This is a genomic window from Corynebacterium sp. KPL2895 (assembly GCF_040225815.1).
In the GTDB taxonomy this organism is placed as follows: Bacteria; Actinomycetota; Actinomycetes; order Mycobacteriales; family Mycobacteriaceae; genus Corynebacterium; species Corynebacterium rhinophilum.
Map to the genome: position 1 here is coordinate 57672 of NZ_JBEHFY010000001.1, position 115343 is coordinate 173014.

The following is a 115343-nucleotide window of genomic DNA, read 5'->3' on the forward strand; positions in this document are numbered from 1 at the left end:
GAACCCGCCGCTGCGCGAACAGCGCGATACGGAGGCGCTGCGCCAGGCGCTGCTCGATGGCACCATTGACTGCGTCGCCACCGACCACGCGCCGCATGGCTCCGAAGACAAGTGCGTGGAATTCGAAAACGCGCGCCCCGGCATGCTGGGGTTGGAATCCTCGCTGGCGGTCATCGCCAAGCTCTTTGTGGAAACCGGCCTGGCGGACTGGCGCTTTATCGCCCGCGTCATGTCCGAGCGCCCCGCTGAGATCACGCGCCTGCCAGGCCACGGTCGCCCCTTGGAAGTGGGGGAGCCTGCCAACTTAACCATCGTTGACCCACAACATCACTGGGTATCCGATTCCGCGCAGCTTGCATCCAAGTCCCAGAACAACCCCTATGCGGGCGAGGAATTTGGTGCGCGGGTTACCCACACCATCTTGCGCGGCTCGGTAACGTTCGATCTGAACGCCGCTACCCATGACTAACCTTGCACACAGCACCCAATCAAGGCACAGAAAGGCCACGACGTGACTGATAAAACCCCAGCAATCCTCGTCCTTGCGGATGGGCGTACCTTCCGTGGCTACGGCTTCGGCGCTACCGGCACCACCCTCGGCGAGGCCGTATTTACCACCGCGATGACCGGGTATCAAGAAACGATGACGGACCCGTCCTACCACCGCCAGATCGTCGTCTCCGCCGCCCCGCATATTGGCAATACCGGCTGGAACGATGAGGATAACGAGTCCCACGGCAATAATATTTGGGTCGCAGGCCTGGTTATCCGCGATCTGTCCCGCCGCGTATCCAGCTGGCGCGCCGAGCGCAGCTTGAGCGAAGAAATGCAGGCGCAAGGGGTCATCGGCATCCGCGGCATCGATACCCGCACCCTGGTGCGCCACCTGCGCAACTACGGTTCCATCTCCGCGGGCCTGTTCTCGGGCGAGGCTGCCACCCGGCCCGTCGAGGAACTACTCGAGGAGGTAAAGGGCCAATCCTCCATGGAGGGCGCGGACCTTGCCGCCGAGGTATCTACCGACAAGCCCTACGTTGTAGAGGCCAAGGGAGAGAAGAAATACACCATCGTCGCCTTTGACATGGGCGTGAAATCCGCAACGCCGCGCTACCTTTCCCAGCGCGGTATCGAGACCATCGTGGTGCCGTCTACCACCACCTTTGCAGAAGTTCAGTCCTATAACCCGGATGGCGTCTTCGTCTCCAACGGCCCGGGTGACCCGGCCACCGCCGACGACACAGTTGCCACCATTAAGAAGGTACTTGAGGCGAAAATCCCGTTCTTCGGCATCTGCTTTGGCAACCAGCTGCTCGGGCGCGCGCTTGGCCTATCCACCTACAAGATGAAGTTCGGCCACCGCGGCATCAACGTCCCAGTACGCAACATGCTCACCGGCAAAATCGATATCACCTCCCAAAACCACGGCTTCGCGCTGCAAGCCCCAGATAACTACGACCTGGCCGATGAAGATGCCGAATTCGCCTCGGACTTCGGCCCGGCCCACATCACGCACATCTGCTTGAACGATGACACGGTCGAGGGCGTCGCCCTGCGCAATGGCATGGCCTTCTCGGTGCAGTACCACCCGGAATCCGCCGCCGGCCCGCACGATGCCAACCCGCTCTTTGATCAATTCTTAGAGCTCATGGCCAACCACACCCCGAATAAGTAGTCACCCAGGAAAAGGAAGAAAATATTATGCCTAAGCGCACTGACATTAATCACGTCCTGGTCATCGGCTCCGGGCCCATCGTCATCGGCCAGGCTTGCGAGTTCGACTACTCCGGAACCCAGGCCTGCCGCGTCCTCAAGGACGAGGGCCTGCGCGTGACCCTGGTGAACTCGAACCCCGCGACCATCATGACGGATCCGGAATTCGCCGACCACACCTACGTCGAGCCCATCGAGCCGGAGTACATCGAAAAGATCCTGGTCAAGGAGGCAGAGGAAGGCCACCCCATCGACGCCGTCCTGGCCACCTTGGGCGGGCAAACCGCGCTCAACGCTGCGGTGCAGCTAGACCGCCAGGGAATTTTGGATAAGTACGATATCGAGCTCATCGGCGCCGATATCGATGCCATCGAGCGCGGCGAGGACCGCCAAAAGTTTAAGGACATCGTGGCCTCTGTAGGCGGAGAATCCGCTCGCTCGGCGGTGTGCCACAACATGGACGAGGTCCACGAGACCGTCGACAAGCTCGGCCTGCCCGTCGTGGTGCGCCCGTCGTTTACCATGGGTGGACTGGGTTCCGGCCTAGCCTTCAATAACGAGGACCTTGAGCGCATCGCCGGCGGCGGGCTTGCGGCCTCGCCCGAGGCTAATGTGCTCATCGAGGAATCCATCCTCGGCTGGAAAGAACACGAGCTCGAGCTCATGCGCGATGGCGACGACAACGTGGTCGTCGTGGCCTCTATCGAAAACGTCGATGCCTTGGGCGTGCACACCGGTGACTCCGTTACCGTGGCTCCGGCGCTGACGCTGACGGACCGCGAGTACCAGAAGATGCGCGATTTGGGCATCGACATCATCCGCGAGGTTGGCGTCGATACCGGCGGCTGCAATATCCAGTTCGCCTTGAACCCAGATGATGGCCGCATCATCGTCATCGAGATGAACCCGCGCGTATCCCGCTCCTCGGCGCTGGCCTCCAAGGCAACGGGTTTCCCCATTGCCAAGCTGGCCGCGAAGTTGGCCATCGGCTACACCTTGGACGAGGTGCAAAATGACATCACCGGCGAAACCCAAGCGGCCTTCGAGCCGACTTTGGACTATGTCATCGTCAAGGCGCCCCGCTTTGCCTTTGAGAAGTTCCCCGGCTCCGATGACACCTTGACCACCACGATGAAATCTGTGGGCGAAGCCATGGGCATCGGCCGCAACTATATCTCTGGCCTGAATAAGGTCATGCGGTCGCTGGAAAACAAGCCCAATGGTTTCTGGACCAAGCCCGATGAGTATTTCGCGGGCGAGCGCGCCACCGACGTGCAGGCGGTGCTCAAGGACCTCGAGCGCCCCACTGAGGGCCGCATGTACGATATCGAGCTGGCCCTGCGCCTCGGCGCCTCGGTGGATGAGGTCCACGAAGCCTCCGGCGTGGATCCATGGTTCATTGCGGAGCTCGAGGGCCTGGTGAAATTCCGCCAGGAGCTTGTCGATGCCCCCGTGCTCACCGAGCAACTCCTGCGCGAGGCCAAGGTCTTTGGGCTTTCCGATGCCCAAATTGCCGTCCTGCGCCCCGAGTTCAACGGCGAGGATGGCGTGCGCAGCCTGCGCTGGCGCATGGGCATCCGCCCCGTCTTCAAGACCGTCGATACGTGTGCCGGCGAGTTTGAGGCGCAAACGCCGTACCACTACAGCTCCTATGAGCTGGACCCCGATGCCGAAACCGAGGTGCACCCAGCGCCGGAAGGCTCGAAGGGCAAGGTCATCATCTTGGGCTCTGGCCCGAACCGCATTGGCCAGGGCATCGAATTTGACTACTCCTGCGTACACGCCGCCCTTGAGCTTTCTCGCAAGGGCTATGAGACCGTGATGGTCAACTGCAACCCGGAGACGGTATCGACGGACTATGACACCGCTGACCGCCTGTACTTCGAGCCGCTGACCTTCGAAGATGTCATGGAGGTCTACCACGCAGAGGCAGCCTCCGGCGAGGTCGCCGGCGTGCTGGTGCAGCTGGGCGGCCAGACCCCGCTGGGCTTGGCAGAGCGCCTCGATGCCGCCGGCGTGCCGGTGGTGGGCACCAGCCCTGCTGCCATCGACTCTGCCGAGGACCGCGGCGAATTCGGCAAGGTTCTGGAAGCCGGTGGGCTTGCCGCACCGCAATTCGGCACCGCCACCTCCTTCGAGGAGGCCCGGAAGGTAGCAGCCTCCATCGGTTATCCAGTCCTGGTTCGTCCTTCCTACGTATTGGGCGGCAGCGGCATGGAAATTGTTTACGATGAGCGGTCGCTGGAGAACTATATCGAGCGCGCCACCGAGCTTTCCCCAGACCATCCAGTCCTGGTGGACCGCTTTTTGGACTCGGCCATTGAGATCGACGTCGATGCCCTGTGCGATGGCAACGAGGTCTACCTCGGCGGCGTGATGGAGCACATCGAGGAGGCTGGCGTTCACTCCGGTGACTCCTCCTGCGCTCTGCCGCCGATGACGCTGGGCCCAGAGGACATCGAGAATGTGCGCGAGTCCACGCGCCGTTTGGCCGAGGGAATCGGCGTCAAGGGCCTGATGAATGTCCAGTTCGCCTTGAAGGACGACATCCTTTATGTCATCGAGGCCAACCCGCGCGCCTCGCGCACCGTTCCGTTCGTCTCAAAGGCGACCGGCGTGCCGCTAGCAAAGGCCGCCGCCCGCATCATGATGGGATCCACCATCGCGGAACTGCGAGAAGAAGGACTTATTCCATCGTCCTACGATGGCGGTTCCTTGCCACTTGATCACCCGATTGCGGTCAAGGAAGCGGTCTTGCCCTTCAACCGTTTCCGCCGCCCAGATGGCAGCCTGCTCGATTCCTTGCTGTCGCCCGAGATGAAGTCCACCGGTGAGGTCATGGGCTTGGCCACCAACTTCGGTGCGGCCTTTGCTAAGGCGGAAATCTCCGCGTTTGCTCGTCCGCCGATTGAAGGCACGGTCTTCGTCTCCGTCGCCAACCGGGATAAGCGCACGCTGATTTTCCCCATCCAGCGCTTGGCCACGATGGGCTACAACATCATCGCTACTGCGGGTACCGCGCAGATGCTGCGCCGCAATGGCATCGAGTGTGAGGTCGCCGTCAAGGTCTCTGAGGCCAAGGACGGCGAAGAGTCCATCGTGGACAAGATCCTCAACGGCGAGGTGGATTGGATCCTCAATACGCCAGCAGGCTCCGCCGGTTCCCGTCACGACGGCTACGATATCCGCGCCGCAGCGGTGCACATGGGGCTGCCACTGGTCACGGTGGTTCAAGGCGTGACGGCGGCGGTGCAGGGCATCGAAGCGCTGCGCCAGGGTGATTTGCAGGTCCGCGCACTTCAGGAGCTTGAGCATGGACCACGCAACTAAATCCTTTGGCCAGCGCCTGGTAGACGCCGGCCGCGAACGCGGGCGCCTGTGTGTAGGCATCGACCCGCACCCGTACCTCTTAGAGCAATGGGGGCTGGATAATTCACCAGAAGGCCTTCGCACCTTCAGCATGCGCTGCGTCGAGGCATTCGCGGATTCCGCAGCCTTGGTAAAACCACAGGTGGCTTTCTTCGAGCGCTTCGGCGCCGCAGGCTTTGCGGTCTTGGAAGAAACGCTGGCCGGTTTGCGCGAGGCAGGATGTCTGACGGTGGCGGATGCCAAGCGCGGCGATATCGGCTCCACCATGGAAGGCTATGGCGATGCTTGGCTAGGGGAGACCTCGCCCCTGCGCGCTGACTCGGTGACACTTTCGCCTTACCTTGGCGTTGGGGCGCTGGGCGCGGCTATTGCCACGGCGCAAGAAAACAACCGCGGTGTATTCGTCCTCGCGGCTACCTCTAATCCGGAGGCGCGAGCCATTCAGGCAGTGCCTGCAGGCACTGCGGACTCGATTGCCCAGGCGGTCGTCGACGAGTGCGCCGCCTTCAATGCCTCGGAGCAAGAGGCCGGTGTTGCTGGAAGCGTGGGCGTTGTGGTGGGTGCGACCGTGGATAATCCGCCCCGATTGGACTCGCTTAATGGCCCGGTGCTGCTTCCCGGCGTTGGTGCCCAGGGGGCGGGTCCCGCGCAGGTGCACGCCATTGTGTCTGAGTGCCCGCAGCTGGGCTTTGCGAATGTCTCGCGCGCCGTCCTACAACGCGGTCCTCAGGTCGATGACCTGCGCAAAGCCGTGATCGATACCGCAGACCAATTCCGGGATTAGAACACGCGGCGGGGTCGATTAACGGCCGCGCCGTTTACCTGGTATTTTGGTCTAAGCATGTGCGTTGACGTGCTAAAACGAGTGGCCCATCTGGGTCGCCTATCGTCATCGTGTCACTAGCGGTGCTAGGATAATCAGAAGTCGGTGTGCTCGAAGGTTCAGGGTAACTTTCCGCGGTATTTCCATCGCGTTTGGCAACCGGAATCTGGTACCCAGTGCCAGAAGTAATAGAACCAATCTAATGAATCGGAGGAAACTCGTGGCCCTTCCAAAGTTGACTGATGAGCAGCGTAAGGAAGCTCTCGCAAAGGCCGCTGAGGCCCGCAAGGCTCGCGCTGAGCTCAAGGCTGCGCTTAAGCGCGGCGAGACCGACCTGAAGGACGTGCTGGAAAAGGCTGAGACCGATGAGATCATCGGCAAGACCAAGGTTTCTGCAATCCTCGAGGCTCTGCCTAAGGTTGGCAAGGTCAAGGCCAAGGAAATCATGGAAGATCTGGAGATTGCACAGACCCGCCGCCTGCGCGGTCTGGGTGAGCGCCAGCGTCGTGCTCTTCTTGAGCGCTTCGGTTACGACGACGAATAATCACGTCCATGGCTGACGCAACTGCTCGCGGTCGCCTCGTCGTGTTGGCGGGTCCCTCCGCAGTGGGTAAATCCACCGTAGTGTCGCGTCTACGGCATGACGTCGAGGGGCTGTATTTCAGCGTGTCTATGACTACGCGCCAGCCCCGCCCCGGGGAAAAAGACGGCGTGGATTATTTCTTCGTCACCCCTGAGGCTTTTCAAGAACGCATTGATGCCGGTGAGATGCTCGAATGGGCAGATATTCACGGCGGATTGCAGCGTTCTGGAACACCTGCCCGTCCCGTAGAAGAGGCTTTGGAAGCAGGGCGCCCGGTTCTCGTCGAGGTTGACCTGGCCGGTGCGCGTAGCGTCCGGAAGGCCCTTCCGGAAGCGGACTTGGTCTTCTTGGCCCCTCCTTCCTGGGAGGTGTTGGTAGAGCGCCTGACCGGTCGCGGTACCGAACCACAAGACGTCATCGATCGTAGGTTGCACACTGCATATGAGGAACTAGCTGCACAGGATGAGTTTGATCACGTTGTGGTCAATGAAAACCTAGATGAGGCAGTGGCCGCCATTAGTGATATCCTGCGAGGATAGATTCTTCTTTTGACCATCTTCAACCAATGTAAAGGTGCATGTGACTAACGTGACCACCCCTTCTAACACTGAATCCGCAAAGTCGGAACCGGTATTTGATGACCCGATTGGCATTACGGACCCGCCAATCGATGAGCTGTTGGACAAGGTTTCTTCCAAGTACGCCTTGGTAATTTTCGCTGCCAAGCGTGCGCGCCAGATCAATAGCTACTACCAAGAGCAAGATGAAGGCGTCTTTGAGTTCGTGGGCCCGCTGGTTAACCCAGAGCCCGGCGAGAAGCCACTGTCCATCGCGCTGCGCGAAATCGACGCAGGTCTGTTGGACCACGAGGAAGGCAAGTAAGTAGCGCTCGCTTTCGCGTGCGCACCTTGTGCCTCATTTCAGCCCCGTCCGGCCAAGCCCACTTGGTTTCACTTCTGTGGAACTAACGTGGTGGCCGGGCGGGGCTCTTGTCATGCCTGCACGGTACGATTGTGCGATGTGACTGTTTCAAAATCTCCTCGCAATATCGTGCTTGGCGTTGCCGGTGGCATCGCCGCGTATAAGGCCTGCCACTTGGTGCGCAATTTCAAAGAACATGGCGATAATGTCCGCGTCGTTCCTACAGTAAGCGCATTGAACTTCGTAGGTGCCGCCACTTTTGAGGCATTATCCGGAAACCCTGTCTCAACCAGTGTTTTTGAGGCGGTAGAGGACGTTCAACACGTAGCTGTAGGGCAGGAGGCCGATGCTGTGGTCATCGCCCCTGCCACGGCTGACCTCATTGCCCGTTTGGCTGCGGGACGCGCAGATGACTTGTTGACCGCGACCGTGCTGGTGGCAACGTGTCCCATCATCGTGGCGCCCGCCATGCACACCGAGATGTGGAATAACCCAGCGACGCAACACAACGTAAAGCTCCTGCGCCGCCGCGGAATTACCGTCATGGAACCAGCGCACGGGCGCCTTACGGGTAAGGATACGGGCGCAGGCAGGCTGCCGGATCCAGAACAGATTGCCGCCATCGCGCGCACCGAGCTCGCGGGTTTTCATATCGATCACAGCTGGGCGGGGCTGAAGGTGGTCATTTCTGCCGGTGGCACCCAAGAGGAATTGGATCCGGTGCGCTATTTAGGAAACCGTTCCTCCGGCAGGCAGGGGTTTGCGCTGGCAGAGGTGGCCGCGCACAAGGGCGCAGATGTCACGATTGTGGCGGGCAATATCGCGGAGTTGCCGTTACCGAGCGGGGCTACAATCCGGGACATCGTGTCCGCACAAGACCTAGAAAGCGCGATGCGCGAGGAATCCCGCGATGCCGATATCGTCATCATGGCCGCGGCGGTCGCGGACTACCGGCCCGCCAATGTGGCAGAGTCCAAGATGAAAAAGGGCAAAGCGGATGATGCGCTTGCCGCGCTGGAGATGGCGGAAAATCCAGATATTTTGAAGTCTCTCGTGGCCGCGCGCGAAGAGGGCGAGGTGCCGGAAAACTGCGTCATCGTTGGCTTTGCGGCGGAGACGGGAGATGCTGATTCTTCGGCACTGGAGTATGCCCAAGAAAAGTTTGCGCGCAAGGGTTGTGACGTACTGATGGCCAATGAGGTCGGCCGCGGCGTGACCTTTGGCCAGGAAAGTAGCGAGGGGTGGATCCTGCGGCGGAATGTGGAACCGCAGCGCGTAGAGCATGGATCTAAGCAGGTCGTCGCGGCGCAGATTCTCGGCGTCGTGAATGAAATGATTGAACCGGGAAATTAAATATTGCGTTTATAGACCGCTTGGTCTAGGGTGGCCATATGATTGGTAGGGGGCAGAATGCCTCGGTATCGAATACGTAATAATCAAAGGAAGTTTTTGTGACTGATAACGCTGCAGTGGAAGCTCGTCTTTTTACAAGCGAGTCCGTTACTGAGGGGCACCCAGACAAGATTTGTGACGCCATCTCGGATGCCATCTTGGATGCGCTTTTAGATAAGGATCCGGAGTCCCGCGTCGCCGTGGAAACCCTGGTCACCACCGGCCAAGTACACGTCGTGGGCGAAGTTCGCACCAATGCCTACGTGGAAATCCCGGCTCTCGTGCGCGAGACCCTGAAGTCCATCGGCTTTACCTCTTCCGATGTGGGCTTCGATGGCAATACCTGTGGCGTTAATATCGCCATCGGCGAGCAGTCGCAGGAAATCGGTGCTGGCGTGGATACCTCCACCGAGGCACGCGATCAGGGCGCGGATTATGACGAAGAAAATGACACCGCCGGCGCCGGCGACCAGGGCCTGATGTTTGGTTATGCTTCGAATGAAACCGCGGAGTACATGCCATTGCCCATCGCCTTGGCGCACCGCCTGTCCCGCCGCCTGACCCAGGTGCGCAAAGAGGGTATTGTGGACCACCTGCGCCCGGATGGCAAGACCCAGGTGACCTTCGCATATACCGAGAACAATGAGCCGTCTCACCTGGATACGGTCGTTATTTCTACCCAGCACGATCCTGAGGTAGATAGTCAGTGGCTAGAAACCCACCTGCGCAGCGAGGTGTTGGAATGGGTTATCAAGGACGCAGGCCTTGATAAGTACTACACCGAGGACACCAACCTCTTGGTCAACCCTTCCGGCTCCTTCATTTTGGGTGGCCCGATGGGTGATGCAGGCCTTACCGGGCGCAAGATCATCGTGGATACCTACGGTGGCATGGCCCGCCACGGCGGCGGTGCTTTCTCCGGCAAGGACCCCAGCAAGGTGGACCGCTCTGCGGCCTACGCCATGCGTTGGGTGGCTAAGAATATCGTCGCCGCAGGCCTGGCTGACCGCGCAGAGGTGCAGGTGGCCTATGCCATCGGTCGCGCCAAGCCGGTCGGCCTATACGTCGAGACCTTCGGTACCGCGAAGCAGAACCTGACCGATGAGCACATCCAGGCTGCCGTTAATAAGGTCTTCGACCTTCGCCCAGCCGCCATCATCCGCGAATTGGATCTGCTGCGTCCTATTTACGGCCAGACCGCCGCCTACGGTCACTTCGGTCGCACCGACGTTGACCTGCCTTGGGAGCAGTTGGACCGCGTGGAGGAATTGCGCGCTGCCGCAGGTCTGTAGAATGTGGGCTTATGCCTAAGAAAACACCCGCCGCCCGGAAACCGGTCGCGCGGGTGTTGCCTCTTTTAGGGATTGCCCACCTCGATCGGGGATTTGATTACCTGGTAGATGAGGCTGAATCCGATAGTGCCCAAGCCGGGGTGAAGGTACGCATTCGGTTCAATGGGCGCTTGGTGGATGCGATCATCGTCGAGCGCAAGCATGATTCCGACTTCGGTGGGCAGCTGCGTTTTATTGAGCGAGTCATCTCGCCATTTCAGGTCTACCCACCGCAGCTGTCCCGGCTGGTAGAAGCCCTTGCGGATCGCTATGGCGGAATCTGCTCCGATATCATTCGCTCTGCCATTCCACCGCGGCATGCGAAGGCGGAAGAAGCGGATTTGGATACCCCGTGGGAAGACCTCGGCGCAGCCAGCGAGCCCGATTTATCAGGGTGGTCTGCCTATCAGCATGGTGAAACATTTGTTGATTCCATCTTGGACGGGAAATTAGCCCGCGCCGCATGGCAAATCGCTCCCGGCGATGAATGGGAAGATGCACTCGCGGCCTTAGCTGCCAAGGTCGCCTTGGGCGGGGGAGGTGTCCTTATCGTCGTCCCAGACCAAAAGGTAATCGACTCCTTGGAAAACGCCCTGCGCGCTGTCGTGGGGCCGAAACAAATCACGGTGCTCACCAATAGTATGGGACCGCAAGCGCGCTATCGCCGCTACCTTTCGGCCTTGGTGGGCCAGGCGCGAATAGTCATTGGTACGCGCTCGGCGGCTTTTACTCCCGTGGACAACCTGCAACTAGCCGTCATTTTTGATGACGGCAACGATAACTTGGTAGACAATATCAAGCCCTACGTCCACGCCCGGGAGGTGCTTACCACCCGCTCTGCATTCGAAAATTGCAGCTTCATTGCGGCCAACCATTCGCGTACGGCAGAAACTCAATTATTGGTGGACTCTGGGTGGGCACACGACCTCGTGCCGAGTAGCTCAACCATAGAGGCACGCCGGCCCGATATTTTGGCCATTGGTGCCTACGGGCTGTCCATTTCCCGGGATTTGGAGGGCGGTACGACCTCTGTGCAAGCGCCGGCCTTTCAGGCAGCGCAGCAGGCCCTCGACCGCGGTGAACCGGTGCTTGTGCAGGTCCCGCGCAAGGGGTATGCGCCTACTTTGGCTTGTGGAAAGTGCCATTCTCCTGCGCGGTGCCGCCACTGCAACGGGCCATTGGGGTTGCCTCCGAGCTCCGAGCGCTCAAGCGAGGAGGCGGTCATGCCTACCTGCCGCTGGTGTGGGCGCATTGCCACCAATCACCGCTGTACCGAGTGCGGTTCGCCGCGGCTGCGCGCCATCGTTTTAGGCTCCGAACGCACCGCGGAGGAATTGGGGCGGGCCTTTCCCAATACATCCGTTGTGGTCTCCGGCGGCAATAAGGTTGTGGGCTCAATTGAGAATGCCCCTGCATTAGTGATTGCTACCCCGGGCGCTGAGCCGCGGGTGAAAGGCGGCGCCTATGGCGCGGCCCTCTTATTGGATGCAGGCACCTTATTGAATCGGCAGGATTTGCGCGCCACCGAGGACTGCCTGGCCAAATGGGCGCAGGCGGCCACCATGGTCAGGCCGCATTTCAAGGGCGGGCGCGTCATCATCGCCGCGGATCCGGAACTTCCCGTCGTGCGCCACTTCATGAGCTGGGACATGGTCGCGGCCGCTGCAGAAGAATTGCGTGCCCGGCGCGAGGTGCGCTTTCCACCAGCCGTGCACTTTGCCGCCATTGATGGGGCGGACGCGGCACTGGATTCCTTCGAGAAGCTGGTCGATCTGCCAGAGCACGCCGAGGTCTTAGGCCCGGTTCCGCTCCCGCCAGGGGACAGCCTTCCCGGGGAATACGATGCGGACCGCTTTGGCCCACCGCAACGCTTGGTGGTTCGCGCCCCGCTGGGGCCGCGATCGCAGCTTGGGCGCGCATTGCGCAAGGCTAATGCGGCGCGCAGCGCCCGGAAGGATGAATTGCCACTACGCATCATGGTCGATCCCATTCACGTGGGTTAGAAGTGCGCATAAACTTAGGCGAATAGGCAGTACATGAGAAAGGGAAGATTCAGTGGCGGAATTAGACATCAGGCTCTACGGGGATCCCGTACTGAGTACGCGGGCAGAAGAGATTACTACCTTTGACTCTGGTCTTCGCACTTTGGCGCAAAACATGCTGGAGACCATGGATGCTGCCGGTGGGGTAGGGCTGGCGGCGAATCAAGTGGGCATACTCAAGCGCATCTTTGTCTATGACTGCTCGCATACGCAGACCGGGTTGCGCGGGGCTCTGATTAACCCCGTGTGGACGTCTTTGGGAGAGGACATGCAGACTGGCGAAGGCTGCCTATCCATTCCTGGGATTCGCGCCGATACGCCGCGGCACAACCGGGTATTTGTCTCTGGGCGCGATGCAGAAGGCAGGCCGGTGGGAATGGTGGCCTCCGGCCTTTTGGCCCGCTGCATTCAGCATGAAACCGATCACCTGGATGGAGTGTTATTCCTGCGCCGGCTTGGCGATGCCGACCGCAAGGCCGCCATGCGTACCATCCGCGAAGCCGATTGGTTTAATAGCGCGGGGTAGGCGAGCTTCGGCAACGCAGGCAGGCTCGTTGTACCCTAGAATTTTCACCCGAGACCTCGAGGAGACTCATCCAGTATGCGGATTATTTTTGCCGGCACCCCAGAGCCGGCGGTGGTGGCATTGGAGAAATTGCTTGCCTCCAGTCACGAAGTGGTAGCGGTCATTACCCGGCCCGATGCGAAGAAGGGCAGGGGGCGCAGCCTTCACCCGAGCCCGGTAAAGGCCCTGGCGCAAGAGCACGGCATCGAGGTGCTGACCCCATCCACGCTGCGGCCTGGCACGGAAGATGGCGATAACCTGCGCCAGCGCTTGGCCGAGCTGCAGCCAGAGGCCATCCCGGTGGTGGCCTATGGCAATCTCATTAGCAAGGATCTCTTGGATGTCGCGCGCCATGGTTGGGTCAACCTGCACTTTTCCCTCCTTCCCGCCTGGCGTGGCGCGGCACCGGTACAAGCGGCTATCGCGGCAGGCGATGATATCACCGGCGCATCCACCTTCCGGATCGAAGAAGGCCTGGATACAGGCCCGGTATTCGGCACGGTCACAGAAGGCATCACTGGGACGGATACCGCAGACGATCTGCTCACCCGGCTCGCGTATTCCGGGGCAGATCTCCTAGTAGCCACCATGGATGGGCTCGAGGCCGGCACGCTGGAGCCGCAGGCCCAAAAAGGAGAGGCCACCTATGCGCCGAAAATCTCTACCGCGGCAGCGCGCATCGACTGGGCGCAGCCAGCCTTTGCCATTGACCGGCATATCCGCGCCCACACCCCGGGCCCGGGCGCATGGACGCTGCTTGACGATGCCCGCCTCAAGCTCGGCCCGGTTCGCCTTAACGAGGGCATCGGCAAGCAGCTGCAGCCGGGCGAGGCGCTGATTAGCAAGGACGCGGTGTATATCGGGACCGCGACGCAACCGGTGCAGCTGGATAGGATTCAGCCACCGGGCAAAAAGATGATGAATGCCGCCGATTGGGCGCGTGGATTAGGAAGGAACGCAGAGGTGAGGTTCCAGTGACTGGTGGATTCCGCTCCCGCAGTAAGTCCGGCGACAAGGCGCCGGAGGCTAAACAACACGGCAAGAACGGCGCGCCCCAACGCGGCGGTGGGCAGCGAGGCAATGCGCAGCGTGGCCAAGACAATCGCGGCCAAGCTCAGCGTGGATCCGCACAGCGTGGTCGCGGCATGCAGGACCAGCGCAACCGCGACCACCGGGATAACCGAGGAAACCGAGGTAATCGGAATGCGGGCACAAAGAACACGGGCGCGGGGAAAACACTGGTGCAGGCCGCCATCGACCAGGGTGTGGATCCGGCCCGCGCCGTCGCCTTCGAAGTGGTGCGCCGGGTAAGCGAAGAAGATGCGTTTGCCAACCTCGTCTTGCCCAAGGCGCTGCGCAAGCAAAAGCTTTCTGGCCGCGATGCCGCATTCGCCACGGAGATTACCTATGGCACCCTGCGCACCTTGGGTGTGCTCGATGCGGTGATCGCGCAGTGTTCTTCGCGCGAGCTTGAGTCAATCTCGCCGGTGGTCATCGATGCCCTGCGCCTGGGCACCTACCAGGTGCTGTATACGCGCGTAGAACCCCACGCGGCGGTAGATACCTCCGTCCGGCTCGTCGTGGCGGGTGGGGAAGAAAAAGCTAAAGGATTCGCCAATGGCATCTTGCGCACCATTACCCGCACGCCGCCGAATGAGTGGCTCAAGCGGCTGGCCCCAGAAGGCGAGATTGCAGGCCTGGCCTTTAGGCATGCCCACCCAACGTGGATCGCGGAGTCTTTTGCCCGCGTTGTTGGCCCCGAAGAATTGCCCGCTGCCTTAGAAGCGGATTCCGAGCGACCGAGCGTGCATTTGGTGGCACGTCCAGGCGAAATTTCCGCCGAGGAATTGGCGCTGATTACCGGAAATGAAGAAGGTACCTATTCGCCCTATGCGGTGTATATGGATTCCGGGGACCCAGGCCAATTGGAACCGGTCCAGCAGGGCATGGCCGCGGTACAAGATGAAGGCTCGCAGCTTATCGCCCGCGCCGTGTGCGAGGTGCCCGTCAGCGGTACCGACCAGGGCCGCTGGCTCGACCTGTGTGCGGGGCCAGGTGGCAAGGCGGCCCTGATGGGGGCCTTGGCGCGCATCGAGTCCGCGCACGTTGATGCCGTGGAAGTATCGCCGCACCGCGCGAAACTGATTGAAAAGACGGTGCAGGGGTTGCCGGTGACCGTCCACGTGGCCGATGGCCGCAACCCGCAGGTGGGCTCGGGATTCGATCGCATCTTGGTGGACGCGCCGTGTTCAGGGCTGGGCGCTTTGCGGCGCCGCCCTGAGGCACGCTGGCGGAAATCTGAGGCCGATATTGCCGAGCTTTCGACACTGCAATTCGAGCTCTTATCCTCTGCTTTAAAGCTCGTGCGACCTGGCGGGGTGGTGGTGTATTCCACGTGTTCGCCGGACCTGCGCGAAACCCGCGCCATCGTGGACCAGGCGGTAGAAAAGCTGGGTGCACAGGAGCTAGATGCGCGGGAATTTATCCCAGATATGGGCAATGTGGGCAAAGAAAAATCCGTTCAAATGTGGCCGCACCGCCACGGCACCGATGCCATGTTCATGGCGGTATTGCGGCGCGGCGATGAGGAAGGGAGCTAGAATTAACGGTATGCCTGCACCACTTATTTCTCCGTCAATTTTGGCTGCTGACTTCGCGCGGTTGGGTGAACAACTAGAGGCCATTTCCAACGCTGATTGGATCCATGTAGACATCATGGACGGCCACTTTGTCCCCAACCTTTCCTTTGGCCCGGATATTACGGCCACGGTGATAAAGTCCACGGATAAGCCGCTTGACGTGCACCTGATGATTGAGGAGCCGGCGAAATGGGTGGAGACCTACATCAAGGCCGGTGCCACCACTATCATTTTTCACGTGGAGGCGGTAGAGGATGAGGTCGCCGCGGTGGACTTGGCCCACAAGATCCGGGACCTAGGTGCGCGTGCGGCCTTTTCCATCAAACCGGATACGCCCATTGAGCCGTGGCTAGACAAGCTGCATCACTTCGATGAGGTGCTGGTCATGTCCGTAGAACCAGGTTTTGGCGGCCAGAAATTTATGCCCGACATGCTGGATAAGGTCCGCGCCCTGCGCGAAAGCATTGATCAGCAGGGCCTGGATACCATCATTGAAATCGATGGCGGCATCGATCCGGATACCATTGCCTTGGCAGCGGAGGCCGGATGCGATTCCTTCGTGGCGGGATCGGCCGTATTCAAAAGCGAAGATCCAGCGCAGGCGGTGGAAGAACTGCGCGCGCTTGCGGCGCGTTCATAATGGCCGGCGCGATGGATGAAACCAACGTGTCCGAAGCATTGGTCCAGGCCATGCAGGCCGGTGCGGCGGTGCGCGGTACCACGAGCCCCAATCCACCGGTAGGTGCGGTGATTTTGTCAGCAACCGGCGCCGTTGCGGGCATTGGTGCGACCCAGCCGGTGGGTGGCGCCCACGCGGAAGTCATGGCGCTGCGCGCGGCCGGCGAGAAAGCCCGCGGCGGTACGGCCGTGGTCACCCTGGAGCCGTGCGCACATACGGGCAGGACGGATCCCTGCGCCACGGCGCTTATCGATGCCGGAATTGCCCGCGTGTTCTACCTGCATCCCGATCCCACGCCCCTAGCAGGCGGGGGAGCGCAGGCCCTGGCCGCCGCCGGGGTAGAGGTGGGCGAGCTCACCGCACCGGAAGGCGTCGAAGACGCGGTGTATGCCTGGTTGCGCGCGGTAAAGCTGCAGCGCCCGCACGTCACCCTGAAATTTGCCCAGACTTTGGATGGGTTTACCGCTGCCGCCGATGGCACGAGCCAGTGGATCACCGGGCCTAAGGCCCGCGAGTGGGTCCATGCCGATAGGGCGCGGCGCGATGCCATCATCATTGGCACGGGCACCGCGCTTGCCGATAACCCCTCCCTTACCGCGCGCTTTAGCGATGGGAGTCTGCGCGAGCATCAGCCGCGCCGCGTGGTCATCGGCAAGCGCGAGCTCCAGTCCGCGGGTGAGAAGGTCTCTCACCTGCAGCGGCTGGGTTTTGAACAATATGACACCATCGAGGGCGCGCTGAAGGAGCTTTATGCCAGCGGCGCCCGCGACGTCTTGGTTGAAGGCGGGGCGGGCCTGGCCCAGAGCTTCATCGAGGCCGGTGTCGTGGATGCACTCGCGGCGTATATTGCCCCTATCCTGTTAGGCCAGGGGCGCGGGGTTCTGGCGAATGCGGTGGCGCACACGCTTGCCGATGCCCCACGTTTTACCACCGTGCGCACCACCAGCCTCGGGCCCGATGTCCTCGTAGAATACGAGGCGCGGAACGAGCGTTAAAAGATTAGATAATTTAGAGATAAATACAAGGGGAATCATTGTTTACAGGGCTAGTACAAGAGCTAGGAACGGTGGCCGCACTAGAACCGCAGGCGGATGCACTGCGGTTGAGCATCCGCGCACCGCAGACGGTGAGTGACGCGCACCTAGGGGATTCCATTGCCATCAATGGCGTGTGCCTTACCATCGCGGAATTGGATGGGGATATTTTCTGCGCCGATGTGATGCGAGAATCTTTGGACCGGACGGGACTCGGTCAGCTGGAAGAAGGCGTGCGGGTCAATGTCGAGCCGGCAGTACTGCCCACCACGCGGCTGGGTGGACACATTATGCAGGGCCATGTCGATGGCACGGCACGGTTGGTCACGCGCGAGCATTCGGAGCACTGGGACGTGCTGCGCTTTAGCTTGCCCCGCGAGCTTACCCAGTACGTCGTGGAAAAGGGCTCTATTGCGGTCAACGGTACGTCTTTGACGGTCAGCGCCGTAGGTAAGGACTGGTTTGAGGTCTCCCTTATTCCCACCACCTTGCGGGAGACGACGCACGGAGAATCTCAGCCCGGCAATATCGTAAACCTCGAGGTGGATGTGCTGGCGAAGTACGTAGAAAAGATGCTTCACCCCGAATCCGGAATTGCTCAAGCAAAGGACTAGACTGCTAGGTTATGTTCGCGACTGAAGAGAGCATCCATTTTGATGCCATCGATCACGCCATTGCGGAGATTGCCGCCGGCAAGCCGGTCATCGTCATGGATGATGAAGGACGGGAAAACGAAGGGGATCTAATCTTTGCCGCGGAGCTGGCAACCCCGGAACTGGTCGCGTTTATGGTGCGGTATTCCTCCGGATATGTCTGCGCCTCATTAATGCCGGAAGATTGCCAGCGGCTCGATTTGCCGCCGATGATGGCGCAGAATCAGGACGTGCGCCAGACCGCTTATACGGTCACCGTGGATGCGGCAACGGGCTCTACCGGAATTTCTGCGGCCTCCCGCGCAGAAACCATCCGCCGCTTGGCTGATGCTTCGACTCGGTCCAGCGACTTCACCCGGCCAGGCCACGTCGTCCCCCTGCGCGCGCGACCCGGCGGGGTATTAAAGCGCGATGGGCACACGGAAGCCGCCGTCGATTTGGCACGCCTTGCAGGCCTTCGTCCCGCCGGCGTGCTGTGTGAAGTCGTATCAGAAGAAGACCCGACGGATATGGCCCGCGGGCCGGAACTGCGCCGTTTTGCCGATAAGCACGGCCTCGCACTGATCTCTATCGCGCAGCTTATTGAGTGGCGCCGCCACCACGAGGTGCAAACCCAGCGCGCGGTGGAAACCCACCTGCCCACAGAGTATGGCGAATTCACCGCGATTGGTTACCGGCATGACCTTGACGGCCAAGAACATATTGCCTTAATCGCCGGCGATCCCGCGCAGCTTCGCGGAGCCCGCGATATTGTGGTGCGCGTGCACTCTGAGTGCCTTACCGGCGATGTCTTTGGCTCGCGCCGGTGCGACTGTGGCCCTCAATTGCAAGAATCCCTGCGCAAGGTGCAGGAAGCCGGCAGCGGGGTAGTAATTTACCTGCGCGGCCACGAAGGCCGCGGAATCGGATTGGTGCACAAGCTCCAGGCGTACCGGCTCCAGGACGAGGGCTGGGATACGGTCGACGCCAATTTGGAACAAGGCCTGCCAGAAGATGCCCGGGAGTATTCCGTGGCGGGCCAGATCCTGAAGGACCTTGGGGTGGAATCGGCACAACTGTTGACCAATAACCCGCACAAGGGGGAAGGGCTCGCCGGATTCGGCATTGAAGTCAGCCAACATATCCCACTTACCATCGCCGCCAACGCCGATAATATTCGGTATCTGCGGACCAAACGCGACCGCATGGGCCACGATCTTCCGCAGGTGGCACAGTGGGACGCGCAGCACGAAGGAGAATTAGGTAAATGAGTAAAGCAGGATTACCCACTATCGCGCAGGTAGATGCGCGCGGCCTCCGCGTCGCGGTCGTGACCGCGACTTGGAACGAAGAGGTCTGCGATCAGCTGCACCAGCAGGCAGTGGAGACTGCCCGTGCAAATGGGGCAGAAGTCGCAGAATTCCGGGTCGTTGGTTCCCTAGAATTGGGCGTGGTTGTTCAGGCAGCCGCGCGAAAATTCGATGCCGTCGTTGCCTTGGGTTGCGTCATCCGCGGCGGCACTCCGCACTTCGATTATGTCTGCGATTCTGTTACCCAAGCCCTAACGCGCATCTCCTTGGATGAATCGACGCCAATTGGTAATGGTGTCTTGACTGTCAACGACCAGCAGCAGGCCATCGATCGCGCAGGTTTTCCTGACTCGGCAGAAAACAAGGGCGCAGAATCCATGATTGCGGCTTTAGATACCGCGCTGCAATTGCGTAGACTAAACGCAGATTAAAGGCAGGCAGGACTTCCGGAGGAGTAAAGCACATGAATGAGGCCGCAGCCTCGAATGAATCCCACCCGCGCCGCTCTCTCAGCGATGCAGAGGTATTGGCCTATACCAGCGCGGATCCCTTCGCACGGACCACGTCGAAGCCGTGGGAGTATACCGCCAAGTCCCCGTTTTTGCGCAAGATTGCCATCGGCTGGGTCATCCTAGTCATGGCCATCCATATTTTCATGGGTGTCACTCTCGATATCTCTTTTACCGGCGCGCACGTGACCACCATCGATAAATTCGCTTTCCCCGGTGTGGGCGTAGTCATTTCCATCTTGTCCTGGATTGCGCTGAACCGGCCGCGGCTGCAGGCCAATGAGGATGGGGTAGAGGTCCGCAATATCATCGGCACGCGCTTTTACCCGTGGCAGGTGGTCTACGGGCTATCCTTCCCCGTCGGCCAGCGCATGGCCCGCCTCGAGCTGCCCGAATTTGAGGCCGTGCCCGTGTGGGCGCTGCAGTCCGGCGATAAAGAAACCGTGATCACAAAAGTCCGTGACTTCCGCGATCTGGAAGCCAAATACATGCCGCAGGATTAAGCATTGGCAGATCCAACCACCTATCGCCCCGCCCCAGGAACCATTCCGACGGAGCCGGGCGTTTATAAGTTTCGCGATGAAAACAAGCGCGTCATCTACGTAGGCAAGGCCAAAAACCTGCGGGCGCGCCTGTCCAATTATTTCCAAGACATCACGCAGCTGCACCCGCGCACGCGGCAAATGGTGTTGACCGCCAACTCCGTGGAATGGACGGTTGTTGCCAGCGAAGTTGAAGCCCTGCAGCTGGAATATACCTGGATTAAGCGGTTCGACCCGCACTTCAACGTCATGTACCGCGATGACAAGACGTATCCCATGCTTGCTGTCTCGGCGGGAGAGGTTGTCCCGCGCGCCTTTTTCTACCGCGGCCCCCGCCGCAAGGGGGTGCGCTACTTCGGGCCCTATTCCCATGCATGGGCGGTGCGCGAAAGCCTGGATCTGCTCACCCGCGTCTTTCCCATGCGCACCTGTTCAAAGGGTGTATATAACCGGCATGAGCGGCTGGGGCGGCCGTGCCTTTTGGGATATATCGGCAAGTGCGATGCGCCCTGTATCGGGCGGGTAAGCAAGGAAGAACACCGCGAGACCGTCAATGAGTTGGTATCGTTCATGAACGGCAACACGGCGGGTGTTAGGCGCAAGCTGGTTAAGGACATGGAGGCTGCCGCCGAAAACCTGGAATTTGAGCGTGCGGCTAGGTTGCGCGATGACCTTGGGGCCATCGATAAGATTATGGAGCAACAAGCGGTTGTCTTTGCCGATGGCACCGATGCCGATCTGATTGCGTTTAATTCCGATGAATTAGAAGCCGCCGTCCAAATTTTTCACGTGCGCGGCGGCAGGATCCGCGGCCAGCGCGGCTGGGTCGTTGAACGCGCCGGCGATCAGGCAACCTCTGAGCCCATTGAGGAGGGCCAACCCGATCCCGCCTTGCCCGCCTTGGTGCAAAACTTCCTCATCCAGTTTTACTCGGATGCCGTGGAGCGCGAAGAACAAGAAGCTCGTGAGGACGCGGCTTTAGCTGCGGATGTGCCGCGGCGCGGGGTGGACCAAGAATCGCACATGGAACAGCGCCACGTCCACGTCATCCCGCGCGAGATTCTGGTCCAGGCCATGCCGGAGGAATCCGAACAAGTGGTGTCCCTCTTGGAAGACCTGCGTGGTGCGCGCGTCGATCTGCGCGTTCCCCAACGCGGCGATAAACGCTCCCTTATGGATACCGTGGAGAAGAACGCCAAGGAGCAGCTGCGTCAGCACAAGCTGAAGCGCGTGGGCGACCTCACCGCGCGGTCTGCGGCGCTGCAGGATATCCAGGATGCCTTGGGCATGGACCAAGCACCGCTGCGCATTGAGTGCACCGATATTTCGCATATCCAAGGCACCGATGTCGTCGCCTCGCTGGTGGTTTTTGAAGACGGCATCCCGAAGAAATCCGATTACCGGCGCTACCGCATCAAGGAAGCCGCCGGCGACGGGCATTCCAATGATGTTGGCTCCATTGCAGAAATCACGCGGCGCCGGTTTAAGCGCCATAACCAAGATAAGTTGGCGAACCCGGACGAGGAAAAGGAAGAGTCTTCGTTCGCGGAAGAAAAGGTGGCGGAAGAATCCGCCGAGGCAGGCCGCCGGTTTGCCTATCCTCCTCAGTTGTTCATCGTGGACGGCGGCGCGCCCCAGGTGGCTGCGGCGCAAGAGGTATTTGATGAACTGGGCATTGTCGATGTCACCCTCGTGGGGCTGGCCAAGCGCTTGGAAGAAATTTGGGTGCCAGGCGATGATGAACCGGTGATTTTGCCGCGCAATTCCCAGGCCCTGTTCTTGCTGCAGCAGATTCGCGATGAGGCGCACCGCTTTGCCATTACCTACCACCGGCAACAACGGTCTAAGCGCATGCGTTCTTCGGCGCTCGATGCAATTCCGGGGCTTGGGCCGCAACGCCGGACGGATTTGGTGAAGCATTTTGGTTCCGTCAAAAAGCTCAAGGCTGCTTCGGTGGATGAGATCTGCGAGGTCAACGGCTTTGGGCCAAAACTGGCGCAGACCGTCTACGATAAGTTGCACGACGCACAGTAAATAGGCAGCATTCTGGCAGAAGTGTAGAGCGCGAAAACGCTAGACTGGTGTGCATGACGCACTTCGAGACTCCGCCCATCTTGATTACCGGCATGTCCGGCGGCGGGTTGAGTTCCGCCGCCAAGGTTTTTGAGGATAAGGGCTACTACGTGGCGCATAATATCCCGCCGCGCGCCATCGTGGACCTGTGGAAATTGTGCAACCAGGAAGAAACGCCCGTTGAAAAGGTTGCGGCGGTAACGGACGTGCGTTCCCGCATGTTTCCGGGGTCCCTCATGGAGACCATCGATGAGTTAACGGCATTGGGTATGAAGCCCACCGTGCTCTTCCTCGATGCCCGCGATGATGTGCTCATCCGTCGCTTCGATTCTGTGCGGCGTACGCACCCATTGCAGGGCGAAGATACCTTGAAGGTGGGCATTCAACGCGAACGCCAAGCGGTGGCGGAGATTCGGGATCGCTCCGATATCATCATCGATTCCACGAACCTCTCGATTCATGACTTGCGCCGGGCCATCGAAGCTGCATTTGGCGAATTTCAGAATACGAACCAGCACGTCACGGTGGAATCCTTCGGATTTAAAAACGGTTCCCCGCGCGATGCCGACATCGTTGTCGACGTACGCTTTTTGCCCAATCCCTACTGGATTCCGGAGCTGCGCGGCTGCCGCGGTACGGATGCGCCTGTGGCCGATTATGTCCTGTCGCAACCGGCCGCCCAGAAATTTGTGGATAATTTTGTCGCCATGTTTTCCACCATGCTGGAGGGATACCGGCACGAGGGCAAGAACTTCATCACCGTGGGCGTCGGCTGTACCGGCGGGCATCACCGCTCTGTGGCGGTAGCTGAGGACATCGCCAAGCGTCTGCGCGCCAATGACACCCTTGACGTCAGTATTTTGCACCGGGATATCGCCCGCAATTAGGGCTGAGGAGCACTAAAAACTGTATGGAACACCCTTCTCATATGGTCTGCCTTGGCGGCGGCCATGGTCTTTATCAAACCCTTTTATCCGCCAGGCGCAGCAATGCAGCGGATATTTCTGCCATCGTGACGGTTGCCGATGATGGCGGATCTTCGGGGCGCCTGCGCCGGGAATTGGACATCATTCCACCCGGTGACCTGCGCATGGCTTTGGCGGCGCTAGCCGATGACAATCGGATAGGCGAGCTGTGGGGCAAGACCCTTCAACACCGCTTCGGCGGCAATGGCGCTATGGCAGGCCATGCCGTGGGCAACCTCATGATCGCCGGGTTGACCGGGGTTTTGGGCGATTACCAGGCCGCCTTGGACGCGGTGGCGGAGCTTACCCACTCGCACGGGCGGGTCATCCCCGTGGTCCCGCATCCCTTAGAGATTGAGGCCGATGTCTCAGGGCTTGACGATGACCCCCGGGTCATGCGCCAGGTCCGCGGCCAGGTCGCGGTGGCATCGACGCCGGGCCATGTGCGGCGCGTGCGCATCTTGCCTGAAGCCCCGGAAGCCAATCCCGCCGCGCTGGAGGCTATTAGGCAGGCAGATCTTATTACCATCGGTCCAGGATCCTGGTTTAGTTCGGTATTACCGCATACCTTGGTACCAGAAATCGTCCAGGCTATTTCTGAGTCCGATGCTTTGCGCGTCGTGATGCTCAACCTGTCAGCCGAACCGGGAGAAACCCAAGGCTTTTCCGCGGAGCGCCACGTGCACGTGCTGGCTCGTCACGCCCCAGATCTACGCATCGACCGCATCGTCCTAGATGCGGCAGCACTGCCAAATGAGAGCGAACGGGTATATGTACAGCGCGCTGCGCAAGCCTTGGGCGCACGCGCGGTATTTGCAGATGTCAGTATCCAAGATGACAATGGACAGCGATTGATGAAACACGATCCAGACAAACTTTCTTCTGTCATCGTGGATCTTTATAACGAGTACCGGCGGGCCTAGCTAAGTTCAGGCCAGCCAGTCCTCAGGGCGCGGGACACGGTAAAATGAGAAAATTCCGTTTCCCACGCAGTAGTTGGTGTGCGTGGGACCGTGCATTGCACAAGCGTCATTCGTGACTGTGACAGAGAAATGGGGCGAACTAGGTGACCACACCGTTGACCGAACAGGTCAAAGAAGAACTAGCGGCGGTTGGCGTGACACGTCAGTCCGCGCGCGCTGCGGAGCTCGCATCGATCCTGCGCTTTGCCGGAGAAGTAGATGTCTCTGGTGAGAGCATGGCCTATGAGCTGGAGCTTGATAACCAGGCTATTGCGCAGCGCATCCTCGTGGCTTTAGACGAGCTCTACGGGATCGAAGCGGAAAGCCACGTTGTCGGCCCTGCGGGGACGGTGAAGAAATCGCGCGTCATCGTGCGCATCACTAAAGGGGCAAAGGAGCTTACCCGCCGCCTAGGCCTGATTACCCGCTCCGGTCACGCCGTGGTGGGGCTTCCGCCGCAGGTCATTTCCGGCACCGTGGCTGATAGCGAGGCGGCGTGGCGCGGTGCCTTCCTTGCGCACGGTAGCCTGACGGAACCCGGGCGTTCTTCAGCATTGGAAGTCAGCTGCCCCTGCCAGGAGGCCGCGTTGGCACTCGTGGGATGCGCACGGCGCCTGGGAATTTCCGCAAAGACTAAAGAGACCCGCGGCGAAGATCGCGTGGTCGTCCGCGACGGCGATGCCATTGGCGCGTTGCTTACCCGCATGGGCGCGCAAGTGACCCGCCTGTCTTGGGAAAAGAAGCGGGTAAAGCGCGAAGCGCACGATACATCGCGCCGGTTGGATAATTTTGATGATGCCAATCTGCGCCGCTCGGCACGGGCCGCCGTCACCGCCGCGGCGCGCGTAGATAGGGCGATGGAAATTTTGGGGGATGACGTTCCTGAGCACCTAGCCGATGCCGGCCGCTTGCGCGTGCAGCACCGCGAGGCCTCGTTGGAGGAGCTCGGCAGGCTGGCGGATCCGCCTATGACCAAAGATGCGGTGGCAGGGCGCATTCGGCGCTTATTATCCATGGCGGATAAGCGGGCCGAAGAACTGGACATCCCCGATACTAATGAGTCCATCTCAGACGATCTTTTTGGTGACTCTTAGTCGCGGGGCACGATTGGCTCTGGAACTTTGAACCACGAAAGGCGGGAAGGAAAGCATTGAGGTGCTTTCCCTCCCGCCTTGTGTTGTGCCTCGGCTGAGGCGCTTATAGCCAGTGGTGGCTTGCGTTTTATGGGACCAAGAAGCCCAGGACGTTGGTCATCAAGAAGACGATGACACAGACGACGGCCAGGAACGCGATGGAGTAGCCAACGACGTTTTTCAGGATGACAGATTCCTTGCCTTCCATGGATACGGCGGTTGCCGCGATGGCCAGTGATTGTGGCGAAATCATCTTACCCACAACACCACCGGCGGTATTGGCAGCCAGCATGAGGTCAGGGTTCACACCAATGCGGTCGGCGGCCGCAACCTGCAGGTTGCCAAAGAGCGCGTTCGCAGAGGTATCGGAGCCGGTCACCGCGGTACCAATCCAGCCCAGCACGGGTGCGAAGAGCGCGAAGATGGAGCCTGCGGAGGAGACGAATTCACCGATGGCGATGGTCTGACCCGAGTAGTTCATCGTGTAGGCCAAAGCGAGGACCAGAACGATGGTCAGCCCAGAGAATTTCATGCGGTTGGCAACTTCACCGAAGGCCTGCACGGGTTGGGAGAAGCTGAGCTTGTAGCGGCCATTTTCGTTCCAGAAGTGGTAAACGATGGCCACAATGATGCCGGAGAGCAAGAGCAGGGTACCTGGGTTGCCAAAGACATTGAAGCTAAAGCTGGTGTCCATGGCCTCACCGTTAGTGCCGATGACGGTGCCATCAAGCAGTGGCCACGCGAACTTCAGCTTCCAGAATCCGAAGATCGCTGGTGCTGCGGTGGCAACGGCAAATACTGCGGTAACGACGGCGTAGGGCAGCAGCGCCATCCAGATGCGGCGGCCGTTGAGGTCGGTCGCGGTTTCTGCGGCAGGTAGCTCCATACGCTCGCGCAGCTGGGTAACACCCCGTGGCTTCCACATGCGGAGGAAGATGAAAGCAGCACCCAGGGACACGATGCAGGCAATAACGTTGGTGAGCTGGTAGGCGAAGAAGGTGGCGGTAAGCCACTGCGCGCCGGCGAAGGAAATACCGATGACTGCGGCGGCGGGCGCTGTTTCCTTCACACCGCGCATGCCGTCCAGGATGAATGCGATGAGGAATGGAACAATCGCGGCAATGACCAAGACCTGCAGGGCAATAAGGCCGGCGATATCTTGGGTTTGCTCGGCGGTACGCCCGCCGACCTCACCGGCGGTGGTGACCGGAATACCAACCGCACCGAATGCGACTGGGGCGGTATTGGCAATAAGAACCACCGTCGCAGCGCGCAGTGGCTTGACGCCGAGCGCCATAATCATCGTGGCGGTAATGGCAACGGGGGCGCCGAAACCCGCAAGGGCTTCAAGGAGGCCACCGAAGCAGAACGCGATGAGCATCGACTGGATGCGGATATCGCCATCGCCTAAGAGGTCGAAGGTCTTGCGCAAATCCTCGAAACGGCCCGAGGTGACCGTGATCTCGTAGAACCAAATCGCGGTAATGATAACCCAGACAATGGGCAAGAGGCCGAAGAGTCCACCGCGGACCGCGGAGGACAGTGCCATATCCACGGGCATCGCAAAGGCGACTATGGCAAGGATGATGGAGGTCGCAAGGGCGACGGCTCCTGAAGTATGTGCACGGGCTTTAAAGCCCATCAACATAATGAAGAAAGCCACGAGGGGGAGAATCGCCACGAGCGCAGTGAGCCCAAGACTGTCTCCCACAACAGAGGTATTTATCTCAAACATTGAGTATCCTCGATTCTAACGGGGGTACTATCGCAGGCGCATTCGGTCTGCTGGGGACTTAAATTTGTTGCCCACGCGTTTCAGGAGAGAGATTAGCGCCCAGCGAATGCCCGAGTGCTACCTGGAACACAGTGAGTTAGCGCAAGCATATCGCGTCATAAAGAATGCTGTGTGATTTGGGTCAAGTAATTTATAGCACTCCGTTTCTTGTGACAAGTGTGCGAGCAAGTTTGGAAATATTTCGTGCTGTGATATATCACACATTAACGGTGTAAAGCCCACATGAATCCACCTAAACGGGCTTGAACAGCCGGTATATTTGGGAGAAACAAAAATACTCGGGAAGATTATACGCCTAGAACGGAAATCTTTCAGATGCTGCGCGCCCAGTATTGAAGGCCACTGCACGCGTCATGAAGGCTCTGTAGTATTGCGGTTGTTGGGCAAAGCCTCGGGCACCTTACTCACCCAGAGCAGTAAAGTACTCGAAGGACCCGCGGTAGGCCCATAGAAATATTTACTCGACTCTTTGAGGAGATTTACAGTGACTACCCGCGTAGGCATTAACGGCTTTGGCCGCATTGGTCGTAACTTCTTCCACGCAGTTAACCGGACCGACAGCGACCTTGAGATCGTTGCCGTCAACGACCTGACCGATAACCAAACTCTCTCTAACCTGTTGAAGTACGACTCCGTACTGGGTCGCTTCGACGGCGAGATTACCTACGACGATGACTCCATCACCGTCAATGGCAACCGCATCCAGGTCTTCAACGAGAAGGACCCGAAGAACCTGAAGTGGGGCGAGCTGGACGTGGACCTCGTTATCGAGTCCACCGGCCTGTTCACCAACGGTAACGACGCAAAGGCTCACATTGAGGCCGGCGCCAAGAAGGTCATCATTTCCGCCCCTGGTAAGGAAGTTGACGCAACCTTCGTCTACGGTGTTAACTCCGACACCTACGACCCTGCTAACCACAACGTTATTTCCGCAGCTTCCTGCACCACCAACTGCCTGGCCCCTATGGCCAAGGTCTTGAATGACAAGTTCGGTGTGGAAAAGGGCCTGATGACCACCGTTCACGCTTATACCGGTGACCAGCGTCTGCAGGACGCTCCTCACAAGGACCTGCGTCGCGCCCGCGCCGCAGCCGTCAACTTGGTGCCTACCTCCACCGGTGCAGCAAAGGCCGTGTCCCTGGTCCTGCCTGAGCTGGAAGGCAAGCTGGACGGTTACGCAATGCGCGTTCCGGTCATCACCGGTTCCGCAACTGACCTGACCTTCACCGCTTCCCGCGACGTCACCGTTGAGGAAATCAACGCGGCACTGAAGGAGGCAGCTGAAGGCGAGCTGAAGGACACCCTCGCATACACCGAGGATCCCCTAGTTTCCACTGACATCGTAACCTCCCCGCACGGCTGCATCTTCGATGCCGGCATGACCAAGGTCTCCAACGGCAACTTGGTCAAGGTTCTGGGTTGGTACGACAACGAGTGGGGTTACACCTCCCAGCTCGTCCGCATGACCAACTTGGTTGCAGAAAAGCTCTAAAGTTCTAATACAGAGCAGCCCTTAATGCGATACCGGCCACAACGAACGCCCTGACGGCACGACGTTGTGGCCGGTATCATTTTATGTAGCAACCTTAACTGCAGAATCCACTTTAAAAGGAGTAACACATGGCTTTTAAGACCCTAGATAACCTGCTAGAAGAAGGCGTAGAGGACCGCCACATTCTGGTTCGTTCTGACTTCAACGTGCCGCTGGATGATGACGGAAATATCACCGACCCCGGCCGCATCACCGCATCTCTTCCCACGATTCAGGCTCTTGTCGATGGCGGCGCGAAGGTCATCCTTTCCGCCCACCTCGGCCGCCCCAAGGGTGAGGTAAATTCCAAGTACTCCCTGGCTCCTGTCGCAGAAGCGTTGTCCGAGGCCCTAGATCAGTACGTTGCCTTGGCCAACGACGTCACAGGCGAAGACGCCCACGAGCGCGCAAACGGGCTAAACAGCGGCGATGTCATGCTGGTAGAAAATGTCCGCTTCGATCCTCGCGAAACCTCTAAGGATGAGGCAGAGCGCGGCGAATTCGCCGACGAGCTCGTCGCCCTGGCTGCTGATAATGGCGCGTTCGTCTCCGATGGCTTCGGCGTTGTGCACCGCGCGCAGACCTCGGTATATGACGTCGCCAAGCGCCTGCCCGCCTACGCCGGCAAGCTGGTGGAAAAGGAATTGGACGTATTGTCCACCGTGGCAAAGGATCCGGCGCACCCATACGTCGTTGTACTGGGTGGCGCAAAGGTCTCTGACAAGCTTGGCGTTATCGAAGCACTTGCTGGAAAGGCCGATAAGATCATCATCGGCGGCGGCATGTGCTACACCCTGCTGGCAGCCAAGGGTTACAACGTTCAGGAGTCCTTGCTGCAAGAGGACCAGATCGAAAACTGCAAGAGCCTGCTGGAGCGCTTTGGCGACAAGATCGTCCTTCCCGTTGATCTTACCGCCGCCAGCGAGTTCGCCGCCGATGCTGAGACCAAGGTCGTTGAGCTCGATGGCATTCCTGAGGGCTGGATGTCCCTGGACATCGGACCGAAGACCATCGAGAAATTTGCCGACGTACTGGCAGACTCCAAGACCGTATTCTGGAACGGCCCCATGGGCGTATTCGAAATGGAAGCCTTCTCCAAGGGCACCGCTGGAGTAGCGCAGGCGATTATCGATGCCACCTTCTCTAACGGTTCCTTCTCCGTCGTCGGCGGCGGCGACTCCGCAGCCTCTGTGCGCACCCTGGGCCTCGATGAGGATGGCTTCAGCCACATCTCCACCGGCGGCGGCGCGTCCCTCGAATACCTCGAGGGCAAGGAGCTGCCGGGCGTTTCCGTGCTCGAAGCATAAACCGCCTAAACAGCTAAATACAGGCGTATAAAGAAAGGGCTAATTATGGCACGTACACCACTTATTGCTGGCAACTGGAAGATGAACCTCGATCACATTGAGGCCATCGGCTCCGTTCAAAAGTTCGCATTCTCCCTGCCGGAGGATTACTACGATAAGGTAGATGTAGCCTACATGGTTCCATTTACCGATATCCGCACGATTCAGACGCTCGTTGAGGGCGATAAGCTGAAGATCACCTACGGTGCGCAGGACATCTCCAAGCACGAGTCTGGTGCCTACACCGGCGAGGTATCCGGCCAGATGCTGAACAAACTGGGATGCAGCTGGGCAGTCGTTGGCCACTCCGAGCGCCGCGAATACCACGGCGAAACCGACCAGCTGGTCGCTGAAAAGGCCACAGCGGCCTTGGAAAATGGCATCAGCCCCATCGTCTGCGTGGGCGAACCACTCGACGTGCGCGAGGCCGGCACCCACGTTGACTACGTGGTGAACCAAACCCGCGATTCCCTGCAGGGACTTAGCGCCGAGCAGCTATCCAAGACGGTTATCGCCTACGAACCCGTGTGGGCCATCGGCACCGGCAAGGTTGCCTCCGCGGATGACGCGCAGGAAGTGTGCGCCGCCATCCGTGGCTTGGTCAAGGAACTCGCGGGCGACGAAGTTGCCGAAGGTATTCGCATCCTGTACGGCGGTTCCGTAAAGGTTGACTCCGTTGCGGATATCGTCAGCAAGCCGGACGTAGACGGCGGCCTCATCGGTGGTGCTTCCTTGGTAGGAGAGGACTTCGCCAAGCTAGCCGCCAATGCAGCTAATGCCGTTAGTTAACATGCGTTAACAACCATCACAGGGTGACTGTATGCCGCGGGTTGGGGTGAGCCCCGCCCGCGGCATGGTGTACAGTAGGCCCTTGTGATTGCTTTGCGTAGGCAAAGCAGGTAAGTACTTCGCGCCGGTGGCAAGCGTGACTTTCGGTAGTACATCGAAGGTGCCACTGGGCGCACGTTGAGAAAAGGAAGAACCTCATGGTCTTAGCACTGGAAATCATTTTGCTAATTTCAGCTATTTTGATGTCCATCTTTGTGCTTTTACACAAGGGCAAAGGCGGCGGCCTGTCTAGCCTTTTCGGCGGCGGTGTGCAATCGAACCTGTCCGGTTCGACCGTGGTGGAAAAGAATTTGGACCGCTATACCATCGTCATGGTGATTATCTGGTTGGCCTGCATCGTTGGCCTAAACCTCATCCAGGCCTTCGCGGCCTAGGACCCGGCCAAACAACAGCGCCGGTACTTCATCCCGTGTCCTTTCGCAGAGAAAGGGTGGGGCTGAGGTACCGGCGCTTTGTGCGTTAAGCAGGAAGGGCGGCGCTGTTTTTAAAGTTCCTGCGCGGCATCGTCAGCAAGGAAGAGGATCGTCTCCTTCGTCCCTTGCGCACCGGCCGCTGGGCACTCCTCAGCGTCGACGCCGTCAACGATGCTCTTTGCAGCAGCGGCCTTTTCCTCCCCGGCAACCAAGAGCCAGACGCGCTCGGACCTATTGACCGCCGGCAACGTGAGGGTAATGCGCTCGCTGGGTGGCTTGGGAGAATCGTGTACCGGTACCGCGAGTTCTTCCTGCTCACGGATGGCAGGAGAGTGGGGGAACAGGGAGTTAATGTGGCCTTCTGCGCCCATGCCCAAAAGGTGTAGATCGAAGCCTAAAGGTGCGAAGTCTTTCAGCTCCGGCTCGTAAGCACTGGCGGCAGCTTCCATGGAGACCGCACCGAGGTCGAATCCGTGGATATTCTGATCTGGAATATCGACGTGATCGAGCAGCGCGGAACGCGCTTGACCTTCGTTGGAATCTGGGTCGCTGACCGGAACATTGCGCTCATCGCCAAAGAAGATGTGCACGCGGGACCAATCGATACGCAGGGCAGGGTAGTTTTCACCTTGCTGTTGGGCGGAAAAGTCAAGGCGCGCAAGCTCGTGCAGCAGTCCGATTCCTGCGCCCCCACCCGTTAGTACGATTCTTGCTACGCCGTCACCATGGATGCCACCGTTGCCAGCCTGAATTCCGGCGATGGTCTCAATAAATTTGAGTGCGGCTTGGGAAATAAGGTCATCTACATCGCTGACGCGGTGAAGCGTTACCATTCGGTATCAGAATCCTTTGCAAAGAATCGGTATAAACAAGTGCGCTGTTAAAGCTTACTGTAGTCTACTTCTCCCAGAGCACGTAGTGCCTGGGCATAAGTTTTATCGGCATCGAGGTGTCGCAATTCCTCAGAGAGGATTTCGGTTTGCGTGCGCGGGCTCAAACTGACTAGCGAGTCTGGGGTACCCGGTACGCGCACTCGCACAGTGCGCTCATCGACGACATCCACATCTACGTGGGTCGATTCCCGGTTAAAGCGCAGGTGGGTAACCGGGAAATAGTCATTATTTGCTTCCTCGGCCGTGCGCTGTACTGGGACGCTGAGGCGGTCAAGCAACCAACCCGCCGCGAAGTTAGGCGCCGGATGCCCGGCAGGGCCGGCGACCTCTACCGATAGCACCTTTTCATGGGGATGGTGATCGAGCGCCGATGCGACGACCCCGCGCCACAGCGTGATGGAGGCCCAGGACATATCGGAATCGCCGGGGGAGTAGCCATCAGAAAGCGCGCGCAGATCCTGCTCGCCCACGGTACCTTTATGGGCCACATTGGTGATGCGCCGCTGGGCCAATTTGCCCACGGGGCTTTTTGACGGCACCTGGGGGCACACGTTGGGCCACCATGCGACCAGTGGGGTATCCGGCAGCAAGAGCGGGGTGAGCACGGACTCGGCTTGATCCGCGAGTGCCCCGTGCAATTGCATGACGACGGTCTCGGAGGCACCGGCTTCGCCACCGACGCGGAGCTGGGCATCGAGCTGGGTATCAGAATTCGGGTCACCGGGGACCACGACGAGCACGCGGGAGGGGTGCTCATGAGAGGCATCGCGCACAGAGGCAAGAATTTGTTCCAGATCGTCGCCTTCTTGTGCCTCCACGATTAAGGTGAGCACGCGGCCCGTGGTGCGGGTGTAGTGCTCCTGGGCATCGACAAGCTTCTTGGCAATTTCACCAGTGGTGGTATTAGGCAATGGAATAATCATTGACTACATCCCTTCTACGGGCGGCGCCAGGAGTGACCCCGGCGGCGCAGCATCTTATCGGCTGAGGTGGGCCCCCATGTGCCCGCCTTATAATCTTCGGGCTCACCATGCTTGGACCAGTAATCGATGATCGGATCCAAAATCGACCACGATAGTTCGACTTCTTCATTGGTGGGGAACAGCGATGATTCATCGAGGAGGGCATCCAAGATGAGGCGCTCATAGGCCTCGGGAGATTCCTCGGTGAATGCCTCGGCGTAGGCGAAGTCCATGTTTACATCGCGGACTTCCATGGTGGAACCAGGCACCTTTGAGCCAAAGCGCATGGTCACGCCCTCATCGGGCTGAACGCGGATAACCACGGCGTTTTGGCCAAGGGCATCGGTTTCGCCATCGACAAAAGGCTGGTTCGGCGCGGCCTTGAAGACTAGGGCGATCTCGGTGACGCGACGCCCCAGCCGCTTGCCCGTGCGCAGGTAGAAAGGCACGCCTCCCCAACGCCGCGAATTGACCTCCAACGTGCACGCCGCATAGGTCTCTGTGGTGGAGGCGGGATCGAAGCCCTCCTCCTCGCGCAAGCCCTTCACGTATTCCGAGCCCTGCCAGCCGGCGGTGTACTGACCACGGGCGGTGGTTTTATTGAGCGGATGGACCGGCTGCGTAGCGCGCAGCACCTTGACCTTTTCAGCGCGCAGCGCCTCCGGCTCGAAGGAAGAAGGCTCTTCCATTGCCACGAGGGCGAGCAGCTGCAGCAGGTGGTTCTGAATGACGTCTCGGGCCGCACCGATTCCGTCATAATAGCCAGCGCGACCGCCAAGCCCAATATCTTCGGCCATGGTGATTTGCACGTGGTCGATATAGTGCGCGTTCCACATCGGCTCAAAAATCTGGTTGGCAAACCGCAGCGCCATAATGTTTTGCACGGTCTCTTTGCCCAGGTAGTGATCGATGCGGAAGACGGCCGATTCTGGGAAGACCGCGTTGACGATCTCATTGAGCTCGCGCGCGGATTCCTGGTCGTGGCCAAAGGGCTTTTCGATGATCACTCGGCGCCACGAGTCCTCCATGGAATTGGCCATGCCCACGCGTTCCAACTGGTGGCAGATATCGGAGAAGAACTCTGGCGGCACCGAAAGGTAGTATGCCCAATTGCTTCCCGTACCGCGGGCCTTATCCAGCTCGGCCAACCGCGCAGAAAGCCTGTCAAAGCCCTCATCATCAAAGGAACCTTGCACGAACTCGATTCCTTGGGATAAGTGCTCCCACACGTCGTGGTTAAAGTCAGTGCGGGCGCCGACTTCTACCGCGCTGCGGAAATAATCGCAGAAGTCCGCGTTATCCCAGTCCCTGCGGCCATAGCCGACGAGCGTGAAGCCAGCGGGCAAGAGACCGCGGCTGGCAAGGTCATAGATGGCCGGCAGGAGCTTTTTGAAAGCTAAATCGCCGGTCACACCAAAGATGACCATGCCCGCGGGGCCCGCGATGCGTGGCAATCGTTTATCGGCGGCATTACGCAAGGGATTGACCCAAGCGGCTGAGTCCGTCACGGATTATCCTTCCTGGAGGGAAAAGCTAAGTAGTCTTTCAACTAGTGGCGGGATAATGCCCCGCCGGCTATCCGGCGGGGCTAGGACCACGGTCGTAGTTTACGCGAGTTGTTGTTTGAGGGAATCAAGGAGGTCATTCCACGCGGCGACGAACTTATCGACGCCCTCGCGCTCCAGGACTGCAAAGACATCTTCTAGGTCAATGCCCACCGATTCGAGCTGGGAGAAGACCTTCTCGGCTTCTTCGCCGGCAATGGAGAGGGTATCGCCGTGGAAACCACCCTCCTGCAGGACCGCATCAATGGTCTTTTCCGGCATGGTATTTACCGTGTGCGGGCCAGCCAGCTCGGTCACGTACAGCGTTGCTGGGTAGTCAGGGTTCTTCACGCCGGTAGAAGCCCACAGCGGGCGCTGAATGGGCGCGCCTTCTGGGAGGCCGTTGTTGTCACCGAGCAATTCTTCCTGGAAGAGGGCGTAGGCACGCTGCGCGTTAGCGACACCGGCCTTGCCTCGCAAGGACAGGGCCTCATCGGAACCGATAGCTTCCAAGCGCTTATCCACTTCCGTATCCAGGCGGGAGACGAAGAACGATGCGACCGAGTGAATCTTGGTGACGTCCTTGCCACCCTCGGCTGCGCGCTTGAGCCCAGCCTGGAATGCGGCGATGACCTCGCGGTAGCGGGAGACCGAGAAGATCAGGGTGACGTTGACGCTGATTCCCTCTGCCAAGGCATCCTCGATAGCGGGGAGGGAGCCCTTGGTAGCCGGGATCTTGATCATCGCATTGGGGCGGTCCACTTGGTCCCACAGTTCGCGGGCCTGCTTGAGTGTTGCCGCGGCATCGTCGGAGATGCGAGGATCCACCTCGATGGATACGCGGCCATCCTGGCCGTCGGACTCGGCATAAATATCGGCAAAAAGGTCACAGGCGTTTTGTACGTCCGTAATTGCCAGGGAGTAGACGGCTTCATCGGCCGAAGCGTTCTTCTCCTTCAAGGCTGCCAGGTCTTCGTCATAGGCCGTGCCGCTGGTCATGGCGGTGGCAAAGATAGCCGGGTTGGTGGTCACACCCACGATGGACTTGGAGGAAATAATCTCCTTCAAGTTTCCAGATTCCAAGCGCTGGCGCGAGAGATCATCGAGCCACGTGGAGGTGCCCAATTGGGCAAGTTCAGAAATGTTGTTCATAGTCATTCCTTTTAGCGTCGGTGAGGTGGGCTTAGCTTTGGGCTTCGGCGATGCTTTCGCGTGCAGCATCGGCAACCGCAGCAGAGGTAAAGCCAAACTTTTCGAAGAGCTCGTCGCCGGGAGCGGAGGCCCCGTAGTGCTCTAGGGAGACGTTGCGGCCGAAAGTACCGGTGTACTTGTGCCAGGACTGAGCGAGGCCGGCTTCGACGGAAACGCGGGCCCTCACGCTGCTGGGCAGGACCGATTCGCGGTATTCTGCGTCCTGCTCGTCGAACCACTCCAAGCACGGCGCCGATACCACGCGGGCTGCCGTGCCTTCGCTTTCGAGCTGGTTGGCTGCCTCCACCGCGAGCTGTACCTCCGAGCCAGTGGCCAGCAAGATAACATCGGGCTCGTCCTTGGAGCCTTCGACCAAGGTGTAGGCGCCGCGGCGAACGCCATCGCGTGCCTTTTCCTTGGTGCCTTCCAAAATAGGGAGGTTCTGGCGGCTAAGCGCAAGTCCCTTCGGGGCTGCCTTGTATTCCATCGCTGCGGCCCAGGCCTGTGCGGTTTCATTGGCATCGGCAGGTCGGATTACAGACAGGTTCGGAATGGCGCGCAAGGCCGACAGGGTTTCTACCGGCTGGTGGGTAGGGCCGTCTTCGCCCAAGCCAATGGAATCGTGCGTCCACACGTAGTAGGTATCGGTAGACATCAGCGAGCCGAGGCGCACGGCCGGGTACTGATACTCGGAGAAGATCAGGAAGGTACCGCCATATACGCGGGTATTTCCGTGGAGGGCGATGCCGTTCATGATGGCGGACATCGCGTGCTCGCGGATGCCAAAGTGAAGGTTGCGGCCATAAGGCTGCGCGGACCACTTATTGGTGGTGATGTTTTCAGGGCCGAAGGAATCCGCGCCCTTAATCACGGTGTTATTGGACCCCGCCAGGTCGGCCGATCCGCCCCACATTTCCGGCAAGGCGGCGGCCAGCGCCTGGATGGTCGCCTCAGAGGCCTTACGGGTGGCGATCGCATCCCCTGGCTCCCATACGGGGAGCTCGGCATCGAAGTTCTCCGGCAATTCGCGGGCGCTCATGCGGTCAAACAGCGCCTTATTCTCGGCGTTGTCCGCCGCCCACGCGTCGAACTCTTCTTGCCACTGCGCGTGCTTTTTGGCGCCGCGCTCGCGCAGCTTGCGGGTGTGCGCCAAGACCTCATCATCGATGTGGAAGGTCTTTTCCGGGTCGAAGCCGAGCACTTCCTTGGTGGCGGCAACTTCGTCATCGCCAAGCGCTGCGCCGTGCACGCCCCCGGTGTTCATCTTGGTCGGGGCAGGGTAGCCAATGACCGTCTTCACGCGGATGAAGGAGGGGCGCTCCGTTTCCTGCTGTGCATTGCGCACTGCCTCTTCAATGGCAACGACGTCCTCGCCGGATTCAACGGTCTGGACGTGCCAGTCGTATGCCTCATAGCGCGCAGCGACGTCCTCATTGAAGGCGATATTGGTGTCATCCTCAATGGAAATCCGGTTGTCATCCCAGAAGACAATCAGGTTACCCAGCTTCTGGGTGCCAGCCAAAGACGATGCCTCAGCGGTAACGCCTTCCTGCAGGTCGCCGTCGGAGGCAATGGTGTAGACGTAGTGATCAAAGGGGGATTGGCCGACCGGTGCCTCAGGATCGAAGAGGCCGCGCTCCTTGCGGGCAGCCATCGCCATACCTACCGAAGATGCCAGACCCTGGCCGAGCGGGCCGGTGGTGATCTCCACGCCATCGGTGTGGTGCACCTCAGGGTGACCAGGGGTAAGGGAACCCCAGGTGCGCAGCTGCTCGAGATCTTTCATCTCCAAACCGAATCCACCCAAGAAGAGCTGGATGTAGAGGGTCAGGGACGAGTGGCCGACAGACAGCACGAAGCGGTCGCGCCCAGCCCAATTCACATCATTGGGATCATGGTTGATAACGCGCTGGTAGAGCGTATAGGCGAGGGGAGCCAGTGACATCGCCGTGCCGGGGTGCCCGGAGCCGCAGTTTTGGACGGCATCGGCAGCAAGCACGCGCACAGTGTCGACCGCGCGAGTATCGGTGTCTGTCCAGTCGTCCGGATAACGGCGCTCGACCATAGCTTGCAGGTCTGGGGACAAATTATCTTTCGACACGGTATAAGGCCTCGCTTAACTCTAGGCGTTAATTACTGAACTCCACACAGTCTAGTTACTTTTTTGATGGTGGTGCGGAATTATTGAAAGCTGCGGGTAACCGGTAAGCTGGCATGGCTAAGCGGTGTACGGCATAGCATTAGTTACTCTCTGCATTTCCGCTGCATTGATACGATCCATGTGTAGCGCATTTTAAATGTAAGCCATAGTGTGAATTAATTCTCCGGAACTTTTGTGCCGGGGTGTGCGACCACTACACCGTGGGCATACCGCGCTGTGTAGCGTGTGTGCTGTAGATTAACGTCTGTTCAGATAGTGGAGGAATTCCTTGGAGACCATCAAGGCCTATTTTGCGCTAACGAAGCCGAGGATTATTGAACTCCTCCTCGTGGCCGCAATTCCGGCGATGCTCCAAGCACAACGGGGCGTTGAGGCGGTTTCTGAAAATATCTGGCTCATCATTTCCACCATTTTCGGCGGTTGGATGGGCGCTGCTGCTGCCCATACCTTTAATAATGTGGTCGATTATGAAATTGACCAAAAGATGCAACGCACCCGCGCGCGGCCACTAGTGCGCGCCACGATTTCTAAGCGGAACGCGGCGATCTTTGCTTGGATCATGCTCGTGGTTTCGGTGCTCTGGCTGGGAATCCTCGCAAATTCTTGGTTGGCGGCGTTCTTCGTCATCCTCACGAACTTCTTTTACGTCTTCGTCTACACCAAGTTTTTGAAGATGCGCAATGCCCAAAACATCGTGTGGGGCGGTTTAGCAGGATGTATGCCGGCCATGGTGGGCTGGGCCGTGATTCGTGATAACGCGCCAGCAGGCGAGCCCGACCGCTGGTGGCAGGCAATAGTCCTATTCCTCATTATCTTTTTCTGGACTCCGCCACATACGTGGGCCTTGGCCATGAAGTATAAGGAAGATTACCGCAAGGCCGGCGTCCCGATGTTGCCGGTCGTGGCGACGGAGCAAGAGGTAACGCGACAAATCGTGTGGTATTCCATCGGCACCGTCATCGTCACGCTGTTGATCGTTCCCGCGGCATCGTGGATTTACCTTATCGCCGCCGTAACTTCCGGTGCGGTCTTTTTGTGGCTATCCATTCGCCTGCATCAAGGCGTAAAGAAAGGCGCAAAGGTAAAACCCATGCGCCTGTTTATCTATTCAAATAACTACCTGTCGGTACTCTTTATCGGCCTGTCCATCGATGCCGTCATAGGCTGGGAACCAATTGGCCGGATGCTCGGTTGGTCCTCCACCCTGTTCTAGAACCCAGTAGCACGTTCAAGCGCGAGCCTTTGTGGCCCGCGCTTTTTGTACCCTAGTCCTGTTTTACCCGCAGGACAATGGAACCGGTGGTGCTGCGCGATTGTAGGTCGCGGTGGGCCTGTGCTGCATCTTCTAAGGGGTAGGAGGCCGAAACGTTGAACTTGAGGTCTCCATCCATCACGGCCTGGACCACCGCTTGCGCGCGCATCTGGAATTCGCCCTCTTGCGCCGTCCACGCTCCAAGTGAAGGTCGCGTTAAGAAAATCGAGCCGTGCTTATTAAGCAGCTGAGGATCGATGGGCTCGACCGGGCCGGAGGCAGCACCAAAGAGTGCGACGGTGCCGCGCGGGCGAACGGCCTCGAGCGATTCGAAGAAGGTGGCTTGCCCCACGCCGTCATAGACCACATCGACGCCGCGGCCGCCATTAAACCGACGAACCTGCTCGCCCAAACCATCGCTGTAGCGAAAGACATGGTCGGCGCCGCACTTATACGAGATCTCTTCCTTTTCATCGGTGGAGACAACCGTATAGACCGTTGCCCCCAAAGAGGACGCCATTTGGGTCAACAGTTGGCCCACACCACCCGCACCAGCGGTAATAAGGCAGGTAGCGCCTTCGCCCAGCTCATAGACGCCGTGGGACAGGAAGTGTGCGGTCATGCCTTGCAGCAGCATCGAGGCAGCGATCTCGGTGGGGAAATCATCCGGTACAGCGACAAGGCCGTTCCGGGGGACGCAGACCTGCTCGGCATAGGAACCAAAGGCGTGGTGCCATGCCACTAGGGAGCCTTCCGCAATTTCCCCCTTGGGATCGTGGACAACGCGCCCCGTTCCCTCAAAGCCAGGGATAAAAGGCGTCTGGGCGTTATAGATACCCTCGCGGTAGTAGGTATCGATATAGTTCACGCCCGCCACGGTGACATCAACTAAGACTTCGTCCTCACTAGGCGTGGGCGCAGGAACCTCGGCGTAGCGCAGGACTTCCGGCCCGCCCGTTTCTGTGATCTGGATAGCATGCATAAGGCCATGCTATCCCACAAAGCGCAGTAGCTGCAGAAAAATTGTGCTGTCTAAATCCTAGACGGCGGCGCGTTCCTCATTTAATGATTGCTGGCGAACGGCGTATTTATCGTCGCCGGCGGGAGAGCCCGAGATGAGGTCTGGCGTGCCACCGACGCGGTGGCGCCCGTGTGCCCAGAGCAGGGCGGTAAAGCCGGTGACCACGGCGGACATACCTATGTGGAAGGGGACCGTCCACCGCGGCACGCCCAGGTAGAACTGCAAGACGCCCACGGCCCACTGGATGAGGATGCAGACGATAAGGACCCACCCGGCCTTCTTGGTCTCCTGCGGCGCGCGGTGCTTGTACAACAGGAAGACGGTGATGGCGGTAAAGATGAGGTAGACGTACATGCACATGGCGTGGGCGATGGCCATGGACTCGGTATCCACATCCAAGCGGCCTTCCATTCCCACTCCGGAGTCGCCGGAATGCACGCCGGAACCGGTCACCATGGTGCCGGTGATCAGGACGATCGAGAGGGCGATGGTCGCGATGACGGCGATGATGCGAATAGCTTGTGGGAAGCGCGGCTGGGCGGTGCCATCATCGGGTTCCTTGATGCGGGCGTACAGCATGCAGGCAAGCCACACGAGCACCATGGAGGGCAGGAAGTGAAGCGCCACGGACCACCAGCGCAGATCCAGGTGCACGGAGATGCCGCCGATGACGGCCTGCAGGACGATGCCTGCCACGTTGAGCCATGCATAGACCCTGAGCTCAGGCCGGCGGCACGCCATATACATGGCGATGACTGCCGCGCCTGCTGCGGCGGAATCGACGAAGGTGAGTAGGCGGTTACCAAATTCAATGATTTGGTGGATTGCCGGCGCGGCGCCTTCTACCGGCACCAAGGAACCAGGCTGGCATTGGGGCCAGGTGGGGCAACCCAGACCGGAACCGGTGACGCGGACGATGGAACCAGATACGGTGATGCCGCCTTGGCAGAAGATCAGGATCAGCGCGATGAGGCGCTGTTGCTCCACGGTAGGGACGGCTTCTTTAAAAAAGCGTTTAGTTCTGGTCCAGTAATTCACAAGGTGCATCTTACTAGGGGGTGTGTAGCGAGCCGAAACCTTTGGCTCTGTTTCGCGGGGAACTGGGTATAACTCACATTTAGCCGTCGAAACGGAACCAACGAACGGCCGCATACGACGCCACCGCTAGCCACGCGGTCAAGGAAATGAGTTCGATGCCAGGAAAGGTGGAATTGGAGGCATCGGCAAGCGCGCCCGCTAGTGCCACGGTGGGCACGATGTTGAGCAGGCCATTATCGCCCAAGCCCTGGGAGTACAGGGCCCAGCCGACGATCGCCAGCAGGATAAACCAAATGAGGTTCGCCAGCGCGAGTACGGCCTCAGAGCTAAGGGTGCCGCCAAGCACCAAACCCATGGCGGTAAAGGCGGCGACGCCGAAAATGAGCGAGACGATCATGAGCAGGATGCCGGGCGCACTGATGCGCAGGCCCAAGGCAAAGGCCGTGGCACCGAGCACGAGAATCTGGAATACCACCATCGTCAGCACGCCGATAATCTTGCCGCCGATGATCGCCCACGCCGGTACGCCGGAGGCGCCGGTGCGCTTTAAGGCCCCGTAGCGGCGGTCAAAGGCGAGGGAGATGGCTTGCCCGGTAAAACCAGCCGAGGTTGCCGCCACCGCGAGCACCATGGGAAAGACCTCGTGCAGCCCATGCCCGGTGGATGATTCCAGGCGGGCGGTCCCAATCAGGATGGCGAGCGGGATAATGATGCTGAGCAATTGTTGCTCCCCGTGGCGCAGCATGAGCTTGGCCTCCATGCCGCCTTGGGCAAGGATGATGGCGCCCGCACTCGCTCGTTTGGGTGCCGGGCGGAAGGTGCCGGGGGAAAACGTTGCGCTCATAATCGAGGGGCCTATTCCTTGGAAAATCGTGTGTGGTGGATGCGGGTACTGGTGATTTTAGGATGAAGACAAGACACAAGGCTTCATCAGCTGCGCAAGTGCCTGCCTGTGAGATCGAGGAATACTTCCTCGAGGTTGCGGTGGTGGGATTCCAGGCTTCGCAAAAGCACGCCTTGGCGGGCGAGCTCGGCGGCGAGGGCGGAAATCAGTTCCGGCGAACTGGGCTGGCTCACCCTGTAGTGCAGCGGCCGCGAGGCGGTCGTGGGGATGTCAATTCGCTGCAAGGCGTCCAGGTCAACTGCGGAGTTGGCGCTAAAACTAAACCCGGCGCCCTCGCCCTGGGAGGTAAGTTCTGCCGGCGTTCCCTGCGCCACGAGCGCGCCGTGATCCATGATGGCGATGTGATCTGCCAGCGATTCGGCCTCATCCATCAGGTGGGTGGTCAATATCACGGTGACCCCGTCGCGCTTCAGGGCGCGGATCAAATCCCATACGGTGAGCCGGGATTGGGCGTCCATGCCCGCGGTGGGTTCATCGAGGAAAACCAGCTCGGGCCTGCCGATGACCGCGAGCGCGAGCGATAGCCGCTGCTGCTGCCCGCCGGAAAGCCGCCGATAAGGCGTGCGCGCAACGCCTTGCAGGCCCAAGGTTTCGAGCAGCCATTCCGGCGGTAGAGGATTGGCGTTATAGCGCGCGGTCAATTCCAACATCTCTAGCACGCGGATGCCGGAATAAGAACCGCCGCCTTGCAGCATGATTCCCACCTTTTCGCGCACCCTATCTGGCTCGGTGCTGGGATCAAGGCCGAAGACCTTAATGGATCCGGCGGTGGGGTGGATAAAGCCTTCAGACATTTCGATGGTGGTGGATTTACCAGCACCATTGGGGCCGAGCAGGCAAAATATTTCGCCGTGTGCAACGCTCAGGCTGAGCCCATTGACGGCTGCCGTGGGGCCAAATTTCTTTACCACACCATCCAAGGACAGGGCGGGGCTTTCAGCTGGAATTGCATTCACGGGTGCCTAGTTTAAGACACGGATTCCGTTTCGGCGCATTGCACCCCACCACACTCCGGCTACCACGGCGAATGCGCAGGCAGCGGCGATATAGATGGAAAGCACCGTCCCAGCGGGCAGGCCCAAGCCGCGCGGAAGGACGAAAAAGCTCATCGCGCCGGTATAGGCAACGACGCTAAACCGGAAGATGTGCCGGTTCGCCCACGCCGCCAACGGCAAAACGGCCCAGAGGATGTACCACGGGTGGACCACTGGGAAGAAGATAACGAGCACGAGGGTAGAGATTCCCAGCCCGCCCACGGGGTGGATATATCCGCGCAGCGTGGCAAAGAGCATGCGGGACATGAAGGCGACGGCGACCAAGACGCCGAAACTGCGCGTGATGGTCAATATGGCATCGGTGTGGTCCCCAAGGCCTAAAAACATGCCGAGGAAACCGGCGCCCACTCCCGTGGCCGTGGACAGGGAAAGCCAGGAGCGAATCGTGGCGGCTCCGCCTTGCCCGGTAATCCACCCGAGGTTAATGCCCGTGATGAGGCTGATGACCGCAATGGTGACTACGAGCACCGCGCCCTGCACGGCAATGGCTATAAATAAAGCCCGCCAGCGCGGTACGCGCGCCTGAACGTGCAGGTGGCGGGCATACGCCATGCCGATAAAGCCGAGCCCAATAAAGCCGGTGACCTTGACCATGCCGGCGCAGGACAGGAAAAACCCCGAGGCTATTAGCGCAACGTAGGCTCCTCTTTTATCCTGCCCCAGCTTATCGATGCCCCTTAATCCAAGCTCCATGCCCAGTAACGACAATCCAAGCATGATGGATTCATTATGGATACCGCCGACGAGGTGAAGGATGGTCAGCGGGTTCAAGATGCCGAGCCATAGTGCGGAGGCAGGGGAGACGCGGCATCGCTGAGCAAGCTGTGTGATGGCCCAGCCGGCCACGATGATGCCCACGATGGAAAGGAGGCGGTGGGCGATGACGCCTAAGACAATGGAATTTCCGGTGATGATGCTGACGATGGCCGCCAGCCCCAAGGCAACGGGCCCATATGGTGACGGTGAATTCGCCCAGATAAACGGAACGGAGCGCGCGAGCTCGTTGCCAGCGCCCAAGAGCTGAACTGGGCCGGCGGAATAGGGATCCATCCCTTGGGCCACGATGGAGCCATTGGCCAAATAAGAATAGATGTCTTGGGTAAATAAGGGTGCGGTAAAGATGAGGGGGATGATCCACCCAGCCCACGTGATCCACAGCTGGCGCGGGGAGACCAGCCGGCGGGAGCGATCGCTGGCGGGCTCGCCGGGTCGCGCCTGGCGCAGCGGGGTGCCCACGAAGGGGGCGAGGAAAATCCAGGCCGTAACTAAAAGCCCCACGCCCACCATGACGAGGGCGGACGAGGTCTGCAGCATGCGCGACATAAGCGAACCAAAGGGCACATTGTCATAGGGGTTGCCCACTACAGGCAGTGCGCCTGCTCCCAAAGCGCCAAAGGCAATGAGGAGGGAACCGACGGTTCCGGCCCACCGCAAGATGAAAAAGGTGCGCTTTTGGGAGACCGTGGTGTGCTGCAGTTCCTCTGGCGCCTGGGTGATGAAATCGTAGCGAGTATCCCCGGCTTGCGCGCCGGTGCCTTCGGCGTGCAGCTGCGCGGAACGAGAACCTGCGGTGCCCAAGCGCGGCAATTCTGCCTTTACGCTCTCGAGCACTCCCCGTAGTTTCCCTTTCATGGCTTAAGACCTTACGCGAGGACCGTGGGGTGGGAAATTCACCCCCGCCGCCACGCCCGGTGACTGCAATGGTGGCATTCCGGAATGAATTAAGGAACACTAGTGTTGTCTAATGATGAAAGCGCAGTTATGGCGCTTGCGTAGCGACGGCATTTCCGGCGCGACGGAGCACGGTGACTGCAGGCAACTGACCTAAGGAAGGGAGGTTTTAGGGCATGGCTAACTCACAGCGCGCGGCAGCGGCGCATGTGGCGGTGAAAGAATCACGGTCCACGGATGGTGATACCCGCCGCCAGGTACTGCTGCTATTGCTTAAGGACGGCCCTGTAACCGCCTCTTACCTGGGTGAGCGCCTTGGTCTTTCGACCGCCGGGATCCGCCGGCATTTAGACATTCTGGTGGAAGAAGAACTAACGGAAGTTGTCGAGCGCCGTCCAGCTTCTCGTTCGCGGATGCACTCCGGAGCGGGTCGTGGGCGACCGGCAAAACACTTCCGCCTGACGGATCGTGGGCGTGCGCAATTTGGCCACGCCTATGATGAATTGGCTTCTGAAGCGTTGACCGCGCTGCGCTCTGCGGGCGGTTCAGAGGCTGTGAAGAACTTCGCTAAGGCTCGTTTTGAGCGCATCATCGCCGATGTGCGTCCCTTCGTGGACGCGGAAGAATCGGTCGAGGAAGTAGCGCGCAAACTGGCTGAAACCCTGGATAAGCACGGGTACGCCGCAACCGTGGACCGTGCGGGCCAGGGCGTGCAAATCTGTCAACACCACTGCCCGGTTGCCCATGTGGCGGCCGAGCACCCTGAACTGTGCGAGGCAGAGCAGGAAGTCTTTTCCGCCCTCTTAGGCAAACACGTACAACCTTTGGCTTCTATCGCAGATGGCCACGGAATTTGTACCACGAATATCCCCTTGACACCTGTCAAAACTAATACTGAAAGGAGCGAGTCATGACCCAGGCACAATCGGCACCTGATAACAAGATGACCGATGATGAGATCATCGATTCTATTGGTGCGTATGAGTACGGCTGGCACGACTCGGACTCGGCCGGCGCTTCTGCCGCCCGTGGCCTGAACGAGGACGTTGTCCGCGATATTTCCGCAAAGAAGGGCGAGCCCGAGTGGATGCTGAACCAGCGTCTCAAGGCCCTGGATATCTTTGATAAGAAGCCCATTCCCACTTGGGGCGCGGATCTCTCCGGCATCGACTTTGACCAGATCAAGTACTACGTCAAGTCCACCGAAGAGCAGGCGCAGACCTGGGACGACCTCCCGGATGATATTAAGGCCACCTACGATAAGCTGGGCATCCCTGAGGCAGAAAAGCAGCGCTTGGTTGCCGGCGTGGCCGCACAGTACGAGTCTGAGGTTGTCTACCATCAGATTCGCGAAGACCTGGAAAGCCAGGGCGTTATCTTCGTCGATACCGATACCGCGCTGCGCGATTACCCAGAGCTTTTTAAGGAACACTTCGGCACCGTTATTCCTGCCGGTGACAATAAGTTCTCCGCGCTTAACTCCGCAGTGTGGTCCGGCGGCTCCTTCATTTACGTCCCGAAGGGCGTACACGTTGATATCCCGCTGCAGGCCTACTTCCGTATTAATACCGAGAACATGGGCCAGTTCGAGCGCACCCTTATCATCGTGGATGAGGATGCCTACGTTCACTACGTGGAAGGCTGCACCGCGCCCATCTACAAGTCGGACTCCCTGCACTCCGCGGTGGTGGAGATCATCGTGAAGAAGGGCGGCCGCTGCCGCTATACGACGATCCAGAACTGGTCCAGCAACGTCTACAACCTGGTGACCAAGCGCACCAAGGTGGAAGAGGGCGGCACCATGGAATGGGTCGATGGCAATATCGGCTCCAAGGTCACCATGAAGTACCCGGCCGTGTGGATGACCGGTCCGCACGCTAAGGGTGAGGTGCTTTCCGTCGCCTTCGCTGGCGAAGGACAGTTCCAGGACACTGGTGCAAAGATGACGCACATGGCGCCCTACACCTCCTCCAATATCGTCTCCAAGTCCGTTGCCCGCGCCGGTGGCCGCGCTGCTTACCGCGGCTTGGTGCAGGTCAACCAGAATGCGCACCACTCCACGTCCAACGTGGAATGCGACGCCCTGCTCGTGGACAATATCTCGCGTTCGGACACATACCCGTATAACGACATCCGCAACGAGTACGTCACGTTGGGCCACGAGGCAACCGTGTCGCAGGTCTCTGAAGAGCAGCTGTTCTACCTCATGTCCCGCGGCATTGCGGAAGAAGAAGCAATGGCAATGATCGTGCGTGGCTTCGTTGAGCCGATTGCTAAGGAGCTGCCGATGGAGTACGCCCTCGAGCTCAACCGCCTCATCGAACTGCAAATGGAAGGATCGGTCGGCTAAAGAAATGGTCGCTTCGAACGAATTCAATCCGGATAAGATCACCAAGGGTGACGTCTTTACCTCTACCAACGTGGAGGATTTCCCGGTACCGCATGGCCGCGATGAGGTCTGGCGCTTTGTTTCCCTGCGCAAGCTGCGGGGCCTGCACAACGGGGAATTTGCTCAAGCGGTTGCCCAGGACGTCAAGGTAAGCAAGCACCCAGGCGTTTCTGCGGAGACTGTAGACCGCGACGATGAGCGCCTTGGCCGCGTGGGCAAGCCTTCTGACCGCGTGGCCGCCCAGGCATGGACCTCCATGCCGGAAGGTCAAGTGGTAACCGTTGACCCTGAGGTGCAGGTGGAAGATCCCATCACCATTACCTTTACGGGCAAGGGCGAAGACGTGACCTCATTCGGCGCCACCTCCATCGAGGTTGGCCACCATGCGGAGGCCACCGTTGTGCTGAAGTACGTCGGCTCTGGCACCCACGCGGATAACGTGGAGTTCATCCTTGGCGATGGCGCACACCTGACCGTCATCGTGGACGTCGACTGGGAAAACGACGCGGTGCACCTGTCTAACCAGGTGGCCCAGGTGGGACGCGATGCCGTGCTGCGCCACAACTCCGCCATCTTCGGCGGCGAGGTCGTGCGCATTGTCCCGCGCGTGAACTTCACCGCTCCCGGCGGCGACGCCGAGCTGCTGGGCGTGTACTTCGCCGATTCTGGTCAGTACTTCGAAAACCGCATGCTCGTGGATCACTCGGTTCCGAATTGTCGCTCCAATGTCCTGTACAAGGGCGCATTGCAGGGTGAGAAGAAGAACGAGGCTCGTACCTGCTGGGTAGGAGACGTGCTTATCCGCTCCAACGCACAGGGCACCGATACCTATGAGACGAATAATAACCTCATCCTCACGGACGGTGCGCGCGCAGACGCCATTCCGAACCTGGAGATTGAGACCGGTGAAATCACCGGCGCCGGCCACGCCGCCACGGTTGGCCGCTTCGACGATATCGAGCTGTTCTACCTGATGTCGCGCGGTATTCCGGAGGCAGAGGCTCGTCGCCTCATCATTCGTGGCTTCTTCAACGAGGTCATCCACCGCATTCCGGTGCAATCCCTGTCCGAGGAATTGGAAAACCGCATTTCCGAAGAACTGGAAAAGATCTCCGCTTAACGCACTTACAGAAGGAAACCCACAAAAACTATGTCTACTCTGGAAATTAAGAATCTCCACGCCCAGGTTCTGCCGAATGAAGAAAACGGCGAGCCCAAGGAAATCCTCAAGGGCGTCAACCTCACCATCAACTCCGGCGAGATCCACGCCATCATGGGCCCGAACGGCTCTGGCAAGTCCACCTTGTCCTACACCATTGCTGGTCACCCGAAGTACGAGGTCACCGAGGGCGAGGTGCTTCTCGATGGCGAAAACCTCCTCGACATGCCCGTCGACGAGCGCGCTCGCGCCGGCCTGTTTTTGGCCATGCAGTACCCAACCGAGGTGCCGGGCGTAAAGGTATCGCAGTTCATGCGCTCCGCCGTAACCTCCATCCGCGGCGAGGCCCCCAAGCTGCGCGAGTGGAATAAGGAACTTACTGAGGCTCGCGAGAACCTGAAGATTGATAAGTCCTTCATCTCCCGATCCGTCAACGAGGGCTTTTCCGGTGGCGAGAAGAAGCGCCACGAGGTCATGCAGTTGGACATCCTAAAGCCCAAGTTCGCGGTCATGGATGAGACCGACTCCGGCTTGGACGTTGACGCGCTGCGCATTGTCTCTGATGGCATCAACCGCTACCAGGATGACACCAATGGCGGCATCTTGATGATTACCCACTACAAGCGCATCCTGAACTACGTTCAGCCTGATTTCGTGCACGTATTCGCTAACGGCCAGGTTGTAAAGACCGGCGGGGCCGAGCTGGCAGACCAGCTCGAGTCTGACGGCTACGACCAGTTCCTGCAGTAAAGACCAGCCCAGCGCTGGTTCATCCTCGATGAATCGAAGAAGTTTTATGTCTGGATTTGATGTAAACGCAATTAGGGAGCAGTTCCCGATCCTGCAGCGCACCGTGCGCGGCGATAAGCCGCTGGTGTACCTGGATTCGGGGGCTACCTCCCAGCGCCCACTGCCGGTGTGGAAGGCAGAGGAGGAGTTCGTTCTCCATACCAACGCCCCCGTCCACCGCGGCTCCTACCAGTTGGCCGAGGAGGCGGATAACGCCTATGAATCGGCCCGGCAGGCCATCGCGGCCTTCGTTGGCGCGGACCGCGATGAGATTGCCTTTGCCAAAAACGCCACCGAGGCGCTCAATGAGGTTGCCTATACGCTTTCCGATGAGCGCGCGGGCGAGCTGTACGTAGGAGAGGGCGATACCGTCGTCATCACGGAGCTTGAGCACCACGCCAACCTCGTGCCGTGGCAGGAGCTCTGCGAGCGCACCGGTGCCACCTTGAAGTGGTACTCGTTGACTGACGATGGCCGCATCGACCTGGATTCGCTCGAGCTCGATGAATCCGTCAAGGTCGTTGCGTTTACCCATCAGTCCAACGTCACTGGCGCGGTTTCCGATGTCGAGGAAATGGTGCGCCGTGCTCGCGAGGTCGGCGCCATGGTGGTGCTCGATGCCTGCCAGTCCGTCCCGCATATGCCGGTAGATTTCCATGCCTTGGATGTGGATTTTGCCGCATTCTCGGGTCACAAGATGTGTGGCCCCAATGGCGTGGGAGTGCTCTACGGCAAGGACGAATTGCTGCGCAAGCTTCCCCCGTTCCTCACGGGTGGCTCCATGATCGAGGTAGTGAAGATGGAAGGAACCACCTTCGCGGAACCACCCACGCGATTTGAGGCGGGAACCCAGATGACCAGCCAGGTCGTCGGCCTCGGCGCCGCGGTGAAGTTCCTCGAGGAGGTGGGGATGGATAATATCCATGCCCACGAGCAGAAGCTCACCACCTATGCCTTGGAACAGCTTCGTGAGATTCCAGGGCTGCGCATCATCGGCCCAGAAACCGCTGAAGACCGCGGCGCGGCCATCTCCTTTACCGTGGAAGGCGTTCACCCGCACGATCTGGGTCAGGTTCTGGATGACCAAGGCGTATCCATTCGCGTAGGCCACCACTGCGCGTGGCCGCTGCACCGCGCCTGCGGTGCGCAATCGACCGCGCGCGCTAGCTTTTACCTGTACAACACGGAAGCCGAAGTAGATAAGCTGGTAGAAGCCATTAAGGCCGCCCGCGATTTCTTTGGAGTTGCCTAATGAATCTAGATTCGATGTACCAAGACGTGATCTTGGATCACTATAAAAATCCGCAACACGCGGGGTTGCGCGAGCCGTTCCAAGCGGAGGTTCACCACGTGAACCCCTCGTGCGGCGATGAACTCACGTTGCGCGTCAACCTTTCCGCGGATGGCAAGACCGTTGAAGATGTGTCCTACGACGCCGAAGGTTGTTCCATCTCGCAGGCATCGACCTCCGTCATGGCGGAAGAGATCGTCGGCTTGCCCTTGGAGGAAGCCAATAAGAAGCTTGCCGAGTTTGAAAAGATGGTCACCTCGCGTGGCCAGGATGAAGGCGATGAGGACATCATCGGCGATGGTGTTGCCTTTGCAGGTGTTTCTCAATACCCGGCACGAGTTAAATGCGCGCTGCTAGGGTGGAAGGCTTTTCAGGCCGCCACCGCAGATGCGCTCAATGAAGTGGAGAAGTAAATGACCGATCCCGTAGATCCTTACCAGAACGAGAATTCGTCCTTCAGCGCAGGCGGTGAGCGGCCAGAGCAGACGGAAGAACAGCTGTCGAAGGCCTTTGACATCACCGAGTTCATGCGCGATGTCATCGACCCGGAGCTCGGCATCAACGTCGTTGACTTGGGCTTGGTCTATGACCTGTGGCTGGAAGAAGAGGACGGCAAAGAGCTAGCCATGATCCACATGACGCTTACCTCGCCGGCCTGCCCTTTGACCGACGTCATTGCGGAACAGGTTGAGGACATCGTTACCGGCAAGAAGCTTGCCGATGGCGTGCGTATCAACTGGGTGTGGATGCCGCCTTGGGGCCCACACATGATTTCCGAAGAAGGCCGCGAGCAGCTCCAAGCTCTGGGCTTTGCGGTTTAATCACCACGGAATGCCTAAAAGGCGGCGGTAGTTTTACCACCGCTTTTTTGCGTGAATTAGTGCCTTGGCCTTTGGTTGCTAGACTGGCTTGTCGTGATTGTGACCAATGATTTTGAGGTACGCGTAGGCGCCCGGACGCTTCTCGATGCCCCCGGACAGCATCTCCGCGTCCAACCCGGCGATCGCATCGGGCTCGTGGGCCGCAATGGTGCGGGAAAGACCACGACCATGCGCATCTTGGCCGGCGAGACCGAGCCCTATGGCGGCACGGTGTCTCGCTCGGGTCCGATTGGCTACCTACCGCAGGATTCGCGCGAAGGCAATATCGAACAAACCGCGCGCGAGCGCGTGCTTTCTGCCCGCGGGCTGGATGATATTAAACGGCGCATGGCCAAGCAGCAAGAGCTGATGGAAACGGCCACGGATGAGAAATTCCGCGATAAGGCCATCCGTAAATACTCCCGCTTGGAAGAACAATTCGACTCCCTGGGCGGCTACGAGGCCGACTCCGAGTGCGCCCAAATCTGCGATAACCTAGGCCTGCCACAGCGCGTTTTGGACCAAAAGCTCAAGACGCTATCGGGTGGCCAACGCCGCCGCGTGGAGCTGGCGCAGATCCTTTTTGCAGCCAGCGAAGGCTCGGGTAAATCCCAGACCACGTTGCTCCTGGATGAGCCCACTAACCACCTGGATGCGGACTCCATCGTCTGGCTCCGCCAGTTCCTGTCCAAGCACGAGGGCGGTCTGGTCATGATTTCCCACGACGTGGAGTTGCTCGAGGCGGTCTGTAATAAGGTCTGGTTCCTCGACGCGGTGCGCGGCGAGGCGGATGTCTACAACATGGGCTATAAGAAATACCTCGATGCCCGTGCTACCGATGAGGCCCGCCGGCGCCGCGAGCGCGCGAATGCGGAAAAGAAGGCCTCCGCGCTGCAAAAACAGGCCGCCAAATTGGGTGCTAAAGCCACCAAGGCTGCAGCGGCGAAGCAGATGCTGAACCGCGCCGAGCGCATGATGAATGACCTCGATGAGGTGCGCGTTGCGGATAAGGTAGCCAATATTAAATTCCCCGAGCCCGCCCCGTGCGGCAAGACACCCATGAATGCCAAGGGCCTGACCAAGATGTACGGCTCGCTGGAGGTATTCGCGGGCGTGGACCTGGCCATCGATAAGGGCTCCAGGGTCGTTGTCTTGGGATATAACGGTGCCGGTAAGACCACCTTGCTCAAGCTTTTGGCGGGGGAGGAGCGCACCGATGGCGAGGGTGGCATCGTCAGTGGCCATGGTTTGCGCATTGGCTACTTTGCGCAGGAGCACGACAATATCCACCCGGATAAGAGCGTATGCGAAAACACCATCGAGGCCTGCCCCGATGCGGACCAGCAAGAGCTGCGCGGGCTGCTGGGAGCGTTCATGTTTTCCGGCGATAAACTGCAACAGCCCGCCGGAACGCTGTCCGGCGGTGAGAAAACCCGCCTGTCGCTGGCTACGTTGGTCTCCAGCCGCGCGAACGTGCTGCTTCTCGATGAGCCGACCAATAACCTCGACCCCATCTCTCGCGAGCAGGTGCTCGACGCGCTCAATACGTACATGGGTGCCGTCGTCTTGGTAACCCACGATCCGGGCGCAGTGAAGGCGCTCGACCCTGAGCGGGTGATCATCATGCCGGATGGCGATGAAGACCTGTGGTCCGATGAGTACATGGAAATCGTCGAGCTGGCTTAAGCCTGATGAAGACGCTGATCGAGAGGATGCCCGCCTGGCGGGATAAGTTTTGGGTCATTCCCGCCGTAGCGGTAGCGGTAGCCGTCGTGGCGGCCGAAGGCATGTTGGCGCTCGACCGCAACTTCGATCTGGCGTTCTCTCGACTCTACGACGGTAGTGCGGAAAGTGCCCAGGGCCTGCTCACCGCCGTAGCAACCGCCACGCTGTCTCTGGCCGGCACCCTGTTCTTTATCACCCTGACCGCGCTTTCCGGCGTGGTGACGGTGATGGGCCCGCGCCTATTGCACGAGTTTTTAAAGGACCGTTCCATCCAGTCCACGCTGGGGATCTACCTGGCGACTTTTACCTACTCGCTGCTCTCTCTGCGTGCCGTGCGCGCCGGCGGCGAGGGCAAGCAAGAACACGTTCCCTCGCTCAATGTCGCTGTCGACATCGCCTTGGCGCTTATATGCGTGGTCTTTTTGATTTATTTCATCGTCCACATCGCGCAGTCCATTAGCATGTCTCATGTAGTGCACGTGGTGGCCCAGGATGTGGAAGAGCACATGCGGCGCCTCATTGAGCGCGGCGAAGAAGAAAAGGTTGCCAAGGCACCAGGTTCGGATTTCTATGAATCCGCCGATGCAACCCGCAGCTCCCAAACGGGGTACCTGAAGTTCGTGGACTACGAGTCCATTGCCCAAGCGGCCGCCGAAGAAGAGTGCGCGGTTCACCTGGGTGTTGCCCCGGGCGATCTCGTGCTAGAAGGCGAGGTCATTGCCCACGGCGTGCCGCACATGCCGGAAAACATTGAAAAGCACATCGTGGTCACGCAGCACCGCGAGGATGCCTCTGCGCACGACCCTCGGTTTACTGCCCGGCACCTCGCAGAGATTGCTGCTCGCGCTCTCAGTACCGGCGTCAATGATCCTTATACGGTCATCGACATCATTGACCGCTTCACGCAAATCTTGGTGGTCATTGGGGACAAGCGCTTGCCGCAGGGGATTATGCATATCGATGGCGAGTTCCGCTTGGACTATCAAACCTTTAGCTACGAACAGATCATTGAGGCGATGTTCACCCAAATCCGCCGCGATGCGGCCGATAACGCCGAGATCTATCTGAGCCTGTTGAATAACCTGGCCAAGGTGGTCGCGCTGCTGCGGACCGTGGAACGCCGCAATGTCCTAGATGAAGCGGCGGAGGCCATCTACTCCGATGCGGGCCGCCAGGTCGGCGGCGAGGTGGAGTTGCGCCAGTTAGAAGATTCGTTTCAGCACTTCAAAGCAAACCTCGCCCGGTGGGAAGAATCCGAAAAGCCGGGCGAGGAGAATGAAGACTCCGAGTCCTAAGGGGAGCTTGGCGCGCTTGTCCTAGGCGCGCTTCTCCCCCTAGGTGTGGATTACTCCGCGCCTAGTTGCGGAATCCGTGCACCGGTGCGGGGATAAAGCCACCGCGGTTGATGAACTGCGAATTGCCCACCTGATTGACCGGGATGATCGGTGCGTAGCCCAAAAGCCCACCGAAGCTGACCTCGTCTCCTACCTTGGCGCCAGGTACCGGGATGACGCGCACGGCGGTGGTCTTATGGTTCATCACGCCGATCGCGGCTTCATCCGCAATCATGCCGGAAATCGTGGCCGCCGAGGTATCGCCGGGCAGTGCGATCATGTCAAAGCCGACCGAGCAGATCGCGGTCATGGCTTCCAACTTATCCATGGAAATGGAGCCGGACTTTACGGCATCGATCATGCCCCTGTCCTCGGAGACGGGAATGAAGGAACCGGACAATCCGCCCACGCGCGAGCATGCCATCATGCCGCCCTTCTTGACGGCATCGTTAAGCAGCGCCAATGCCGCCGTCGTGCCGTGCGTGCCCACCTGATCGAGGCCCATGTGCTCGAGGATGTGTGCCACGGAGTCGCCGAGTTCTGCCGTGGGGGCTAAGGAGAGGTCAATGATGCCGAAGGGAACGCCGAGGCGCTCGGAGGCCATATTGCCCACGAGCTGCCCGGCGCGGGTGATCTTGAAGGCCGCCTTCTTTACTTCCTCAGCCACCTGATCCAGGCTTGCGCCTTCCAAGGAGCCGAGGGCGCGGTCCACCACGCCGGGGCCGGAGACGCCAACGGAGACGACGCAGTCAGGCTCCTCGATGCCGTGGAAGGCGCCGGCCATAAACGGATTATCGCCCACGGAGTTGGCAAAGACGACGAGCTTGGCGCAGGCAATCGCGGAATTATCCTTGGTCAGCTCAGCGGCTTCCTTGATGACCTCGCCCATCTGCTTCGTCGCATCCATATTGATGCCGGCGCGAGAGCTGGCGATATTGACCGAGGAACACACCACGTCCGTTTCAGCCAGAGCTTCTGGGATCGAGGCAATGAGTTTTTGTTCTGCGCTCGTCGCACCCTTTTCCACCAGCGCGGAGTAGCCGCCGACGAAGTTGACGCCTACTTCCTTGGCGGCCTTGTCCAGCGCCCGTGCGGCATCGACCGGGTTACCATCTAAGCCTGCGACAACGAGGGAGATTGGGGTGACGGAGATGCGCTTGTTGACGATGGGGATGCCGAGTTCACCTTCGATGCCCTCACATACCTCAACCAGGCGGCCCGCTTGCTGCGTTACCCGGTCATAGATGGCCTGGCAGGTAGCCTCCATGGTCGAGCGCGTGCATCCCAGCAGGGAAATGCCCATCGTCACGGTGCGGATATCGAGACGATAGTTTTCAATCATCTCGATGGTGTCCAAGATATTGGTGGTATTAAAACGCGTGCTCATGTTAAATCTCGTTCATGGCGGTAAAGAGGTCTTCGGACTGAATGCGGATGGATTGCTGCTTTTCCTCCGCAACCGGGCGCATCCGCTCCTTGATGGTTTGGATGGATACGGCATCCGCATCGAATTCAACGCGGAGGATCATGGTGAAATAGTCACCCATAATGGTCTGCGAGACATCAATGACGTTGATGTCCAGATCAGCAAGAGTCGTGGTCACTGCGGCAATGATTCCGGTGCTATCGGCACCTGTAACGGTCATAATGGCATACATAGTCAGTATTCTATCTGGTTCGGTGGGCAATGCTTACACCGCGGTCGCGGCATGAAGTGACTTCGCTGCGGAAGTGTCGCTGCAGCATAAAAAATGCGCTGTTACGATGGGGCGCTATGACTGATACTAAGAAGAAGATTTTGTACATCGGAGGACACGGCAAGGTAGGACTGCTGGCGGCTCCAAAATTAGCGGCTGCCGGCCATGAGGTTCACTCGCTTATCCGTAACCCAGACCAAAAGGCCGATATCGAGCAGGCCAACGCTACGCCGGTTATTGCAGATATCACCGAGCAATCCGTTGATCAGTGGGCGGAGCTATTCGCAGATTATGACGCAGTTGTATGGGGTGCCGGAAACGGCGGCCGTGGCGGCGCCGAGCTGACGTGGGCGGTTGACCGCGACGGCGCCTTGGCGGCCATCGAGGCTCTGGAAAAGCTGGGCAAGGATGTCCCGCAATTCGTCATGATTTCTTATGTCGGCTCTCAGGTTGCGACGACCGATCCAGCCGATGAAAAGTGGTACGCCTACGTGGAATCCAAGAAGGAAGTAGACAACCGCTTGGCAGATAGCTCCATTCCGTACATCATCCTGAAGCCCGCTGGCCTGACGGAAGAGCCTGCGCAGGGACTGGAGTTCGCCGAGGACAAGATGCTGCAAGAAGGTCAGACCTCGTCTCGTGACCTAGTGGCAGACGTCATCGTAGAGGTACTGGGCCGCGAAGAGCTTCCAACGTCTCCAGTCGTATTCGTTGACGGCGACAAGCCAGTAAGCTCCATTAAGTAATAGTCAGCCAAACTATCTATGAGTGTTTCGCGCCCAGCTGTATTGCTCGACTGCGATCCAGGGATTGATGACTGCCTCGCCCTAATGTACTTAGCGGGGCTGCATCACGCAGGCGAGATCGAGTTGGTGGGCGTGAGTACCACTGCTGGTAACGTCGCGGTCCAGCAGACAGCCGCCAATGCACGGTGGATTTTGGATCTTTGTGGATTACCGGAGGTCCCCGTCGCCCCAGGGCGGCCGGCTCCGCTCGAAGTAGAGCTGACCACGACACCTGAAACCCACGGTGCGTCCGGCTTGGGTTATCTTTCCGCGCCCGATCACGATTTCGGCGATATGCAGTGGCAGGAGTTGTGGTCGAGCGCCATTGCCCGCAACTCGGGGCTACACCTCATCGTCACCGGCCCGGTAACTAACTTGGCAGACTTCGAGCGGGAGCATGGCGATGCCGTCGCGCAGTGCGGCTCGATTACCATCATGGGCGGTGCCGTTAATTACCGCGGCAATACGACGCCGACCGCGGAATGGAATTTCTGGGTAGATCCGCACGCAGCAGCTAGCCATTTCGCGGCCTCAGCGGCACCACCCAGCACTCTCTGCTCGCTCGAGGTCACCGAGCAATTTCTCATCACCCCAGATCGGTTAGCAGAAATTCAAGGTTTCCTTGGTGAACACCCAATGGCCGAGAAGCTGCCGGAAATACTGCGGTTCTACTTCGAGTTCCATCAAGCGCAAGAAGAAGGCTATCAAGCCCAGATCCATGACCTTCTGACCTGCATCATCGCCCTAAAGAAGGTACCGTTCGAGGCAGTAGAAACGACTATTGACGTGGAAGCGGACTCTGCGCTGATGCGCGGGACCAGCGTCGCGGACCTCCGCAATCACTGGGATCGGCCGACCAATGCCTCTCTGGTGACCAGTGCAGACATTCCAGCTGCCCACCACGAGTTCGACAGGGCGTTGCGCGCATTGCGCGCGCGTGTTGCTCTAGGCGAATAAATCTTTTACCCTAATCCGCAGCGCATACGCCACATTTTCCTACGCTGAGGTGACATAGGCTGGGACTAAAAGCAGTGTGCCCCAATCTCTTTTGCACATTGATGGATTAGGAATACCTCTATGCCTCAGCTTTCTCTTACCCCTGCCCGCCGGGGGATGGTCATCGCGGGTGCTGCGCTCGTCGTCGCCACGTGGATCTACTTGGTGCTTTTCCGCCCGACCGATTGGGAGTCCGTGGCGGGCTCTGCCGAAGCCTTGATCACCTTGGCCGGCTACCTCATTGGCGCAGCCCTGCTGCTTGCCGGCACCGTACCGTCCCTCCCAGCCCGTACCATCGCCATTATTCCCATCGCGTTGGTTCTTAATATCGTGGTGGGCCAAATCATCGGTTCGAGCGGCATTCCGCTGTATATCGACTCCGTGGGAACCATCTTGGTAGCCGCCCTCGCAGGCCCCATCGCCGGGCTCGCTACCGGTACGCTGTCATCAGTGGTCTGGGGCCTGCTTAACCCGATGGCGCTCCCCTTCGCCGCCGTTTCCGCGGCTACCGGCTTCCTTTCTGGCTGGGCCATTCAAAAGGGTGCGTTCACCAAGATCTGGAAGGTCATCGTCAGTGGTGCCATTATCGGCATCATCTGCGGTATGCTCGCCGCTCCTGTTGCCGCCTTCGTCTATGGTGGTACGGCTGGTGTCGGTACCGGCGCGCTCACGTCCCTCTTCCGCGAACTGGGCAACTCCTTGATTGCATCCGTGACGATGCAGTCTCTCATCTCTGACCCACTGGATAAGGCCGTCGTCTTCCTTATCGTGTGGGCTGCCGTGAAATCCTTGCCCAAGCGCACCCGGGAATCCTTGCAGCCTCGCTAATGTATCGCCTTCACCCGTCGACGGTCCTCACCATTGCTGCGTGCGGTTGGCTACTCATCCTCGCTCTCAATAGCCCACTAACATCTGCACTGGTCGCAGGCGCAATGCTTGCCTATGGCGTGTGGGCCACGAGGTCCATCGCGATCGTCTTGGCCTCTGGTGCGCTCTGTGTTCCGGTGGCCTTATCGATGTTAGTGATCCACGCCCCTTATGGCGATAACCAACTGATTCCGCTGGTCACAACCGATGGCCTGCTTGTTGCCGCCACGCTAGCCCTGCGCTTTTTCGCGTTAATGGTGTGCTTTATCGTGGCGATGTCCGTGCTGCGAATTTCCGATATTGCGAAATGGCTCCAGGTCTCGCGCGCAGGACACAAAATTGCCTACATCGTTGGTGCTTCATTGCAGTCCTTACCGCAGGGTGCGCAGGCATGGCGGACCGTCCGCGATGCCAACCAGCTGGCGGGAATCAAAGTGACGTGGCGCAATACTATTTCGCGGATCGTCATCCCAGTGATTTCGCGCCTTTTGATCCAAGGCACCGAGCGTGGCCACGCCCTTGCCGCCGTGGGCTTTGATGAAGAGGGGACTAGGACCCTTTTGCGGCCGGTGCCGGATTCAGCAGTGTCCCGCGTGCTGCGGTATATCGTTCCCCTTGGAACAATAGGAGTCATGGTCTTTGTATGGATATAGATGATATTCAGCCAGGTATAGGCAGCGTCATCCAAGTATTTGTGCCTTCGGATGCCATCGCCGAAAACGTGGCGCAAGAGTTGGGCGAAAAATTTTCTACGTCTGCCATCATCGGTACTGACCCTTCCGCGCAGATGAGCTACCTGCGCGATACCTGCATCGAAGAGGTGGTCCTTGGTTTAGAAAACCAGGGTGAGGACCCAGCCCACATGCAGGTGCGGGGAGAGGAAATGCTCGCGGCGGTGGGGCTTAGCGATTACGCGGAGAAGAACCCCACCCAGCTTTCTGGTGGTCAGACGCGGAGGCTCGCCGCTGCATGCGTAGCGATCCGCGAGCCCGAGGTGCTCATTATTTGTGAGCCGAGCGCGGGGCTTGACCCCACATCGTTGGCGATGATGGTGCAGCTATTGCATTCGCTGCGCAATACCTGCGTTCTTGCCGTGTCATCCATGCACTGGCCCGAATTGGGTGGGGAAGTCGTAGGGGAGATCCCACAACCAGCCCCAGTAAGCGTAGACGTGATTTCTTCTTATGGATTCCGGGGATCTCTTGGTCCTCTTACTGCGCGCCGCGGGCAAGAAAAGAAGCGGTGGTGGCAATCGGCGAAGCCTTCCGGCAATACCTTTAGCGTCGGACCGGTAACCATACCCATTCGCGGCGGAGGCGTGACCTGGTTGCGCGGGGCAAACGGTACTGGAAAAACGTCTCTCCTGCGCGCCGCCGCCGGCCTTGATGGTGCACAGCGCCCAGCTGAGCCCCGGGGATTGGTCCTCCAATCTCCTTATGACCAGGTAATATATTCCACCTTGGGTGACTTTGTTTCCGATAGCGCGTTACGGGAGCTACTAGAGCTTGATGCGGCTGAGCACCCATTAGATCTATCCGCTTCCCGGCTCAGGCTGGCCCAAACGGCACATGTGGTGGGGATGGGCCACGGAATCTTGCTCATGGATGAGCCCGATAGCCTGCTTTCGCTAACGGACCGAGCACTGATGCATCAACTAATTCACAACGCGCTGGAATTAGGAGCGGCAATAGTGCTTACATGCCACGATCCAGGGTTCGTCGAAGAGATCGCGCAGTATGTCAGTATTCAGGAAGTGGAGCTTTCCAATACCGGCGGCTTGGCAGAGGGCGCCGACTAACCCAGTCTGCGTTCAGCTGGCGCCTTCGCCTCCCAGAGAGAAAAGCGGAGTGACGAAGGCGGGGGTGTTCCTATATAGTTTGTCAATCTCGCGGGTGAGGTTGATTGGTGCGGATCCTCAACTCGGGATTTTTAGGTGTGTTGTTTTGCGCGCGACTGGTAGCCGACTGGGATTTTTCCGAGTCGGCTTGTTTCGCTGTTAGGGGATAGGCTGCTGCGGCTTCCTTTGCTGGAGCGGGGTCGCGGTAATACTCGTGGTTACGCATCATGGCGTAGAGGACGTTGATTCGTCTGCGGGCGAGTGCTACGACCGCGGCGTTGTGACGCTTGCCTTCCTTGCGCTTTCGTTCATAGAATTGCGGTCCTTACCCCCGACGTGTCCACTTTCCAGGGGGCAGGCCCTATAGACCACCTGGGAGAATAGATACACCCGCAGTTAAAACCCTGTGGATAATCAACTGGTGTGTGATAAATATGCGCAGAGTGCTTCCGGATAAAAAGAAAGCGCCCGCAGGGCGCTGCTTCTCTGTGATTGGGTTAGTCGGGCTCGGGGTGAGGTGGTTTCTGCTGAACTGATGGGGCGGTTCTGGTGACGGTCACTCCGCCTGTGTCGGCTGTAATGCCGGCGTTGGGCCACGCGGTAATGGTCTCAAAAACGGCTTTCTTTACTTCATTACAGAAGCTTCTTCGTGCGTACCAGAGAGCCTCCTGCCGCCGCAACAGCTAGCGTAGCTATTAGCGCGGGAAAATACACATCCTGTGTGAGTAAAAAATCATGTACAAAGATTGCGATACTAAAACAGAGTCCAATCCACATTGTGAATAAACCAAACCGGCGTATTCCCCGTTGCTGAGCTTTTCGATCTAATCTTTGTCTCTCTGGAAGGAGACCAAGCAGCAAGGCACCAATGACTGCGAATCCAATACTCAAAGGTAGTTGGTGGAAAAACGCGAAAACACATGTTAGTGCTGACACTATTATGCCGAGTTCTATTCGAGTGACGTGCATGATCTCTTTTCCAAAATTAAGCACTTGATTTTAGCACTGGCTGCTCACAAGAGCGAAGAAAGCATCGACTCCATAAGCCCAAATAGCGGCGGCTAGTGCTGCCCCTGCAGGCCCCTCGGCTGCGATTATTCCCGCTGCTGCTGTCCAACCGACATGATGAATTACTCCTACTGCCCAAAGTAGCATCGCACAAGGCACCGAGGACCAATTAAAATATGGAGTAACAACCGGTTTTCCTTGTACCGAATTTCCTCGCATATTTGGAATCTTAAATGTTTGTTCATCGTTGTTTTCATCGATTACGGTCGCTGTGCTTGTAGCTTTATCAACCGTGACCTGATATTGATGATCTGGGGTCGATATTTGGAATTGACTTCCGGAAAGCCTTTGAATCTTAGTACCTTCGGAAAATAAAGTATCTTCAGAATTTTTGGGCACAGATTGATGCTTTGACTGAGCTGTCATAGGAGCCGGTGCCGCGTGAGCCTCTACGCCAGTAAAACTAAGGAGTGTGGCAACCAAAAACGCCACGGGTTTTCTCATTGTTTTCCTTTCTAAAGATGGCGTCCACAAACAATTTTAATGTTAGATCTAGTTAGGCAAAATAAGAAGAGAGCAAACTTATAATGTGATAATAAACTAAATTCAGAATTTTGAGGTTACCACTCGTTTAGTGGACACCCGATTAGTGCGGATTTTGTGTCCGTAAGAGAGGATGTTCATTGTCAGTCAACAACGCCAGAAATACACGCCGGAGTACCGGCGTGAAGCCGCAAACCTAGTAATCGAGTCAGAACGCCCAATTGCTCATGTAGCGAAAGAAATTGGTGTCGCACCTGGCCTTTTAGGTCGGTGGGTGAAAAATGAGCGTCAACGCCTAAGGATCCTCTGATGGGCTAAGCGAGGCTGATCTTCGTGCTGAGAATGCTCGTCTGCGTCGTGAGCTGGCAGAAGCCAAGATGGATAACGAGTTTTTGCCTTAAAGCGACAGCTTTCTTCGCTTTAAGGCAACGCGAACAGAAAAGTTCGAATTAATGCAGCCAGAGCAAGGCTAACTACAGCATCAAGCGCATGGCACGCCTTTTGAAGGTGTCTCGGTCTGGATACTACAAATGGGCCCATATGCAGCAGCAACGCCTATCCGGTAAAGATGATCGGACATCTTTTTACGATGATGTTGATCGCAAGATTCATCAGATCTGGAAAGACTCCGACGAGTGTCAGATGCGAGTTTTTGGTACCGGTGTTCTGGGGACTCGGTACTGCCGTGTTCTGGGTAGTTGGTACCGGGGCGGGACGACGGAGTCGGCTCGGCTGATTGCTTTATTCGTCCGGTTCCATTGGGGAGGTGGCTTTGCGCATGTCAAAGTCTCCTATGCGGATTCGGAGGCCGCTATTAAGGCAGTTTACGAGTGAGGGTCTGACCCCGGAAAGTGGACACGTCGGGGGTTAGACCCCACCCCAATGTATGTGTGATCTGCGTATAGCTAGCACCGCCAAGGCACATCGCAAGGATCTGTTTGAAGTTAGCCACAACAATGAGCTTCTTCCAAGTAGAAGCTGCTGCGACACCAACGAATCGTGGTGTCGCCAACATCAACTATGAAAGAAAAACCCTTGCAGTACCAGGTAAGCGTAACCCTGGTACCAACTACGCGGACTCACGGTACCAACTACCCCAAATCCACAACGAGGTCTATGGTACCCCGCGAATCACCGCAAACTCGCCGAGCGCTACCAGATCACCTTGAATCGCAAGACTGTGGCCAAGCGGATGCACCTGATGGGCATTGAAGGGATGTCACCGCGTGCCTTCGTCCCAGCGACAACGATCCAAGCCAAGCGTAAATCTGCTCTTTCTGACCTGGTCAAGCGCATGTTTGATACTGGTGAGCTCAATCGAGTATGGATGTCGGACATTACCTACCTGCGAACCGGCGAGGGCTGGTTGTATTTGTGCGTGGTCCGCGATGGTCATTCCCGCAGGGTGCTGGGCTGGGCTATGGATAGCGTGCAAGACACACGTTTGGTCGAACGAGCACTGCGGATGGCGCATACGCTGCGTGGTGACGTTCCTGACGGGCTGGTGTTTCACGCCGACCGGGGAACACAATTTACCAGCGAGCAGCTCTGGGAGGTGTGCCGCAACCTAGGTGTTGCTCAGTCTGTGGGGCGTACTGGGGTGTGTTTCGATAATGCGATGGCTGAGTCGTTCTGGTCGACACTTAAGACCGAGTTCTACGACCGGAAGCGCTGGCCAACCCGCGATGCTGCGCGTCAGGCCGTTGCCTACTGGATTGAAGCCGTCTACAACCGTCGGCGCCGGCACTCCGCACTCGGGATGGTCAGCCCCGTCGATTTCGAGAACCACACCAGCCTAACCACCAGCAGAAAAGAAATAGCTGCCTAACCACTAGGTAGCTCTACTACGTGTCCACGATTTGCGGACAACCCCATGCGGGGCACGAGAGCGTGGCGCGATGGCGTTGGCGCCACCAGCATCAAAGACGTTGAGGATCTGATAGACGCGCTGGCGTGAGCTACCAAAACGCTGAGCCACTCTAGAGGGGCGGCGACCTTGTTTGCGGACTGCGTTGACGATGGCCATGTTGCGGTTCGGGCTATTCATAGTGTCAAACATGTCGCGACTGATGAGTAAAACATCACTCAACACGGCCAGGTAGCCTAAGCGTCAACTATGTCGCGACTGACCTGTCAACCATCACGACCACTTACCCAGGAACAGACTGTCAAATAAGTTATGAATTCAGACAGCTGTTGCCTACGAGATTAAGCCGTAATAATATATATTTTTGAGCGTTCTGACAATGATTTTGGGAAAAGATATACGTTCGTTTACGTTTTCCCTCTTTCGCTTTCAAATTTGTCTACTGCATGCGATCTTAGAGGTGTCCGGATTTTCATCCATCTCCTCTCGAAAGGTTTAAGAGTATGTATCGTCCCAAGAAATCTGCGCTTTTAGCGATGCTGATTACCGCAGCAACAGTTTTTGTTCCGGCTAATGCTGGTGCCGAGACTGTGACTGGCCCCGATGCATCGTCTCAGAATAATGAGTCTCCGTCTTCTGTGTCCTCAGTATTGCTCGAAAATGCAGATTCCTATGTTTCCCTACGAGGAGATCAATTCTCGGTTGATAGCGAGGCGGAAAGCGCTTTCTCCCAAAAAGATCTGCAGGAAATTGAAAATGAGGTAAAGGCTCAGAACGAAAAAATCAATGAGGCCAAGGCTGATAGCAACCTCGAGATGAAGGTAGCGGGAGACTCGGTAACGTTCTGGGAAAAGGGACCGAAGATCTCGAGCTCTGATAACGATGACATTGATCCATACTTTCAAGAAGGCCGGAATGGAATTGAATTCCATGGCACTACTGTAAGGCTGCTGATGTCCAAAACGACGATCAACCGTATGGGTAACGGTATTGCAATCGGTGGAATTTGGGTTCCCGAACCAGTAGTTTCCAAAATCCTAGCTACTGCAGGGGTTCTTGGTGGCGTTGCACCTGGTGGTATCTATGCCGACTTTGGTATTGCTTCGATTGTGACTGGCGCTATTATGCAGACTGCAATTCCACAACGGGTTGGTTTCCAATAAATTATCCCTGAACTAAGCACTAAGGGATTGGCGGTAGCGTGATTGGAATGTTGCCATACGGATGTCGCTGTATTGTTTAGATAATACTCAAAGAGAATCTTCCGGCTAGGAAGATTCAAGATGGTTGGGAGAGGAAATTATGTGGAAAAAGCTGTTGGCCACTGTGGGTGTTCTTCTGATGGCGCTTTCCGTTTACGCTAAGTGGCCGTATGTCGTGACGATTGCTCTAGCAATTTTGGTCATTCTCCTCATATTTGTCCCCTATGGGAAGAAATAAAACCTGAGAAGAGGTAGGACTTTAGATGCACCTACCTCTTCTTTATTTTTATGAATTATTAATTATGAAAAACGAAATCACTCCAATAATGAGCCGTGTAGTCCTCTTCTCTTTGGCTAGTGTATTGACAGCAGCCCCGGCTTCATCAGCATCTATTGCGCAGCAGCAGAATTCTGATCCTCTTTCATACATAGAAAGTGGTGACGAGATACAGGTGGGCCCTCCTCAAGGGGCGGTGACATGTTCTGTAACTATCATTTCCCAACGACGGGCCTTAACTGCAGGTCACTGCGGCGAAAAAGCGGATGAGGTATATTCAAAAGGTAGGCGCATTGGAAGTGTTGGCGAAAATTACTTGTTGAGTAGCCAAGGATCGGATGTTTCAGAAATACTTCTTGATTCCCCTACCAATTACGCTCTCCGAGTCGATAAAGTCAGTGATAAAGAAGTCGAAATCCCTTCCACTATTTTTACCAAAACGTTTCTTGGAGGGAGAATTCAGGGGACTATCGACGACAAGAACCTATATTGTGAGGGTGGTTCCCTAGCGGGGAGGAATTTCCAGGCGCGCACTCTTAAAGCTCAAATAGCTTCAATACCTGGGGATTCGGGTGCTCCTGTCTATAATTCTGCGGGGGAATTGGTAGCCCTTATTGAAGGTGGTAATGGTAAAGGTGATACTACTATTACGCCAATTTCCTTTCTAGAGAAAAGCGTTGAAGACTATCCGACTAATGATTGTAAAACAAATAAATAAACTGTATCTATTTATTTTCTGGTCAAGTCCGATGGAGTGGTGTATCTGTCCTTTCTGAATCGGTGGTTCGGGGACAGTGTCAGGGTCGGTGTTGGGGTCCGGCTCGGGGTTGATGTTGGTTCAATTTGAAGCGTCCTGGGTTTGGTTCCGCTTCTTTTACGGCCCTGTGTTGATGGGCTGGGTGAGATAGTACTCGGTTTCTACTTCCAGTGGGGCGGCGTAGTCCAACGCCTCGTGAAGACGTTTGGTGTTCCACCAGTGTGTCCACCGCAGGGTTGCTAGCTCGACTTCTCCCACTGACGTCCACGGGCCTTGAAAATGGATAAGTTCAGCCTTGTAGAGACCGTTGACCGTCTCCGCGAGCGCGTTGTCATAGGAATCTCCGACTGTGCCAACACTCGGCCGGATCTCGGCTTCGGCCAAAGCAGTGGAGTACTTCAGTGACACTCACTGACTTCCCCGATCACTGTGGTGCACTAGCTGGTCTCCATGGATTCGACCGGCAGTCGTTAATGCATATTCCAGTGCCTCCCATCGGCAGCGCATCGGTGCGCATCGTAGAGCGGGTGGCAACACCGACTATTTTGCTGCTGCAGACGTCAATGACAAATGCGGTGTACGCAAATCCTGACAGGGTGCGAACATAGGTAATGTCGGCGACCCAAAGTCGCCCAGGTGCTGCTGCCCGGAAGTTTCGCTGCACAAGATCCGGACGATGATCCGGAACTTTAGGGCTGATCGTGGTGACCGGGGTTCGTCCACGTCGTCGACCGGACACACCTGCAAGTTTCATCAGGCGTGCGGTCTTGTCGCGGCCTATATGAAAGCCTTCACGGTTCATGGCGTGCCACATCGTGCGAATACCGTAGACCGAGAAATTTTCCGCATGGACGCGCTGTATCTCTGGGATGATAAGGCTATCGCTTAAGGCCCTGGCGCTTGGGGCGCGGGTGGTGGCTTTACGGTAGCCGCGGGAGATGATGAATCCACGATCTGCTTGTTTCAGAACACGGCAGATGGACCCGGACCCCAAATTGCTCCTTGTACTCGTCGATATAGGAGATCATCTGGTCTTAGGGTCGGTCGAGTTCCGCCGCGAAAAAAGCCGAAGCAGTCTTAACAATCCCGTTTGCTCGTTTCAGCTCGCGGTTTTCTCGGCGCAGACGCTTGAGCTCTTCTTCCATGGTTTCGCCATCTGTTGGTGCCGTCTGCTCATGGGCGAGGCTGTCGCGGTACCAGGCGCGTAACGTGTAGTGGGACACGCCAAGGAGCTCTCCGACTTCCTCGTACGCGCGTTGCCGTGAGCAGGACTCCAGACGGACCATCTCTAGGACTTGATGAACCGCCTTCTCCTTGAATTCGGCGGAATACTTTCTGGGCATAGTGCCAATCCTTCCTTAGCAGAGGTAGGAACTAAACCCAGGATGCTTCAAAGTGTCCCAGGTTTTGTTCCGTTTGAGTAGATGGGAAAATCTGGAACATGCCAAGAAAATTTGACCAGGATGCAAAGGACCGTGTGGTCCGTCTCGTGGAAGACCGCATCTTGGCGGAAAATATGTCGATGCAAGCCGCATGCCAGGCAGTAGCTCCAAAGTTGGGGGTTTCATGGCACACGGCTCGTCAATGGACTTAAGCCTGCCCGCCGCGTGGGAAACACCCCAGAACCTGTGCCTGAAGATTTGGCCGCCGAAAACGCGTGGCTACGCCGCGAAAATCAAGAGCTTCGAGATACCAACGAGTTGCTGAAGGCCGCGTCAGCTTTTTTCGCCTCACGACCAGGCCCCAAGCCCCGGTTATGATCCGGTTCATCGATAAATACCGGGATTGTTTCTCTGTCGAGTTCATCTGCACTGGCGTTGAAAAATAACCGGGCTGGTGGGTTCATCACCGCGCGTGGTTATCGCCAGTCCAAAGCCCGAGGGCTTAAGCGCTCGTCGCCTTCGTGACGGTTGTGCTGATTGAACGCATTGGTGCCATTCATCGGGATAATGACGGTGTCTACGGTGTGCGGAAGATGTGGCATGCGCTTGACCGTGACGGAATAGATATCGGCCGTGAGCAAACCACCCGGCTGATGCGCCTGGCTGGTGTTTCTGGCACAGGCAAAGGCAGATCACCAATCACAACGCGCACACCTCAACGTGTCGGATCTGCGCCCAGACTTGGTCGAGCGTGAATTCAAAGCCCAAGGCCCGAACAAGCTGTGGGTGGCCGACATTACCTACGCGCGCACGAAGAAAGGCTTTGTGTACACCGCATTTGTCACTGACGTTTACTCCCGGCGGATCGTCGGATGGGCATTATCGGACTCGATGCGCACTTCAGGCATTACCGCTGCAAGCACTCAACCAAGCGATTGTGAGCGCGAGGGAAACAACAGGCCTTATTCACCATTCGGATCACGGCTTATAGTACGTCAGCATTGTCTACAACGAGCGCCTTTCCCAACACGGGATCACTGCTTCTACTGGGACAGTTGGCGACTCCTATGACAATGCTCTAGCTGAAAACGTTAACGGCTCCTACAAGAGGCGAGCTGATCCATACTCGCAGGTGGAATGACGTTATCGAGGTAGAAATCGCCACATTTGAGTGGGTGTCATGGTGGAACGAGGTAAGGCTCCACCAAAGCCTGGGATACCGAACCCCAGCCGAGGTGGAAACCGAATTGTGGAAAAAGAACCCGCAACAGGGAATAATAGAAATCAAGGCAAATGCCTAGGAACAAAACTCGGGGCACTTCAGAACGCAGACAAACATAACCTGCCCCTGCACAGGGGCAGAGCTACGAATCCTGGGTGACCTCAAGCGGTACTGCTAACAACGTAATGGGCTCATTTAGCGCTGTGGCGAGCTAGAACTCCGGATCGATTGCTCCACCAGATCGAGGACACGCTCCAGGCCATCCGTATCCCCTAAGGCGAGCCTATTAATAAACCCATCCATGAAGGTTTCCAAATAGCTCACCAGGGTATCTATATCCACGTCATCTCGCAGCCGGCCTTGCTCTGCGTTGGATGCAAGTCGGGCGCGGATAGCCTCGTCACGAATGGACTGGTGTTCTTTCCACCGCGCGGCAAACGAGGGGTCAGTGCGCAATAGAGAAGTGATCTCTAGACGCGTGGCAAGCCAATCGTGGCGTTCTGGGTGACGCAACATTTCACGCATGACCTCGACGAGGCCATTATTAGCCACTACTTCTGCCTGGCGTGCGGCATCTTCGCGTGCTAGGGAAAGAAATAGAGATTCCTTGTCCCCAAAGTGGTGAAAAATGGCGCCGCGTGATTTCCCGGTGGCTTGTTCTAAGAGGCGGACAGTCGCGCCCTCATAGCCATGTTCGGCAAAGCACCGGCGAGCCCCAACGAGAATTTCGTGCCGCCGCCGATTTAACTCAGATTCACTCACGATTGGCATAGTGAGGTCGTCTCCTTTTAGGAATGATTAATACTTCAAGTTAAGTATGTTCTGAAACGAACATAGAACGACAATAAAGAAACGCGGGGCCGCAGAGCCCTCTACGGGAGAGAGCGGTGCGACCCCGCGTCTTCAAGCTCAGCGACGAGCACTAAGCCCAAAAAGCTTAGTACTTTTCCGTCGCATTAAGTGGCTTAGTTCTTCACCATCTGGCGCAGCACGTACTGCAGGATACCGCCGTGGCGGAAGTACTCTGCCTCACCCGGGGTGTCGATACATACGTTAGCGTCGAACTCGACGGCGTCGTCAGAGTCCTGCTTGGTAGCGGTGACGTGAACGGTCTTCGGGATGGAACCGTCGTTGAACTCGGTGATGCCTTCGATGTCGAAGGTCTCCGTACCGTCCAGACCCAGGGACTCGTGAGACTCGCCATCAGGGAACTGCAGCGGGATAACGCCCATACCGATGAGGTTCGAGCGGTGGATGCGCTCGAAGGACTCGGTGATAACTGCCTTTACACCCAGAAGGTTGGTGCCCTTTGCAGCCCAGTCACGGGAAGAACCGGTGCCGTATTCCTTACCAGCGATAACGACCAGTGGGATGCCGGCTTCCTTGTAGTTCTCGCATGCATCGTAGATGTATGCCTGCGGTGCACCCTCTTGGGTGAAGTCGCGGGTGTATCCACCGGTCTCGTCCACCAGCTGGTTGGCCAGGCGGATGTTAGCGAAGGTACCGCGCATCATGACCTCGTGGTTACCGCGGCGGGAACCCAAGGAGTTGTAGTCAGAGCGGGAAACGCCGTTCTCATCCAAGTACTGCGCGGCCGGGGTGCCCGGCTTGATGGCAGAAGCAGGGGAGATGTGGTCGGTGGTGACGGAATCGCCAAGCTTCGCAAGAACGCGAGCGCCCTTGATGTCCTCAACTGGGTCCGGCTCGGTCGGCATGCCCTCGAAGTATGGAGCCTTGCGGATGTAGGTGGAGTCCTCATCCCACTCGAAGGTCTCGCCCTCTGGGACATCCAGGTTGCGCCATGCGTCGTCGCCCTTGAAGACGTCGGCGTAGTCAGCCTCGTACATCTCGCGAGAGATAGCGGACTGGATGGTGTCCTCAATCTCCTGCGGGGTAGGCCAGATGTCCTTCAAGAAGACATCGTTGCCGTCTTCGTCCTGGCCCAGCGGCTGGTTGTCGAAGTCGAAGTCCATGGTGCCGGCAATAGCGTAGGCGATGACCATGATTGGGGATGCCAAGTAGTTCATCTTGACGTCCGGGGAGATACGACCCTCGAAGTTGCGGTTACCGGACAGAACTGCGGTAGCTGCCAAGTCGTTCTCATTGATGGCTGCAGAGACTTCCTCTGGCAGTGGGCCGGAGTTACCAATACAGGTGGTGCAGCCGAAGCCGGACAGGTAGAAGCCCATAGCCTCGAGGTCCTTCCAGAGATCTGCGCGCTGGAAGTAGCCATCGACAACCTGGGAACCAGGTGCACAAATGGTCTTAACCCATGGCTTGGAGCGCAGGCCCTTTTCGGCGGCCTTACGTGCAATCAAACCTGCACCCACCATGACGGATGGGTTGGAGGTGTTGGTGCAGGAGGTGATGGAGGCAATTGCCACCATGCCGTGGTCAAGGGTGTACTCACCGCCGTTATCAGGTTCAACGGTGATTGGGTTGGAGTGGCGTCCCTTAGCACCAGCGGCGGCGGATTCGCCGTGGCCCTCGCGAGACTTGTTCAAACCACCGGTGACGTCCTCTTCGCCAGGCGCGCCGCCCTCAGCGGACATGCGCTTTGCCTCAACGGAGGAGTCATCCACGCATACCTCGTCGGTGGTGTAGTTGGACAGGGCCTTACGGAACTGTTCCTTGGCCTCCGAAAGGAGGATACGGTCCTGCGGGCGCTTCGGACCAGCGATGGATGGCTCAACGGTGGATAGGTCGAGTTCGATGTACTCGGAGTACTCCGGCTCCGGAGTGTCCTCTGCCAGCCACATGCCCTGGGCCTTGGCGTACTGCTCGACGCGGTCGATCTGCTCCTGCGGGCGACCGGTGAGCTCGAGGTACTTGGTGGTCTCTTCGTCGATGGGGAAGATGGCCGCGGTGGAACCGAACTCTGGCGACATGTTGCCGATGGTAGCGCGGTTAGCCAGCGGGACGGACTTGACGCCGTTGCCGTAGAACTCTACGAACTTCTGGACAACGCCGTGTTCACGCAGCATCTCCGTAATGGTCAAGACGACGTCAGTTGCGGTAACGCCGGTCGGGATTTCGCCGGTGAGCTTGAATCCGACGACCTTTGGGATGAGCATCGATACCGGCTGGCCAAGCATGGCAGCCTCTGCCTCGATGCCGCCAACGCCCCAGCCCAGGATGCCCAGGCCGTTTTCCATGGTGGTGTGGGAGTCGGTACCGATACAGGTATCCGGGTATGCAAGACCCTCGTTGTCAAAGACAACGCGAGACAGGTACTCGATGTTGACCTGGTGGACAATACCGGTTCCCGGAGGAACAACGCGGAAGTTGGAGAAGTTCTCAGCACCCCAACGCAGGAACTGGTAGCGCTCTTCATTGCGCTGGTACTCGATTTCAACGTTCTTCTCAAGAGCGTCGGTGGAACCAAAGGCCTCAACGATGACGGAGTGGTCAATAACCATCTCGGCCGGGTTCAGCGGGTTAACCTGGTCTGGCGTACCGCCAAGAGCGGACACGGCTTCACGCATGGTTGCGAGGTCGACGACACAGGGAACACCGGTGAAGTCCTGCATGAGGACGCGGGCTGGGGTGAACTGGATTTCAGTATCCGGCTCAGACTTTGGATCCCAATTGGCGAGGGCCTTGATGTGGTCCTCGTTTACATTCTTGCCGTCCTCATTGCGCAGCAGGTTTTCTGCCAGCACCTTGAGGGAGTACGGCAACTTCTCCATGCCAGGAACCGTGTTGATGTCAAAGTAGTCGTAAGACTTGCCGTTGACATCAAGGGTCTTCTTGGCATCGAAGGAGTTCAAGCTTTCAGTCACAGGGAGCTCCATTCCTTGTTAATAAACAGTCTGTTCTGTTTTGTACTCGCCGCCTGCTGGAGATGCGGGATAAGCAAAAGGTGCGCGACCACATAGTGGTCGAGACGAAGCCATGGGGCCCGCAGTGCCAAAGACGGCAAAGAACGCGATGGTTCACCTATTTATTGTAGAGGTAAAAACCTTCCGTTGCTCCAATTGTAACGGGACAAGCGTTCTGTTTAAAGCTTTTTGCCGTACTCGGCGCGTTTACTGTGTAGGCGGCGGCGGTAACCTTTATCTTTAATGAAGAAAGACCAAGGAATATGCGCAAGGCATAACCCCCGATCTCGGGTGCACGAGCCCCGGCAATAATTAAGAAGAGGGAAGAGGATTGAATGGTTCCGGGTGAAGTGGACGTCCCGCAGTTGGCTCAGCAGCTCAAGCAGGACGGCGTAGCTTATTCTGCACCCTCGCTGGAATCGGATGCTCAGCTAAATGCACACGTCGCCGAGCAACTGCGTGAGGGCGACGGGATTGCCGTGGTCGATGTTTCTGTTTTCAAGGCCGCCGACGCGCGCGACATTGCACAAGAGCTTTATGATGCTACCAATCTGCACACCGTCATCGTGCAGACCCCGCGCCATGTCTCCTCGGTTAGCGAGAACTATAGCCGTGCGGATATTGAATCTTCCCAAGCGCAATTAAGGCCAGGACTGAACCAAGTCGATCTTGTGCAGCAGTACTATGCAGGGCTTGGGCAAAGCAGCTTTCCGATGGTCGCCGTCGTCGCCGTCGTCGCCATACTCGCCCTCCTTTTCGGCGGCTTAAGTTATTGGCGTGCCTCCCATCATCGCGAAATTCGGGGATAAGTAGCGGCCATTAAGGGGGCGCGATCTGGAGAGAGCGGACGCATCAAGGCGTCCAAGCGTATCCAACTTCTAACTATGTTTGTTCGAAAAATAGAAGAAAATTTTCCGTCTTCCGCGCTCGGCGCGCCCCAAAACCATCCGCCGAAGCGAGCTAAATTTTACGGCTGCAAGAGCGTCGTGGCGCACCGCACCGAAGGAACTCGCGGTGCCTACCCTGAGATTTATGGAAAATGATGTTCAGGCATTGGCGTAATCCATCGGTCCTTTATGGGCGGCCCTTGGGCGACTCCGGATCGTTGCGAATGAAGAAAACTCCCATTGCCTAAAAGTGTCAGGGGAGCGGGGGAGGGGCAAAAGTAAAGGCTTAGTGGTTGATTTTCACTGGGGGAGTGGTTCTACTGCGGTGAAATGGCCCCGATTTGGTTGCGACTCATGACGCACGGCCCTCGGAATATAAAAACCAAAGTGGCGAACATCACAATAACGGGATGGTAACAAAATTATTGCAGGTTAGGTACGAATGTTGCGTCATGTGGTTTAACTTGACTCCACGTAATTAAGTGGAATGTGTGCGAAAAGGGCGTGTCGTGACGTATGGTTCGAGTGTCGACTCAAGAGACGTGAATATCTTCTTGAGTTCATGGGCTTAGCCTTGACGGTCAATTGAAGATTCGCACGGGTATGTGGGGAAGCACGCCTCGCGGGAATCGAGGAATTGGCGGTTCTTGGAAGTCAATGAACCACGAGGGAACTCTCGAACGGGAGAGTAGAAAAACTTTTCACTTGAGCGACGACAATGTTCGAAAAATAAACATCAACCCACCTTCCTTAAAAGTGGTGAGACGAGTTCGCTAGAGCTCCATCGTGTGGGTATGCGGGTGTGGTTCTTTGTCGAGCCCTTCGATAGTGGATTCCCGGTCAATCGGAATCCAGATACGAGGTTCGCTGAGAAGCGCAGTCGGGTACGTGCAGAATGAGAGAATGAGGGAACCGGAATCACACTAGGGCCAGCATCGTGTGGCCTGTTCATGGTTTGTGGCCACTTGCCCTCGCACGAATGGGTACACGCATAAAGCTGTACCTCCACTGCGCCGCGGCGAGTCGTGCCAAGGATCATAGGGCAGTTCTCACTGTGCGCAGCGCAGCGTGCGAAAGGGTCTGGACTCTGCCAGCTACCTAAATTCACTGCACGTCACAAGGGGAGCTCGATGACGATGCGCCAATCTGAGATTGGCACTGCGATGGGAGAGTTGTAAATGCTCCCAGTAGCGTTAGAGCGCTCACGTTCACAATGAACCGCGTAGGACACGTGGAGAAAATGCACCATCCATGTCGCTGGTATGGGGAAATAGTAGCGATTGTTGGGCAGCGTGACGTGAGGCTACTGAGCTCAAGCATCAGTACATAGAGCTTTAACTAAAGTGCGCACTCCCTTAGTGAAGTCTCCAGAGTTTTCGGGCTCATGTGCCATGTACATCCTGGGGCCGCGGGCTGCCAGGGCGATAACGCATACCCATAAGCCCATAAGCCTTTGGGTGTGAGCTATCGGATTCGGAATATCGCAAAGAAGACTCTGGGCTTGCTGCTGTGCGAAATGCGCAAGCTTCAGTGTCTCGGGCATTCCTATGCCCAAGTGCGGCACATTGCGTCCCATTCTTTAAAAGGGAGGTGGTCCAAACAAGGAGAATTCCAGTGGCCACCATTCGTCTACCGCGCATCCGACATGTTCGCGCAACTATCGCTGCAGTCATAGGTGTCGCAGCGCTATCGCCCCTGACGTCCATCGCTCCTGCCGGAGCAGATGAGCGCCCCGATCCCGCCCAGGCCGGTGCGGTTGAAGAAGTTCCAAGCACCGATGCAGATGACTCCATTGCCCGCGCTGTATCCAACGTTGATGCTCAGCAGCGGGACGTAGATCAGCTGCGCCAGCTGCTCGACCAGGCGGAGGAGCAAGCGGCGGCCGCGACGGAGCGCATCGCCCAGCTTTCGGCCGATCCTGCGGTTGCGGACGACGCGGCAGAGCTTGACCAAGCTTATGCTGAAAAGCGTGCAGCCGAATCGGCAATGGTCGAGCACCGCCGCAACTTAGCCCAGCGGGAGGCTCAAATGAATGCCACCCGCAACTTCGCTGAGGCCTCTTTTGCCCACCAGCAGCAGGCGGTGGAAGTGACCCAGCAGGGCGACCTTCCAAAGGTGCAAAATCAAGATAAAAACCTTGACTTTAGGGTAGGTGCGGATGCGCTTTCCGGCAATCCCGTCAAGCCGCAAGGCTTGAATAAAGACGAGGCTCAAAACTTTACCGACGAGATTGTTCCGGATGAAACTGCGCTTCCTGAGGTGACGCACGATGACGCCGTCGTAGAGGGGCAGGCGGACGCGGCCACCCCGAAGGCGGAGTTCGGCACCGCACTTAATCAAGGAGCCACGCCGTCTTTTAACACGGTGGACTATGGTACCGGTTCCTCGGCATCGGATGTTATGGACATCGCAGGCGATCTCGCCGCAGCCGTTGATCAAGACGATATGCGGGCACTGATGGACGGATCTGCAGACCTGTTGGGCATTGGCAGCCCGAATACGGCGCCATCGGCAAGCACTGATCCTTCCGCCACCGGTCAAGGGCCTGGAGCGCCATCTAACCCTGCTCCGGGCAATAGCAGCCAGATTGAGGCGGTGATCGCTCGCGCAGAATCTGTCATCGGAACCCCATACGTGTGGGGCGGTGGCGACAACAATGGCCCAACTGGCGGCCTCCGGGACGGCGGCATCGCCGATAGCTTTGGTGACTACGGACGGAGCGGTTTTGATTGTTCTGGATTGACTAAGTACGCGTTCGCCGCGGCCGGTTTGGACCTTCCGCACTACTCCGGTGCGCAGTACCAAATGGGCAATAAGGTCTCGCGCGACAACTTGCAGCGCGGCGACCTCATCTTCTACGGCGTCGGCGGCAGCCAGCACGTTGCGATCTACTTGGGCAATGACAAAATGATTGAGGCCCCGCAGTCTGGCCAGAATGTACAGGTCTCCCCTGTGCGCTGGGCTGGTGCGACCCCGGAGGTCGTGCGCCTTCTCTAATTCTCAGCCTTGTGGTTGCTACTATTTAGGGCATGACTGACGCACAGCATCCTGCCCAAAATTTCGACGCCCTCCTCGTTCTTTCTTTCGGTGGCCCGGAAGGAAATGAGGAGGTCGTTCCGTTTTTAGAGAACGTGACGCGGGGCCGCGGAATTCCGCGCGAGCGCTTAGAAGTAGTGGGCGAGCATTATTACCACTTTGACGGGGTAAGCCCGATCAACGGCCTGAACCGGGAGATTATCAGTAACGTCGAAGGCGAGCTGAAAAAACGCGGACATAATCTGCCGGTTTATTTTGGCAATCGGAACTGGCACCCCTTTGCCACAGCTACCGCAGAGAAGATGGCGGAAGAAGGGATTCGCAGGGTGGCCGTCTTCGCCACCTCCGCTTGGGGTGGCTACTCGGCGTGCCGGCAATACGATGAAGACATTGCTGCGATGCGGCAACACCTTGCGGATAATGGTCTGCCAGAAATCGAGTTCACCAAGATTCGACAATTTTATGATCATCCCAAGTTCATCGCGGAGATGGCCGATGCCGTCGCCGAGGCCTGGCGGCGTATACCCGTCGAGAAAACGGGCAGCGCGCGCATGCTGTTTACGGCCCACTCGGTGCCGAATGCACACGATAATGTCGGTGGTGCAGACGGGGACAAGAACCTTTATTCCCGGCAAGTAGCCGAAGCCTCCCGCTTAGTGGCCGAGCGCGTCGGAATTTCGGATTACGACTTGGTGTGGCAATCGCGCTCCGGTAACCCGAAGACGCCGTGGCTGGAGCCGGACATCGTTGACCACACCACCGCACTTCATGAAAAAGACGGGGTAGGCGCCGTAGTGGTGTGCCCCATCGGTTTTATCTCCGATCACATGGAGGTCATCTGGGACTTGGACTCTGAACTGCAAGCTGCCGCCGATGAGATGGGAGTACAGGTCGAGCGCGCCCGTACCGCTGGCCCCTCCCAGCGGTTTGCGGACATGGTCGTGGATCTGGTGGAAGAACTCGAACAGGGGAAACCGTGGGAGACCAGCGGGAATGTCACCGTACAAGGGTGTACCACCAACGGCGCGCCCTGCGCTGCAGGCTGCTGCGATATTCGCGCCCACTAAAAGTACTCTGGGCGGGCCTGTTCTAGCGAGCGAATTCCGCTGCTGAATAAGCCACTGCCGTCATCCGCGCTTGCCGGATATGGCGCCATAAGCGGAGGAGCTGCGGATCGAGGCTGTGATCGTTGATCCTATCCGTGACGGTTTCGATGATCGCGGCAACGCGGTCCGCGCGAGCAAAGAGTTTCGCAGCCCGGGGCGGGGTGGCCGGTGGCAGGCCGGGAGTGTCATAAAAATCGCTCAGGGTCCCCACCGTGAGCCGGGGATTAGTCAGCGCGGTGGACTGGTAGCCGGTGACCGTAATGAGATCGGCGGATTCATCCGTCGCCTTAGTTAACAAGGCATCCGCTTCGCCGGGGCTCAGCCATGCCGGTGAAGGTAGCGGCTGATCCTCACGAATCACCTGCCATGCCGTGTGAGCTCGATGGGGATGGGGGACAAGGACGAGCGAAACTTCCGGATCGTTGGTGCGCACAACGATGGCGCCCGCTGAACTTTGCGCGGCCGCACGGGCAGATTCTGATCCTGCGGGAAGCGCCGGCGCTTCACCCGGACCAGATAAAATAAGCCGGAGAAGAGGCTCCCCGCCCGCGCCTGGCTGAGAAGTGAGCTCCTTCGTTTCGGCGCGCAGCAAGGCGAGCAAATCGATGAAGGGAGATTCATCCAAGCAGTCGGGGCGCCCGCCCAGCTCTGTCAGGGCATCGAGCAGCTCATCTGTTGTCTCATGTCCCCACAACCACGCGGCTAGCCAGATGGCAGAGTTTTGGAGAGGGGACCAGACTTCGGCGCGCATATCCATGGCGAGCAAGTGTAGTAGATAGACTATCGGGCCATGAGTTTAGATCCATATGGCGGAGATATTTTTGCTGGGCACCGACGCAGCAAGCCCACCCAGTACCCAGAAGTGCCCGCAGAACCGGGCATGGTGGTAGAAGTGCGCGGTGATGACTTTGTGGGCGCCGTTTTAGGCGTGGATAAGACCGTCTTTGGTGAGGTCGTACGGCTAGAAGACCGCCACGGCGTCGAGCGAGTATTTAACCTCATTAAAGGCGGATTCTTGGTAGAAGGTCAGCCGGTGACGCTTACGAGGTACGTGCCCAAGCAAGCACCCCGCAAATCAAACTCGGGCTCTAGGCGGGTAGAAAACGTAGAGGCCAAGGTGGCAGCGCCATCACGCATTTGGGTCGAAGGCGTCCACGATGCCGCCATTGTGGAAAAGGTATGGGGGCACGATCTACGCGTAGAAGGCGTGGTCGTGGAATACCTGGAGGGCTTAGACAACCTCGAAGAAAGGCTCGCCGAATTTCAGCCTGGCCCCGGCCGCCGGGTCGGCGTGCTCGCGGACCACCTGGTCAAAGGGTCGAAAGAAACGCGAATGACCGAGTCTGTGGGGGAGCACGTTCTAGTCACCGGCCATCCCTTCGTGGATATTTGGGCGGCAGTAAAACCGCAACGGGTAGGCCTGCAAGCATGGCCGGAGGTACCGCGGGGTGAAGATTGGAAAACCGGAATCTGCCGCCGCGTGGGGTGGTCCGATCCCTCCGATGGGTGGCGCCACGTTTATAACGCGGTCCATTCCTTCAGGGACTTAGACTCGAGCCTGATTGGTGCGGTCGAGCGCCTGGTGGATTTTGTGACCACGCCTGAACTGCGCAAATCAGACCTTGTCTAAGCCCCAGTAAGCGACGCTTTCTCGGCCTAGGCTAGATTGGCGCGTTCAATGAGGTTGACCGCCAATTGCCACCCGGCCATCTCGGCGCTCCAGCCCGCGGCTTGCAGCCTTTGGGACATCGCCTGTTTGGAAATTCCCAATTCTTCTGCGGCCTCATTTTGATTGAGCCCCGCCCTTACAAGGGAGGTTGCCTCGCGGCCCTCGATGGTGCGCTTATTGAGCACGTATCCAATGAGCGCGAAGGCGGCGGCGATATCACTCGCCTCCGCAGAACGGCCGCGCTTATTGAGCTTGGTGTAGACCTGCCCCATGCGCGCGGAATTTTTGAGCGCCGCGGTAGCCACGTGGCGCGCGCTTTCTTCGTCTGCCTGGTTGCCAGGGCTGATGCCGATGCCGATGGCCCAGTCGCCATCGGCAAGCAAGGCCATGACGACCTCACACACTGCGGTGGCGGAGTCGACCACGGCGCAAATATCCTCGACGCCAAGGACGTGAAACTCGCCGACGCCCTCGAGGGTGGATAGCGCGGCGGCCGAGCGCTGTACGAGCTCAGCGCGGCGCACGGAACGCCCACGGTAGCGGGCATGGACAGCGAGCACGAGGATCCTCCTTTATTGCGAGCAGTTCGTTACAGTCTACCGCTTAACCTTGACTGGACGGGAGTTGGCAGGCGCGAATCGAGCACAAGCCCGCCGATACCGGCGAGGGCAAAGACGATAAAGGCAACGATGATCCCGGGACTGGCCGTGCCAGTAAGCGCATCGCCGAAAAAGACACCGATGACCGTGGTGGGAATCGAGCCGACCAACGTAGCGACCGTAAAGTGCGAAACGCTGATGGGGGTAAGCGCGGCGACGTAGTTGAGAAGGCTGAAGGGCACTCCCGCCATCATGCGCAGGGAAGCGATGGCCAGCCAACCGCGCCGCTCCAGGTGGGTATTGATGGTATAAACCGCGGGATGGGCAAGATGCGGCCTCATCCATTCTCCGAGCAGGCGGCGCACAATCAGCAACGATAATACGGCCGAGATGGTGAGCGCGAGCAGCGAGATAGCAAGGCCCTGCCAAGGACCGAAAAGGATACCCGCTGCAACCGTCCAGATGGTTCGGGGCAGGGGAAATTGCGTAAATATGACATAACCTAGCGTGAAGGCGACCGGAAACCACGCGCCAAGGCGGGCAGCGGCGGCCCGCATCTGGGAGAGGTCGGGAATGTCGAGCCAGATAAAAAGCGCTGCTCCAGCAAGTGCGAGCGCGATGATGAGTATCCAGCGTCGCGGTGACCACGCACGGATTGAGCCCCAAGCTGAGTGGGTGAGTTGAACGCAGAAGCTACCAAAGCTGCGTATCCAATCCCGGAAAGTGGTCATGCGTTTGTATCGTAGTCGGCTCGGCCGGGCTGATAGAAAAGAGCTGTACTTATAGAAAAATCTCGAGACATCATAGGAACGATGTCTCGAGACTTCACAGCGTGCCCGGAGGGGTGTCTGGTTCCATGACATCGTTCCGCATGTCTCATGAGATCGTTCCGGTTCGTCCTGCAAGAATGTCTCACCACATCGATCCGGCAGACAACCCGTGGATGAAAATGCCCCAACTGGGCAAAAAGGAATGTCTCGAGACATCGTTCCAACAAGGTCATAGTGCGTTAACGTCAAGCAGCTAGTTACACGTACCTTAAGCTCAGCTTCCACCGAAGATAGCAGGCACGCGAGAGGCTCAAAAGTGCCTCGTCGCAAAGTTTTGGCGCCCGCAGAACCTGCATCGAAGGCTTACATTCCGCACCGAACAGTACTTCGCCCGGGCAGATTCCATCGGGTGTCGACGATCCATGAATCGGGAAATTAAGCCACAAAGATCCTAAAGTTTTGAACATTTTTGGGCACCGCAAAAAAGAAAAATCTCGAGACACCATAGGAACGATGTCTCGAGACTTCACAGCGTGCCCGGAGGGGGACTTGAACCCCCACGTCCGTTAATAGGACACTAGCACCTCAAGCTAGCGCGTCTGCCATTCCGCCACCCGGGCAGGGTGTTTGCAACCTCTCGGTTGGGCACCTCGAAACTCTATCGTGTTCCGTCATCGGAATACAAATCGCCAGGTAAAGGTTAATAAAGCGGGTGATCTTAAGGTAGGGAAAAACACCTTTGTAACTCAAAAGGTTGCAGCCTCTAAGTAAGCGTGCAGGGCGAAAGCGGAGGCACGGTGGTGGGGTGAGTGCGAGAGGCATCGACAAGCGTGTGTGATCTGCGGTACAAAGGGGTACATGACTTCTTATGCAGATGACACTCGATTCCCCGGACCTGACCCGTACGCCCCGCTGCGCGAACTCCCCAGCTTTGGGCTGTCTTCTACCGACTTGGTAGAAGGCGATGAGATTCCAGAAAAGCACCGCGCGCCGGAAAGCGTGTCCCCACAGCTGGCATGGTCCGGACTGCCGGAGGGAACCAAGTCTTTAGCGGTTACCTGCTTTGACCCGGATGCACCGACCGCCTCCGGTTTCTGGCACTGGGCCGCCTTTAATATCCCCACTGATGTCTCCGAGCTGCCCACCAACGCCGGCGCGGCAGAGGACCTTGGCATCGACGGTGTTATCAGCCTGAGCAATGACTCCGGCAACCGCACCCACTTTGGTGCCAACCCGCCGGCAGGTCACGCACCGCACCGCTACCTCTACGCGGTCCACGCCGTAGACGTAGAAACCCTCGATATCGATCCGGATTCTTCCCCCACCGTCCTCGGCTTCAACCTGCACTTCCACGCACTGGGCCGGGCAATCCTCTGGGGTTGGTACGAGGCCAAGTAATGGCGAGTTCCGCTCCTAAAAACCCAGTGACCCCACCCGCAGCGCTGCGGGTGGGCGGCGCTTTTTTGGTCGTTGCTTTCGTGCTGATCCTCTTCGCCTTGATTTCCGTCTTTAGCGATGGATGGGGCGCACCTTTTGTCTGGACCTACAGTAACCTCGCGATCATTATCGCGGCGGTGATGGTGGGTGCCTTCAGCACAATGAGCAAAGAGCATGCCGGAAGCCGCGCGCAGATTATCGCCCTAGCGGTGGCGGTGGCCTTGATCATCGCTAGCCGCTTTCTGCCGCAGCACGATCTCCTGATTCAGCAGCAGTATTGGCTGCTCTTTTATGCCGGTATGTCCGCCATCTGTGCCTTAATTTTGCGGCGCAGCGTCATGGCGACCTCCTAAGCGGGCCTATAAATAAGCAATGCCACGTGTAGAAACACGTGGCATTGTGCTATCTAATGAGCTGCTAGTTTATTGCCTTCCACGGCAGGTTGGAGCCTACTGCCTCAGAGATATTGCTTAGGCCATGGGCGCGAATCTGCTTGGCGATGCCCCTGTGAATATCCCGAATCCAGTCCGGCCCGCCGTAGATGAGCCCGGTATAGCCCTGGAGGAGGCTGGCACCGGCGGCAATCCGCTCCCACGCCTGTTCTGGGGTGGTAATGCCGCCGACGGAAATCAGGACAAGCTGCGAGCCCACGCGCGCATTCAGGCGGCGGAGTACTTCTAAGGAGCGTTCGGCCACCGGTGGGCCGGAAATGCCGCCGGCGCCAAGGGCTTCTACCTCCGCGCGGGGAGTGCTAAGCCCCTCGCGGGAGATGGTGGTATTGGTGGCGACGATGCCGGCAAGGCCTAGCTCCACGGCGAGATCGGCGACGGCATCGACATCGGCATCCGAAAGGTCCGGCGCGATTTTGACCATGACGGGGACATCGGTGGATTCTTGCACGGCGCGCAGGATGGGGCGCAGCGATTCGACCGCCTGCAGGTCCCGCAACCCAGGGGTATTGGGGGAAGAGACATTGACCACCAGGTAGTCCGCCAGACCGCCTAAGACGGAGGCGGAGCGGCGGTAATCATCCACGGCGCGTTCGGCCGGGGTGACCTTGGTTTTGCCGATATTAATCCCGATGACGTCGTTGTACCGGCGCTTGCGCAGATTCTCTGCCACGGCGGCCGCACCCTCATTATTAAAACCCATCCGGTTTAAGATGGCGGCATCTTCTTTGAGGCGGAAGAGGCGGGGAGTCGGGTTGCCCGGCTGCGCCTGCGCCGTGACGGTGCCCAGCTCGGCATAGCCGAAACCAAGCGGCGACCAGGCATCGGCGGCAGCGGCGTTTTTATCAAACCCAGCCGCCAGGCCAAGCGGGCGCGGGAAGGTGATCCCGCATACTTCCTGTGTCAAGACCGGATCGTTGACCGGCAGGATGCGGCCAAGCGCGCGATTGGCAGGCCCTGCCGCGTGCAGGCCGTGGAGGCCAGAGTTGATAATGCCGTGGATGCGCTCGGGGCTTAAGCGAAACATCCCGCGTAGCGCCAGCTGATAGGCGCCTTTGCGCAGCGAATCGAAGGTCGAAACCATGGATTAAGACTCCTTTGCCTTTGTCAGGTGTGGATCCGCCACGAACTGCAGCCCCTGGCCGGATGCGGAGGCAACCACGATGGTGCCATTGGAAAGAGCGGAAATATTTTGGGCATCGGCAAGCGTGGCAATCTCGCCGCGGGATTCGGGAACGCCCTTGTCAATGGAATAGGCGTGCGCGATGTTGTTATCGGTGGTGGTAACCCACGCGAGCTCGCGCGAGTCATCCCAGGCCACCGCCCACGGGGTGCCATCGACCACGCCGTATTGGTGCAGGCGGACGACGTCATCGGAGGTATAGACCGCGATCCGGCCGCCCTCGGTATCGGAGGCGAGCACGACGCCGTTATTACCCACCGCGATTTGGCCGACACCCTGGCCAGCGCGCAACCGGCCGCCGGCGCGGTCATTGGGCCAATCGATATTCTGGATGGTGGAATCCGAACGCTGAATGCGCACAATCCCGTCATCGCCGTCCGCATTGGGAACGGCGAGCATCTGGTCCGAGCCGGCCTCGACGGAGATTTCGCCGTCCCGCGTGCCATCCTTGTACCGGCCGACCACAGCGGAGTCGCTCGCGGTGACAAAGACTTCGCCGGTGGAAAGTTGGGTCGCAGCGGTGACCTGGAAGTCTTCCTCCATCTTGATTTCTTCCGGTGACTCCGGCGCAGAAGGATCAATGAGTAGGACCTTATCCGGGCAAGCCAAGACGAATCCAGATTCGGAGGAGCTCAAATCGCCGCAGGTGGAATCGACATCGATGCTCTTGGCCTTCTTGGCGGCAAAGTCATCCTGGCTGCCAATGCGCACCTGGTCCGCGGTGCGAACGGCAATCGTATCCTTCACCGCGGCCAGATCCGTGATGTCTTCATCGAGGTCGATGACCGTACCGGCAGGATCGGTGTCGCTCGGAGAAGCGGCTGGGGTGGCGTTGCCCTTCACTGCGGTTTCGGGATCACCGCCTACGCCCACGGTGGAATCGCAGGCGGCCAGCGCAGCAGTGGAGAGTGCTAGCAAGCTGGATAGTACGAGTGTGGAGCGGGATCGTGATTTCACGGATACTTATCCTAACAGCGCGCGTTGCGATTTCCCGAAGCCGTGCGCGGCGGTAGTGTATGGCGGGTGATTTCTGATACCGCGACCGAAGCAGTTTCTTGGGCACAAGTTATCGTTTTATCCATTGTGCAGGGGCTTACGGAGTTTCTCCCGGTAAGCTCCTCGGGGCACCTGCGCATTGTTTCCGAGCTCTTTTGGGGCAACGATGCCGGTGCTTCCTTTACAGCCGTCATCCAGCTCGGCACCGAGCTTGCCGTGCTGGTTTATTTCGCCCCGATGATCTGGCAAATCCTCTCCGGATGGCTGCGTGGGTGGACCAACCCCGCCTCGCGCGGACAGGACTGGCGCATGGGCTGGATGGTCATCGCCGGATCCATTCCCATCGGCGTTATCGGGTTGGTTTTTGAAGATGCCATCCGCGGTGCGCTGCGCAACCTGTGGATCACCGCCGCGATGCTGATCCTTTTCTCCTTCGTCTTCATCGCCGCAGAGCGCGTGGGCTTCAAAAAGCGCGGTTATGACGAGCTCACGATGAAGGATGCCATCATCATGGGCTTGTGCCAGTGCTTGGCGCTGATTCCTGGCGTTTCGCGTTCGGGCGGCACTATTTCCGGTGGTCTTTTCTTGGGCCTCGACCGCGAGGTGGCCACGCGCTTTAGCTTCCTCTTGGCCATTCCGGCGGTGCTGGCGTCGGGGCTTTTTTCGCTTCCCGATGCCTTCGCGCCCGAGGCCGGTCAAGCCGCGTCCGGTATGCAGCTGCTCGTCGGCACCGGCATTGCCTTTGCCTTGGGCTACGCGTCGATTGCCTGGTTGCTGAACTTCGTGGGCAACCACTCCTTTGCATGGTTTGCGGCCTACCGCATCCCAGTAGGCATCCTCGTGATGATTCTGCTGGCCTTGGGAGTCCTACAGCCCATTTAAAGCACCCCATAAGTTCGCGTTAGGATAGGTGCCATGCATTCTTGGCCAACACCTTCTTATAGTCGCGTCCCAGGCGATGCGGCGCAGCTCTATCTCTACGATTCCGCGAATCAAACCAAGGCCCCCGTGCAGGTAAAGGGGGATACCGCCACCATGTACGTGTGCGGCATTACCCCGTATGATTCGACCCACTTGGGCCACGCAGCCACCTATCTCACTTTCGATCTGATTTACCGGCAGTTCCTGGACGCTGGCAAGAAGGTCAATTACGCGCAAAATATCACCGACGTCGATGACCCACTCTTTGAGCGCGCGGAGCGCGACGGCGTTGATTGGCGCGAACTCGGCACCTCCCAGATCGACCTTTTCCGCTCCGATATGGAGCTTTTATCGGTCATCCCGCCACAGCACTTCATCGGCGCTATGGAGGCGGTCGATGAGATCGTGGACATGGTGCAAAAGCTGTTGGATAACGGCGCCGCTTACGTGGTCGATGACCCAGAGTACCCGGATGTATATGCCTCCATCGATGCCACCGAGGAATTTGGCTACGAATCCAACTACTCGATGGAACAGATGCGGGAGTTTTTTGCCGAGCGCGGCGGCGACCCCGACCGCCCAGGCAAGAAGCACCCCATGGACGCCCTGATTTGGCGCGCCCACCGCGAAGGCGAACCGGCGTGGAAGTCTCCCTTCGGCCCCGGCCGCCCCGGTTGGCACATCGAGTGCTCTGCCATCGCCACCAACTACTTGGGTAGCACTTTTGATATCCAAGGCGGCGGCAGCGATCTGAAGTTCCCGCACCACGAATTTTCCGCCGCGCATGCAGAGGCCGCATTGGGCGTAGACCGCATGGCGCAGTTCTACGTCCACACCGGAATGATCGGCCTCGACGGCGTGAAAATGTCCAAGTCCCTGGGCAACCTGGTCTTCGTCCACAAGCTTGTGGAGCAGGGCGAGGATCCCTCCGCCATCCGCCTTGGCGTATTCTCCGGCCACTACCGCGCCGAGCGGGATTGGTCCGATGAGGTGCTCGACCAGGCCAAGGCCCGCCTGGCCACCTGGCGGACCGCACTGGAGGCCCCTGGGTCCCTGTCGGCTGCAGAAGGTGCGGTAGCGGGGCTTCGCCAAGCGCTTGCCGATGACCTCGATACCCCCACCGCCCTGCGCGCCATCGACGATTGGGCAGGCAGTGACCGCGGCGAGGACGAGGAAGGGGCTGCGCAGTTGGTGCGTACCGCACTTGATTCGCTGCTCGGCGTGCGGGCCTAGCCAACTTAGGGCAATATCGACAGCATGAGCATTCGCGCAGATTTCCAACCCACCGTTGATGAGTTCATTGCTGAACTGAAGTCCTTTGCCACCGGTGATTACCTCAAGGATGAGGAAAAAGAGTTCTGGGAGGCGCCGTTTAACGCGGCGGTGCTACCAGAACTTAAAGGCCACCTCGAGCAGATGCTGGACGGGCTAGACGGGCTGCCGGATGATCCTGATGGCGGCCAGCTCGCCGCGGTGCTGAATAAGACCGTTAAAAAACTCGCCACCTTTAATCGCAAGCAACACGATGCCGTGGTGGAGCCGGAGGAAAAAGAAGAAATCGCCGAGCTTATGTACAACGCCTCCGCGGCAACCGGTGCCGATGATGAGGCGCTATCACAGATTCCCGAGTTGGACTTCTAAGCCTCTTTACGGCGCCAGCCCGCCGTGGGTAGATTCCTAAGGTGAAGTTGATCGATCACCGCGCAGCGCGAATATCCTCGTTGAGCCTTAATTCTATGCCGGAAAATCCGGTGGAGTGTGTATGACCACAGTGAGTAATTCCCAGCTTTTGCCCCGTCCAGCGGCGATTTTCTGGGACATGGACGGCACCTTAACGAACTCGGAGCCCCTGTGGGGCGAGGCGACCTACTACCTTTCAGAAGTGCTGGGAAAACGCCTTACCTCAAGCCAACGGATGGATACGGTGGGGGCTACTTTTACGACGACGCTGCGCATTTGCGCCGACAACGCTGGGGTTGTCTTGGGTGAAGGCGATGTCGAGGCCTACCGGCACAAGATGTTTGATTATATGAAGACTCTTTTTGCTGGCCGCCTCGAAATCTTTCCCGGCATCCCTGAGCTTTTAACTTCGCTGCACCACGACGGCATGCCGATGATGGTTACGACGAATACGGACCGCGACGTTGCAGACGCCGCCATTGCTGTCATCGGCAGCGAGTATTTCGTAGACACTATTTGCGGCGATGAAGTTCCCACCGGCAAGCCTGCCCCAGACATGTACTTGGAAGCGGCCCGGCGCCTGCAGCTTAATCCAGCTCAGTGCCTCGTATTTGAGGATTCCCCGGCAGGTATGCGCGCTGCCGTGGCCGCGGGATGCACCGTTATCGGTTTGCCAGAGGATGAAGGAGTGGAAGTACCGGACGGGGTAGTGGAGATCTCCCGGCTGCGCGATTCTCGCCACCTCGCCGGCGCGCTCCACACGGATGTCTACGAGTGGTTCCGGGCTATCCAGGAAATGAAATAAAACCCTTCGCATTGTCTGCTTACCTGTGGAACAATAGGTAGCCGTGAAGGATTTTGAGACACTTTTTGCTGAGCTACTAAACAAAGCAGACCAGAAGCCTGAGGGCTCTGGGACCGTCCAGGCGCTGGAAGAAGGCGCCCATCATATTGGCAAAAAGATCATCGAAGAGGCGGGCGAGGTATGGATCGCCGCCGAATACCAGTCCGATGAGGAACTGGCAGAAGAGATGTCGCAGCTTATCTATTGGACGCAGGTCATGATGATCAAGCGCGGGCTGCGCCCTGAAGATATTTATAAATACCTATAACTTGTTGCCACCTGCGGTGGAGCAAAAATCCTGGAGAACAGCATGATCAAAATTGCAGTACCAAATAAAGGGTCCTTATCGGAGGCGGCTTTAGAAATCCTTGGTGAGGCCGGATACAAGGGGCGCGGCCACTCCAAAACCCTGAACGTGGTGGATCTGGATAACGGGGTGGAGTTCTTCTTCCTCCGCCCGAAGGACATCGCGATCTATGTTGCCCGCGGCGTGCTCGATCTAGGGATTACGGGGCGCGATTTGGCGCTCGATTCCAATGCCCAATTTAAAGAGGTCCTCTCGCTCGGCTTCGGTGACTCGACATTCCGCTACGCCGCACCCCAAGGAGAGGGGTGGGATATCTCTCACCTGGAGGGCAAGCGTGTGGCTACGTCGTACCCGAATTTGGTCCGCCAGGACCTGGCGGAGAAGGGGATTTCCGCCGATGTCATCCGCCTAGACGGGGCGGTAGAAATCTCCATCCACTTGGGCGTGGCCGATGTCATTGCTGATGTCGTGTCAACTGGTACTACGCTGCGGCAGCAGGGCTTGGCACCGTTTGGCGAGCCCATCGTGACCTCGGAGGCCGTGGTTATTAAGCGCCACGATGCAGAGGTGACGCCGGAAGAGCAGGTTGTCTTGGGCCGCATCCAAGGAATTTTACACGCCCGCACCTACCTCATGATTGACTACAACATCGCGGAAGAAAATCTGGACAAAGCAGCTGGTGTTACTCCGGGTCTGACTGGACCCACGGTCTCACCGTTGGCGCGGCAAGACTGGGTAGCGGTGCGTGCGATGGTTCCGCAGAAGGAAGCCAACCAGATTATGGATCGACTTTCCCAACTCGGTGCGGAGGCAATTTTGGCTTCCGATCTCCGCATTGCCCGCTTTTAGGGGGAGTATTAAATTCTTGGTCGTCCCAACTGGGGCGAAACGTGGCTACCATTGGCGCTTGAGAACATTTACTCGGACATCATTCTCGACAGGCAAAGGAGCCGCGCCATCATGGCAAAGTCGTCTAAGAAAGAAGAAAAAGACACTAAGTCTGCTGCAAAGGAAGGGCAGGAAAAGCAGGAGGATAAGACCACCCATTCTGCACAGAAAAAGGTAGCTGAGCAGAAGCAGCCAAAGACGTCGAGCAAAAACACTCGTACGGAGACCGACCTGATCGGTGACTTGGAAATTCCTGCTGATGCCTACTTTGGTGTCCACACCGTCCGCGCGATGGATAACTTCCAGATTTCCTACGTGACCATTAACACCATTCCGCACTTCATCCGCGGCATGGTGCAGGTCAAGAAGGCCGCTGCGATGGCCAACCGTCGCCTGCACGTGCTTCCAAAGAAGAAGGCGGAGGCCATCATCTGGGCTTGTGACCAGATCTTGGACGAGGGCCGCTGCATGGACCAGTTCCCGCTCGATGTATTCCAGGGCGGCGCCGGCACCTCGTTGAACATGAACACCAATGAGGTCGTTGCCAACCTGGCGCTTGAGCACTTGGGGGAGGAGAAGGGCTCCTACGACATCATCAACCCCAACGATGACGTCAACATGTCCCAGTCCACCAACGATGCTTACCCAACTGGCTTCCGTCTGGGCCTGTACGCTGCCATCGATGACCTCGTCGTGCGCATCGACAGCCTGCGTTCCGCATTCCAAGACAAGGGCAATGAGTTCCAAGACATCCTGAAGATGGGCCGCACCCAGCTACAGGATGCCGTCCCCATGACCTTGGGCGATGAATTCAAGGGCTTTGCCAATAACCTGAACGAGGAGCAGGCCGTTCTGCGCGACGCACAGAGCCGCTTGCTGCAGATCAACCTCGGCGCCACCGCCATCGGCACCGGCGTTAACACCCCAGCCGGCTACCGCCACCAGGTAACCGCCGCTCTGTCTGAAGTCACCGGCCTGGAGATGAAGACTGCAAGCGACCTTATCGAGGCCACCTCTGACTGCGGCGCCTACGTATTCTTGCACTCCGCCATCAAGCGCGCCGCCATGAAGCTGTCCAAGATCTGTAACGACCTGCGCCTGCTGTCCTCCGGTCCACGCGCTGGCCTTGGCGAAATCAATCTGCCGGCCCGCCAGGCAGGTTCCTCCATCATGCCGGGTAAGGTCAACCCAGTTATCCCAGAGGTTGTCAACCAGACCTGCTTCAAGATCTTCGGCAATGACCACGTCGTGACCATGGCCGCAGAGGCAGGTCAGCTGCAGCTCAACGTGATGGAGCCGGTCATCGGTGAGGCGCTGTTCCAGTCCATCCGCATTATGGGCAACGCGGTTGATGCGCTGCGCGAAAAGTGCGTCACCGGCATTACCGCTAACGCCGATGTGTGCCGCCAGTACGTGGAGAACTCCATCGGTATCGTCACCTACCTGAACCCATTCATTGGCCACCACAACGGTGACGAGATTGCCAAGGAATCCCTCAAGACCGGCAAGGGCGTCAAGGAACTCGTCCTGGAGAAGGGCCTTCTGGATGAGGCAACGCTGAACAAGGTGCTGTCGGTAGAAAACCTCATGCACCCAGAATTCCGCGGCCAGCTTTTCTTGGACGAAAACTAAGTAAAGCCCACGAGCCATAGCGCAACATTCCGCACACACCGTGCTCACTCTTCCCGTGGAAAACGGGAGGGGAGTACTCCACGGTGTGTGCGGCCTCTTTCGTCTATGCCCGAATTGGTGTCTCCCATTTCCTAGTGAGGTTACCCTCGTTTAGTGGACACCCGATTAGTGCGCATCTTGTGTCCGTAAGAGAGGATGTTCATTGTGAGTCAACAACGCCAGAAATACACGCCGGAGTACCGGCGTGAAGCCGCAAACCTAGTAATCGAGTCAGAACGCCCGATTGCTCATGTAGCGAAAGAAATTGGTGTCGCACCTGGCCTTTTAGGTCGGTGGGTGAAAAATGAGCGTCAACGCCTAAGGATCCTCTGATGGGCTAAGCGAGGCTGATCTTCGTGCTGAGAATGCTCGTCTGCGTCGTGAGCTGGCAGAAGCCAAGATGGATAACGAGTTTTTGTCACAAGCGACGGCCTTCTTCGCTTTAAGGCAACGCGATCAGAAAAGTTCGAATTAATGCAGCCAGAGCAAGGCGAATTTCAGTATCAAGCGCATGGCACGCCTTTTGAAGGTATCTCGGTCTGGATACTACACATGGGCCCATATGCAGGAGCAACGCTTATCCGGTAAGGATGATCGTGCAGCATTTTACGATGATGTTGATCGCAAGATTCATCAGATCTGGAAAGACTCCAACGAGGTCTACGGTGCCCCGCGAATCACCGCAGAACTAGGTGAGCGCTACCAGATCACCTTGAATCGCAAGACTGTGGCTAAGCGGATGCGCCTGATGGGAATTGAAGGGATGTCACCGCGTGCCTTCGTCCCAGCGACAACGATTCAATCTAAACGTAAGTCGAGTCTTCCTGACCTGGTAAAGCGCATGTTTGATACCGGCGAGCTCAATCGAGTATGGATGTCAGACATTACCTACCTGCGAACCGGCGAGGGTTGGTTGTATTTGTGCGTGGTCCGCGATGGTCATTCCCGCAGGGTGCTGGGCTGGGCTATGGATAGCGTGCAAGACACACGTTTGGTCGAACGAGCACTGCGGATGGCGCATACGCTGCGTGGTGACGTTCCTGACGGGCTGGTGTTTCACGCCGACCGGGGAACACAATTTACCAGCGAGCAGCTCTGGGAGGTGTGCCGCAACCTAGGTGTTGCTCAGTCTGTGGGGCGTACTGGGGTGTGTTTCGATAATGCGATGGCTGAGTCGTTCTGGTCGACGCTTAAGACCGAGTTCTACGACCGGAAGCGCTGGCCAACCCGCGATGCTGCGCGTCAGGCCGTTGCCTACTGGATTGAAGCCGTCTACAACCGTCGGCGCCGGCACTCCGCACTCGGGATGGTCAGCCCCGTCGATTTCGAGAACCACACCAGCCTAACCACCAGCAGAAAAGAAATAGCTGCCTAACCACTAGGTAGCTCCACTACGTGTCCACGATTTGCGGGCAACCCCAATAGCGCAGTGGCATGGAAATATACCGAACGGTTTATAACGCGAGGTAGAACACATGTGGGAACCGACACAAACGGGCATATTGTGTCAATAAAACAACACATTCAGGGCAAAATAGAAGTGTAAGGGTGGTCCACGACCGGCAGGTCAAGGCGGGTCCACTACGTGTAGTTGAGAACGTGTGGAGTGTATCCATGGTTATTGTTCATATTGTCATCGTTCTCGCGGCCATTATCTTGGGTGCGAGAATTGGGTCCATAGGTATCGGCATGGCCGGTGGCCTGGGCGTTCTCCTTTTGGGTGTTGCGGGAGTTCCCGTAACTAGGGAAGACATTCCGTTCGATGTCATCGCCATCATCATGACGGTGATTGCGGCCATCGCCGCCATGCAAAAAGCCGGCGGCATGGACTATTTGGTTCACGTGGCCGAGAAGTTCCTGCGCAAAAACCCTAAGAAAATTACGTACTACGCACCCATCGTGACGTGGCTGATGACGGTCCTTGCCGGTACCGGCCACACCTCCTTTTCCACGCTGCCGGTGATCGTCGAGGTGGCCAAGGAGGGCAAGGTTCGTCCGTCGCGCCCGCTGTCTATCGCGGTCGTCGCCGCGCAGATGGGTATCTGTGCCTCACCGATTTCGGCCGCGGTGGTCATCCTGGCTGGCCTGCTTGAGCCCATGGGCGTGGGGTACCTCCAGGTGCTCGGCGTTCTGATTCCAGCTACCTTCCTGTCCATCTTCCCAGCAGCGTGGCTGGCCAATAGGTTTGGCAAGGAACTGGAAGATGACCCCGTCTACCAAGAGCGCAAGGCGCAGGGCCTAGTCAAAGAGCCGATTGGTGCTAGCAAATATGAGCCAAAGGAAGGCGCTAAGTCTTCCGTCGTTATCTTCCTTATCGCCATCGTTATCGTCATGGCATGGGCTACCATTTCTTCCGAGCAGGTTGGTCTCATTACGGATCCCACGTTGCCGCGCAATGAGGCGATTATGACGGTCATGCTTTCGGCCGCAACGATCATCGTGCTCAAGACCAAGATTCCGGCAGCTGACGTCCTCAACACCCCGGTATTTAAATCGGGCATGTCCGCCTGCATCTGTGTGCTGGGTGTCGCGTGGTTGGGAACCACCCTCATTAACCACTACTTGGACGATATTCAGGCCTTAGCCGGAGACGTCATCGAAGCTTCGCCATGGTTGCTGGCAGTGGTGCTCTTCTTCGCCGCAGCCCTGCTGTACTCGCAGGCCGCCACCACCAAGGCACTCATGCCCGCCGCCTTGGCGCTGGGAGTAAGCCCGGTTACCGCCGTGGCCGCATTCCCGGCAGTATCTGCCCTGTTCATCCTGCCTACCTACCCAACGTTACTGGCAGCAGTCGAAATGGATGATACGGGCACGACCAAGATCGGCAAGGCCGTCTTTAACCACCCATTCCTCATCCCCGGCGTGGTCAGCATTGTCGGTTCCGTGCTCTTGGGCTACGCACTCGGCGCGGTAATCATCTAGCGAGTCCTTCAATTCGCATTCCCAGTGGCGTCTTCTCCGCAGAGAGGGCGCCACTTTTATGCGGCAACCCCACCCGAAGAATGTTGTGTCTCACATTTCTTACCCCATGCGACTTGGCTAATGCCAGAAATCGGTAGGGTAGGTGCTATGACTACGCAGCCATCCGATGTTGAAATCGCACAAGCCCATAACCTGCAGCCGATTGCGGAGATCGCAGCCAAAGCAGGTATCCCTGAAGATGCAGTAATTCCCTTTGGTTCCACGAAGGCCAAGGTGGATATCACCAAGGTGGACTACGCCAAAGACAAGCGCGGCAAGCTCGTGCTGGTGACAGGAGTCTCCCCAACACCTGCCGGCGAGGGAAAATCCACGGTGCTTATCGGCTTGACCGATGCCTTGGACCAGATTGGGAAGAAGGCCATCGTGGCCCTGCGCGAGCCATCCCAGGGCCCGGTCATGGGCATCAAGGGCGGCGCCGCGGGCGGCGGTTACGCCCAGATTGTGCCGATGGAGGATATCAACCTGCACTTCACCGGTGACTTCCACGCCATTGCCGCGGCAACGAATACGCTGGCGGCCATCATCGACAATCACATTCACCAGGGCAACCAGCTGGGCATCGACCCGCGCCGCGTGACATGGCAGCGCTGCGTCGACGTGAACGACCGCGCACTGCGCAACGTGGTGACCGGCCTTGGTGGATCGGCACACGGCGTGCCGGCAGAAACTGGCTTTACCATTACGGCGGCCTCCGAGATCATGGCCATTTTGTGCTTGGCGACGAGCCTCGATGACCTCAAGCAGCGCCTAGGCGATATTACCGTCGGCTTTACCTATGACCAGCGCCCAGTAACCGCGCGCGAGCTCGATGCGGAAGGTGCGCTGACCGCATTGATGCGCGATGCCTTGAACCCGAACCTCGTGCAAACCCTCGGCGGGGTTCCCGCACTCGTGCACGGTGGTCCCTTCGCCAATATCGCGCACGGCTGCAACTCCTTGCTGGCGACGCAGACCGCCCTGCAGTTCGGAGATATCGTGCTGTCTGAAGCCGGCTTCGGCGCGGATCTTGGCGGCGAGAAGTTTATGGATATCAAGTCCCGGTTTGGTGACCTGGATGTGGCCGGCGCGGTGGTTGTGGCGACGATCCGCTCGCAGAAGTACAACGGAGGCGTTGCCAAGGACAAGCTCACCGAGGAAAACCTTGAGGCGCTGCAGAAGGGCATCGTCAACCTTGAGCGCCACGTAGAAAACCTGCGCAAGTTTGGGATCAAGCCCGTCGTCGCGCTGAACCTCTTCTGGTCCGATACGGAGGCGGAGCGCCAGTTTATGCGCGATTGGGCCAAGGACTTCGGCGTGGCCTTGGAAGAGGCCAACGTCTGGGCCGAAGGCGGCGCGGGAGCGACGAAGCTGGCCGAGACCTTGCTGGAGAACCTCGAGGGCGGCGCGCAGCAGCTCTATGATCCTGAAGAAGGCATCGAGGCCTCCATCGAGACCATCGCCCGCGAGATCTACCGCGCGGACCGCGTGGAATACGGCTCAAAGGCTGTGAAGGACTTGCAATACATCAAGGACAATGGCTGGGATAAATTACCCGTGGTCATTTCCAAGACGCAGTATTCCTTCTCGGATGAAGCAACCGCATTGGGCGCTCCGGAAGGCCACACGCTGCACGTGCGTGAGCTACTGCCGCGCACCGGTTCGGGGTTTATCGTGGTGCTTACCGGCAACGTGATGACCATGCCGGGCCTGCCCAAGAAGCCGGCGGCCAATAATATCGACGTCGCCGCCGATGGCACGGTATCCGGACTGTTCTAAAAGGAGTTAATCCGCCGCGGAGCCCGGCCACCCCGGGTACTCCGGTGGCGTGCCGCCAAATTCAGGGCAGATCGCCTGATGCGCGCACCAATCACAGAGCTTGGAGCGCTTCGGGCGAAAATCCCCGGCGCGCCCATCGGCTTCAATCTTGGCCCACAGTTGGCCTAGATCGCGCTCGAAGTATTCGAGTTCCTCCTGGGTAGGAGCTAAAAACATCGAATCCAGCACCTTTAAATACATCAGCCGTAGCTGGTTGGGGATGGCCCCCAGCAGGCGCCAGTACACCAGGGCATAAAACCGCATCTGGAATTGGGCGCTGTGGGAAAAGCGCGGTGCTGGTTTCTTTCCCGTCTTATAATCCACCACGCGCACCTCACCGGTGGGGGCGCGGTCCACGCGGTCAATAAACCCGCGCACGGGCACGCCATTAGGTAGGACCGTATCGACATACATTTCGGTTTCTTGGCAGTCGAAGCCCTGTGGATTTTCCATCTGGAAATAGCCCTTGAGCAGCTCGCGGGCGGCGACGAAGAAGTCATACGTTTCTTCTTCGGGCACGAGCTCGAGGAGTGCAGAGTCCTTTTTTGTCATCGCGGCCCAGCTCGGTTTAATCATTTTTACCGCTGCTGGGTAGGTGCGCTCTTCGCGCGGGAGCTTATGGGTTTCTTCTAAAACCGCGTGGACCAGGGTTCCTTTCACTTGAGCGATAGTCTTAGGCTCGGGAATCTTGTCGATGGCCCGGAAACGAAAAAGCAGAGGGCACTGCTGGTAGTCGGAGGCGCGCGAAGGCGATAGGGCAAGGGGGCGGGGAGTAGATGAAGTAGCCATGGTGTATCTAGCCTATCGCCGTTAGTTTCGTGGCAAGCTAGAAGGTATGAGTTATACCGATAAGTTCCTTGATTTCTTGGCGGCCTCACCGTCGTCTTACCATGCCGCGCATGAGGTATCGCGCCAGCTGCAAGAATCTGGCTTCCAGGTCCAGGATGAGCGCGAGGAGTGGTCGGCCGCACCAGGAGGGCATGTCATGGTGCGCGGCGGCGCGGTGAGCGCGTGGTATGTGCCAGAAAACGCGGATAAGAACTCCGGTTTCCGTATCGTCGGCTCGCATACTGATTCGCCGGGGTTGGCGCTGAAACCCACGCCCGATTTTTCTTCCGCCGGCTGGCAGCAGGTAGCAGTAGAGGTATACGGCGGCGCTTTGTTGTACACCTGGTTTGACCGTGAGCTTACCGTCGCCGGACAGGTCGTAACCACAGACGGGCGCCAGCACCTCGTGAATACGGGGCCGGTCCTGCGCCTTCCTTCGTTGGCTATCCACCTTTACCGCAAGGATGAGTTCAAACCGGACCGGCAAAAGCACATGCAGCCGGTGCTCACGGTTGGTGATGAAGAGGCGTCGATCCTGCAGGTGGTGGGGGAGCAGGCGGGCATCGCCAAGCAGGATATTACTTCCTTCAACCTGATTACGGCCGATGCCGCCCGGGGCGCGGTCTTCGGAGCGGGCGAAAAGTTTATCGCAGCCGGCCGCATGGATAACCTGTCTTCGGTGCACGCCTCGCTGGAGGCCATGCAGAATGCCGCGCAGGACTATGACGGCTCCGATATTTTGGTCATGATGGCGTTTGACCACGAGGAAGTGGGATCGAGCTCCCGTTATGGTGCCGCCGGGCCCATCCTGCAGGACGTGCTGACCCGTACCGCGCGCGCCTTGGGGGCCAACGAGGAAGAGCGTTTCCAAATGTATGCCCGGTCTAGTTGCGTGTCTGCCGATGCCGCGCACTCGGTACACCCCAACTACGTGGATAAGCACGATCCCACCCACCATCCAATTATTGGGCAAGGCCCCGTGACCAAGATCAACGGCAACCAGCGCTATGCCTCCGATGCGCAGACGATCGCGCTGTGGGAGACCGCCTGCGCCAAGGCTGGGGTTCCGGTGCAGCGTTTCGTGGGCAATAACGACGTGCCGTGCGGATCGACCATTGGCCCCATTACCGCAACGCGGCTGGGTATCGACACCGTCGATGTGGGCGTGCCGATGCTATCGATGCACTCGGCGCGCGAGATGGTGGGCGAGCGGGACCAAATATGGCTCTCGCGGGCTCTTGAGGCATACTTGAAGGGTTAGTACCCACAACCTCGAGGAGTTTTGCGGCATGGCTTATTCTGGCCCCTTTTCCTATGGCGACCGCGTGCAGCTGACGGACGCCAAGCGGCGCCACTACACGGTCATTTTGAAAGAAGGAGGCCAGTTCCATTCCCATAAAGGCATAATCAACCACGATGACATCGTGGGGATGGATGAAGGTTCCGTCATCGAGTCCACCTTGGGCTCGTCCTTCCTGCTCTTCCGCCACCTCATGGTGGATCACGTCCTCTCGATGCCGCGGGGCGCCGCCGTTATTTATCCCAAGGACGCCGCGCAAATCTTGGTCGAGGGCGATATTTTCATGGGCGCCCGCGTGCTGGAGGCTGGTGCGGGCTCCGGCGCCTTGTCGATGTCCCTCCTGCGCGCCGTGGGCCCCGAAGGCCACGTCTATTCCTACGAGATCCGCGACGATCACTTGGAGTACGCGGTCGATAACGTCGAGGAATACTTTGGCGCCCGCCCCGAGTGGTGGTCGCCGCGCCTGGGGGATCTTGGCGATGTCACCGCAGAGGACCTCGGCGGCCCTGTAGACCGCATCATCTTGGACATGCTGGAGCCATGGGAGAACCTGGAAACTGTGCGCGATCTGTTGATCCCCGGCGGGGTGTTTATGACCTATGTGGCTACCGTCCCGCAGTTGATGAAGGTCATGGAGGGAATCCGCGAGCTACAGTGCTTTACCGAGCCGAAGGCGTGGGAATCCCTGGTGCGCGAGTGGAAGGTAGAAGGCCTAGCCACCCGCCCGGAGCACCGCATGAATGCGCACACTGCCTTCCTCATTTGGACTAGGCGGCTTGCCGATGGCGTGACCCCGCCGCGCCCCCAGCGCCGGGCCCGTAAATAGCGCGGGCTGACTGCGCGCGCACCGCGGGTACGGCGTTTTTAAGTACACGGGTGTAATTAATTGCTAAAGTGGCCTCGCTCATACCTTTTCGCGCGTTAAAGTGGTGAGCATGGATGAAGCCACGGATAATAAGCGGCAACTCAGCCAGCTTGCTGCGCGCAACCAAAAGCTGGTGGAGCTATTACAGAAATCGCGCGCCGAGCTCGAGCAGTTATTTGCTGAGGTCAATGCGCTTGCAGAACCCGCCTCTACTTATGGGGTCTTTTTGGCCTACTCGCCGCACCAAAGCGAGGTGGGCACCACCGCGGAGGTCTATACCAACGGCCGCGTCATGCAGCTCAAGGTCTCTCCCAACGTGGAGCCGGGCAGCCTGCAGGTGGGCCAACAGGTCCGGCTGGGCGATGGCTTCGTGGTCGTCGAAGGCTGCGCTCCTACGAGGACTGGCGAGCTTGCCACCGTGGTCGAGCGCTTGGACCAGCGCCGCGCCGTCGTGGCTAATTCTGCGGGGGATAACCGCGTTGTTCTGCTCGCACAGGCGCTGCAAGAAAGCGTGCGCGCGGGCGAGGTAGTACTGCTGGATACAAAGGCTTCCGTGGCCGTGGAAAAGGTCGATCAAGCAGAGGTTTCCCAGCTTTCGCTGGAAGAGGTACCCGATGTGCGCTACGAGGACATCGGTGGCTTGGACGAGCAGATTTCCCAGATCCGCGATTCCGTCGAGTTGCCCTTTATCCATCCCGAGCTCTACCGGCAGTATGGCTTGCAGCCGCCCAAGGGTGTGTTGCTTTATGGCCCACCCGGCTGCGGAAAGACGCTCATTGCTAAGGCCGTGGCGAACTCCCTGTCTACCCAGATGGGGGGAGACGGATCCAGCTACTTCCTCAATGTTAAGGGCCCAGAGCTGCTGAATAAGTACGTCGGTGAGACCGAACGCCGCATTCGGCTGATCTTTGAACGCGCCCGCGAGCTTGCCCAGGCCAGCGCGGATCGCCCCGTGGTCATCTTCTTTGATGAGATGGAATCTATTTTCCGCACCCGTGGATCCGGGGTTTCCTCCGATATGGAAACCACCGTTGTTCCGCAGCTACTGACGGAGCTCGATGGCGTGGAGGGCCTCAGCAATGTGGTCATCATCGGCGCCACCAATAGGGAAGAGCTCATTGACCCCGCCATCATGCGCCCGGGCCGGCTGGATATGAAGGTGCGCATCAATCGGCCTACCAAGCGCGGCGCGCGCGAGATTTTCGCCCGCCACTTCGATCCATCCATTCCACACGAGGGCGATATCGACGAGCTTATCGGCGATGCCGTGGATGAGCTCTATAGCGATAGGCCTTTTGCGCAGCTGCACTTTAGCAATGGGCAGCGCCAGGTACTGCACTACCGCGATTTCGTTTCCGGCGCGATGATCGCCAATATCCTGGCCCGGGCAAAGAAGCTGGCCATCAAGGAGGCGTTATCGCACCACGGTGCGCAGCGCGCCGCGGAGGAAGGCGATGGGGGCGTTAAAGGGGGCATCGGCAAGCAGCATCTGCGCACCGCCATCGCCGCCGAGCAGGAAGAATCGGAATACATGCCCACCTCGACCAACCCCGAGGAATGGAGCAAGATCGTTTCCGCGGATCACGGCGGATCGCGTGTGACCAGTGTGGAACTTTTGAGTGGAAGGAGCTGTACGTGGCCCGTGTGCTAGGAACAGAAACGGAATACGGTATTTCTACGCCGGACTCGCCGGAGCATTCCCCAATCATTACCTCGACCCATGCAGTGGTGGCCTATGCCGCGCTGTATACGGGGGCGCGTTCGCGCTGGGATTTTGCGGAAGAACACCCCTTGCGGGATTCGCGTGGTTTCGATCTCAAGCGCTACGATACGGTGCCCGTGGTAGACCCCAATGCGGTTGGTGTGGCCAATGTTGTCACCCCGAGCGGGGCGCGGTTCTATGTGGACCATGCCCATCCCGAGTATTCCGCTCCGGAGTGCACGAATGCGTGGGACGCGACGCTCTATGACGCCGCCGGCGATCACACGTTGCTGCAGGCCCGGGATGCTGTGGCGGAGCTGACGGCACAGGGAAACTCCGTCTTGGCGGACCGGCAGCCGTGCCCGCCGCTGCGGTTGTACAAGAATAACGTCGATGGCAAGGGCGCCAGCTACGGTTCGCATGAGAACTATCAGTATGCTCGCAGCACCGATTTTTCGGTCATGGCCCAGGCGCTGATTCCCTTCTTCGTGGCCCGGCAGGTCGTCATTGGTGCTGGGCGCATGGGGCGCGGGGAGTTTGGCGAGGAACCGGGGTTCCAGATTTCCCAGCGCGCGGATTATATTGAGCAGGAAATCTCCCTGGAAACCACCCTCAACCGCGGCATTATCAATACCCGCGACGAGCCCCATGCCATCCACGATGACTTCGGCCGCCTGCACGTCATCATCGGCGATGCGAATATGTCGCAGACCTCGACGCTGCTGAAATTGGGCATGACCTCGCTGGTGCTCGATGCCATTGAGGCCGGCACGGACTTTAGCGATCTGCGCCTTGCCGATGCCGTCGCGGAGGTCCCCCTGGTAAGCCGCGACCTCGAATTGCGCCACCGGCTCACGCTTGCCGATGGCCGCACGCTCACCGCCCTCGAGCTGCTCGCCGAATACCGTCGCCGCCTGCAGCCGGAGACTTCCGCCGACCACAAGGTGCTGGCGGCCTGGGACGAGGCAGTAGAGCTGCTTGCCGATGACCCCCTCAAGGCCGCCCACCTCCTAGATTGGGTGGCCAAGTACCGGTTGATCAAGAGCTACCTCGACCGCGGCATCGCCCCAGATGATCCCAAGCTGCGCCTGATCGACCTGCAATACGCGGAAATCGATCCCGAGAAGTCGCTGCACCATGCGCTGGTGCGCAAGGGGCAGATGCGCCAGCTCTTTACCGCTGAAGACCTACACCACGCTGCGGCCGAGCCGCCCGCCGACACCCGAGCATATTTCCGCGGGCGCATAACGCAGAAATTCGGCGAAGACATCATCGCCGCCAGTTGGCAAAGCCTCACCCTGCGCCGTGGTGCTACGGACGGGCGCTCCCGCAATGGCGTCTGGGCCACCGTGGCCATGGATGATACCCGCGGCCTTACCCGCGCGGACTGCGAAGGCATTATCGAGGGCGCCAGCAGCGTAGAGGAGTTACTTGAAGGGCTTGCTGCCATCGGCATCCAGCCCGAGTATCGTAAGTAATGATCACCTAATATGACGAAAGGATGACACCGTGTCCACTTCGAATCGCCAGGTTTCTAGCAATAATGGGGGAAATGGCCCCGAGTCAGAGGAAGAATTTACCGCTACCCAGCTCAATATCAACACCTCTGGCACCGATGATCTCTTGGATGAGATCGATGGCCTGCTAGAAAATAACGCGGAAGAATTCGTCCGCTCGTACGTCCAAAAGGGCGGACAGTAGGCGTGGAATCCACCCGTCCCGTTTTTGCCCGGCGGATCATGGGCATCGAAACCGAGTACGGCCTGTCCACCGCGACGCCGAAGAGACAGCGGGCATTAAGTCCGGATGAGGTTGCGCGCGTGCTCTTTCGGCCGATCGTGGAAAAGTACGCCTCGTCCAATATCTTTGCCACCAATGCCAGCCGCCTGTACCTCGACGTCGGCTCGCACCCTGAGGTAGCCACCGCCGAATGCGATAGCCTCAGCCAGCTCATCGCCCATGAATGCGCCGGTGACCGCGTGATGAACCGGCTGGCCCTGCAGGCAGAAGACGCTTTGGCCGAAGAAGGAAACGAGCGCGCGGTCTACCTTTTTAAGAACAACGTCGATTCCGCCGGGCACTCCTTTGGCTGCCACGAGAATTACCTCATTAGCCGGCACACGGTGCTCAAAGACCTGGGCGTGGCGCTCTTGCCGTTCTTGATTACCCGCCAACTTATCTGCGGGGCGGGAATGGTACAGCCTGCCAAGGGCGATCACACCGCGCAATTCCTCTTATCCCAGCGCGCCGATCAGGTATGGGAGGGCGTATCGTCCGCGACCACCCGTTCCCGGCCCATCATCAATACCCGCGATGAGCCGCATGGGGATTCCAAGCGCTTCCGCCGCATGCACATCATCGTCGGCGATTCCAATATGGCAGAGCCCACCATCGCACTAAAGGTCGGCTCCACCCTGCTCATGTTAGAGATGCTGGAGGCAGGCTTCGAGCTACCCGAGCTCGAGATCGCAGATCCAATCCACCACATTCGCTCCATTGCGCGCGATGTGACCGGCTCAACGCCGTTGCCGCTTGTTAGCGGGGGAACCATTACAGCCTTGGAGGTCCAGCAGCAGCTTTGCGCGCGGGCCCGCGATTGGCTTGCTCACCGCGAAGACGCCGGCACGCCCACGGCGGAATTGGAGCGCGTCGTTGACCTGTGGGAGCGCATCCTGCGCGCCATCGAGACCGGAGATTTTTCTGGCGTAAACCGCGAGATTGATTGGGTGATCAAGCTCGAGCTGCTCGAGCGCTACCGCTCCCGTTTGGGCGGTGACTGGGCGCACCCGAAGCTTACGCAAGTTGATATGACCTATCACGATATCCGGCCAAGGCGAGGACTGTACGACGTGCTGCTTCGCCGCGGAATGATTGAGCGTTGGATTGAAGATGAAGACATCGAGCGTGCGGTAACCAGCGCACCGCCGACTACGCGCGCGGCTTTGCGCGGAAAGTTCCTGGCTGCAGCAGAAGAATGCGGCGCGCACGTGACCGTGGATTGGACGCGGCTGAAGGTCAACCGCCCAGAACCGCGCACCGAGGAACTGCTCGATCCCTTCGCGTCCACAGATCCGCGCGTTGAGGCATTGCTAGACTATATGCACGATAATCACGCCTAGGGCGTGCACATTGAGCACTGGGGAGAGTAGACAACGTGGTGGCATCACGATCCACGCCGAGCCGGCAGGATGCGGCGGTAGAAAGGCTCACCAACCTATCCTTTGCGCTGCAGGGAGCGGCGAATTCGGGTGGTTCACCGGACCGCTCTGCAGCCTGGATCCGCAGCCACGTCGCAGGTTATAGCGATAAATCCGACGAGGCTTTTACCAAGGCCTTGGCTCGCGATATCGCCACCTTGCAACGCGCCGGAGTCCCCATCGTGCACACCGGTGGGGAAGACGGGGCCTCATACCGCCTCGACCAAAGCAATTACCAGCTCCCGCCGGTGGAATTTTCACCGGAAGAAGCGATGGTGCTTGGCATCGCAGGGGGAGTGGGAACCCCTGGTGGATTGAGCGATTTCTCCCTGTCCGGGTGGACCAAGATCGCCGCCTCGGGCGCTTCTCGCAACCTGGAGGGCGCGCCCGTCTATACCGCGGTCAATGACATCACCCGCCTCGCACCCGAGGTCATCACCTTCGTCCTGGCCGCCGTGCGTAATAAAGTCCGCATTACCTTTGCCTACCGCCCCCATCCGGCAGCAGAGACAGTGCGCCGCACCATGGATCCCTGGGGAGTGGTCAACCACCAAAGCCGCATCTATATCGTTGGCTTCGATGTTGACCGCGCCGCCCCGCGCGTCTTCCGAGCCTTAAGGCTTTCCGATATCAAGCGGTCCCACCAGCCGGCTGAGCATTCCGAGCCGACGGTGGACATCGACAAGCTCGTCAAAGAGGCGCTACAACGCGGCGAAAAGGTGGATGCGACCTTGTATATTCCTGAAGGTCAAGCCCAAGAGCTAGAAAGCGTGGGTAGGCGCACTGCCGAAGGCACCGTAGTGCTGACCGGGGTCCAAAAGGATTGGTTGGTGCGCACCGCCGCAGGCTATGCCCCAGAAGTAAAAGTGCTCGATCCCCCCGAGGTGCGCACTGACATCATTAACCTTTTGCGCGCAGCCGCCAACCACAACGGAGCTGAGTAAACCAATGGCCGATGGATCTCATAAACTGCAAGCGCTCGTCCGGTCGCTGAACCTCATCCCGTACTTCCAAAACCATCCGGATAAAACTCCGATGGAGGCAGCCGCGGATTTGGGGATGGACCCAGGGGAACTGAAAGATGCCGTGGACCGCCTATTTTGCTCTGGGACCGGCCGCAATACCGAAGAGCTCATCGATCTCTCTTTCAGCTACCGCGATGGGGTCACCATCTACAATGACCAAGGCTTGGGGCAAGCATTGCGGCTTACGCCGACTGAGGCGGGCGCGCTCTTACTTACCCTTGAATCCCTCGAGGCTATGCCCGGGCTATTAGGTACGCGGGCGATTAAGTCTGCCGCCGCGAAATTGCGTTCCATTATGGATGAACGCACGCTGAGCATCTATGACACGTTATCCACGGTGGACCCGCAAGAATCCGACATCCAGGCAACCTTGAACCGCGGGCTTAATGAAAAACGGCGCATCCGGATGCGCTATTGGAGCGCTTCATCTAATAAGGAAACCGAGCGCCTGGTAGATCCGGCCCGGATTTTTATCGTGGATGCCGAGCCCTATCTCGCGGCGTGGGAAGAAGAAAAGCAGGGGCACAGGACCTTTCGTATTGACCGCATCAAGCATGCCGAGTTGACCGAGGAGACTGCTCATCCGCGCCTTAAAGAGCTGGATTTCGACGCTGCAGCACCCTTTAATTTAGGTACGGCGGATTCCGTGGAATTAATCATTCATGAAGAATTCACCTGGCTTGCAGAATACTACGATATGCAACTAGGCAAGCGATTAGAAAACGGCACCATAGCTGCAACGATGCAGGTGGGGTCCGTTGATTGGCTGGTTCGTTTTGCGCTCGGTCAGGCCGATAGGTTACGCGTTACAGCCCCTCAATCTATTGTGAATCTCATTGCGAAACGCGGAAATGCCGCGTTGAAGGGCTATACTTAAAATTCAGTTACTGCACGCACATGCGTCTTAAAATTGCCTCGCGAATTTTCCCGCGAAGTCAGGGAGCGCGGCGGCCATCTGGCGCAGGCAAAGAAGAACCGAAAGAGGATCTTATGACCTTAGGACCATTGGAAATCGGCCTGATTGTTCTCGTCATCATCTTGCTATTTGGCGCGAAGAAATTGCCGGATCTTGCTCGTTCCATGGGCCGCTCGATGCGCATTTTCAAATCTGAGGTCAATGAAATGCAATCGGAGGACACCAAGCGCTCTGAGACCCAAGCTCAACTGAGCCAGAAGCGCCAGCAGTCCGATGAGGAGTTCTGGAACCGCCCAGATATGCAGCCTGGCCACCAGCAGGGAAACTCTTCCTCCCAGAATTAACGCCTGCCAGCTAAAAAGGCGAACACGCTCTGCCTATGCACTCGTCGGCCGTGTCGGAGACCGGCCCTCAGAAATCGAGTGGGCAGGGTAGTGTTCGCTCTTGTGCGTTGAAAGAGCCAAATTGATGTCCTCACAGTCCAACCCTGCCGGTGAACACGGATCCCGCGTGCGCCGCAAGCGGCGAGGTTTTTCACGCAAGCCCAAGAACCCAACGGGCGAGATGACCTTAGTGCAGCACCTGCAAGAGCTGCGGCGAAGGATCATTATTTCCTTGCTTGCCTTGGTTATCGGCGCGATCATCGGTTTTATTTGGTACCAGCAGGCGCCCTTCCGGATTCCACCGCTGGGAGAAATCCTGCGCGAGCCTTATTGCTCATTGCCGGAAGATAAACGAGCCAACTTCAATAACGATGGCGAATGCCGCTTGCTTGCCACCAGCCCCTTCGAGATGCTCATTTTGCGCCTGAAGGTCGGTGCGTTGGCAGGTACGGTTATTTCGTCCCCAGTCTGGCTCTACCAGGTGTGGGCATTTATCGTGCCAGGCCTGCATAAGAATGAGCGCCGCTACACCTTGAGCTTCGTCGTTGTGGCCGTCTCCCTCTTCCTCGCGGGTGCCATCTTGGCCTACTTCATCTTGTCCGTGGGCTTGGAATTCCTCGTCGGCATTGGCGCTGAGTATCAAACCGCAGCATTAACTGGTGAGCGATACTTCTACTTCCTCTTGGCGCTGTTGCTCATCTTTGGCATCAGCTTCGAGATTCCGCTGTTAATCGTCTCGCTCAATCTCATCGGCGTCTTGGAATATAACCACGTTAAGGATAAGCGCCGCATCGTCATCGTCGTGGTGATGATCTTCGCCGCCTTCGTGACCCCAGGCCAAGATCCCTTCACGATGGTGGTATTGTCCGCCAGCCTGATGCTGCTTATTGAGATTGCCTTCCAGTTCTGCCGCATTCACGACAAGCGCCAGAACCGGCAGCGTCCTGACTGGATGGATCTTGATGATGAATCCGCGTCTGCGCTAGACGAAAGCCCCACTGGTGTGGGCGGGCCCGCGCCTGTCGATGCCCCGTCGGGCGTATATGCCTCGCCTAAGCCTGCGGCAGCTGGGGCGTCATTGCAGACCGTCCGCACGGAAAATCGGGCTTCGGATAGCACTTCCCAACGGGCTGAGGATCGCAAGGGTCCGCAGCGACCTACCGATGAAGGCGGCTTTTTCGACGATGTGCTTTAAGCACGGGTAGCCTTGTGAGATATGACTGAAACTCACCTGGATACCTTCGCCGCCGGCCTCCCATACCCCTTGGATGAGTTCCAGGTGCAGGGGTGTGAGGCGGTAGAAAATGGCCAAGGGGTGCTCGTTTGCGCCCCAACTGGTGCAGGTAAAACCGTCGTTGGCGAGTTCGCCGTTTCTTTGGCCTTAAGCCGCGGCACGAAGTGCTTTTATACCACCCCGATTAAGGCGCTGAGCAACCAGAAATACCACGACCTCGTCGCTGAGCACGGCGAGGATGCCGTCGGTCTGCTTACTGGCGATGTCTCCATTAACGCCGATGCCGAAATCGTCGTCATGACCACCGAGGTGCTGCGCAATATGATCTACGCGGATTCTCCCGCGCTGGATAGACTTACTCACGTGGTCATGGATGAAATCCACTTCCTTGCAGATGCCTCCCGCGGCGCGGTCTGGGAAGAAGTCATCTTGAACTTGGCGGACCACGTATCCATCATTGGGCTGTCTGCCACCGTGTCCAATTCCGAGGAATTCGGTGAATGGCTCGCCACGGTCCGCGGCGATACCTCTGTCATTGTGACCGAACACCGGCCGGTCCCACTTGATCAATGGATGATGCTGGGCCGCAAGATTTACCCGCTCTTTGAGCCGGAATCCGGCGGCCAGGTCAATTCCGAATTAGAGCGCCGCATTCAGCGCTTGGAGGCAGGCGATAGCGATGATGGGCACGCGGACTATAAATCCGGCAAGGGTTTTCGCGCGAGGGCGCGCCACAAGGGCGGCGGGCGCAGCGAATTTCATGGTAAAGCGGGCGGGCGTTCCGGTTCCTCCCGGCCGCAAGATCGCTACCGCCCCTTAGGACGCCCTGAGGTGCTGAAGGTGCTGCAATCGCAAGATATGCTGCCCGCGATTACCTTCATCTTTTCCCGCGCCGGTTGCGATGGCGCGCTCTATCAGTGCCTGCGCAGCAGGATGGTGCTGACGACGCAAGAGGAAGCAGAAGAGATCAAGACCATCGTCGATGCCGGCGTTGAGGGCATTCCGGAAGAAGACTTGCAGGTCTTGGATTTCCGGCGGTGGCGCGAAGCGCTCTCCCGTGGTTTTGCCGCCCACCACGCAGGGATGCTCCCGGCGTTTCGCCACATCGTAGAAGATCTCTTCGTCCGCGGTTTAGTACGCGCGGTATTTGCTACCGAGACTCTTGCCTTGGGCATTAATATGCCAGCCCGCACGGTGGTGCTCGAGAAGTTGATCAAGTTCAATGGCGAAGCACACGTGGATCTCACGCCAGGCCAATACACGCAGCTGACCGGGCGCGCCGGCCGGCGCGGAATCGATACCCTGGGCAACGCGGTCGTGCAGTGGGCACCGGCTATGGATCCGCGTTTTGTCGCCGGTTTAGCTTCAACGCGCACGTATCCGCTCATTTCTACGTTTGCGCCGGGCTATAACATGGCCATCAACCTGCTGGGCATGCTCGGCTTTGAGGACTCGCTGCGGCTACTGGAAAAGTCTTTCGCGCAGTTCCAGGCCGATGGTTCCGTGGTGGAAGAAACCCGCGATTTAGAGCGCGCGGAGCATCGCGTGCGCGAATTGCGTGAGCAGCTTGACGATGCCGTGGATGCCCTCGCACCACCAGCCAAGGACGGCGAGGATCCCGCCGAGGTGCTCATGGATTATATCCGGCTGCGCCGCGAGTTGACGGCGGAAGAAAAGCAATCCAAGGTCGATAAGGAACACCAGCGCACCCAGGAAGTGGTTGCGGTGCTAGCCCGCCTGCAATTGGGCGATGTCATCGCGCTTGCCGGAAAGAAGCGCCCCACTCTTGCCGCGGTGGTCACCCCGGCCAACCAGACTGAAGATCCTCGCCCGTGGGTGACCACGGAATCTGGGTGGTCAGGGCGCATCGATGCCACTGGTATTAGCAATCCGCCGATTCAACTGGGCCGTATTAAGATCCCGAAGCCGGTGCGGAAGAATCCGCGGCGCAATACCAAGTACATCCAGGATGTCTTCCACCGCGAAAAGTTTGACCGCCCAAAGCGAATGAAGTCGAAGCCACGTCTGCGACCAAATAAGCGGATAGGCGAGTTGCGCGATGCCATTCGCGAGCACCCTGCACACGACTGGCCCGCCACCGACAGGGAGCAACTGGCCGGCGTGGCGCAGAAGTTGGCGCGCCGCGAGCGCGACTTCGAAAAGCTGCAGGCCAAGGTGAATAAGGCGACCGATACATTGGGCCGAACCTTTGAACGCATCGTGGATCTGCTCGCGGAGATGGACTATGTCGAGTTCTCTGGTGCCGGCAATGATCGCACGCCGGTCATCACTGAGGAAGGCGAGCGCCTGGCAAAGATTCATAGCGAATCCGATCTGCTCGTTGCCCAATGCCTGAAGCGAGGCATTTGGGATGAGCTGGATCCGGCGGAATTGGCCGGCGTTGCATCTCTGTGCTGCTTTGAAAATAGGAAGGCCACTGGGGGCCAGCCGGAGGCGGCAACGGATCGCATGGCCGATGCCATGAATGCGACCTGGCGCATCTATACCGAGCTCGGCGCCGATGAACGCCGCCACCGCCTGCCCCCAACGCGCGAGCCTGAAGCCGGATTTGCGCTGGCCATTCACCAGTGGGCGGCGGGTGCGCCCTTGGGCTATTGCATGGCGGCGGCCAATGAAGCGGGCGCGGAGCTTACTCCCGGTGATTTCGTGCGGTGGTGCCGCCAAGTTGTGGACCTCCTGCAGCAAATCGCCAAGACTGGCTACGATGGCCAGATTCAGCGCAATGCGCGCCGCGCAATCGACGCCATTCAGCGCGGGGTTGTCGCGATCGGGGCTTAAGCTAGCCCGTCCTACTGGCTAGTAGACTGTGGGCCATGACTACTCAGGCTTTTTCTCCCGAAGTGTATTCGCGCCGGCTCTCGGCCGCGCAAGAAGCGGCCGCCCAGCAGGGCATTGACCTTTTGCTGATTGGCACCGGCCCTGATTTTGCCTACCTGACCGGTTCGTGGGTATCGTCCCACGAACGCCTGACGGTGTTAGCCGTTCCCCAAAGCGGTACGCCGTGGATTGTCTCGCCGAATACGGATATTACGGATATTAAATCGGCGCCCGTCGGCAAGCTGGATGTGGAGCTGCGCGGGTGGAATGACGGCGATAATCCCTACGAGCTCGCCCTCAAGGGTGCTGCGTCGATCAAGAAGGTCGCGCTGGGACAATCCCTGACGGCAGACCATATTCTGCAGTTCCAGGCGCGCGTGCCCGAGGCGGATTATGTCCTTGCCACCTATGCGCTCGCGGAGCTTTTCACCCGCAAGGATGAGGCGGAAATCGCGGAGCTGCGCAAGGCCGGCCAGGCTATCGACGCCGTGCACGCCCGGGTTCCTGAGCTCCTGCAGCCCGGCCGCACCGAGGCCGAGGTGGCGCATGAACTGGAAAAGCTCATCCTCAAAGAGCATTCCATCATTGACTTTGTCATCGTAGGTTCTGGCCCGAATGGCGCCAATCCGCACCACAGCTTCTCTGACCGGAAGCTGGCTGCGGGCGAGCCCGTTGTCGTGGATCTCGGGGGTACCTTGCCCTCCGGCTATCACTCCGATTGCACCCGCACCTACGTCGTAGGCGGCGATCTCAGCCAGGCGCCGCAGGACTTCCAAGACGCATATGCCGTGCTTTACGATGCCCAAGCGGCCGCCCGCGCCGCCGCCAAGCCCGGCAGCACGGCTGAAGAAATCGACGGGATTGCTAGGAAGGCTATTGCCGATGCCGGCTGGGGCGATAAATTCGTCCACCGCACCGGCCACGGAATTGGTCTCTCGACCCACGAAGAGCCCTTCATCATGGAGGGAAATGACCTAGCGCTGGAAGAGGGCATGGCCTTTTCCATTGAGCCAGGCATTTACCTAGAAGGCCAGTGGGGCATGCGGCTGGAAGACATCGTGGTACTTACCAAGGATGGCTACGAGTCCCTCAACGTCGTTGAACGCGAAGTGCGTTAAGTGGCTGGCGTACTGATCCTGGGCGGGCGCAGCGATATCGGCGGCGAAATCGCCCGACGCGTGGCCCGCGGTAACGACATCGTCCTCGCCGCCCGCGGGACCCACGGGCTGGAGGAGATTACCGCCCAGCTTAAGGCCGCAGGTGCACGCAGCGTCCACCAGCTGTCCTTTGACGCGGAGGATTTCTCCCAACACCGCCAGATCTTTACCGAGGCCAAGGAACGCGTCGGCGCCATCGAGCTGACGGCGGTCGCCTTCGGCATCCTGGGGGATCAAGACAAGGCGGAATCCGACCCGTCCCACGCGGCACAGATCGCCACCATCGACTACACCGCCCAAGTCTCCGTGCTCACGGTAGCGGCGCAGTCGATGCCGCGCGGCCATATCGTGGCCTTTTCCTCCATCGCTGGGTGGCGAGCCCGTTGCGCCAATTATGTCTACGGTTCCACCAAGGCCGGACTGGATGCTTTTTGCCAGGGCCTCGCGGACAGGTTGCACGGCAGTGGGCTCGGGCTGATTACCGCGCGCCCCGGGTTCGTCATTGGGTCCATGACCCTGGGGATGAAACCGGCCCCGCTATCGGTGCGGCCAGGCGATGTCGCCGATGCCGTCGTTGCCTGCATAGACAACGACGACCGCCGCGGTCAGGCGCGCAGCCACACCCTGTGGATCCCGAAGGCCCTGCAAGCCTTGGCCTGGGTCATGCGGTTGGTGCCCCGGCCCGTGTGGCGGCATATGCCGCGTTAGCCGGCCTCGCCGTCCCGCAGCAGGGGCGAATTGATATCGAAGATGAAACCGCGCGGGGCGAGCACGCGGAGGACGACCTCGGCATCGCCCTCTGCGATGTCGTGAAAGACTAGGCCTCCCCACGGGGTGACCGTGATGTCCACTTCTAGCTGACCGATAAGCTGCGCGAACTGCGCCGGGATGGCGCCTTGGTAGACCCCCGCACCAAGGTCGACCACGCCTTCTGCCTGGTGCTCATCCAACCAGCCAATGGGGCCAGGCTCTGCGGCGAGTTCCACACCAGCTGCCCCAGTGCCTTTTGCTTCGGTATTCCTCGCCTCGGTGCGCAAGGCACCGAGGCGACGGAGGTGGGCTGCGGCATCGGCAAGCGAGAGGCCCGCGGTCGGGCTGTTGGTGGCGGGGGAATGGGTGATGTTTAAGGTGGCATCGTCAAGCAGCTGCATACTGACCTGCGCGGCAGAAACCGGCAGGTCGTCGGCGTCAGTGGTAATCGCGAGCGACTCCAAGCCCGGCTGCTCGGTATTCAGGTGCGCGGTCAGCTGGCGCGCTGCCTGCTGCGCCGCGGGAGCAAGGGGAGAGGCCAGCACGGGAATGTGGAAGCTTAGCAGCTCTAATTTATCCAGCTCCGCCGCGAGCTGGGCCTTGTCTGTAACTCCCCGCAACTCGATGGCGGAATTGGGGCGAATATAAACGCTGCCATCGGCCCAGTGCGCCGCGCAATAACCCAAATGGATCCAATCATTAGGGCTGGTAAAACCGCCCACAACGTGCAGGCGCAGGCAGGTGCCGGACTCGGGATGCTGGAAAAATTTGGGGTAATGCATAGCTTGCCAGTGTAGCCGGTGAGAAGCCCTGCGCCGGGATCGAGTGTTGCCAGCATATCGTCAGCTTTGCTCGTTAAACTGGAAGCTATGCCGTTTTTATATCTCGTCCTCTATATGCTGGCGGAAACCCTAGCGTTTTGGGCCGTCGCCGAGTGGATTGGCGTCTTTTGGGCGCTCATTGCCCTGTTCATCACCATGTTCTTTGGAATGTCCATCGCTGGCATCGAGGTGCGCCGGTTGATGGGAAAACAAGTAGAGCAGGCTGGTGACGGGACCTACTACGTCCGCGATAACGATATGGGCAAAACCGCCGGGAATGTGGGCCTCACCCTGGCCGGTGGCATGCTGCTGTCCCTGCCCGGATTTTTGACTAGTTTTATGGGGATCCTGCTCATCTTCGCCCCAACGCGGTCGCTCTTTCGAAAGTTTATGGCCGTATCCATCTACCGCAAGGTAGAGAAGATGGGTGTGCGCATCTACGAGGCATCGCCCATGGCACAGCAGCACGATAGCTATGGCAATTTTGGATCCTTTGGGCAGGCCTCGGGGCAATCTTTTGGACAGGCTTTTGGGCAATCGTCTGGTCAGAGCGACTCCCACGAGGTAATCGATGAGGAAGAGCTGCGCAACTGGTCCGAGAACCTAGATCCTGATGACTTCGGTCCCCGCGGAGGCGACGATAACTCACAGGGTGGAAAATAAGTGGCGGTATTTTTCGCCCGCCTCGTCATAGCGGGCATTTCTGGTGCGCTGACCTTTACCGCCGTTGAGCCGCGTGGCTGGTGGTGGGGCGCGATTATTGGCATCGCCCTGTTATATGTGAGCCTGATGCCGTGGCGTGGGCGACAGGTGCGCGGATCCGTAGGCGCGCTTTTGGCGGTGACGCACGGGTTGGTCTTGTACCTGCTGAGCCTGCCGTGGATTGGCGAGTTGGTTGGGACCGTGCCCTATGCGGCGCTTGCTATCTGGCTTTCGGTCTATGCCATCCTTTTAGGTATCTTCGGGGCCGCGGTGGCGCGATGGCGATATGGATTTCTGGTCTTTCCCCTCGTGTACCTCGCCGTCGAGGTCCTTCGTTCCACGGTGCCCTTTGGGGGATTTCCCTGGGTCAAGCTGGCGTGGGGGCAAATTGAAGGGCCCTTAGCCAATCTCGCGCCGTGGGGCGGGACCTCGCTGATTACGGTGACAACGGCATTGTGTGCTTGCGGCCTTGCCGGCTTATTGCTGCGCGGTGGGCGGGTAAAGATCGCGGCTGGCGCCGCCCTTATTCTCCCACTCATTGCGGGACTCGCGGCCGAGCGCGGCATCGATCCCGCAGATACCAAAGTGGGAGATACCAAGGTGGCGGCCATCCAAGGAAACGTGCCGCGCAGCGGTTTGGACTTCGCTGGGCAGCGTCGTGCGGTCCTGAATAACCACGTCCAGGAAACAGAGAAACTCGCGCGCCGCGAAGACGATATAGATCTGGTGATCTGGCCGGAAAATTCTTCCGATATCGATCCTTTCCGCGACGGCGAAGCAGCCCAGGCCATTAGCGGTGCCGTCGATGCCATCGACGCTCCCGTGTTGGTCGGTACCGCCACCCGCGATGAGGTGGGCGCGCGCAATACCATGCAAGTCTTTACCCCCGGCCACGGTGTGGGCGATCACCACCATAAGAAGTACCTGCAACCGTTCGGTGAGACCATGCCCATGCGGGACTTCTTCGCGCATTTCTCGGACTACGTCGACCTCGCCGGAGATTTCAAAGCAGGGGACGGGCCCGGTGTGGTCTCCATGAATTCCGTCGCGGTAGGTGTGGCGACCTGCTACGAGGTCTCCTTCGATAATGCCTTCCACGAATCCATCAAAAACGGCGCGCAGATTCTTACGACGCCAACCAATAACGCCACGTTCGGCTTTTCCGATATGACGTACCAGCAGCTGGCCATGAGCAGGCTGCGGGCGCTTGAAACCGACCGCGCCGTCGTGGTTGCAGCCACCTCTGGAGTCTCCGCACTCGTGCACCCAGATGGTAGCGTGAGCCAATCCACGGAGCTATTTGAGCCCGCGACACTGGTAGAAAGCCTGCCTCTAAAAACCGGTGAAACATTTTCGGTGCGCTACGGTTCGCTCATGCAGTGGCTGATGGTTATTATTGGTACCGTCTGCGCACTCGTTGCCGTGCGTACCAACCGATTGGGTCGTACACCTCGCGGTGTCGGCGCTAAAGAAAAGTAGGAGCATTAATTACTGTGAGCACTCTTGATTCTGCGACGCTGGTTATCATCCCAACGTATAACGAGATTGAAAACCTTCCCCTGATTACCGGCCGTGTCCGCGAGGCGCTGCCAGAGGTTCACATCCTCGTTGTGGATGATAATTCCCCCGACGGCACCGGCGAGAAAGCCGATGCTTTCGCAGCAGAAGATGACCACATTCACGTGCTGCACCGCGAGGGCAAGGGCGGTCTCTTGGGCGCTTATATCGCAGGCTTTGAATGGGGACTGGAGCGCGACT

General features: G+C 58.5%; 103 protein-coding genes, 1 tRNA gene and 6 pseudogenes (2 of these 110 cut by a window edge). 82 read left to right on the plus strand and 28 right to left on the minus strand.

What is annotated here, in order from left to right:
* The 23 genes from ABRP95_RS00275 to whiA all read left to right on the plus strand — a co-directional run.
* Positions 1-469 carry the 3' portion of a dihydroorotase gene (locus tag ABRP95_RS00275; protein ID WP_284849937.1) on the plus strand. The gene continues 869 nt to the left of window position 1, outside the view, so the window shows 469 of its 1338 coding nt (coding positions 870-1338); the start codon falls outside the window, past its left edge; it ends in the stop codon at positions 467-469.
* Positions 470-511: 42 nt separating this feature from the next.
* Positions 512-1672 carry a glutamine-hydrolyzing carbamoyl-phosphate synthase small subunit gene (carA, locus tag ABRP95_RS00280; RefSeq protein WP_284849936.1) on the plus strand — a complete coding sequence of 387 codons (1161 nt, stop codon included), beginning with the start codon at positions 512-514 and terminating at the stop codon, positions 1670-1672.
* 26 nt (positions 1673-1698) lie between these two features.
* A complete protein-coding gene (carB, locus tag ABRP95_RS00285; RefSeq protein WP_349838745.1) occupies positions 1699-5040 on the plus strand; it encodes a carbamoyl-phosphate synthase large subunit in 3342 nt (1113 codons plus the stop codon).
* Positions 5024-5863 carry an orotidine-5'-phosphate decarboxylase gene (gene pyrF, locus ABRP95_RS00290; protein WP_284781997.1) on the plus strand — a complete coding sequence of 280 codons (840 nt, stop codon included), beginning with the start codon at positions 5024-5026 and terminating at the stop codon, positions 5861-5863. Before carB ends, pyrF begins: the two co-directional genes overlap by 17 nt.
* Positions 5864-6122: 259 nt before the next feature.
* Complete coding sequence (mihF, locus tag ABRP95_RS00295) at positions 6123-6446, plus strand: integration host factor, actinobacterial type (RefSeq protein ID WP_284781996.1); 324 nt, start codon at positions 6123-6125, stop codon at positions 6444-6446.
* A gap of 8 nt (positions 6447-6454) precedes the next feature.
* Complete coding sequence (gmk, locus tag ABRP95_RS00300; RefSeq protein ID WP_023022483.1) at positions 6455-7024, plus strand: guanylate kinase; 570 nt, start codon at positions 6455-6457, stop codon at positions 7022-7024.
* Between the two features lie 40 nt (positions 7025-7064).
* Complete coding sequence (rpoZ, locus tag ABRP95_RS00305) at positions 7065-7367, plus strand: DNA-directed RNA polymerase subunit omega (RefSeq protein ID WP_005279075.1); 303 nt, start codon at positions 7065-7067, stop codon at positions 7365-7367.
* Between the two features lie 138 nt (positions 7368-7505).
* Positions 7506-8759, plus strand: a complete 1254-nt coding sequence (gene coaBC / locus ABRP95_RS00310; RefSeq protein WP_284849934.1) for a bifunctional phosphopantothenoylcysteine decarboxylase/phosphopantothenate--cysteine ligase CoaBC — start codon at positions 7506-7508, stop codon at positions 8757-8759.
* Positions 8760-8857: 98 nt separating this feature from the next.
* Positions 8858-10090 (plus strand): methionine adenosyltransferase, encoded by a 1233-nt coding sequence (gene metK, locus ABRP95_RS00315; protein ID WP_284796101.1) that lies wholly within the window; start codon positions 8858-8860, stop codon positions 10088-10090.
* A gap of 11 nt (positions 10091-10101) precedes the next feature.
* Complete coding sequence (locus tag ABRP95_RS00320) at positions 10102-12132, plus strand: primosomal protein N' (RefSeq protein WP_349838746.1); 2031 nt, start codon at positions 10102-10104, stop codon at positions 12130-12132.
* Positions 12133-12184: 52 nt separating this feature from the next.
* Entirely contained in the window at positions 12185-12697 is a 513-nt protein-coding gene (gene def, locus ABRP95_RS00325) for a peptide deformylase (protein ID WP_349838747.1), read from the plus strand.
* Positions 12698-12772: 75 nt separating this feature from the next.
* Positions 12773-13714, plus strand: coding sequence for a methionyl-tRNA formyltransferase (gene fmt, locus ABRP95_RS00330; RefSeq protein ID WP_284849932.1), 942 nt, complete (start codon positions 12773-12775; stop codon positions 13712-13714).
* On the plus strand, positions 13711-15336 hold the full coding sequence (locus tag ABRP95_RS00335) for an RsmB/NOP family class I SAM-dependent RNA methyltransferase (protein WP_349838748.1): 1626 nt from the start codon (positions 13711-13713) through the stop codon (positions 15334-15336). Before fmt ends, ABRP95_RS00335 begins: the two co-directional genes overlap by 4 nt.
* Positions 15337-15346: 10 nt before the next feature.
* On the plus strand, positions 15347-16015 hold the full coding sequence (gene rpe / locus ABRP95_RS00340) for a ribulose-phosphate 3-epimerase (RefSeq protein WP_349838385.1): 669 nt from the start codon (positions 15347-15349) through the stop codon (positions 16013-16015).
* Between the two features lie 11 nt (positions 16016-16026).
* On the plus strand, positions 16027-17049 hold the full coding sequence (gene ribD, locus ABRP95_RS00345; protein WP_502880332.1) for a bifunctional diaminohydroxyphosphoribosylaminopyrimidine deaminase/5-amino-6-(5-phosphoribosylamino)uracil reductase RibD: 1023 nt from the start codon (positions 16027-16029) through the stop codon (positions 17047-17049).
* A 38-nt stretch (positions 17050-17087) separates the two neighbouring features.
* A complete protein-coding gene (locus ABRP95_RS00350) occupies positions 17088-17702 on the plus strand; it encodes a riboflavin synthase (RefSeq protein WP_349838750.1) in 615 nt (204 codons plus the stop codon).
* A gap of 11 nt (positions 17703-17713) precedes the next feature.
* The gene (locus ABRP95_RS00355; RefSeq protein WP_349838751.1) at positions 17714-18991 is read left to right on the plus strand and encodes a bifunctional 3,4-dihydroxy-2-butanone-4-phosphate synthase/GTP cyclohydrolase II; all 1278 of its coding nucleotides are present in this window, start codon (positions 17714-17716) and stop codon (positions 18989-18991) included.
* Positions 18988-19461 (plus strand): 6,7-dimethyl-8-ribityllumazine synthase, encoded by a 474-nt coding sequence (ribH, locus tag ABRP95_RS00360; protein WP_284852051.1) that lies wholly within the window; start codon positions 18988-18990, stop codon positions 19459-19461. Before ABRP95_RS00355 ends, ribH begins: the two co-directional genes overlap by 4 nt.
* Positions 19462-19493: 32 nt before the next feature.
* Positions 19494-20042, plus strand: coding sequence for a PH domain-containing protein (locus ABRP95_RS00365; protein ID WP_284609442.1), 549 nt, complete (start codon positions 19494-19496; stop codon positions 20040-20042).
* Between the two features lie 3 nt (positions 20043-20045).
* The gene (gene uvrC, locus ABRP95_RS00370; RefSeq protein ID WP_349838752.1) at positions 20046-22115 is read left to right on the plus strand and encodes an excinuclease ABC subunit UvrC; all 2070 of its coding nucleotides are present in this window, start codon (positions 20046-20048) and stop codon (positions 22113-22115) included.
* A gap of 44 nt (positions 22116-22159) precedes the next feature.
* The gene (gene rapZ, locus ABRP95_RS00375) at positions 22160-23041 is read left to right on the plus strand and encodes an RNase adapter RapZ (protein ID WP_172596749.1); all 882 of its coding nucleotides are present in this window, start codon (positions 22160-22162) and stop codon (positions 23039-23041) included.
* Positions 23042-23064: 23 nt separating this feature from the next.
* Positions 23065-24042 (plus strand): gluconeogenesis factor YvcK family protein, encoded by a 978-nt coding sequence (locus tag ABRP95_RS00380; protein WP_349838753.1) that lies wholly within the window; start codon positions 23065-23067, stop codon positions 24040-24042.
* Positions 24043-24185: 143 nt separating this feature from the next.
* Entirely contained in the window at positions 24186-25175 is a 990-nt protein-coding gene (gene whiA / locus ABRP95_RS00385) for a DNA-binding protein WhiA (protein WP_284769763.1), read from the plus strand.
* Between the two features lie 127 nt (positions 25176-25302).
* On the opposite strand, the gene ABRP95_RS00390 is transcribed toward whiA, so the two are convergent.
* Complete coding sequence (locus tag ABRP95_RS00390; RefSeq protein WP_349838754.1) at positions 25303-26949, minus strand: L-lactate permease; 1647 nt, start codon at positions 26947-26949, stop codon at positions 25303-25305.
* A 544-nt stretch (positions 26950-27493) separates the two neighbouring features.
* Between ABRP95_RS00390 and gap the strand changes: the two genes are divergently transcribed.
* The 4 genes from gap to secG all read left to right on the plus strand — a co-directional run bounded on the left by gap (position 27494) and on the right by secG (position 31109).
* A complete protein-coding gene (gene gap, locus ABRP95_RS00395) occupies positions 27494-28501 on the plus strand; it encodes a type I glyceraldehyde-3-phosphate dehydrogenase (protein WP_284849923.1) in 1008 nt (335 codons plus the stop codon).
* A 128-nt stretch (positions 28502-28629) separates the two neighbouring features.
* Positions 28630-29847: a phosphoglycerate kinase gene (locus tag ABRP95_RS00400; protein WP_349838755.1), complete on the plus strand. Its 1218-nt coding sequence runs from the start codon at positions 28630-28632 to the stop codon at positions 29845-29847.
* Positions 29848-29892: 45 nt separating this feature from the next.
* Positions 29893-30675 carry a triose-phosphate isomerase gene (gene tpiA / locus ABRP95_RS00405; protein ID WP_284851683.1) on the plus strand — a complete coding sequence of 261 codons (783 nt, stop codon included), beginning with the start codon at positions 29893-29895 and terminating at the stop codon, positions 30673-30675.
* Positions 30676-30872: 197 nt separating this feature from the next.
* On the plus strand, positions 30873-31109 hold the full coding sequence (gene secG, locus ABRP95_RS00410; protein WP_284769768.1) for a preprotein translocase subunit SecG: 237 nt from the start codon (positions 30873-30875) through the stop codon (positions 31107-31109).
* A 110-nt stretch (positions 31110-31219) separates the two neighbouring features.
* Here the strand turns inward: secG and pgl are convergent, their stop codons facing one another.
* The 5 genes from pgl to tkt form a co-directional block, all read right to left on the minus strand.
* The gene (gene pgl, locus ABRP95_RS00415; protein ID WP_349838756.1) at positions 31220-31981 is read right to left on the minus strand and encodes a 6-phosphogluconolactonase; all 762 of its coding nucleotides are present in this window, start codon (positions 31979-31981) and stop codon (positions 31220-31222) included.
* Between the two features lie 47 nt (positions 31982-32028).
* On the minus strand, positions 32029-32964 hold the full coding sequence (locus tag ABRP95_RS00420) for a glucose-6-phosphate dehydrogenase assembly protein OpcA (protein ID WP_284784115.1): 936 nt from the start codon (positions 32962-32964) through the stop codon (positions 32029-32031).
* Positions 32965-32978: 14 nt separating this feature from the next.
* The gene (zwf, locus tag ABRP95_RS00425) at positions 32979-34511 is read right to left on the minus strand and encodes a glucose-6-phosphate dehydrogenase (RefSeq protein ID WP_349838757.1); all 1533 of its coding nucleotides are present in this window, start codon (positions 34509-34511) and stop codon (positions 32979-32981) included.
* Between the two features lie 99 nt (positions 34512-34610).
* Positions 34611-35699, minus strand: a complete 1089-nt coding sequence (gene tal, locus ABRP95_RS00430; protein WP_349838758.1) for a transaldolase — start codon at positions 35697-35699, stop codon at positions 34611-34613.
* A 31-nt stretch (positions 35700-35730) separates the two neighbouring features.
* A complete protein-coding gene (gene tkt, locus ABRP95_RS00435; protein WP_349838794.1) occupies positions 35731-37803 on the minus strand; it encodes a transketolase in 2073 nt (690 codons plus the stop codon).
* A gap of 364 nt (positions 37804-38167) precedes the next feature.
* Here tkt and ABRP95_RS00440 point away from each other — a divergent pair, with 364 nt between their 5' ends.
* Positions 38168-39112, plus strand: a complete 945-nt coding sequence (locus tag ABRP95_RS00440) for a heme o synthase (protein ID WP_284781974.1) — start codon at positions 38168-38170, stop codon at positions 39110-39112.
* A gap of 52 nt (positions 39113-39164) precedes the next feature.
* Here ABRP95_RS00440 and ABRP95_RS00445 read toward each other — a convergent pair whose 3' ends face one another.
* From ABRP95_RS00445 to mptB, 5 genes are all read right to left on the minus strand, one after another.
* A complete protein-coding gene (locus tag ABRP95_RS00445) occupies positions 39165-40133 on the minus strand; it encodes a quinone oxidoreductase family protein (protein ID WP_349838759.1) in 969 nt (322 codons plus the stop codon).
* Positions 40134-40190: 57 nt separating this feature from the next.
* Positions 40191-41219 carry a COX15/CtaA family protein gene (locus ABRP95_RS00450; RefSeq protein ID WP_284808763.1) on the minus strand — a complete coding sequence of 343 codons (1029 nt, stop codon included), beginning with the start codon at positions 41217-41219 and terminating at the stop codon, positions 40191-40193.
* 70 nt (positions 41220-41289) lie between these two features.
* Entirely contained in the window at positions 41290-42054 is a 765-nt protein-coding gene (locus ABRP95_RS00455; protein WP_005283056.1) for an ABC transporter permease, read from the minus strand.
* An 86-nt stretch (positions 42055-42140) separates the two neighbouring features.
* Complete coding sequence (locus tag ABRP95_RS00460) at positions 42141-43070, minus strand: ABC transporter ATP-binding protein (RefSeq protein ID WP_349838760.1); 930 nt, start codon at positions 43068-43070, stop codon at positions 42141-42143.
* Between the two features lie 6 nt (positions 43071-43076).
* Entirely contained in the window at positions 43077-44801 is a 1725-nt protein-coding gene (mptB, locus tag ABRP95_RS00465; protein WP_349838761.1) for a polyprenol phosphomannose-dependent alpha 1,6 mannosyltransferase MptB, read from the minus strand.
* A 215-nt stretch (positions 44802-45016) separates the two neighbouring features.
* On the opposite strand from mptB, the gene ABRP95_RS00470 reads away from it, so the two are divergent.
* The 9 genes from ABRP95_RS00470 (at position 45017) to ABRP95_RS00510 (ending at position 54348) form a co-directional block, all read left to right on the plus strand.
* Complete coding sequence (locus ABRP95_RS00470; protein ID WP_005279134.1) at positions 45017-45754, plus strand: helix-turn-helix transcriptional regulator; 738 nt, start codon at positions 45017-45019, stop codon at positions 45752-45754.
* Positions 45751-47190 carry a Fe-S cluster assembly protein SufB gene (sufB, locus tag ABRP95_RS00475; RefSeq protein ID WP_023022420.1) on the plus strand — a complete coding sequence of 480 codons (1440 nt, stop codon included), beginning with the start codon at positions 45751-45753 and terminating at the stop codon, positions 47188-47190. The genes ABRP95_RS00470 and sufB overlap by 4 nt, the downstream gene beginning before the upstream one ends.
* A 4-nt stretch (positions 47191-47194) precedes the next feature.
* Complete coding sequence (gene sufD, locus ABRP95_RS00480) at positions 47195-48349, plus strand: Fe-S cluster assembly protein SufD (RefSeq protein ID WP_005279137.1); 1155 nt, start codon at positions 47195-47197, stop codon at positions 48347-48349.
* A 30-nt stretch (positions 48350-48379) separates the two neighbouring features.
* The gene (gene sufC / locus ABRP95_RS00485) at positions 48380-49138 is read left to right on the plus strand and encodes a Fe-S cluster assembly ATPase SufC (protein ID WP_005279139.1); all 759 of its coding nucleotides are present in this window, start codon (positions 48380-48382) and stop codon (positions 49136-49138) included.
* Between the two features lie 46 nt (positions 49139-49184).
* Positions 49185-50429 (plus strand): cysteine desulfurase, encoded by a 1245-nt coding sequence (locus tag ABRP95_RS00490; RefSeq protein ID WP_349838762.1) that lies wholly within the window; start codon positions 49185-49187, stop codon positions 50427-50429.
* Positions 50429-50881 (plus strand): Fe-S cluster assembly sulfur transfer protein SufU, encoded by a 453-nt coding sequence (sufU, locus tag ABRP95_RS00495; protein ID WP_005279143.1) that lies wholly within the window; start codon positions 50429-50431, stop codon positions 50879-50881. The genes ABRP95_RS00490 and sufU overlap by 1 nt, the downstream gene beginning before the upstream one ends.
* On the plus strand, positions 50882-51289 hold the full coding sequence (locus ABRP95_RS00500; protein WP_349838763.1) for a metal-sulfur cluster assembly factor: 408 nt from the start codon (positions 50882-50884) through the stop codon (positions 51287-51289).
* 93 nt (positions 51290-51382) lie between these two features.
* A complete protein-coding gene (locus ABRP95_RS00505) occupies positions 51383-53014 on the plus strand; it encodes an ABC-F family ATP-binding cassette domain-containing protein (protein ID WP_349838764.1) in 1632 nt (543 codons plus the stop codon).
* A gap of 5 nt (positions 53015-53019) precedes the next feature.
* A complete protein-coding gene (locus ABRP95_RS00510) occupies positions 53020-54348 on the plus strand; it encodes a DUF2254 domain-containing protein (RefSeq protein ID WP_005279149.1) in 1329 nt (442 codons plus the stop codon).
* Positions 54349-54409: 61 nt separating this feature from the next.
* On the opposite strand, the gene ABRP95_RS00515 is transcribed toward ABRP95_RS00510, so the two are convergent.
* Together ABRP95_RS00515 and ABRP95_RS00520 are read right to left on the minus strand one after the other, a co-directional pair.
* Positions 54410-55774: a PFL family protein gene (locus ABRP95_RS00515; protein WP_349838765.1), complete on the minus strand. Its 1365-nt coding sequence runs from the start codon at positions 55772-55774 to the stop codon at positions 54410-54412.
* Position 55775: 1 nt separating this feature from the next.
* The gene (locus tag ABRP95_RS00520; RefSeq protein ID WP_034654051.1) at positions 55776-56045 is read right to left on the minus strand and encodes an ACT domain-containing protein; all 270 of its coding nucleotides are present in this window, start codon (positions 56043-56045) and stop codon (positions 55776-55778) included.
* Positions 56046-56161: 116 nt separating this feature from the next.
* Here ABRP95_RS00520 and ABRP95_RS00525 point away from each other — a divergent pair, with 116 nt between their 5' ends.
* From ABRP95_RS00525 to ABRP95_RS00545, 5 genes are all read left to right on the plus strand, one after another.
* Entirely contained in the window at positions 56162-56830 is a 669-nt protein-coding gene (locus ABRP95_RS00525; RefSeq protein WP_284852059.1) for an NAD(P)H-binding protein, read from the plus strand.
* An 18-nt stretch (positions 56831-56848) separates the two neighbouring features.
* Entirely contained in the window at positions 56849-57826 is a 978-nt protein-coding gene (locus ABRP95_RS00530; RefSeq protein ID WP_284769786.1) for a nucleoside hydrolase, read from the plus strand.
* A gap of 120 nt (positions 57827-57946) precedes the next feature.
* Positions 57947-58693, plus strand: a complete 747-nt coding sequence (locus ABRP95_RS00535) for an ECF transporter S component (RefSeq protein ID WP_005283022.1) — start codon at positions 57947-57949, stop codon at positions 58691-58693.
* Positions 58693-59385, plus strand: coding sequence for an energy-coupling factor transporter transmembrane component T family protein (locus tag ABRP95_RS00540; RefSeq protein WP_284769787.1), 693 nt, complete (start codon positions 58693-58695; stop codon positions 59383-59385). Before ABRP95_RS00535 ends, ABRP95_RS00540 begins: the two co-directional genes overlap by 1 nt.
* Positions 59376-60530 carry an ATP-binding cassette domain-containing protein gene (locus tag ABRP95_RS00545; RefSeq protein ID WP_284769788.1) on the plus strand — a complete coding sequence of 385 codons (1155 nt, stop codon included), beginning with the start codon at positions 59376-59378 and terminating at the stop codon, positions 60528-60530. The genes ABRP95_RS00540 and ABRP95_RS00545 overlap by 10 nt, the downstream gene beginning before the upstream one ends.
* A gap of 208 nt (positions 60531-60738) precedes the next feature.
* Here the strand turns inward: ABRP95_RS00545 and ABRP95_RS00550 are convergent.
* Together ABRP95_RS00550 and ABRP95_RS00555 are read right to left on the minus strand one after the other, a co-directional pair.
* Positions 60739-60888: pseudogene (locus tag ABRP95_RS00550) on the minus strand (IS110 family transposase); the annotation flags it as partial.
* 680 nt (positions 60889-61568) lie between these two features.
* A complete protein-coding gene (locus ABRP95_RS00555; protein WP_284769789.1) occupies positions 61569-62081 on the minus strand; it encodes a hypothetical protein in 513 nt (170 codons plus the stop codon).
* Between the two features lie 172 nt (positions 62082-62253).
* Here ABRP95_RS00555 and ABRP95_RS00560 point away from each other — a divergent pair, with 172 nt between their 5' ends.
* Together ABRP95_RS00560 and ABRP95_RS00565 are read left to right on the plus strand one after the other, a co-directional pair.
* On the plus strand, positions 62254-62430 hold the full coding sequence (locus tag ABRP95_RS00560) for a transposase (RefSeq protein ID WP_349838766.1): 177 nt from the start codon (positions 62254-62256) through the stop codon (positions 62428-62430).
* A gap of 796 nt (positions 62431-63226) precedes the next feature.
* Positions 63227-63903 (plus strand): annotated as a pseudogene (locus ABRP95_RS00565) (IS3 family transposase); the annotation flags it as partial.
* 90 nt (positions 63904-63993) lie between these two features.
* Here ABRP95_RS00565 and ABRP95_RS00570 read toward each other — a convergent pair.
* Positions 63994-64167: pseudogene (locus ABRP95_RS00570) on the minus strand (helix-turn-helix domain-containing protein); the annotation flags it as partial.
* Between the two features lie 323 nt (positions 64168-64490).
* Here ABRP95_RS00570 and ABRP95_RS00575 point away from each other — a divergent pair.
* Positions 64491-65150, plus strand: coding sequence for a hypothetical protein (locus tag ABRP95_RS00575; protein ID WP_284769791.1), 660 nt, complete (start codon positions 64491-64493; stop codon positions 65148-65150).
* 302 nt (positions 65151-65452) lie between these two features.
* Positions 65453-66184: a chymotrypsin family serine protease gene (locus tag ABRP95_RS00580; RefSeq protein ID WP_349838768.1), complete on the plus strand. Its 732-nt coding sequence runs from the start codon at positions 65453-65455 to the stop codon at positions 66182-66184.
* A gap of 156 nt (positions 66185-66340) precedes the next feature.
* Here the strand turns inward: ABRP95_RS00580 and ABRP95_RS00585 are convergent.
* Positions 66341-67566, minus strand: a pseudogene (locus tag ABRP95_RS00585) (IS3 family transposase).
* A gap of 52 nt (positions 67567-67618) precedes the next feature.
* On the opposite strand from ABRP95_RS00585, the pseudogene ABRP95_RS00590 reads away from it, so the two are divergent.
* A pseudogene (locus ABRP95_RS00590) lies at positions 67619-67817 on the plus strand (hypothetical protein).
* A gap of 264 nt (positions 67818-68081) precedes the next feature.
* Here the strand turns inward: ABRP95_RS00590 and ABRP95_RS00595 are convergent.
* Positions 68082-68246 carry a hypothetical protein gene (locus tag ABRP95_RS00595; RefSeq protein ID WP_284850554.1) on the minus strand — a complete coding sequence of 55 codons (165 nt, stop codon included), beginning with the start codon at positions 68244-68246 and terminating at the stop codon, positions 68082-68084.
* Here ABRP95_RS00595 and ABRP95_RS00600 point away from each other — a divergent pair.
* The 3 genes from ABRP95_RS00600 (at position 68199) to ABRP95_RS00610 (ending at position 68906) form a co-directional block, all read left to right on the plus strand.
* Positions 68199-68360 (plus strand): hypothetical protein, encoded by a 162-nt coding sequence (locus tag ABRP95_RS00600; RefSeq protein ID WP_284796170.1) that lies wholly within the window; start codon positions 68199-68201, stop codon positions 68358-68360. The genes ABRP95_RS00595 and ABRP95_RS00600 overlap by 48 nt on opposite strands.
* Before the next feature lie 70 nt (positions 68361-68430).
* On the plus strand, positions 68431-68676 hold the full coding sequence (locus tag ABRP95_RS00605) for a hypothetical protein (protein WP_349838795.1): 246 nt from the start codon (positions 68431-68433) through the stop codon (positions 68674-68676).
* 47 nt (positions 68677-68723) lie between these two features.
* A complete protein-coding gene (locus ABRP95_RS00610; RefSeq protein ID WP_349838796.1) occupies positions 68724-68906 on the plus strand; it encodes an integrase core domain-containing protein in 183 nt (60 codons plus the stop codon).
* A gap of 116 nt (positions 68907-69022) precedes the next feature.
* Here the strand turns inward: ABRP95_RS00610 and ABRP95_RS00615 are convergent, their stop codons facing one another.
* The gene (locus ABRP95_RS00615) at positions 69023-69598 is read right to left on the minus strand and encodes a TetR/AcrR family transcriptional regulator (protein WP_284770642.1); all 576 of its coding nucleotides are present in this window, start codon (positions 69596-69598) and stop codon (positions 69023-69025) included.
* Positions 69599-69792: 194 nt separating this feature from the next.
* The gene (gene can, locus ABRP95_RS00620) at positions 69793-72609 is read right to left on the minus strand and encodes an aconitate hydratase (RefSeq protein WP_349838769.1); all 2817 of its coding nucleotides are present in this window, start codon (positions 72607-72609) and stop codon (positions 69793-69795) included.
* Between the two features lie 374 nt (positions 72610-72983).
* On the opposite strand from can, the gene ABRP95_RS00625 reads away from it, so the two are divergent.
* The 3 genes from ABRP95_RS00625 (at position 72984) to ABRP95_RS00635 (ending at position 77638) form a co-directional block, all read left to right on the plus strand.
* Positions 72984-73457 (plus strand): Rv1476 family membrane protein, encoded by a 474-nt coding sequence (locus tag ABRP95_RS00625; RefSeq protein WP_349838770.1) that lies wholly within the window; start codon positions 72984-72986, stop codon positions 73455-73457.
* 1692 nt (positions 73458-75149) lie between these two features.
* Positions 75150-76532, plus strand: a complete 1383-nt coding sequence (locus ABRP95_RS00630; protein ID WP_349838771.1) for an NlpC/P60 family protein — start codon at positions 75150-75152, stop codon at positions 76530-76532.
* 32 nt (positions 76533-76564) lie between these two features.
* Positions 76565-77638, plus strand: coding sequence for a ferrochelatase (locus ABRP95_RS00635; protein WP_284770646.1), 1074 nt, complete (start codon positions 76565-76567; stop codon positions 77636-77638).
* 22 nt (positions 77639-77660) lie between these two features.
* On the opposite strand, the gene ABRP95_RS00640 is transcribed toward ABRP95_RS00635, so the two are convergent.
* Positions 77661-78434, minus strand: coding sequence for an Rv1486c family protein (locus tag ABRP95_RS00640; RefSeq protein WP_284782757.1), 774 nt, complete (start codon positions 78432-78434; stop codon positions 77661-77663).
* A gap of 33 nt (positions 78435-78467) precedes the next feature.
* Between ABRP95_RS00640 and ABRP95_RS00645 the strand changes: the two genes are divergently transcribed.
* The gene (locus ABRP95_RS00645; RefSeq protein ID WP_284770648.1) at positions 78468-79307 is read left to right on the plus strand and encodes a DUF3097 domain-containing protein; all 840 of its coding nucleotides are present in this window, start codon (positions 78468-78470) and stop codon (positions 79305-79307) included.
* A 26-nt stretch (positions 79308-79333) separates the two neighbouring features.
* Here ABRP95_RS00645 and ABRP95_RS00650 read toward each other — a convergent pair whose 3' ends face one another.
* From ABRP95_RS00650 to ABRP95_RS00660, 3 genes are all read right to left on the minus strand, one after another.
* On the minus strand, positions 79334-79906 hold the full coding sequence (locus ABRP95_RS00650; protein ID WP_023022380.1) for a hypothetical protein: 573 nt from the start codon (positions 79904-79906) through the stop codon (positions 79334-79336).
* Positions 79907-79935: 29 nt separating this feature from the next.
* Complete coding sequence (locus ABRP95_RS00655; RefSeq protein WP_349838772.1) at positions 79936-80676, minus strand: TVP38/TMEM64 family protein; 741 nt, start codon at positions 80674-80676, stop codon at positions 79936-79938.
* A gap of 573 nt (positions 80677-81249) precedes the next feature.
* Positions 81250-81335: transfer RNA gene (locus tag ABRP95_RS00660), tRNA-Leu, on the minus strand.
* Between the two features lie 238 nt (positions 81336-81573).
* On the opposite strand from ABRP95_RS00660, the gene ABRP95_RS00665 reads away from it, so the two are divergent.
* Both ABRP95_RS00665 and ABRP95_RS00670 read left to right on the plus strand, forming a co-directional pair.
* Positions 81574-82113: a YbhB/YbcL family Raf kinase inhibitor-like protein gene (locus tag ABRP95_RS00665; protein WP_005282986.1), complete on the plus strand. Its 540-nt coding sequence runs from the start codon at positions 81574-81576 to the stop codon at positions 82111-82113.
* Positions 82113-82505 (plus strand): hypothetical protein, encoded by a 393-nt coding sequence (locus ABRP95_RS00670; RefSeq protein ID WP_005282983.1) that lies wholly within the window; start codon positions 82113-82115, stop codon positions 82503-82505. Before ABRP95_RS00665 ends, ABRP95_RS00670 begins: the two co-directional genes overlap by 1 nt.
* A 64-nt stretch (positions 82506-82569) precedes the next feature.
* Here ABRP95_RS00670 and ABRP95_RS00675 read toward each other — a convergent pair whose 3' ends face one another.
* The gene (locus ABRP95_RS00675; RefSeq protein WP_005282981.1) at positions 82570-83685 is read right to left on the minus strand and encodes a quinone-dependent dihydroorotate dehydrogenase; all 1116 of its coding nucleotides are present in this window, start codon (positions 83683-83685) and stop codon (positions 82570-82572) included.
* 3 nt (positions 83686-83688) lie between these two features.
* Entirely contained in the window at positions 83689-84741 is a 1053-nt protein-coding gene (locus ABRP95_RS00680; RefSeq protein WP_005282979.1) for an NHL repeat-containing protein, read from the minus strand.
* Between the two features lie 66 nt (positions 84742-84807).
* Here ABRP95_RS00680 and ABRP95_RS00685 point away from each other — a divergent pair, with 66 nt between their 5' ends.
* From ABRP95_RS00685 to ABRP95_RS00730, 10 genes and pseudogenes are all read left to right on the plus strand, one after another.
* On the plus strand, positions 84808-85662 hold the full coding sequence (locus tag ABRP95_RS00685) for an undecaprenyl-diphosphate phosphatase (protein ID WP_349838773.1): 855 nt from the start codon (positions 84808-84810) through the stop codon (positions 85660-85662).
* Positions 85663-85695: 33 nt separating this feature from the next.
* A complete protein-coding gene (gene mshC, locus ABRP95_RS00690; protein WP_005282976.1) occupies positions 85696-86934 on the plus strand; it encodes a cysteine--1-D-myo-inosityl 2-amino-2-deoxy-alpha-D-glucopyranoside ligase in 1239 nt (412 codons plus the stop codon).
* 24 nt (positions 86935-86958) lie between these two features.
* Positions 86959-87342: a hypothetical protein gene (locus ABRP95_RS00695; RefSeq protein WP_349838774.1), complete on the plus strand. Its 384-nt coding sequence runs from the start codon at positions 86959-86961 to the stop codon at positions 87340-87342.
* Positions 87343-87463: 121 nt separating this feature from the next.
* Entirely contained in the window at positions 87464-88186 is a 723-nt protein-coding gene (locus tag ABRP95_RS00700; RefSeq protein ID WP_005282974.1) for an HAD family hydrolase, read from the plus strand.
* Positions 88187-88229: 43 nt separating this feature from the next.
* Positions 88230-88493: a phosphoribosyl-ATP diphosphatase gene (locus ABRP95_RS00705; RefSeq protein WP_005279188.1), complete on the plus strand. Its 264-nt coding sequence runs from the start codon at positions 88230-88232 to the stop codon at positions 88491-88493.
* Positions 88494-88535: 42 nt separating this feature from the next.
* Positions 88536-89381, plus strand: coding sequence for an ATP phosphoribosyltransferase (hisG, locus tag ABRP95_RS00710; RefSeq protein WP_005279189.1), 846 nt, complete (start codon positions 88536-88538; stop codon positions 89379-89381).
* 111 nt (positions 89382-89492) lie between these two features.
* Positions 89493-91052, plus strand: coding sequence for an aspartate ammonia-lyase (aspA, locus tag ABRP95_RS00715; protein ID WP_039885633.1), 1560 nt, complete (start codon positions 89493-89495; stop codon positions 91050-91052).
* Positions 91053-91247: 195 nt separating this feature from the next.
* A pseudogene (locus ABRP95_RS00720) lies at positions 91248-92466 on the plus strand (IS3 family transposase).
* Between the two features lie 239 nt (positions 92467-92705).
* Complete coding sequence (locus tag ABRP95_RS00725; RefSeq protein ID WP_005279191.1) at positions 92706-94013, plus strand: anaerobic C4-dicarboxylate transporter; 1308 nt, start codon at positions 92706-92708, stop codon at positions 94011-94013.
* 147 nt (positions 94014-94160) lie between these two features.
* Positions 94161-95828, plus strand: coding sequence for a formate--tetrahydrofolate ligase (locus tag ABRP95_RS00730; RefSeq protein WP_023028816.1), 1668 nt, complete (start codon positions 94161-94163; stop codon positions 95826-95828).
* 6 nt (positions 95829-95834) lie between these two features.
* Here ABRP95_RS00730 and ABRP95_RS00735 read toward each other — a convergent pair whose 3' ends face one another.
* Positions 95835-96656: a RecB family exonuclease gene (locus tag ABRP95_RS00735; RefSeq protein ID WP_349838775.1), complete on the minus strand. Its 822-nt coding sequence runs from the start codon at positions 96654-96656 to the stop codon at positions 95835-95837.
* 46 nt (positions 96657-96702) lie between these two features.
* Between ABRP95_RS00735 and ABRP95_RS00740 the strand changes: the two genes are divergently transcribed.
* The 13 genes from ABRP95_RS00740 (at position 96703) to ABRP95_RS00800 (ending at position 112020) form a co-directional block, all read left to right on the plus strand.
* Positions 96703-97956, plus strand: coding sequence for a M18 family aminopeptidase (locus tag ABRP95_RS00740; protein WP_349838776.1), 1254 nt, complete (start codon positions 96703-96705; stop codon positions 97954-97956).
* A 28-nt stretch (positions 97957-97984) separates the two neighbouring features.
* On the plus strand, positions 97985-98821 hold the full coding sequence (locus ABRP95_RS00745; RefSeq protein WP_005279195.1) for a tRNA (adenine-N1)-methyltransferase: 837 nt from the start codon (positions 97985-97987) through the stop codon (positions 98819-98821).
* Between the two features lie 109 nt (positions 98822-98930).
* A complete protein-coding gene (arc, locus tag ABRP95_RS00750) occupies positions 98931-100511 on the plus strand; it encodes a proteasome ATPase (RefSeq protein ID WP_237791911.1) in 1581 nt (526 codons plus the stop codon).
* Complete coding sequence (gene dop, locus ABRP95_RS00755) at positions 100496-102040, plus strand: depupylase/deamidase Dop (RefSeq protein ID WP_005279199.1); 1545 nt, start codon at positions 100496-100498, stop codon at positions 102038-102040. The genes arc and dop overlap by 16 nt, the downstream gene beginning before the upstream one ends.
* 31 nt (positions 102041-102071) lie before the next feature.
* Positions 102072-102263, plus strand: a complete 192-nt coding sequence (locus ABRP95_RS00760) for a ubiquitin-like protein Pup (RefSeq protein ID WP_005279201.1) — start codon at positions 102072-102074, stop codon at positions 102261-102263.
* Between the two features lie 38 nt (positions 102264-102301).
* Positions 102302-103681 carry a Pup--protein ligase gene (pafA, locus tag ABRP95_RS00765; RefSeq protein WP_349838797.1) on the plus strand — a complete coding sequence of 460 codons (1380 nt, stop codon included), beginning with the start codon at positions 102302-102304 and terminating at the stop codon, positions 103679-103681.
* 35 nt (positions 103682-103716) lie between these two features.
* Positions 103717-104703 (plus strand): helix-turn-helix transcriptional regulator, encoded by a 987-nt coding sequence (locus ABRP95_RS00770; protein ID WP_349838777.1) that lies wholly within the window; start codon positions 103717-103719, stop codon positions 104701-104703.
* Between the two features lie 4 nt (positions 104704-104707).
* Complete coding sequence (locus ABRP95_RS00775) at positions 104708-105661, plus strand: helix-turn-helix transcriptional regulator (RefSeq protein ID WP_349838778.1); 954 nt, start codon at positions 104708-104710, stop codon at positions 105659-105661.
* A 113-nt stretch (positions 105662-105774) separates the two neighbouring features.
* Positions 105775-106044, plus strand: a complete 270-nt coding sequence (gene tatA, locus ABRP95_RS00780; RefSeq protein ID WP_284770669.1) for a Sec-independent protein translocase subunit TatA — start codon at positions 105775-105777, stop codon at positions 106042-106044.
* Positions 106045-106168: 124 nt separating this feature from the next.
* Entirely contained in the window at positions 106169-107278 is a 1110-nt protein-coding gene (gene tatC / locus ABRP95_RS00785; RefSeq protein WP_349838779.1) for a twin-arginine translocase subunit TatC, read from the plus strand.
* A 21-nt stretch (positions 107279-107299) separates the two neighbouring features.
* The gene (locus ABRP95_RS00790) at positions 107300-110116 is read left to right on the plus strand and encodes a DEAD/DEAH box helicase (RefSeq protein ID WP_349838780.1); all 2817 of its coding nucleotides are present in this window, start codon (positions 107300-107302) and stop codon (positions 110114-110116) included.
* 35 nt (positions 110117-110151) lie between these two features.
* Positions 110152-111273, plus strand: a complete 1122-nt coding sequence (locus ABRP95_RS00795; protein WP_284782806.1) for a M24 family metallopeptidase — start codon at positions 110152-110154, stop codon at positions 111271-111273.
* Positions 111274-112020: an SDR family oxidoreductase gene (locus ABRP95_RS00800; protein ID WP_349838781.1), complete on the plus strand. Its 747-nt coding sequence runs from the start codon at positions 111274-111276 to the stop codon at positions 112018-112020. It begins immediately after the preceding gene.
* Here the strand turns inward: ABRP95_RS00800 and ABRP95_RS00805 are convergent.
* Positions 112017-112844: a precorrin-3B synthase gene (locus ABRP95_RS00805; protein WP_284782815.1), complete on the minus strand. Its 828-nt coding sequence runs from the start codon at positions 112842-112844 to the stop codon at positions 112017-112019. The genes ABRP95_RS00800 and ABRP95_RS00805 overlap by 4 nt on opposite strands.
* A gap of 87 nt (positions 112845-112931) precedes the next feature.
* Here ABRP95_RS00805 and ABRP95_RS00810 point away from each other — a divergent pair, with 87 nt between their 5' ends.
* The 3 genes in view from ABRP95_RS00810 to ABRP95_RS00820 are tightly spaced (at most 14 nt apart) and all read left to right on the plus strand, a layout consistent with a single transcriptional unit that may run on beyond the window.
* Positions 112932-113546, plus strand: a complete 615-nt coding sequence (locus ABRP95_RS00810) for an FxsA family protein (protein ID WP_284782816.1) — start codon at positions 112932-112934, stop codon at positions 113544-113546.
* Positions 113547-115064 carry an apolipoprotein N-acyltransferase gene (lnt, locus tag ABRP95_RS00815; RefSeq protein ID WP_284782818.1) on the plus strand — a complete coding sequence of 506 codons (1518 nt, stop codon included), beginning with the start codon at positions 113547-113549 and terminating at the stop codon, positions 115062-115064.
* 14 nt (positions 115065-115078) lie between these two features.
* Positions 115079-115343 carry the start of a polyprenol monophosphomannose synthase gene (locus ABRP95_RS00820; RefSeq protein ID WP_284770677.1) on the plus strand. 635 nt of this gene lie beyond the right edge of the window, so the window shows 265 of its 900 coding nt (coding positions 1-265); the start codon lies at positions 115079-115081; the stop codon falls past the right edge of the window.

What these genes read in the sequence shown, in the direction of transcription:
- tatC (WP_349838779.1), top strand. Translation starts at nt 106,169, where the DNA reads ATGTCCTCACAGTCCAACCCTGCCGGTGAACACGGATCCCGCGTGCGC.
- ABRP95_RS00640 (WP_284782757.1), bottom strand. Translation starts at nt 78,434, where the DNA reads ATGGATATGCGCGCCGAAGTCTGGTCCCCTCTCCAAAACTCTGCCATC.
- ABRP95_RS00445 (WP_349838759.1), bottom strand. Translation starts at nt 40,133, where the DNA reads ATGCATGCTATCCAGATCACAGAAACGGGCGGGCCGGAAGTCCTGCGC.
- ABRP95_RS00500 (WP_349838763.1), top strand. Translation starts at nt 50,882, where the DNA reads ATGACCGATCCCGTAGATCCTTACCAGAACGAGAATTCGTCCTTCAGC.
- ABRP95_RS00725 (WP_005279191.1), top strand. Translation starts at nt 92,706, where the DNA reads ATGGTTATTGTTCATATTGTCATCGTTCTCGCGGCCATTATCTTGGGT.
- ribH (WP_284852051.1), top strand. Translation starts at nt 18,988, where the DNA reads ATGAGTAAAGCAGGATTACCCACTATCGCGCAGGTAGATGCGCGCGGC.
- ABRP95_RS00490 (WP_349838762.1), top strand. Translation starts at nt 49,185, where the DNA reads ATGTCTGGATTTGATGTAAACGCAATTAGGGAGCAGTTCCCGATCCTG.
- pgl (WP_349838756.1), bottom strand. Translation starts at nt 31,981, where the DNA reads ATGGTAACGCTTCACCGCGTCAGCGATGTAGATGACCTTATTTCCCAA.
- ABRP95_RS00560 (WP_349838766.1), top strand. Translation starts at nt 62,254, where the DNA reads ATGTTCATTGTCAGTCAACAACGCCAGAAATACACGCCGGAGTACCGG.
- ABRP95_RS00695 (WP_349838774.1), top strand. Translation starts at nt 86,959, where the DNA reads ATGAGCATTCGCGCAGATTTCCAACCCACCGTTGATGAGTTCATTGCT.
- ABRP95_RS00810 (WP_284782816.1), top strand. Translation starts at nt 112,932, where the DNA reads ATGCCGTTTTTATATCTCGTCCTCTATATGCTGGCGGAAACCCTAGCG.
- ABRP95_RS00795 (WP_284782806.1), top strand. Translation starts at nt 110,152, where the DNA reads ATGACTACTCAGGCTTTTTCTCCCGAAGTGTATTCGCGCCGGCTCTCG.
- ABRP95_RS00600 (WP_284796170.1), top strand. Translation starts at nt 68,199, where the DNA reads ATGTGGCATGCGCTTGACCGTGACGGAATAGATATCGGCCGTGAGCAA.
- sufB (WP_023022420.1), top strand. Translation starts at nt 45,751, where the DNA reads ATGACCCAGGCACAATCGGCACCTGATAACAAGATGACCGATGATGAG.
- ABRP95_RS00635 (WP_284770646.1), top strand. Translation starts at nt 76,565, where the DNA reads ATGACTGACGCACAGCATCCTGCCCAAAATTTCGACGCCCTCCTCGTT.
- rpe (WP_349838385.1), top strand. Translation starts at nt 15,347, where the DNA reads ATGCCTGCACCACTTATTTCTCCGTCAATTTTGGCTGCTGACTTCGCG.
- ABRP95_RS00645 (WP_284770648.1), top strand. Translation starts at nt 78,468, where the DNA reads ATGAGTTTAGATCCATATGGCGGAGATATTTTTGCTGGGCACCGACGC.
- ABRP95_RS00535 (WP_005283022.1), top strand. Translation starts at nt 57,947, where the DNA reads ATGCCTCAGCTTTCTCTTACCCCTGCCCGCCGGGGGATGGTCATCGCG.
- ABRP95_RS00675 (WP_005282981.1), bottom strand. Translation starts at nt 83,685, where the DNA reads ATGGTTTCGACCTTCGATTCGCTGCGCAAAGGCGCCTATCAGCTGGCG.
- ribD (WP_502880332.1), top strand. Translation starts at nt 16,027, where the DNA reads ATGGATGAAACCAACGTGTCCGAAGCATTGGTCCAGGCCATGCAGGCC.
- ABRP95_RS00700 (WP_005282974.1), top strand. Translation starts at nt 87,464, where the DNA reads ATGACCACAGTGAGTAATTCCCAGCTTTTGCCCCGTCCAGCGGCGATT.
- ABRP95_RS00380 (WP_349838753.1), top strand. Translation starts at nt 23,065, where the DNA reads ATGGAACACCCTTCTCATATGGTCTGCCTTGGCGGCGGCCATGGTCTT.
- ABRP95_RS00470 (WP_005279134.1), top strand. Translation starts at nt 45,017, where the DNA reads ATGGCTAACTCACAGCGCGCGGCAGCGGCGCATGTGGCGGTGAAAGAA.
- fmt (WP_284849932.1), top strand. Translation starts at nt 12,773, where the DNA reads ATGCGGATTATTTTTGCCGGCACCCCAGAGCCGGCGGTGGTGGCATTG.
- ABRP95_RS00670 (WP_005282983.1), top strand. Translation starts at nt 82,113, where the DNA reads ATGGCGAGTTCCGCTCCTAAAAACCCAGTGACCCCACCCGCAGCGCTG.
- ABRP95_RS00510 (WP_005279149.1), top strand. Translation starts at nt 53,020, where the DNA reads ATGAAGACGCTGATCGAGAGGATGCCCGCCTGGCGGGATAAGTTTTGG.
- sufU (WP_005279143.1), top strand. Translation starts at nt 50,429, where the DNA reads ATGAATCTAGATTCGATGTACCAAGACGTGATCTTGGATCACTATAAA.
- ABRP95_RS00450 (WP_284808763.1), bottom strand. Translation starts at nt 41,219, where the DNA reads ATGCACCTTGTGAATTACTGGACCAGAACTAAACGCTTTTTTAAAGAA.
- pyrF (WP_284781997.1), top strand. Translation starts at nt 5,024, where the DNA reads ATGGACCACGCAACTAAATCCTTTGGCCAGCGCCTGGTAGACGCCGGC.
- ABRP95_RS00400 (WP_349838755.1), top strand. Translation starts at nt 28,630, where the DNA reads ATGGCTTTTAAGACCCTAGATAACCTGCTAGAAGAAGGCGTAGAGGAC.
- carB (WP_349838745.1), top strand. Translation starts at nt 1,699, where the DNA reads ATGCCTAAGCGCACTGACATTAATCACGTCCTGGTCATCGGCTCCGGG.
- ABRP95_RS00540 (WP_284769787.1), top strand. Translation starts at nt 58,693, where the DNA reads ATGTATCGCCTTCACCCGTCGACGGTCCTCACCATTGCTGCGTGCGGT.
- tatA (WP_284770669.1), top strand. Translation starts at nt 105,775, where the DNA reads ATGACCTTAGGACCATTGGAAATCGGCCTGATTGTTCTCGTCATCATC.
- ABRP95_RS00665 (WP_005282986.1), top strand. Translation starts at nt 81,574, where the DNA reads ATGACTTCTTATGCAGATGACACTCGATTCCCCGGACCTGACCCGTAC.
- pafA (WP_349838797.1), top strand. Translation starts at nt 102,302, where the DNA reads ATGGGCATCGAAACCGAGTACGGCCTGTCCACCGCGACGCCGAAGAGA.
- aspA (WP_039885633.1), top strand. Translation starts at nt 89,493, where the DNA reads ATGGCAAAGTCGTCTAAGAAAGAAGAAAAAGACACTAAGTCTGCTGCA.
- ABRP95_RS00740 (WP_349838776.1), top strand. Translation starts at nt 96,703, where the DNA reads ATGAGTTATACCGATAAGTTCCTTGATTTCTTGGCGGCCTCACCGTCG.
- ABRP95_RS00420 (WP_284784115.1), bottom strand. Translation starts at nt 32,964, where the DNA reads ATGATTATTCCATTGCCTAATACCACCACTGGTGAAATTGCCAAGAAG.
- mshC (WP_005282976.1), top strand. Translation starts at nt 85,696, where the DNA reads ATGCATTCTTGGCCAACACCTTCTTATAGTCGCGTCCCAGGCGATGCG.
- ABRP95_RS00745 (WP_005279195.1), top strand. Translation starts at nt 97,985, where the DNA reads ATGGCTTATTCTGGCCCCTTTTCCTATGGCGACCGCGTGCAGCTGACG.
- ABRP95_RS00580 (WP_349838768.1), top strand. Translation starts at nt 65,453, where the DNA reads ATGCACCTACCTCTTCTTTATTTTTATGAATTATTAATTATGAAAAAC.
- hisG (WP_005279189.1), top strand. Translation starts at nt 88,536, where the DNA reads ATGATCAAAATTGCAGTACCAAATAAAGGGTCCTTATCGGAGGCGGCT.
- secG (WP_284769768.1), top strand. Translation starts at nt 30,873, where the DNA reads ATGGTCTTAGCACTGGAAATCATTTTGCTAATTTCAGCTATTTTGATG.
- sufD (WP_005279137.1), top strand. Translation starts at nt 47,195, where the DNA reads ATGGTCGCTTCGAACGAATTCAATCCGGATAAGATCACCAAGGGTGAC.
- tkt (WP_349838794.1), bottom strand. Translation starts at nt 37,803, where the DNA reads ATGGTCGAGCGCCGTTATCCGGACGACTGGACAGACACCGATACTCGC.
- gmk (WP_023022483.1), top strand. Translation starts at nt 6,455, where the DNA reads ATGGCTGACGCAACTGCTCGCGGTCGCCTCGTCGTGTTGGCGGGTCCC.
- tal (WP_349838758.1), bottom strand. Translation starts at nt 35,699, where the DNA reads ATGAACAACATTTCTGAACTTGCCCAATTGGGCACCTCCACGTGGCTC.
- ABRP95_RS00575 (WP_284769791.1), top strand. Translation starts at nt 64,491, where the DNA reads ATGTATCGTCCCAAGAAATCTGCGCTTTTAGCGATGCTGATTACCGCA.
- ABRP95_RS00775 (WP_349838778.1), top strand. Translation starts at nt 104,708, where the DNA reads ATGGCCGATGGATCTCATAAACTGCAAGCGCTCGTCCGGTCGCTGAAC.
- ABRP95_RS00455 (WP_005283056.1), bottom strand. Translation starts at nt 42,054, where the DNA reads ATGAGCGCAACGTTTTCCCCCGGCACCTTCCGCCCGGCACCCAAACGA.
- ABRP95_RS00625 (WP_349838770.1), top strand. Translation starts at nt 72,984, where the DNA reads ATGGTTCCGGGTGAAGTGGACGTCCCGCAGTTGGCTCAGCAGCTCAAG.
- ABRP95_RS00530 (WP_284769786.1), top strand. Translation starts at nt 56,849, where the DNA reads ATGAGTGTTTCGCGCCCAGCTGTATTGCTCGACTGCGATCCAGGGATT.
- arc (WP_237791911.1), top strand. Translation starts at nt 98,931, where the DNA reads ATGGATGAAGCCACGGATAATAAGCGGCAACTCAGCCAGCTTGCTGCG.
- ABRP95_RS00320 (WP_349838746.1), top strand. Translation starts at nt 10,102, where the DNA reads ATGCCTAAGAAAACACCCGCCGCCCGGAAACCGGTCGCGCGGGTGTTG.
- ABRP95_RS00520 (WP_034654051.1), bottom strand. Translation starts at nt 56,045, where the DNA reads ATGTATGCCATTATGACCGTTACAGGTGCCGATAGCACCGGAATCATT.
- tpiA (WP_284851683.1), top strand. Translation starts at nt 29,893, where the DNA reads ATGGCACGTACACCACTTATTGCTGGCAACTGGAAGATGAACCTCGAT.
- ABRP95_RS00805 (WP_284782815.1), bottom strand. Translation starts at nt 112,844, where the DNA reads ATGCATTACCCCAAATTTTTCCAGCATCCCGAGTCCGGCACCTGCCTG.
- ABRP95_RS00790 (WP_349838780.1), top strand. Translation starts at nt 107,300, where the DNA reads ATGACTGAAACTCACCTGGATACCTTCGCCGCCGGCCTCCCATACCCC.
- sufC (WP_005279139.1), top strand. Translation starts at nt 48,380, where the DNA reads ATGTCTACTCTGGAAATTAAGAATCTCCACGCCCAGGTTCTGCCGAAT.
- ABRP95_RS00730 (WP_023028816.1), top strand. Translation starts at nt 94,161, where the DNA reads ATGACTACGCAGCCATCCGATGTTGAAATCGCACAAGCCCATAACCTG.
- ABRP95_RS00355 (WP_349838751.1), top strand. Translation starts at nt 17,714, where the DNA reads ATGTTCGCGACTGAAGAGAGCATCCATTTTGATGCCATCGATCACGCC.
- mptB (WP_349838761.1), bottom strand. Translation starts at nt 44,801, where the DNA reads ATGAAAGGGAAACTACGGGGAGTGCTCGAGAGCGTAAAGGCAGAATTG.
- ABRP95_RS00365 (WP_284609442.1), top strand. Translation starts at nt 19,494, where the DNA reads ATGAATGAGGCCGCAGCCTCGAATGAATCCCACCCGCGCCGCTCTCTC.
- ABRP95_RS00525 (WP_284852059.1), top strand. Translation starts at nt 56,162, where the DNA reads ATGACTGATACTAAGAAGAAGATTTTGTACATCGGAGGACACGGCAAG.
- ABRP95_RS00390 (WP_349838754.1), bottom strand. Translation starts at nt 26,949, where the DNA reads ATGTTTGAGATAAATACCTCTGTTGTGGGAGACAGTCTTGGGCTCACT.
- ABRP95_RS00555 (WP_284769789.1), bottom strand. Translation starts at nt 62,081, where the DNA reads ATGAGAAAACCCGTGGCGTTTTTGGTTGCCACACTCCTTAGTTTTACT.
- ABRP95_RS00655 (WP_349838772.1), bottom strand. Translation starts at nt 80,676, where the DNA reads ATGACCACTTTCCGGGATTGGATACGCAGCTTTGGTAGCTTCTGCGTT.
- ABRP95_RS00545 (WP_284769788.1), top strand. Translation starts at nt 59,376, where the DNA reads ATGGATATAGATGATATTCAGCCAGGTATAGGCAGCGTCATCCAAGTA.
- ABRP95_RS00515 (WP_349838765.1), bottom strand. Translation starts at nt 55,774, where the DNA reads ATGAGCACGCGTTTTAATACCACCAATATCTTGGACACCATCGAGATG.
- ABRP95_RS00735 (WP_349838775.1), bottom strand. Translation starts at nt 96,656, where the DNA reads ATGGCTACTTCATCTACTCCCCGCCCCCTTGCCCTATCGCCTTCGCGC.
- ABRP95_RS00615 (WP_284770642.1), bottom strand. Translation starts at nt 69,598, where the DNA reads ATGCCAATCGTGAGTGAATCTGAGTTAAATCGGCGGCGGCACGAAATT.